Here is an 88,261-nt window from a genome sequence, read left to right as displayed (position 1 = left end):
AACCTGCCGTAACTTCGAGACAATCTCTTCGGGCTTCGGTCGCTTGTTTGCCATTCGTGGTCCTCCGTTTCCTAAACATAGCGGTGGAACAGCTCAGTTGGGGAGGCTCACTATTACTCCACTGAAACTCAATGCCTGTAACAGATTCCCAAGTATCTAGTGCCAACCGGACCATCCAGTGCACATTAGGGTCAACACCCGAATAGTTGACTGTGATTACGTTAGAATCCCACTTTCGAGGCCGACTGTCTTCACCATAAACCAAATAGTTGGCGATCTGATTATGTGCGCTTGCTGACATTCCGTAGTGACCCTTGAGAAAATCGATGTGAATTTTGTTTGCCAATAGTTAACTTCTGAACCCTAAATGGTCCATTTGCAACAACCAGAGCACGAACACGCGCATACAGGATGTTGCACGCACGCACCGGTTGCTTTCGATTAACGATATCAATGCAAATGAGTGGGCCTGAAAGTTGACTAAATTATGACAATATGAGGCGATGCGTCCTCAGGAAAGCCAATCCCCATCACAATCCACGACGAACCGAAGCAACGCGCAATATACTGTTGCAAAACAACTATTATGATTGATTTAGTCGTTCAGCCTGAGGCCCAGCACGGGTTTGGTTCCCCCTTCGACCCGCACATTTCGCAGGCTCGTCAGCAAAGTTAAGCCAACCGAATAATGGTTGGCCAGAGAGCATTTAGCCCTGTGCTTCTTCCTGCAAATAGGCCAGCAGGTTCACGATGTCTTCGTCCTTCTTCAGGCCCGGGAATTGCATCTTGTTGCCTGGAACCGAGCCGCGTGGATCGGCAAGAAACCCAGACAGCGTTTGGGCGTCCCATGTGATACCAGAGTCGTTAAGTGCCGCCGAATATTTGAACCCTTCAACCTGTCCTGCCTGCGCCCCCAGAATACCAAACAATGTCGGACCAACACCGTTGCGCCCTTCTTTCAACTTGTGGCAGGCGCTGCATTTGCGAAAGACTTTCTTGCCAGCCCTTGCATCCCCCGGGACGGTCACCGCCGCAACCTCGGTTGTGGTCGCGGGTTCTGCACTGGCCTGTTCGCCGTTCAGTTCGAACATAAGCCGCGCAGTCACAGGAACGGTGCGGGTGATACCTGGCAGCTCGGCCAGTTCCATCAGCTTGTCGACCCCGGCATTCACACCAGCATCTTCGGTGCTGATAAAGACCATATCATTGGTCGTAACCAAGACCGAATTTTCCGACAGGCGCACCACGAACAATTCAGCGTCAAATTCTACATCTGCACCGGCCAGTGAAAGCACCGCTTCGCTATCGACCGTTGTGGTTTGCCCGACCTCAAGCGCGCTCAATTCGCTCATGTCGATCTCGGCCGTCAACGTCGCGGTGCCTGCTTTGCGGAAGACGTACTCGATCATGCGTTCATTGCGGATATCGATATTGGTCTCGATCGAGGACAGATCAATTTCAATCATTGCCTGGCCGTCTGGGCTGACCGTTCCGCTCAGGGATGTGAAGCTGTTGACCTCACCCACTGTGTCTTTCTTGATGCTGCCATAGGCGAGGTGCGAGCCGTCCGGCACCAAGGTCCAGCCTTCGGCCAGGGCAGGGCCTGCAATAATTGCCGACGCGATTGTGACCGCGTGTATCAGATGTTTCATTTCATTCCTCCTCGGGTTATGCCAGTCCTGAGCGCGCGGGCCCGGTCCGTGAACATGAAACACACACAGGTCGTATTTTATTCGATGGCGGGTGAAACAAGCTCTGAACAGGCGGTCAGAACCGCAGTGCAGACGCATTCTAAACGCGTCTGGCGTTTTGCTTTGGCGCTGTCTGGTGCGTCGGACGTAGCCGATGATCTGGTTCAAGCTACATGCCTGCGCGCGCTTGAGCGTCATCATCAGGTGACATCGCATGATCGGCTGGATTCGTGGCTGATGACAATCTGCCGATCAATCTGGTTGAACGAGGTCAGATCCCGCGCCGTGCGCAGGGCACAGGCACTGTCGGTAACGCCCGAATCCGAGCTGGTAGCAACAGGCCCGGATTCAGAAACGAATATTTTCGCCACTGAAGTGTTTACCCAAGTGATGCAGCTGCCAGAAGCGCAGCGGGAAACGGTCATGCTGGTGTTTGTCGAAGGCTACAGCTACCGCGAGGCCGCCGCGTTGCTGGAGGTTCCCATCGGCACAATCATGAGCCGGCTGTCCAGCGCCCGGCAAAAACTGAAAACCGTAATGCAGCAAGATGCGGCAAACGCCGCACAACGGAGTGGCAAATGACGTTTTCCGACGAGACGCTTCTGGCGTATCTGGAAGGCAATTTGGAAGAGGCCGAGGCCCGTCAGATCGAGCAGGCGGTCGAGGCGGACCCAGAGCTTGAACAGCGTCTGATGGCGCTGGATCCGTTTGCCAGTATGGTGCAGGGGGTTTTCGAAGCTATTCCCGCGCAAGCGCCCGAAGTTGTTCTTCCTGAACCTGCCGCTCAAACCTCCGGGCCTGCTGGCATGGGTTTGATGCGGCTCGCCGCTGTAGCGGCCAGTGTTGCGGTTATCGCCGCGTCTGCGACCTGGTGGACCATGAGACCTGCACCTTTGGGCTGGGCGCAACAAGCCGCGATTTATCAGTCACTGTATGTGCCAGACACAATCGCTCCACTGGATGCATCGACCGAAACATTGGACAAGCAGTTTGCGATGGCCGAAGAACAGCTGGGCCGTTCTTTGAACCGAGATGCGTTGGAGGCGTTGCCGGGGCTTGAGCTGAGGCGGGCGCAGGTGTTGTCGTTCAAAGGCAAGCCGCTGATCCAAATCGTGTTTGCAGATGAACAAGGGCAACCCTTGGCCTTTTGCGTGATCCGTCAAGGACCTGACGCCCCGAACAAACCAGCCAAATTGGCGGTGCTGAGCGGTTTGGCCACAATAACATGGGCTCAGGATGGGTATGGCTACATGCTTTTGGGCAGCAATCCACAAACCGATCTGAGCGGTAAACTGGACGCTCTGTCCCAGACATTTACGGGTTAGAAAAATCCACTTGTGAACCGCCCGAAATGCCCAAAGAATGTGGGCATGAAGTCCAAGTCTGTCATACCGCTGCCCGAGGATGAGGCCGAAGAGGCCACACCACCAAGCATCTATGACTCTGACCCATCTGAAGAAGATGACCTTTGGTTTCTCCCTCCTGAGGACGAGGACGCAGCTGAGGATTTTTTGCCTCCCGGCCCCCGGCAGGACAATCGGGTTTTGTTCGACCCGCGCGATTGGCGAGCCGCGCAGGCCGCACTCTCCGCCGAGCTGGCCGATCTGGCCCTAACCTTTGGCGCGCTAGATGAACGCTTGCGGGCGGGACCCGATGGGTGGACCCACCGTCTGGCATTGATGGACGTCTCGGATCTGGGCTGGTGGACGGGCGACCGGATCGGGGTGGACCGACTGGCCCTGTGGACAGGCTTGCGCATTGGGGCAACCAGCGATGACGCACAAGCCCTGTACCGGGCGGGGTGGGCCGTGCGCCGCCTGACCTCGGGCGCGGGTCCGTCGGTTGGTGGATGGCAGGCCGGGTTAGGCGCATTTCTGGACCGAATGGCGCAGGGGATCGAAGAGGTACCCGAGGCCGTGGCCGATTTGGCCGAGGTCATGGGCAATGTGGAAGGCTTGCATCCGGTGACACAGGCCGCGATTGCCTTTCACGCCTGGCGCGCCGTCTCGGACGGGATCGGACAGGATACCGAAGCTGCGATTATCGCCGCACGGCATGCGGCCTCAATGGGTCGTGGCGGGGCCATGTTCATGCCACTGGCTTTATCAGGGCCCGGCGCGCTGCGCGGGATGGGCGAACCTGAAGAGAAACTCGCGGCATGGATCACCGGGGCGGGGCAGGCGGCCCTGGCCGCATTGCTGCATCTTGATCGGGTCAATGCATGGGAGGTGCGGGCCCGCGAAGCAACAGAAGGTTTATCAGGTCGCACCCCGCCTCTGCTGATTGATGTCCTGACTGCATGGCCTATGGTTTCGGCCCCGTTGGCCGAGGAACTAACAAAAGCGTCGCGTGCTACAGTACAACGCAATATCGACCGGTTCAGCCGTCGGGGCTTGCTGCGCGAAGTGACAGGGCAGGGGCGGTATCGCGTCTGGACAGCGGCTCTGTGATCCAACAGCCACTCCTGCCGGAAAGCGGCCACTGCGCGCCGTGGCAAAGACAGTTTCGGTTCTAAGCACGTGGTTGTTACAGGCAACATAATGTCGCTGAAGCGCTAGGCATAAGGGCCGAACCAAACTTAGCCTTACAGTCAAGAAGCACTGTTTCGGGCCATGCCCCAGCGTGGCTTCTTTCGAAACACAGCGACAGGTGCCTAGATGTCAAGCGCGCATGAACTGACCCAAGAACAGTCTGACCGATATTGGCAGGATGGTTTTCTGTTCCCTCTTTCTGTCTTTTCCGAAGACGAAGCTGCGGAGTTCCGCGCCGAACTGGAACAAGTCGAAAAAGACTGGCTGGCGGCAGACCTGCCATTGCCGCTGAACACCTATAAGCGGGTCAACGCCCATCTGGTGATCCCACTGGCAGCCCGAATCGCTCAAGACAAGCGTATTCTGGACACGGTCGAAGGTGTTCTGGGCCCAGATATCATGATCTGGTCCGCCGAGTTTTTTATCAAGGAGCCACAGACCAAGCAAACGGTTGGGATGCATCAGGATCTGACCTATTGGGGCATGGGCGAGACGCCTGATCAGGTGACAGCCTGGATCGCGCTGTCACCGGCCACGGTTCAAAGCGGATGCATGGATTTTGTACGTGGAAGCCACAAGAACCCGATCCTGCCGCATACCGACACCTATTCCGAGACAAACCTGTTGTCGCGCGGTCAGGAGGTGGCCGTCGACGTTTCTGAGGACGATAAAACACATATCGAACTGAAACCCGGCCAGATGTCACTGCATCACGGTCTGACAATCCATGGCTCTGGCCCAAACGCATCAAATGATCGGCGGATCGGGTTGGCGATCCGCTATCTCAGCCCCGGGGCACAGCAACTGGTGGCAGATCGTGATTATGCCATGTTGGCGCGGGGATCGGATGCGCACAGCAACTTCGTACCCGTCCAGGCCCCGGACGCGCTGTTCTCACCCGAAGCTCTGGCGCTGTATGAACAAGTGCGGTTGGACCAAAGCAAAGCGTTGGCCGAAGGGGCGGATAGCGCTGTTCCGCTTTATACCAAGATGTAAGCTTGAAGGGTCAGGCGTTTAGCGCCCGACACCAACATAGGTCTCAAAACCGGATTTCAGCGCTTTGCTTTCGGTATAGATATTGCGCAGATCGACCATGCGGGGTGTGTTCATCGCTTCTGCCAGACCCGTTAGATTCAGCGCCCGGAATTCATTCCATTCCGTCAGCAGTACGACCACATCGGCGTCTTTTGCTGCGGCATAGGGATCATCAGACCATTCAACGCCGGGCAACAGCGCCTCACCTTCGGATTTACCCTGAGGGTCCACCACACGCACTTTGGCCCCACCGCCGATCAGGGCAGGGACGATGGTCAGCGACGGAGCATCCCGCATGTCATCGGTGTTGGGCTTGAACGTCACACCCAGCATCGCAACGGTTTTACCGTTGAAACTGTCGCTACAGGCTTCGCGGATTTTCTCGATCATGCGCTTTTTGATCTCGTCATTCACGCGAATGACGGTTTCGGTGATCTGCATCGGATACGCGTGCTCTTGCCCAATCCGCGCCAGCGCGGCGGTATCTTTGGGAAAGCACGACCCGCCGTAGCCCGGACCAGCATGCAGAAATTTGTTACCGATACGACCGTCCAGACCAATGCCACGCGCCACCTCTTTCACATCGCCGCCGACCCGTTCGCACAATCCTGCGATTTCGTTGATGAAAGTGATCTTGGTCGCCAAAAAGGCGTTGGCTGCGTATTTGATCATCTCGGCGCTTTCCAAATCAGTGGTCAGGATCGGGAAGTCACGCAGATACAAGGGACGGTAGATTTCGGCCATGACCTCAGCCGCCCGGTCACTTTCAACGCCGACCACGACGCGGTCAGGGCGCATGAAATCGTCAATTGCGGCACCTTCTCGCAGAAATTCCGGGTTCGAGGCGACATCGAAATCCGCATCGGGATTGGCTGCGGAAACAACCGAATGCACCTTGCGGTTTGTGCCTACGGGCACGGTCGATTTGGTGACAACGACGGTATAACCGGTCACCGCCTGAGCGATCTCTTCCGCTGCGGCCATCACGTAAGTCAGATCCGCATGACCATCGCCGCGCCGCGTCGGCGTACCCACCGCGATGAACACGGCATCCGCACCGTCTACGGCGGCCACCAGATCGGTGGTAAAGCTTAGCCGTCCAGCGGCCACGTTCTTGGCCATCAGCACATCAAGGCCCGGCTCATAAATCGGAACGTCGCCAGCCTTTAACATGTCGATCTTTGCTTCGGCCTTGTCCACGCAGATCACGTCATGGCCAAAATCCGAAAAACACACGCCCGACACCAGGCCCACATAGCCAGTGCCGATCATCGCAATACGCATTCTAAAAAATCCTTCTCACCAATTACCGCCTGCGGCGCGCATACAATCAAAGAAACTGCGAAGGGATTCAATGCCTGACTCAGGCCTGTCCCTGCATTACACAGTTTCTTGCTGATTTTTGAGACGGAATCAGACGATGCGCCCTCGTAGGCCACATCCAATAGACCGCGCTGATGAGCGGAAACATGGAAAGAGTGGGGCCAATCTGGCCGAATTCCTGTTGGATCAGAAGCGTGAATTCATGGTTTCAAGCAGCGCGCGCCATCGTTTCGCACCAACCGCTTACGCTGCATCTCTTGGGAAGCACGCGAAACAAACCCAAATCTCTGCGTGTATTATCGCAATCTGGCGGACATTGCAGGCACGCCGCGAATCGATCTGCCACGGCTACCGGACAAGGCGCAGCCCGGCAGCGGTGCCTTGTCCGATTGATCTTTGACGGGCCAATACACTGGCGTTTGCGCTTGCTTATCTGGCCTGCGCGCCAGCTACTTCAATCAGAACCAGCGGCCTATGGCGGTAACCGTCGGTGATAGTGTCGAAGCGTCAGAGGCGGCCGATAGCACCTTATAGCTGACCTGAGATGTGGACGGCGCATCAAACCCGACAAAGCGCGCTGTGGCCCCGCCGCTACCGCTGAGGGCTGGGGTATCAGCGAATGTGGCAGGAAAGGCCCAGGTGGCAAAGGCGCTTGAAAACAGCGCACCTTCGGCATTTGTGCAATCCGTTGCGGGTAAGGCGGCGGTACAGATTTGCGTGCCATCGGCAAAGCGGATGTAGTCGCCATTTGCAGTGCTGCCCCGTTCGATCACGGCCCCTGTGGGGGTACCCGAAACCTCGGAAACAGTTCCCAGCAAATTGCCCGGACCATAGCCATAATCGGCGCGCATCAGGCGTCCGGCGGTTGTGTCTTCCGCACTGGTCTGGACCGCCGCGCCTGTGGCAGTGCCGGTGGCGGGGTCAATGCTCAGCGCATCCGTCCAACTGCCGCCATCCGGGGATACTTTGATCGAAAAACCGGTGCTGCCGTTCAATCCCATCTCGGCATGGCCGGTCCAGTTGGACTGAAACAACAGCGATGCAGTGTCTGAGGCGCTGGATTTGTTGATTTTCAACTGATGACCACCACCATCGTGGCTCAGCAATGTGGCCGGACTGCGCACAGACAGGCGATTGGTAGCATCTGAGCTGGTGCCCACACCAACCCCATCCAGATCCTGCGTTAGGATCGGAGGGGTGATCCAAGCTCCACCATCCCAGACCTTCTGCAAGTCAGCCGCCAAATCCCAGGCGCGCCAACCCGTATCTGGCGAGACGAAATGCCAGCTGTTGTCCAGCCAGGCTGCCAACTCTCCGCCGTGACCTGCCCAATCGCCTGTTGGGGTTGCGCCCAAGGCGTGTATCTCACCCTGTTCCGGCACAGCGGGTGGCGTAGCTGCATCGGTCGAGGCGACAGTCAGTTGCACCACAAGATCCAGACGGCGCAGTGCCTCGTTGTGGGTAACGTGTTTCTGCGCCTGAGAGGGTTGCAGGAAAGGAAGGTTCAATCGGGGTGAGTTCTGTGACACGGGGCGCGTCCTCCTGTGGCTGTCGGTCAGACATTTCTGTTGCGCGCCACCCTGCCGCGATGCGCATGAATCCTGTCTGACCGGGCAGATCGCCCGAGTTACCCAATATTAGGTATTTGTTTCCAAAATGTAGACAATAGTACGATATGGCGCAGCACGTTCACGAAACAGCTGCTGCGGGCGTGATTCTCCGCCCCGCGCGACGGGCTATTTTCAATTGCGCGCGTAGATATCTTCGTACCGGACGATGTCATCTTCACCCAGATAGCTGCCGGTCTGCACCTCGATCAGAACCATGGGCACTTTGCCCGGATTCTCCATCCGGTGAACCGCACCCAGCGGGATATAAACCGACTGGTTTTCCGAGACGAGCTGAACCTCATCATCAATCGTGACCTTGGCCGTGCCCTTGACCACGATCCAGTGTTCCGAGCGATGGTGGTGGGACTGCAGGCTCAGCGCTGCACCAGGGTTTACATGGATGCGCTTGACCTGAAACCGATCATCAATCACCAGGCTTTCGAACCACCCCCAAGGACGGTGGTCGACAGGCAAAGATTCCGCTTGCCGCGCACCTTTGGCTTTCAGCGCACTCACCGCCTGTTTGACATCCTGCGCCCGGTCCATGCTTGCCACCAGAACCGCATCGGGCATGGCGACCGTGATGACATTTTCCAAACCCATGGCAACAACCTGTTGCGCCGGGGATTCCGAACGGATCAGAACGTTCTGGCAATCGATGGTTGTAACCTCTCCGGTCGTGGCCACACCGCTCGCGTCTGGTGTGCTCAGCTCATGCACGGCGGTCCAGCTGCCCACATCGGACCAGCCATCGGCATAAGGGACAACACTCAGGTTTGCCGCCTTTTCCATCACCGCATAGTCAATCGAGATGTCATCAACCTTGGCCCAGGCGCTGGCATCCAGGCGCAAAAAACCCAGATCGCTTTGGGCCAGCTCCACCGCTTGCCGGACCGGTTCGACCAAATCGGCCGCGTGCTGTTCGAAGGCCCCGATGATGTCTCGCACGGCAAACAGGAAAATGCCCGAATTCCACAGATAGCTGCCATCCGCCAGCATCGCCTCAGCGCGGTCCAGATCGGGTTTTTCGACAAACCGGTCCAAGGGAATAGCCGCACCAGAGGCGTCTGGCATCTGGCTGAGTTTCAAATAGCCATACCCGGTTTCAGGTCGGTCGGGCGTGATACCAAATGTAACCAGATCACTGCGTGCCGAAATTGCTTCGATCCCGCGTGCAACGGCGGCGTGAAAGGCGGTTTTGTCGGGAACCACATGATCAGACGGGGCCACCAGCATGATGGCCTCGGGGTCACTGTCCGACAGCTGCAGGGCGGCGGCCAGAACGGCAGGCGCAGTGTTGCGCCCTTCGGGTTCGATAAAGATCGGGCCAGGATCAACACCAACGCCCATCAACTGTTCAGGCACCACGAATCGGAAGGCTTCATTGGTTAGAATCAAGGGCTTGGCATAAGGTGCAGCCTTCGGTCCACAAAGCCGCACCGCGCAATCCTGTAGCAGACTGGTCTCACCCACTAACGGCACAAACTGCTTAGGATAGCTTTTGCGGGACAGGGGCCACAAACGGGTTCCTGACCCTCCGCAGAGAATGACGGGGTAGACGGTATTCATGATGCGCATGCCTTTGAGCTTCAGCTATCTGAATGTATCGCCCTATTCGCCGTTAAGGGGAAGGGCCAGCGCCTACTGAGCCGCTTTTCCCGTGGCAACGATGTCATTCAGATACTGGCTCAGATCGCCGCGCAAATCGTCACGCGCCAGTGCAAAGGCCACAGTAGCTTGCAGGAACCCGGCTTTTGAGCCGCAGTCAAAGCGCTGACCATCAAATTTGTAACCAAATACCGGAACACCGTTCCGAATGTCTTCTGCGATCGCGTCGGTCAGCTGAATTTCGCCACCGCTGCCGGATTTCATCGAGTTCAGATTATAAAGCACCGACGGACCCAAAACATAGCGTCCAATAACGGCAAGGTTCGAGGGCGCCTCATCCGCTTTGGGCTTTTCCACCATACCGCGCGTGCGCACCACGGTGCCCACGTTGTCACCCACGTCCAGCACACCATAGGAACTTGTTTTTTCCTGCGGAACTTCCATCGCGGCAACCATGTTACCGCCAGTTTCCTCATAAGCTTCGATCATCTGCTGCAGGCAGGGTTTATCGGCTGCAATCACGTCGTCTGGCAACATCACCGCAAAGGGCTCGTCTCCAATCAGACGACGCGCACACCAGACAGCGTGCCCCAGTCCCAGCGCCTTGTGCTGACGGATATAGGCAATGGCACCGCTTTCCATATTGGTCGCGTTCAGCGTTTCCAAAAGTTCATCTTTACCTTTGTTCTTCAGCTCTTGTTCCAGAACCAGGTTGTGATCGAAATAATCCTCAAGCGCAGATTTCCCGCGCGAGGTGACAAAGATGAACTCCTTGATTCCGGCAGCGCGCGCCTCGTCGATGGCATATTGCACCAAAGGCCGGTCAACCAAGGTCATGATTTCCTTGGGAACAGATTTCGTAGCAGGCAGGAATCGTGTGCCCAGCCCGGCAACGGGAAAAATCGCTTTGGTGACCTTGCGTGTCATGGTGCCTCTCAAATCGTAACTTAACCGGAAGATTGCAGCCTGACCGGTGTGTCCTCATATGCTGCGAAACCGGATCAATCAATAATGCCCGAAAATTCGGGTACTAATAGGTCAAATCGTGCCATCTTGTGGAGGCAGAGTCAAAATCCGATCTATTATCTGGCTGAATTGTCACGCACTGTTCACCGAATGGGCGAAATCCCGATCACTGTCAGTTTTTCAGACGTGATTTCATCGTTTTCTCGGGGAAACAGGTGGGGTCTTGGCCCGTTGCTTCCTGCCATCGCCCGATTGATCGGCGGGTTTTGAACCCCGGCAGTCCGTCGGCGCCGCCGACATCGTGCCCCTGTTGTTCCAGCGCTCGCTGCATTGCTGCGATGTCTGATCGATAAAGGCCCCCGACCGCGCCCCAACGGCCCCGGAAGTCTCCCACACTATACTGAATCCGGTCTCCGACATGGCCCACAAACAGGGCATAAAGATCGCTTTTGTTGTATTCCTTCAGCACGTAGAAATTCGGGGTGACCAGAAAAGCTGGCCCGTTGCGACCGGCGGGCATCATCAGATAGCCTTCACCTTTTAGCTCATGGTTCGGAAAGGGCTTACCAGAAACACGGCTGATACCCAGTGCCGCCCAATCTTGAATGGGGCGTCCCTGATCAGGCCCTTCCATTGCGCAGGACAAAGAGGCGGGTACCGTCACCTCGAAACCCCAATCCCTGCCCGCGATCCAACCGTGCTGGTCAAGATAGTTGGCAATCGATGCGATGGTATCATCGGCAGAACCCCAGATATCGGCCCGCCCATCCCCGTTCCCATCGGCGGCATAGGTTAAAAAGCTTGAGGGCATGAATTGCGGCTGCCCCAAAGCACCAGCCCAAGAGCTTCTCAATTCTCGCACATGCCCCGCCTCGGCGATTTGCAGCGCGGCGATCAACTCAGTTGTGAAATACTCAGATCGCGTGCTCATGAACCCTTTGGTCGCCAAAACCTGAAATGCGTCATGCCGAATTGGAACCTGACCATACCCGCTTTCGCGGCCCCAGATCGCCAAGATGATGCGGGCTGGGACCCCTGTTTGCGCCTCGACACGAGACAAGGTAGCCGCATGGCGACGCGCCATTTGCCTACCCACCGATGTGGCCCCTTGAACCGACCCAGCATTAAAGTACCTCCCAGGAGAACCAAACTCTGCCTGCCTTTGGGCTTTGGGTGTCTTCGCTTCGCTTCCCGGAGGGATAAGGTCGGGCAGGTCCCAATTCAGCGTGACGCCGTCAAAGGCCGCGTTCATCGTCTTGCGCGACACACCCTTGGCGCGAGCCTGCGGCCAAACGGTCTGATCGAGCCAGGACTGGAACTGCCGTTCGATCGATGCACGATCCTGAGCGGTCACGCCGCTGGCCAGCCATAGGCAAAATAGAAGAAAAAGCACCCTGCGCATCTGGTATCACCTGCTCTAAACCCGTTTGGGCAATTCGTTTTCGTTGATGCCAAGGATGACTGAAACCCGCATCAAAATCCATGGGATTGAACCACATCTACGACATGCCGCCTTGCGTTCGAAAAAACCTTGAGAAATGCGCGGTCTCTGCCGATAGTTGTGACCAATGCAGCAGCAAAAGAGGGCAGGCATGACCACGAACATAACGTCCCTTGTGGCAAATGTGGTTCTGGTAGCTCTCGGAATTCTGGTCGCGTCGACCCAGATGGCAGCGGCCGGTGACAGCTTCATGGACCCCCAAGGCCCCATCGCGGCAGTGCAGAAAACGCATTTGCTGCGGGCGACAGCGCTGATCCTGATCGCCGTTATTCCCGTTCTGGTTTTGGTTCCATTGATCGCACTGCGCTATCGACGTCGAAAAGGAGGGAACGCAGCATACAGACCCGATTGGGATTTCTCCGCCCGGCTTGAGATGCTGATGTGGGGCGTTCCGGTGGTAATTGTTGCAATCCTGTCTTTCTATCTGTGGAAAACCACGTATCGGCTCGACCCCTATTCAGCCCCGTTCGGTGACGAGCCTGCCGTGCAAGTGCAGGTTGTTGGCCTCGACTGGAAATGGTTGTTCATCTATCCCGATCTTGGCATCGCCACGGTCGGAGAGCTTGGGATTCCCACCAAACAACAAATCGCCATGACACTAACCACCGATACGGTGATGCAATCCTTCATGATCCCGGCCTTGGCGGGGCAGATTTATGCGATGCCGGGCATGACAACCAAGCTGCATCTGGTTGCGGACCAACCCGAGGTGATGCAAGGCGAAAACACCCAGTATAACGGGCGCGGGTTTACCAAGCAGAAGTTCGAAACGCTTGCGATGGACCCTGATGATTTCAAAGCCTGGGTCAACAAGGTCCGTCAGGATGGTATCGTGCTTGACGCGGAAGCGTATAAAACCCTTGCCATGCGCACCGACCGGGATGAGGTCCAGGCAGCGCTTGGCACGCCCGAGATGCCAGACCGTGCCTTGTATTTCAAACTGGATGACGGGGATCTGTTCCATACCATTCTCCACCGATACCATGGTGGCAAAGCGCTGCCACTGGATCAGCAACCCGGAACAGTTGCATATGGGCAGGAGGTTGGCCAATGACATCAGAAAGCGGTTTCTTTGGTCGCCTGAGCTGGGATGCATTGCCGATTGCCGGCCTGATTCAGGACCCTAACACTAATGAGATTGTAGCCAATGCCGCCGCAGGCATTGTCATTGTTGGGGCGGTCGCCGTGGTTGGTTTGCTGACCTGGTTTCGGCTTTGGGGGCCCTTGTGGCGCGATTGGCTGACAAGCGCTGATCACAAGAAAATCGGCATCATGTACATCGTCTTCGCTATCGTCATGCTCGCGCGGGGCGTTCTGGAGGGCGTTGTTATGCGCGCCCAGCAAGCCGCTGGACCGGGCGACGGTTTCCTCGAAGCCGAACACTTTGCCGAGCTGTTCAGCACCCATGGCACGATCATGATCTTCTTCGTCGCCGTGCCATTTGTGTTCGGAATCGCCAACTATGTTATTCCGCTGATGATCGGCGCGCGGGATGTGGCCTTTCCGGTGATGAACCAGATCAGCCTCAGCCTGACGGTATCGTCCGGTATGATGCTGATGGTCTCGCTGGTGGTCGGAGAGTTTTCGACTGGGGGCTGGACGGCCTATCCGCCCTACACCGGAGCTGCGTTCAACCCCGGCGTGGGGCCGGACTATTGGATCTGGGCCATCGTTGTCTCAGGGATCGGAACAACGCTGACAGGTATTAACTTCGCCGTCACGATCTACAAACTGCGCGCGCCGGGTATGACCTTTATGCGGCTGCCGATGTATTGCTGGACGATCATCTGCAGTTCCATCCTGATCGTCTTCGCCATGCCGCCCTTGGGCGTCGCGGCACTGTTGCTGGCCGCTGACCGCTATCTCGACTTCCACTTCTTCACCAATGACCTTGGCGGCAATATGATGAACTACGCCAACCTGTTCTGGCTTTTCGGCCACCCCGAGGTCTATCTGCTGGTTCTACCCGCGTATGGCATCTATTCCGAAATCTTCGCGACCTTCTCGGCCAAACGGCTTTACGGCTATACCTCATTGGTCATCGCAACCATGTCGATTGCGGTGCTGTCCTTCACCGTCTGGCTGCATCACTTCTTCACAATGGGCCAAAGTGCGCTAATCAATGCGGTATTCGGCATCGCGACGATGCTGATTGCGATCCCAACGGGCGTGAAAGTTTATGATTGGATGGCGACGCTGTGGCGGGGGCGCATCCGGTTCTCGGTGCCCATGCTGTATGGTCTTGCCTTTCTTATGCTGTTTGTCATCGGCGGCCTGAGCGGTGTGATCCTGGCCAATCCAACCATTGACTACCAAGTGCATAACACTCTGTTTCTGGTGGCGCATTTCCACAACGTGCTTTTGCCGGGCGTTCTGTTCGGCTTGCTGGCCGCCTATAACTACTGGTTCCCCAAAGCCTTCGGGTTCCGCTTGCATGAAGGCTGGGGCAGGGTGACAGTCGCGCTCTGGACAAGTGGTTTTATGCTGACTTTCATGCCGCTTTACTTTGTCGGCCTGATGGGTATGCCCCGCCGGTCCTACAGCTGGGAAGACCCGAGTTTTCACCCTTACATGATCGTCGCCGTCATCGGAGCGTTGGTTATCACGGCAGCGCTGTTTTCAGTTATGGTGCAGCTATGGGTCAGCATCCGCAACCGCGACAAAACCCGCGTTCCCGTTGGTGACCCATGGGACGCGCGTACGCTGGAATGGTCTATCCCAGCACCACCGCCACCTTACAACTTCGCCATCATCCCGCAGGTAACAGACCGCGACAACTTTGCTGCCGCCAAGGAGCGCGACGCGGCCTATCCAGCCCCTGATGCCTATGAGGATATCGAAATGCCGCGCAACACCGGCATCGGATTTATCTTATGTGTGGCCAGCGGCATCTGGATGTTTGCCTTGGTTTGGTGGATCTGGTGGCTGGCCGCGCTGATGACGGTTGTTATGATCCTTGCCTTCATCCTCTGGACTTTTGATACCAGCACCGAGATCACGATCCCCGCAGAAGAGGTGCAGCGCGAGCATGAGGCTTGGCTGGCATTGGTGCACAGCGCAAGCGCCGTGGACCGCGACCATGAGACGGCCCCGGAAAACCGCGGCCTCGCCCGCCCAGACATGGAGGCGGTGACATGAAACGTGCTCCAACCCACAGCTATCCGGGCATCAATCTCGGTGACCGCCATGCCAGCGCCCATAAGGCTTCTGAGGTTGTAACTTTCGGCTTCTGGGTCTTTTTGATGAGCGATCTGGTCTATTTCGGCCTGATGTTCGCCATCTATATCACCATGATCGACGCTCAGGCAGGCGGGCCAGGGCCACATGAGCTGTTCGACCTGACCAGCATCTTTGCGCAAACCATGATCCTGCTGACCAGCAGCCTGACCGTTGGATTGGCGATGCTGGCCCTGAAATACAATCTACCGCGACCACGGATCATCCTGTGGTTCGGGGTGACTCTCTTGCTGGGGATCAGCTTCCTTGTTCTGGAGATTCGGGACTTCATAGCCATGGCTGAAAAGGGCGGCATCCCGCAGCGCAGCGGGTTCCTCTCGGCCTTCTACGGCCTCGTGCCACTACATGGTCTGCATGTTGCTGCGGGGTGCGTATGGTTGATTGTGCTAGGTATCCAACTGCGGGTTATGGGCATGACCGATGTCGTCAAATCACGTGTGGTCAGGCTGGCGCTGTTCTGGCACTTCCTTGACCTGATCTGGATCGGCATCATCACGATCGTCTATTTCGGAGGGCTAACCTATGGATAAACGCTCTGAAATGCACCGGCGCGAACGGCGGCGTTACGTGATCGGCTATGGCGGTTCGCTGCTTCTGACTTTCGCGATGTTCGGAGTGGCCTATCGCTGGGGGATTGAAACAACCGGTGTCTATCTGACCATTGGCCTGCTTGGGCTCGCTCAGTTGATCTTTCAACTGGTCTATTTCTTGCATATCGACCGCCGCCGCAGCAGCCGAGAAGATTTGGACCTGATCCTGTTCTCAACTCTTGTCTTATTGATCATCATCCTTGGGACGGTCTGGATTTTGGGCAATCTGGCGGTTCGTATGCACATGCATCCGATGTAGGAAAGGTGGCCCGTTCGGCTATCGGGTCAGCTCCAACCCCAGCCACAAGGCACCCCAGCACAGAACAAGGCTAACCATGATATTGCCGGCCGCCAGTGCAAGCGTGCGTTCGCGGCGTAATTGCAGCGTTTGATAGGCAAAGCTTGAGAATGTTGTGAACCCACCGCAAAAGCCAAAAACCAGGCGCTTCTGCTCTTCCCCCATCTCAATGGGACCGCCCAAATAGCCGATCCAAAGGCCCAGCAGCAGGCTGCCGATTGCATTCACCATCAGGGTCGACAGGGGCAGCGCGTGCGTAACCCGCAACGCAAGCCAATGGCGTAACACCGCGCCTAGCCCACCGCCCAAGCCAAACATGGCGTGCAGGTAGAGATCAGTCATTGCTGCGCCTTCCTGCATGAAACCGTCTACCGAGCACTTCGCCTGCCAAGGCTGCGGCCACACCAAACACAATCTCCAGCCCTGCAGCGGCCGGTGCAGTCCAAAATGCGGCTTCGGCCAAACGCTCAAGCTCAGCCACGAAAGAAGAGAAGGTTGAAAGGCCGCCACAAAACCCAACCGCGCCCAGATGTAGAACATGGGCATGAACCCGATGGCGGATCGCGTAGAGCCAGCCCAACACGAAACACGCAAACACATTTATGCCAAATGTTGCGGTCAGCACAGGCGCGCCAGAGACCTCGAATGCAAACGCCTCACGCAGTAGCGACCCCAGCGCGCCGCCAACAAACACAGAAAAAAACATCAGGGCCTGTTCGTGTAGTCCGCGTTTGGTGTCTGGTCTCGTCAAGTTAGCTGCCTTTTGCTTTGGTATGGTCCGAATACCGCCTGCGAAACGCGGGATCAATCAACGCCTTAACAAGGTTTCACATTCGCGTCCGGTTTGATTTCAATGGGCCGAAGGGCTTGCAATCAAAAGCCAAGCTGTTTCACTTTGGCTTCAACACCTTTGGTACATACTTCACCCACGGAGATCAGAAATGGTTGTACGCAGGCTTTATTACTTTCTGAGTTTCGTCTGTCTGCCCTTGGTGGCTGTCTGGGGCTTTTTTTGGTCTCCCGCGCATTGGCTTCTGGTTCTGCTAATCCCTTACGCCGTGGTTGGGATGTATGACATGCTAACCACCAAGCACAACGTGCTGAACAACTACCCCGTGCTGGGGCATTTCCGCTATATGCTGGAATTTGTCAGCCCCGAAATCCGCCAGTATTTCGTCGAAACCAACGAAAGCGGGCGGCCGTATAATCGGATCATTCGCAGCCTTGTCTATTCCCGTGCCAAGGGCCAGGTCGACACACAGGCGTTTGGCACTCAATACGACATCACAACCGTAGGTTATCATCGCTCTAACCACTCTCTGGCCCCAAAAGAAGTGGACAAGAGCGAAGAAAGGGTGCTGCTGGGCGGCCCGCAATGCGAGAAGCCCTATAACGCATCGCGCTTGAATGTTTCGGCCATGAGCTTTGGTGCGCTCAGCGCCAATGCGATCCGGGCGTTGAACGGCGGTGCCAAGGACGGCGGTTTTGCGCACAACACGGGTGAGGGTGGATTGTCGCCGCATCACCTCGCCGAGGGTGGAGATGTTATCTGGCAGATCGGTACCGGCTATTTCGGCTGTCGTACACCCGACGGAGGCTTTGACAAAGACCTGTTCGCCGAGAAGGCCAAGAAGGATGTTGTCAAAGCAGTAGAGATTAAGCTGTCCCAAGGGGCGAAACCCTCGCATGGCGGCGTTTTGCCCGCCGCAAAAGTCGACAAAGAAATCGCCGAAATCCGTGGCGTACCCGAGCATCAGGATGTGATCTCACCACCCATTCATTCGGCTTTCGACGGTCCAACCGGGCTGATGGGGTTTGTGCAGCACTTGCGCGAAATGTCAGGTGGTAAGCCCATTGGTTTCAAACTGTGCATCGGCCACCCATCCGAATTCATGGCGATCTGCAAAGCAATGCTGGAAACCGGTATTCTGCCAGACTTCATTACCATCGATGGGGCCGAGGGAGGGACTGGCGCTGCCCCGGTCGAGTTCACCAACCGCCTGGGCTTACCTGTAAATGAGGCAGTGGTCTTTGTGAATAACTGCCTTCTGGGGGTTGGGCTACGTGACAAAATACGGATCATCTGCGCAGGCAAAGTGGCCACAGGCTACGACATGATCGAAAAGTTCGCCCTTGGTGCCGATATGTGCAACGCGGCCCGTGCGATGATGTTTGCGGTTGGCTGTATTCAGGCCTTGCATTGCAACACCAACCGATGCCCGTCAGGCGTCGCCACCCAGGACCCGATCCGGGGCAGGGCGGTCAACGTGCCGCAAAAACGTCAGCGGGTGCACCGGTATCACGATGCCACACTCGAAAGCTTCCGGGAACTGCTGGGCGCAATGGGCAAAGCCACAGTCTCGGACCTGCATCCCGGTGATATCCGCCGTCGCATGGCAGATGAGACCGAGCGTTCTTATGCCGAAATCTACACTTTCGTAGAAGAAGGCGCGCTTTTGGCTGGCACGGCACCGGACAACTACACAGCGAATTGGAACCGCGCATCAGCGACGCATTTTTGACGGCTTTAATTGATGGTCGAACTGGGCTGACTGTTGGCGTGCGTATTGATCCGACGCACGCTCCATTCTACTGAATCCCGCATTGCTCGACCCAGCGCAAGGTCAAACGCATTGACCAGATCCGGTGTCTGATCGCTGGCTGAAACCACGTTTTCCTGGAACGAGCTAGAGGCGATGATCTTGTCCTCGAACGCATCAACAATCTTGATGTTCATCCGAACGTCAACGCGCACGGTTTTCGAGTTCTCGGTCTCGGCTGTCACGATGCCCTGAAACTCACGCAAATCCGGCACGATGATATAGTCTGCGCGCAGGCCTACGGTCGACCGCCCGACTGCGGCCACTTTGCCTGAGTTCTCATAGCTTTCGACCAACAGAGCCTGCACAATCAGCGGTGCGCGATCCACCCACCGGGCGCGAGGTAGATACTGAACCTGTAGAGGTGTCGGCTGAACTGCGATCTGGTCGGTGTTCACCGCGGCGGTTGCTGTGGGTTCTTCCACGACGATCTGCATCTGAATACGCGGCAACGAGGACGCAAACGTACTTTTGGGGGTCAAAAGATACAGGTCATTGGGTTTGGATGCTTGCTGCAACGTGCCCAAACCCGCGCAACCACCAAGGGTCACTGCGATCAGAGTAAGAAATAAAGGCCTGATCATTGACGGAACTCCGATGCTTGGGTGCCCAGTAAGAAGCGTGCCGGATCGCGTTCGACCTTGTCGACAAGGCGGTCAAGGCTGATGACCAGACGCTGGGATTCTTCAACAAACCGAACGAACTGCGGCAACCCGACCCGCAGGAAATCCGAAAGCTGGCGGCGATTGTCCCGGACAATGCCATCGATGGTTCCAAGCAGTTCTTTCGCAGAGTTCGACGCGCTTAGCACATCGTCCGAAATCTGGTCGATTTTGACGGTGATGCGCGAGACCGTTTCTGTCACCTGATTGGCGGCGCGGCTGATATCCTCGGCAACCGGGCCAACTTGCGTTTCAATGATACGGTTGGCCGAGTCAAAGGCACGCTCAGCCGAGGCCAAAACCCCTTTGGTTGAATCCATCGCAGCGGTGATCGAACCCAACGTCGTATTGGCGTTCACAACCGTTTCCCTAATTACGCCCAGTGACACGCTGGCTTCTTCCGACAACCGCGTCAGATGATCCGCAAGGTTCGACCCGCGCTGTATAAACGGGCGCACATCTTCTTCGATGGTCCGGTTCGTGGTTGCCAGTGTAACCCTCGCCTCTTCTAGTGCTTCTTTGGCGGTGTCGGACGCTGATTTGACGGATTTCAATGTCTCGCTACCCGTCTTCAACGTGGATTCCGCAGCGCTGATCAACGGGTCGAGCTTCGTGGTAAACTCGCCGATTTGCTTGGCGGCCTCTCCGATATTGCCTGAGACGGATTCAAAATCCGACAGCGTCTTGTCCAATCGGCCAGTGGCCGACGCGAGGTTAGCCAGAATGTCGGAAACCGCTTTCTGGTTCTTTTCGTCCACAACGGCATTCAATTCCTTCAAAAGGCTGACTGCCTCGTCCAGAACCTTGGGTGCGCCTTCGAACAGCGATTGAATAGTGCTGCGCTTGCTTTTTATGACACTGTTATTGGGCAACCGCTCGGCCGTGCTGGACCCGCCAGTCAATTCCACATAGCCAACCCCGGTCACACCCAGCGATTGCAGTTGCGCGATGGTTTCCTTTGTGACGGGGATGTCGGCATCAACCTCGATCCGAACCCGGACTTTCGACGGGTCATCTTCATCAAGATTCAACGAGATCACTTGCCCGACCGGAAGGCCATTGTAGCTTACGCCACCCGCCGCAGACAGGCCCGACACATTTTCGAACAACACGTCATAATAGGCGTACTGGCGGGTCACTTCGAATTTCGCGAGCCATAGGAAAAAGCCAAAAGCACCCAATATCCCCGCAAGAGTGAATGCGCCGATCAGAATGTAATTCGCTCGGGTTTCCATCGCCTCTACCTGTCCTGCCCTTTGTCTTGCGCCGCGCGGGCACGGGGGCCTGTGAAATACTCCTGCACCCAAGGATGATCGACCTTGGTCATCTCTTCTATCGGACCTTCAACCAGCACGCGCTTTTCTGCAAGCACGGCGATCCGGTCGCAAATCGCATAAAGACTATCCAAATCATGGGTCACCATGAAAACGGTCAATCCCAGCGCCTGCTGCAATTCGCGGATCAGATCATCATAGGCGGCGGCCCCGATCGGGTCCAATCCGGCGGTGGGTTCGTCCAGAAACACAATCTCAGGATCCAACGCCAAAGCCCGCGCCAACGCAGCCCGTTTGCGCATGCCGCCTGACAATTCCGATGGGAACTTACCGCAGCTCAGCTGCGGCAATCCCACAAGACTGATCTTGAGGCCACCCAGCGACTCCATCAGTTTTTCGCTGATCCCCGTATGCTCGCGCAACGGGGCCATCACGTTCTGCAAGACGGTCAGAGATGAGAACAGCGCTCCATCCTGAAACGCTACGCCCCAATGCCGCTCAATGCGGCGTCGGTCTTCTTCGGGACCGTTCAGAACATCAACGCCCAGAACCTCGATACTGCCAGCAGCGGGTTTGTTCAGACCCACAATAGTCCGCAACAATACAGATTTACCCGTGCCCGAGCCGCCAACAATGCCCAGAACCTCGCCGCGCCAGACGTCAAGGTTTAGATCATCATGCACCACCTGAGGTCCAAACTGATTGCGCAACCCACGCACTCGGATCACAGCCTCTCGTTGTGTATCCGTCGGGATTGATTGATGCTGCACCGTACCGTCCATCTCAGATCCCCATCTGCGAGAAGAAGATCGAGAACAGGGCGTCGATGGCGATTACCATGAAGATCGATTGCACCACCGACGCGGTCGTGCGCTGCCCAACGCTCTGGGCTGATCCTTTGACCTGCATCGCCTGCCAACAGGCTATCACACCAATGACCAGAGCAAAGAACGGCGCTTTGATCAGGCCAATGGCCAGTTGCCAGACCCCTGTGCTTTCGTTCAGGCGGGTCAGGAACATGCCCGGGCTGATCCCCAGATCAATCCAGCTCATCAACGCGCCGCCGAACAACCCGGCCATATCTGCAACAAAGCCCAGAATGGGCAGCATGATGAGCAGGGCCAAAACGCGCGGGATCACCAAAACTTCAATTGGGTCCAGGCCAAGGGTGCGCATGGCGTCAATCTCTTCCTGCACCTTCATCGAACCGATTGAGGCGGTAAAGGCCGATCCGGACCGGCCCGCAACGATGATCGCCGTCAGCAGAATGCCCAGTTCACGTAGGATTGAGATCGAGATCAGCTCGACCACAAAAATCTCGGCCCCGAACTGTTTCAACTGCGTGGCACCCTGAAAAGCCAGCACAACGCCGATTAGGAACCCCATTAACGCCACAATCGGCAAGGCCTTGAAGCCGGTTTCCTCCATATGCGTTACAAGCGCGGCGCGGCGCAGCCTCCAGGGCATAACGACGGTTCGGGCCAGACGGTGCAGTGTCAGCCCCAGGAAGCCAAGGATCGACATTGTGTCCTGCCACGCCCCATATGTGCCGCGACCCACGCTTTCGACCCAATCTGTAAAGGTTCTGGGCGGGTCCAGCCGACCGGGCTGTTCGGGGATGCTATGCGACACCGTATCAATCAAGGCGGCATGCGCAGGTTTGAGGCCCAGAAACTGAAGCTGCGCGCCCTGAGCTGTGAACCGCTGTGACAGGTCAGCCACTAGCCACGCGCCGCTAGTATCCAGCGCTTCCATCTCGGTCAGGTCGAATGTCACATCGCCGCCAACGGGCTGAATGGCGCTAAAGCCGCGCTCAACCTGTTCCACCGACTGCGTGAGTAATGCACCTGAGATATGCACAACCGTGCGGTCGCTTTCTTGCGAAGACGATATCTGAGGCGGAGTCATGCCTGCATGTGACGGAAAAAGCAGATCGGCTGCAACGGGTTTGTGTATTTGCGCCCTGATTTGACCGGTCGGAATGGCACCCGTGTGACACTGGTTAGCGCCATCGGGCGAATTTCCCGAAGGTGAGTGACCTAATTCACTTGTTTCAACCAAAGGTAATGGTATCTTTATGGACGTAATTGTTTGTTGTTATTCGGTTGTGTTTCATGTCTGACCATCAAGCCAATGTTGATGTCGAAATCGGTTCTGAACGAGGGTTCGGTTTTGTCTTCACGGCAGTCTTTCTAATCATCGCACTCTGGCCCCTTTGGGGTGGTGGTTCTGTGCGGTGGATACCCCTTGCAATCGCGGGGGCCATTCTTGCGGTAACTTTCCTTGCGCCGCAGGTTCTGACCAAGCCCAATCGGCTTTGGTTCAAGTTTGGAATGTTGCTGGGGGCCATCGTGGCACCCATCGTCATGTTTTTGGTTTTCATAACGACATTCGTGCCCTTCGGACTGGTGGCGCGCCTGTTGGGAAAAGACCTTTTGTCTGAGAAATTAGACAGTTCCGCAGAAAGCTATTGGGTTGTTCGCAAGGATCAGCCCGGCAGCATGAAACAACAGTTTTAAAGAAGGGAGTACCAGACGTGACATTCGTTTCCGAGCTCTGGTCATTTATGAGGGTCAGAAAAAAGTTCTGGCTGCTGCCCATCCTTGTGGTGTTGGGCATCTTCGGTGGCCTGATCGTTCTCAGCCAAGGTTCGGCAATCGCGCCGTTCATCTATACGCTGTTCTGATCACATGACTTACATTTTGGGCATTTCCGCGCTGTATCATGACAGCGCAGCAGCACTGCTGTGCGACGGCAAGATCATTGCCGCCGCGCAGGAAGAACGCTTTACCCGCAAGAAACACGACCCTGGATTCCCGGAAAAGGCGATTGAATACGTTCTAGCCGAATCAGGGATCACCCTGGCGGACGTAGACAATGTTGTTTTCTACGACAAACCGTTTCTAAAGTTCGAACGCCTGATCGAAACCTACATCGCCGTCGCTCCACGCGGTTTCAACTCGTTCCGAATGGCGATGCCGGTCTGGCTGCGGGAAAAGCTGTTTCTGAAGGATTTGCTGAACAAACAGCTTCGTAGGATCGATCCCGATTTCACCGTCGACAAGATTTTGTTTTCGGAACACCACGTCAGCCATGCCGCCAGCGCATATTATCCCTCACCCTTCGACGAAGCGATTGTTCTAACCGTGGATGGTGTTGGCGAATGGGCCACTACAACCGTCGGAATCGGGCGTGGCAACGAATTGACCATGATCAAAGAGCTGCATTTCCCGCATTCGCTGGGGCTGCTTTATTCTGCTTTCACCTACTACACTGGCTTCAAGGTCAATTCCGGTGAGTACAAGGTCATGGGTTTGGCACCTTATGGCGTGCCGCAATTCAAGGACCTGATCCTTGAACATCTGGTTGACCTGAAAGAGGACGGCTCGTTCCGCCTCAATCAGAAATATTTCAACTATACGGCCGGTCTGACCATGACCAACAAAGCGCTGGAGGACCTGTTCGGCCATCCCGTGCGCAAACCTGAAACCGATCAGCTGACGCAGTTCCATATGGACATCGCCGCATCCGTGCAGGCCGTGACCGAAGAAATCATGCTGCGCATCACCCGCAATCTGGCACGGGAACACGGTATCCGAAATCTGTGCATGGCGGGCGGCGTGGCCTTGAACTGCGTGGCCAATGGCAAAATCCTGCGCGATGGTGCGTTTGACAATGTCTGGGTTCAGCCTGCTGCCGGCGATGCCGGGGGTGCGCTTGGGGCGGCCTATGCGGCCTGGCATCAGGAACTGGGCAATCCGCGTGCTGCCACCTCGGGCGATCAGATGCAGGGGTCATATCTTGGCCCGCGTTACGAAGATGACGCAATCGCCGCAGAACTGACGCGTGCCGGGGCCAAATTCACTACTTATGAAAACGGTGAGTTGGTTAACCAAACCGCGCAGGCATTGGCGGATGGCAAGGCTGTTGGTTGGTTCCAAGGCCGGATGGAGTTTGGACCACGCGCCTTGGGCGCGCGCTCAATCCTAGGCGATCCACGATCCGAGTCGATGCAGAAGACCTTGAACCTGAAGGTCAAATACCGCGAAAGCTTCCGCCCATTTGCGCCATCTGTTCTGCGCGAAGACGTAGCCGACTGGTTCGAGCTGGAAGGCGACAGCCCCTATATGCTGATCGTGGCCGATGTTCAGGACAAAATCCGCCGTAAGATGACGGATGAGGAAAATGCCCTGTTTGGCATCGACAAGCTGAACGTCAAACGGTCGGATATTCCGGCTGTGACGCACGTGGACTATTCTGCCCGCATCCAAACGGTACATGAAGACACTAACCCAGCGTATCACGCGCTGATCTCGAAGTTCAAAGATCTGACCGGATGCTCGCTGGTGGTGAACACCTCGTTCAACGTGCGGGGTGAGCCAATTGTCTGCACGCCCACGGATGCGTTCCGCTGTTTCATGGGCACCGATATCGAGGTCTTGTCGATCGGCAACTGCCTGTTGCGCAAAGAAGATCAGGACCCTGCGCTCAAGGAAAACTACGAGACCAAGTACGAGCTGGACTAAACTCTTGCGAGGGTAGCCATTCCGCGACACAGTCCGCACCTGAAACTCGGGTGCGGATTCGGAGTGCGCGACATGGGCCAGGCCGGAAAAGTTCTATTCGTTATCATCGATCAGCTGCGGGCAGATTGCTTGTTCGGCGCGTTGGCAGATCATGTTGATCTACCGCATCTGCGCGCGTTCATGGACGAATCTGTCTCGTTCAAACGTCACTATTCGGTGACAAATCCCTGCGGCCCATCACGCGCATCATTGCTCACCGGGCAATATGCGATGAACCACCGGTCCGTCCGCAATGGCACGCCGTTGCGCCATGACATTCCCAACATCGCCACCGAGATGCGCAAAGCAGGCTATATGCCAATGCTGTTTGGCTACACCGACACCTCGGCAGACCCGCGTGTTCATGATGTAAACGACCCGGTGCTAAAATCCTATGAGCAATCAATGGAAGGGTTTCTTGAGGTCGTTGAGATGCGGCTAGAGGAATCCTATCCCTGGCGGGCGCATCTGATGAAACAGGGCTATGCGTTCGACACCTATATGGATGTCTATAAACCGGTCTCGCCTTCTGGGAAGGCGTCGAAGTTGAATGACCCAGCGCTCTATCGCGCTGAGGACAGTGACACCGCCTTTCTGACCGACGCGTTTCTCGACGGCATCGCGCCTTACCAAGATCAGAACTGGTTTGCGCATCTAACCTATATCCGCCCGCATCCACCGCTTGTTGCACCGGCACCCTACAATCGGATGTATGACCCCGACACTTTGCCTTTGCCGCTGCGATTGGGGACACTCGAAGCTGAAAAAGCGCAGCACCCGTTTTTTGGTCCAAATCTCGACCTCTACAAAGCAGCTGATTTTGTTCACGGTTTCGATGAGGTCGAGTCGACAGATGAGAACATTCAGATCTTGCGCTCGATCTATTTTGGGTTGGCGACCGAGGTCGACCATCACATCGGCCGCGTCGTTCAGTATCTGAAAGACAGCGGGCAGTATGACGACACTCTGATCGTTATCACCGCCGATCACGGCGAAATGCTGGGCGACCGTCACAGCTGGGGCAAGATGACGGTCTATGATGCGGCGTATCATACGCCGCTAATGATCCGGATGCCCGGCAATCAGGCGCAGGCTGGGGCCGAAATCACCGTGCCGACGGAATCCATCGACATCACTCCGACGATCCTGCATTGGGCTGGGCAACCGATCCCAAATGAGATGGATGGGCGGTCTCTGATCCCTCTGTTGCAGGGCGAAGTGCCCAAGGATTGGAGGGGTTACTCATTCAGCGAACTGGATTTTGCTAAGCCGGAAAACCCGACCCTATGGCAACAACGTCTTGGCACCAAAAACAGCGAGTCCTGTCTAGGTATCCTACGCGATGACCGCTTCACCCTGGTTGAATTTGCAGCCGATTTGCCGCCGCTTTTGTTCGATCATCAAGGGAAAGGTGAATTCGAGAACGTCGCAGAAAATCCCACCTATGCGGCTGAACTTGCACGCCTGTGTAGGCAGATGTTGCGCCATCGGATGCGGAACATGGACCACACGCTGTCGCTGCATTCCAATACGCCCGATGGGCCCAAGATGCGCATGCGGCATTGATCCCCTCTACACCTGCTGGTCGTCAGGTGCTACGGGTAGAATAGGGGAGGGTGAATTTGCGCATCACCGAACAACGGATCAAGGCGATGACAACCGCCGGGCTGAACCTGATCGGCCAGGCGCTTTCCATCTATGATAGCCAGTTGCGCCTGGTCCTTAGCAACCGGCGGTTTCAAGAAATGTTTGACCTTCCCGATGCGCTGGTGCAACCCGGCGCGTTGTTTCGGGACACGATCCACTTTCTGGCAAGCCGTGGAGAGTACGGTGACGAGGGAAGTGTCGATGATATGGTCGAAGTGCGTGTCGAACAGGCGCTGGCGTTCGAGCCACATTACATGGAGCGCGAGCGCGCAAATGGTCAGGTGATCTCGATCGAAGGCGCACCTCTGCCTCAGGGTGGTTGGGTGGCAGTCTATACAGACATAACCAGCGCAAAACGTGCTGAAAACCTGCTGCGCGCGCGGTCCGAGGAATTGTCAGGCCAGCTGCTTACCCATGCCGAAGAGCTTTCGGCCACTAACCGGAAACTGGCAGCAACCATCACAGCGCTGGAAGAGGCCAAACGCGAGCTGACCGAGATCGAAGCCCGGACCCGTCTGACGACCGAGATGATGCCGGCCCATATCGCGCATCTGAACAGCGAGGGGCGATATGATTATTCGAACCGGCGGCTCAGTTCTGTCATGCCAGGGCGACCATCCGAGATTTTGGGCCTTCACATATCTGAAGCGCTGGGGGCAAACGCCTTTGGCCGGGTCAGTGCTCATCTGCAAAATGCCTATAACGGCAAAACATCGGTGTTCGAGTTCACCGAAGATCAAGACTCGCGCCGCATTCGCGTGTCTTTCACACCTGACGGGGCAGGGGGCGTTTATGTGATGTCGGTGGATATCACAGAAGAAACCCAAGCCCGTGTCGCCCTGCAACAAACCCGCCGCCGTGAAATGGCTGCACAGATGACAAATGGCCTGGCGCATGATTTTTCCAACCTGCTGACAATCATCCTGGGCATGCAATCCCAGCTCGACAAGATGGCGTTGCCAGAAGACGCACATGCGCTGATCGCGGCAACCCAAAAAACAGCGCGGCGTGGTGGTCAGTTGTTGAACCGGATTGCGGATATGACCGGCCATCGCACACCTCAGCCGAAAGCCACCGATCTGCGCCGCTTGCTCGAGGATTTGCGGATAGTGGCCACCCCGTCTTTGCCGCGCGGTGTTGGGCTATCGGTCGTGAATACTCTTCCAGAACAGGCGCTTATGCTCGATCCCGGGATGCTTCAGGATGCGCTGTTGAACCTTGTTCTGAACGCGCGTGATGCCTGTGGCACAACCGGGCAGGTGACGATCAGTGCGCATGCAATCGGCGATATCTGGATCGAAATCACAGTTTCCGATACCGGTTCCGGCTTTTCGTCTGAGGCATTGGAGAAGGCTTTGAATCCCTTTTTCACAACGAAAGGCAGTGATGGATCGGGCCTTGGTTTGCCGATGGTTTATGACACCGTAAAGCTGGCGGGCGGTGACCTGAACCTGCGCAATACGCCCTCAGGCGCATCGGTGATTTTGCGCTTGCCCTACCGCCCCGCGCCACCCGCGCAAGAGGGGCTTGTGCTATTGGTCGAAGACAGCGACGATCTGCGCGGTCAATTCCGGGACATGCTGATCGACCTTGGTTTTTCGGTGATCGAGGCGACCTCGACAGATGAGGCACTGGCTCTGACCGAGAACGTTGAAGGGATTGTCATGGTGCTGTCCGACATTCGACTTGAGGGCACGGCGACCGGGCTTGATCTGTTATCTCAACTAAAATCTCGCTTGCCCTGTATACTCATGACTTCATTACCCTATACCGATCCTCTGCACCGACAGGCATTGGCCATGGCGCCTGTGCTGAGCAAACCCTTTTCCAAGGCACAGTTGTCCGCCCTTGTCCGAACTGAGGCCGCCTGATGAACCAGCCGTTGGTAACCATATTGGATGATGAACCTGAGATTCGGCATATCCTGACAGATGCTTTGGAAGAGGCTGGGTTTCGCACCCAAAGCTATTCCCGGGCCCGCGAGTTCGAGGCCGCACTGAATCAGATCACACCTGACGTCTGCTTGGTGGATTTATCCCTGCCCGATACGGATGGCCTGGCCCTGGTACACCGATTGGCGCTGGAACAAGGCGCGGCCGTGATCATTGTGTCGGGCCGCGCGCAAGTTCAGGATCGCGTGACCGGACTGGAATTGGGAGCGGATGACTACATAACCAAACCCTTTGATCCAACAGAGGTTGTGGCGCGTATTCGCGCGCGACTACGCGCGCCGCGCGGTCAAACCTCGAACACCAATATCGCCGAGTTCAACGGGTGGACAGCATATTTTGATCGGTATCTTCTAAAGGACAAATCGGGGGCCGAAACACCGTTCAGCCACGCCGAAGGCGAGGTTTTACGCCTATTTCTGGAAAGCCCCAAACGCCTGATCAGCCGTGCACAAATGCAGGATTCTCTGGGTGGCGCAGCCGGGGATAGCTTCGACCGCGCTATGGATGTGCGTATCTCAAGGCTACGAACCAAGCTTGGTGAAGACCCCAAGAACCCGCGCTTGATCAAAACGATATATGGGGCGGGCTACATCTTTCTGGGCGATGTTGTTTGGAAATAAGCTGTGTGCTGGTTGGCCGATCGGGTAGCCCCCGCTACTCTCGTAGGGCCTGGTCTTTGATCTTCACAACGGGCTGCAGGATATAGTCCAGTACCGACTTCTTGCCGGACAAAATATCCACCTCTGCGATCATACCTGGAATGATTTCAACGGCAATTCCTTGCCCGTCGAGCATGGTATTGCTGGTGCGAATCTCAACCACAAACACCTCTTCATCATTTCTTTCGGACCGGGTGATGGTATCTGCGCCGATGCGCAGGATCTCACCGTCCAACCCACCATAGCGAGCAAAGTCATAGGCTGTGATCTTCACCTTTACCGGCTGGCCCGCACGCAAGAATGCGATATCCTCAGGTTTGACATAGGCTTCGACCAGCAAGCTATCGTCCAATGGCACAATCTCAATCAGGTCTTCGCCACTTCGGGCCAGCCCACCAATTGTTGTTCGATGTATCCGATTCACTATTCCCCGGACCGGCGATTTCACCTGCGCGCGCAGGGCGCGGTCGCGCAAAGCGGGCAGGGCGGGCTCAAGCGCCGCAAGCTCGGCGGTCGCAAGGGCCAAATCCGTCAATGCGGCAGTCCTAAATCGGCTGCGAGTGGCCTTTATGCGGTCATCGATTTCCTCAAGGCCGGCTTTCAAACGGTTGGTCACGGCCTCGGCACGCACCTTGTGGCCTTGCCACTCAGCCTCGCTACGGCGCAAGGCCAACAGTGTGGTCGCGGGTTCCATGCGCTGTTCAACCAGCGGGGCCATAATGGCCCGCTCTTCAGCCAGCACCTTCAGAGTTTCATCAGCGGTAACTTGATCAACCAAACCCTCTTCGTATTCACGATGCCGTTGTTGTCTCTGCCGCTCCAAAATGGCAATCTCGGCGCTTAGTTCAGCTTGTCGCCCTTGATAGAGCGCCGTTTCCGAACGCACGACATTTGGCGCGCCTTTGATCAGAGTTGTGTCAAAGCTCAGCTCCGTTCCATCAATTTCAGCCTGCAAGCGCTGAACCCGCGCCATAAGGCCATAGGCACGTTGTTGTTCCTGGCTCAATTGGCTGTCAATCTGAGTGGTATCCAGTTCCATCAACACGGCACCCTGATCAACCAACTCACCCTCGCGCACATACAAAACCTGCAACACTCCAGGTTCTGTCGCTTCGATCACCTGCACATCCCCCGACGGCACAATCCGGCCATCCACGCGGGTAACATCATCCAGTTCCGTAAGATAGGCCCAAGCACCCGCGCTCAACAAACATGCCAAAATAGCGAATAACAACAGCGAACCTTGCAACGGCGCCCGCCCCTGCATCTCATGCGCAAGCTGGCTCAGATCAGGATGCCGCGACATTCAGATGCCTCCCCGATCTGCGCGCGTGTTGGGTCAGCAGGCTTTTGGGGCCATCCGCACCGATTTCCCCACCTTCGATCACAATGACACGGTCAACCAGTTCCAGCAGGCTGGTTCTATGGGTCACCACCACGACCGTGGTGTCTGTTGTTGCCTCTTTCAAACGCCGGATCACCTGCGCTTCGGTTTTGACATCCATCGCGCTTGTTGGCTCATCCAGCAACAAAACCGGAGGCCGGCCAATCAGGGCTCGCGCCAATGCTATCGCCTGTTTCTGACCACCCGAAAGCCCTTCGCCCCGTTCAGCTAATTGTTGATCGTAGCCGCTGGGATGTCTGGCGATAAAATCTTCAACGCCTGCGGTGCGCCCAGCCTCAATCAGATCTTCGTCGCGTGGTCTTATCGCACCGCTGACAATATTATCCCGAACAGACCCCGAAAACAGCCAGATATCCTGCAGGACTGAGCCGATATTGCGCCGCAGGTCGCCCGGATCAATCTGACGAATATCCAGCCCATCCAGCATGACCGACCCGACCCGCGGCGAATAGAGCCCCAACAACAGCCGCGCGATTGTACTTTTTCCCGATCCGATTTGACCCAGGATGGCCACTTTTTCACCGGGCTTAATTGTGAAGGAAACACCGTTCAGAGTGTCTTCATTCTGATCTGGATAGGCGAAATGCACATTGCTGAACGAAATGGCCCCCTTGAAACCCGCCCTCGTGATCCAGCTTCGGCCTTCAGGACGCTCACTTTCAGCCTGCATCAAGGCATCCAAATTGCGATAGGCGCTACGTGCCTGATTGACGCGGGTCAGGGTTTGGGCCAGCTGTCCCAACGGAGCTAAAGCACGCCCTGTCAGCATGACCGAAGCCACAAGCGCACCCATGCTGGCCTGACCTTCGGTGATCAAAAACACGCCATAGAATACAATCAGAACCTGCGCTGCCTGCTGCGTAAAGCCTGTCAAATTTAAGGCAAACTGGGTCACGGCGCGGCTGCGCGCACCATGGGCGGATTGTCGTTCGATCGCCTGCTCCCATCGATTGCGCATTTGTCGACCGGCAGAGGTTGTTTTGATCGTCTCAAGGCCCGAAACCGCCTCCACCAACACCGATTGCTTGGATTGACCATCCGCCAGGATTTTCTCGGCCATACGCGACAGGATCGGCTGAACCACAAGACCAGCCAGCAAAACAACCGGTACAGCAAGGGCCGGGACCAGGGCCAAATCGCCGCCGACCAGATAAATCACGAAGATGAACAGCGCGATAAAGGGTAAATCGACGACAGCAACCAATGTTGCCGAGGTAAAGAACTCTCGGAGGGTTTCAAATTCACGCACCGTGCTGGTCATCGCCCCGGTCGAGCCGGTGCGCGATTTCATCTGAATATTCAGCAACTGATCGAAGACTCTGCGCCCCATGAACATATCAGCGTTTTGGCCCGCGCGATCGATAAAGCCAGCCCTCAGAAGCTTGAGTACGAAGTCGAAGATAAGCGCGATACCCACGCCAAAGGTCAGGGCGATCAGCGACTCGGTTGCTTCGTTCGGAAGGACACGGTCATAAACCACCATGATGAATACGGATGTCGAAAGCCCCAGCAGGTTGGCAAGCGCCGCGGCCAGGGCCACTTGTACATAGGCCCAGCGGTTGGCAGATAGCGCAGACCAAAACCAGTGGCCGCTTCGAACTTGCCCATCATTGGTCACTTCGGCCTTATGATCTCGGCGAAACAGGATCGCGAAGCCCGCATAGACCTCGCTAAGTTCTGTTTCAGATATCTCGCAAAGCCCACCGCCGATCTCGGGATCAAAGATCAACATCTCCCCATCGAACGCCCGGCCGTGATAGGTGACGGCCCTATTGCCATCCAGCAAAAGCATCGCGGGAACTAGAGCATCGTCAAAATCTTTCAACGGCCGTGCACCATATCCGGCCTGCAACCCTGCGTTTTGCGCCAACGTAAGAATGTCCCGAACGGTCAAATCTCCATCCATACCCGACTGAGCTGCCTGCAACGCGGCGAGCGTAACCGGCCGTTCAAGGCTGCTGGCGATGTTCAAAAAACAGGCTTCATAGGCTGAGATTTGAATATAGGAAGATGGGGAACCTGCCGTCATTGCTGGGCGCTCCAGGTACCGACCGACAAGCCAAGCAGATCAAGGATATCACCTGTCAGGCTCAATGCGGCATAGTTGGTCAGAAAGAAGCTCTGTTCAGCCAAGATTAACCTCTCCTGCGCGTTCACAAAGTCCCGTTGAGCGTCCAGAATTTCAATCAGGCTGCGCCGCCCGATCGTAAACTGTGCACGAGCGGCTTCGACACTTTCAGCGTTGGCCTGCACCGCCAATTTTGCGGCCCGCAGTCTTTCAGCCCCAGCTTTTTGATCAGAACGGATAAACCCAAGCTCTCGAGTTATTTCGCGGATCAGCGCCTCGCGGGAGAATTGAGCGTCCTTCACCCGCGCGTGCGCGGCGGCAATTGCCGCGCGTTTTTGGCCGGTACTGTCAAGTTCGTAGTTAAACGACAAGTCCACGCCAAAATTGGCATCTCGATCAGTATCTTGATTGGCGAAAGCCGCCACTCGGATATCAGGCTGCCTGCGGGCCTGAGCTGCGCTCCATTCAGCCTTTGCAGCCACCAGGCTTGCATCAGCGCGCCGCACCTGAGGGCTGCTCATGACGATTTGGGTATCACTTCGGGTCAGGTTCGGAGCAGGGATTGGTTGCGGAAGGGCGTCTGGTGCGGAATCAAACACTTCGCGATAGCGCGCTTCGGCGCGATCGACCTGCGCAAGCGCATCGGCATAACGGGTTTGGGCATCCGCCATGCGTGAGCGTGCAGTCAGCAGATCGGCATTAGAGCCTGCCCCGCTGGCAGTTCGATCCGATATCTGCCGTACCAGCTTTTCATGCGCTGCTACGTTTTGTGCGTTGATCCCTTGGATCTTGCGTCTGTCCAACACAACCACATAAGCTTCGATCGCGGACAAAGCAGTTGCAGCCGCAGTCTGCAATTGATCCCCTCGGCTTTCGTAAACACGGGCTTCGGCGGCAGCCAGCTCACCTGATGCCGCACCGCCATCATAGACCAGTTGCGAAACGCGAAGGTAGGGCGACACATCTGAGACATCGGAGTCTACGCGCTCAGACCGGGCGTTGATGCCCAGTGAGACCTGCGGCAGAAAAGCGCCTTTGGCGGCATCCTGTTCTGCCGTTGCGGCCTCCAATCTTGTTTCACTCTGAGCAAGGTTCGGACTTGTTTCAACAGCCTGGCGGATCTTGCGGCCAAATGCACTTTGGGTCAGCGTTTGAGCAGGCGGCGTTGCGCCCGCACCAGCTGTTCCACTGGAAAATGAAACCTGGATTCCTGACAACCCGGGCGGTTGCTGACACCCTGAAACCAGGGACGCGAACACCAACATGCATGCGAAAGCCTTAAGCATATGCATGAGCGCCCTCCTGCTTATCATAGTTGAACGGTAACTCTTCGAGCTGCGCATTCACGACAGCATCCAGAAACCCAGAGACCTCGGAGGAGGTTTGGAGCTGCGATCTATCGGTCAGTTGATCCTGTATTTGCGTCAACCACTGCACGTGCGACAGTGAAACCTGATGCGCATGAATCAGGCGCATGGCTCGGCTATTGGTCAAAAGCACCCGGTGGGAGGACCGCAGACCATGTATCGCCTGAAGATGAATGCCAAAAAGATCATGCGGGCCATCAGCCTTCAAAACCTCGCTCAGCGGCGAGAGTAGATCCAAGTCACGGATCAGGCGGCACAGCCCCAACGTTTCACGCTCAGCTACTGCGCGCTGAAAGAGAAACGATTTTACTTTGATGAGATCGCAGTTCAGCCTCTTTGCGTCATCAAAGAAACGAACATCATCGGGGTTATCGGTGACCAACCCCATAGTTTCATCAACAAGCAAATGAAACTGTTGCCCTGAGGTTGCCGAGGCGGGGCCCGCACCAAAAGGCGGGCAGCGCAGCGCAGTTGGCAAATATCGCGCCAACCAAATGCCATTTGCAGTGACAAAAGGAGTAGTGGAGTCGACCTGCATCGACAGCAGAGCAACGGGCTGGCAACCCACCGGGGTCATTCGGAAAGCGATCGGAAACATGGCGGCAACCTGCAGGATTTCCGCTTCTACAACAGCGCACTCCGTCAGATGTCGGGCAAACTCGTAAGATGTGAACCGCCGCCAAAAGCGATGTCCATGCCGTTCGAAAGTGACCGGAGTCAGGCCGTTCTGTAGCATAGCGTTCCCCTCACGCTGTCTGATTACGAAGTCGAATCCAAATGTATGACTGCGAGGCGGGTTACGCCGTCGCACCCGTAGGATCGGTATACAGAATGTTGTCGGTGGACAGCGCGCTTAGATCATCGAGCCCGTCAAAGATGGCCACGGTTTCAACACTCGCGTCACTCGATCCTGAATAATCCACCCTGATCAACGCACTGTCTGTACCGTCAGTCGCCAGTACATAGAGCGCATCGCCAGATTGTGCACCTGTGAGGCTTTCGACGGCCGTTTCAAGCGACGCTGCCGTGAGATCGGTCAGCACCGTCGTCAACCCGACAAAGCCCGTATCGAGACCCAACGCATCACCAACCGCCAGGGTTTCAAATCCGGTTCCGTCGCCTCGCAATGTGCTGACACCCAACCCGCTGAACATCAGCGCATCCGTCACGTCTGTTGCCGGACCAAGTGTAAACCCGGAGATCGTATCAACGCCGTTTGTTGTCGGGTCAGCTTCGAAGACAACAACATCGCGCCCGGCTGTATTCAGGTCAATCGTGTCATCCCCTTCGCCGCCACGCATCAGCGTATCGACATCAGACGCCGCCATCGTATCATCACCATCAGTGCCCAAGTGCAGCACCATTGGCCCTCCATCCGGAGTCCTGATCGTCAAAACAATGGGCTGGTTGGGATCCTGTACAGTCATCGTGAATGTGACCAAAGGTTGGGACAGGTCTGTGAAGGTAGTAGCCGCACCTGCAAAACTGACGACATCGCCAGGTCCGGTGTTGGCTAAGAAGAGATCGAATTCACCATTTTCTGTGTCAGAATTTACATCGAACGTGACCACGGAGGAGTCGTATTCCAGCTCAGCTGTCATGGCCAAACCAGATGAGATGTCCCGATCAGAATCGGCATGGATTGCGAAGGTTATGGTCGAGCCAGATTGCGCAATCTCGGAAATCACATAGGCTGCAGGCACATAGGCTGCTGTTTCTGTTGTGACAGGCAACGGATCTGGCCCACCCGAGACGTTGGCTTGCGCCGTGAAGTCGAGATCATCACCCGCTTCGGTACCCGCAAATTCAGACGCCGAAACTGTCAACGACCATGTTCCATCCGGGCCAACAGTTGCAGTACCGACCGAATTGCCGTTCAACAGAACATCAACGGCTTGGCCTGTACTAAGACCCGCTGAGCTGCCACTGACAACCACGCCAGAGCTTTGCGCATCGCTTAGGGCTATCGCTTCATTCGTTCCAATTGCGCGCATGCTCAGCGCGGGCCGGAAATCGGTCGTGACCGAAGTGGTTGCCGCAGGTGAAATGTTTCCAGCGCTGTCCGGAACCGTAGCCGAGATTGGATAGCTGGTCATGTCTGACAATGCGGCCAGATCAGACGTCGGGACCGTGGCTGTCCAAGTTCCACCTGAGGCAGTGGCGACATAGGTCTGCCCGCCGAATGTGACGGATACGGTTTGCCCATCCCCGGCGGTTGTGGTTCCAGAGATTGCAAGGTCGCTGTCACGTTCGGTTACGTCAAGAACCGCCCCCACAGGCAAGGCATCAATTGTGATGGATGGTGCGGAGAAGTCGGTGTCAAAGCTGGTATTTGTTTGACCGCTATTGCCTGCGCTGTCAGCTACGGATGCAGTGACATCATATGTGACGTCATGCTGTAGCCCGCTTAGATCAGACGATGGTGCGGTAAGGGTCCAGTTGCCACCGGAGACGGTTGCAGTTCCAGTGACATCCACCGTTCCATCGGGCCGCGCAATCTCGACCGTTACAACCGTCCCGTCTGGCGCATCTGAAGTGCCTGAAATGGTCAGATCCGTACCCTGTTCAGCCGCATTCATCACCGCACCATCCGATAGAGTGGTAATAGCGACACTGGGTGCGGTGAAATCGGTATCAAAGCTGTTCGTTGCCTGAATGGCCGGGTTGCCTGCAGCGTCTGACACGTCAGCTGTCACCGATATGGTTGACGCATCTGACAATGCTGCCAGATCGCCAGCGGGGACAGTGACGCTCCAGGCGCCGGCGCTGGCAGTTCCGGTATAGGTTTGACCATTCAGCTCGACCGTAACAACCTGCCCATCCTCAGCCGACGTTGCCCCGGCAATCGTCAGATCAGTCGCTTGCTCGGCAGCGTTCATGACAGCGCCATCCGAGAAGCTATCGATGCTGAGTGTGGGTGCGCTGGCATCTTTAGTAACGGGCGTATCTGCCTGAGGAGCAGCAAGCCCATCAACATCCGAAACGTCCGCTGTGATAGAGAAGCTGCCTCCATCGGCAAGGGCCGCAAGATCACCGGCTGGAACAGTGACGCTCCAACTACCGCCCGAGACGGTGCCGGTGTAGGTTTGCCCATCGAGCGTGACGGTGACGGTTTGACCGTCCTGCACATTTCCAGTTGTGCCGGAAATGGTCAAATCCGACCCGGCCTCGGCCGCGTTCAGTACCGAACCTATTGTAAGAGGTGCGATGCTGATAGAAGGGCCTGTCAGATCGACAGGTACCGAAGCCGTCGCAGCGACCGCCGGGTTTCCAGCCGCATCGTCAACGGTGACACTGATCACCGCAGGCGTCCCGGTTGTCAGACCCGAAAGATCAGCGTTTGGGACTGTTACGCTCCAGCTGCCACCCGAGGCGGTGCCGGTAAAGGTTTGGCCATCCATCGTAACCGTAACGGTCTGCCCATCTTCGGCACTGGTGCTGCCGGTCAGGATCAAATCGCCGCTGACATCAATCAGTTCGATCGACCCGCCAGCGACCGGGTCCAACGAAATGGTCGGAGCGCTGAAATCGGTATCGAAACTGCTACTTGTTTGAGGGGCAGGGTTGCCGGCCTCATCCGAAACGTCGGCAGTAACCGATATGGTTGTGCCATCCGGCAATGAGGCAAGATCAGCAGCCGGGACAGTAACGCTCCAATTGCCGCCCGAGACAGTGCCTGTATAGGTCTGACCATTGAGCGATACGGTGACGGTTTGCCCGTCTTCGGCATCGGTTGTTCCCGTGACGATCAAGTCTGTTGCTTGTTCGGCAGTGTTCATCACCGCCCCATCCGAGAAGCTGGTGATAGCCAGGGTCGGGGGTACTGTATCGACTTCGAATGTAACAGTTTCAACCGACAGCTCATCCCCCATGTCATCGAGATGTCGAATGGTGATGTCCGTCACGCCCTGAGGCACGCCGCTGGCCTCTGACGGGGTCAAAGAGACACTCCAATTCCCATCTGAGTCCGGGGTCACGGTTTTGACTACTGATCCAATGGTGATCTCGACACTGTCGGTGCCCGCTGGGGTGACGGAATTGATGGTCGAATTGCTGAGCGTTGTTCCCTGCAACTGAGCCAAGTTGAGGCTTGGATGGCTTGGAGCAGGCGGAGGCACTGGTGTTGGCGCAGGCGCAGGGCTGGCATCATCGCCCCCACCACCGCCACCAGCAGCAGCGGCAGCCCCCGCCAGACCCAAACCGCCCAAGGCCGCACCGGCCCCACTGACACCGCCTGCAGCAGCGCCTGCTTCAGCCAGGCTGAACTGTGCAATCTCGGCAACCGTCGCTTCGGCAATCATGATGGCGCCGCTGTCCAGAACCTGAATATTCTCGGCGGCAACAATCATGCTGCGCCCGTCGGTCATCTTGAGAAGAACATCTCCATTTTTCAGCAGCTTGGCCGATTGCACGCCGGGAATGGTTTCAGCGAACTGGTAGGCATACAGCTCTTCAATCGTGGCCTGAGCAAACGCGGGCAGCGCCAACAGAGATGACCCCAGCCCACCTGCCAAACCACGCCCGGCCCAGCGGCCCATTTTGCGATCTATCCACTGGCGAATCCGGCGCGAGCGGTCCGTTTCCGATTGATCCGCTGCTGGATGCGTATTGGTCTCAGGTGCTTTGGTCATCTTACCCTCACATGTATTGCCCGCGATCTTGGAGGGGGGACAATCCGCCCCGTTTAGGCTTTTGCTCATCTGTCTTACCCTTTGACTGCGTCGGCGATCGGACCCGAAAAAATTGAACTAAACTCAAACAGAACTCCTCGTTTTCACCACATTCTTGCTAAGGTTTCGATCTGGGCATCGGATCATCTTTGTCCTCAACGCCAGGGGTGGCGGCGGGGTGATGACTATGATGCTGCAATTCGAAACATTGGTCGCAACGGGGAGCACGGCGCTCGATTCAGGTATCGGCGATACGGCTTTAAAAACGTTTAACGGGGACACGTATCTATACACATTGACCGGCCCAACCGGGGGCATCGCGGTATGGAGGCTGGTTGACGGCGCAATCCCGCAACTGGTGGATACCCAGTACTACAGCGGGTCGATCATGTTTCAGGTGGGCGGCACGGGAACGCCTGTTTCGCTGGCGGGCACGGATCATCTGGTACTGGATATCAACACGGCCACCGGGCTTGTCAGCTATGATCTGCACACCGACGGCACGGTTGGAGATTTGCAGGAAACCGGAACGTTGAGCGGCGGTGGCGATCTGTCTGCCGTGACCCAGTTTTCTGTCGGATCGACCAACTATCTGGCGCTCGCGCATGAAGATACCGGCCAAATCGGAACCTACATCGTCAACGGTGACGGCAGCTTGTCGCCAGCCGGGCTCATCACCGGAACAGCCGATTCGATGCAGGCAATTCAGGCTGATGCCGGGCAGTTTATTGTTGGAACAGATGCAATAAGCAATGGCATCACCGTGTATCGCATCGATCCGGCGAACGGGACGCTCAGCGCGGTCGACAATAGCGACGCCATCGCAACCCTTGGCATTTCGACACCAACTGCGGTTGAAACGGTCGAGGCGTATGGCGAATCCTGGATCGTGGTGGCCGGATCGGGCAGCAACTCGCTCAGCGTTATGCGGGTGAACAGTGATGGTACACTTTCGCCGTCCGATCACCTGCTGGATACGTTGGACACCCGGTTCCAAGACGTGCAGGATATCGCGGTAATCGAAGTCGATGGGCGGGTCTTTGTGGTCGCCGGTGGGGGCGATGATGGCATCACGCTTTTCACCATGAGCCCAAACGGACAACTGATCCATATGGACAGTTTCGCGGACACGTTGCTGAGCGGGTTGCAAAATGTCGAAAACCTGAGCGTGGCCCGAATCGGTGATGAGCTGCAGATTTTGGCGACCAGCCAGATTGATGCAGGGGTGAATCTTCTGACCGTCGACGTTGCAGATCTGGGGGATGTCCGGGAAGGCTTCGGCACCGTCACAGGCACTGCTTTGGATGACATGCTCAGCGGCGGCGTGTTGAACTCAAACCTGCTGGGCGGGGCAGGGGATGACATCCTGATTGCAGGGGCGGGGGCCACCACGATGACGGGTGGGGCCGGGGCGGATATATTCGTGATGCAATCTGGCAGCGGTGTTACAACCATCACAGATTTTGAGGCGGGAACAGACCGGCTTGATCTGTTTGACTACCTGCTGCTGCGATCGCCGACCCAGCTGACCGTTACCAGCACGGCAGACGGTGCGGATATCACCTATCGAGACGAGGTCATCCACATCACCTCTGCGACCGGAGGGCCGCTGACCAACACCGAAATCTTTGGCGCAGGCTTTGGCGGGCCCGACCATATCCCCGTTGATTTCAGTGATTTTGGTGTGTCCGAACCACCCAGCTCAGGTGGGATTCAAGGCGATATCTCTATCAGCTCCGAGACCGGAAATCCGGGCCTAGGGGATGCTGAAATTCAATTCACACCTGACGGAAACAGCCCGATTACCACAACCGCAGACGAAGACGGAAATTTCGATCTCGGCCTGCCCTCGGGGACTTACTCCGGACATCTAGACGTCACCAAATCCTATTCGACGGCAAGTGCCGAGATCACTGCACTTGACGCACTGCAAGTGTTGCGGATCGCGGTTGGGTTGGACCCGACTTTCGGGCCCGCTGCACCGGAAAACCTCATCGCTGCGGACATCACTCAAGACGGTACAATCAACGCACTGGACGCACTGGCGATCTTGCAAGTAGCGGTTGGGCAGACGCCCACGCATGAAGCCAAATGGGTTTTTCTCGACGCTAACGCAGATTTGTCAGGGGTCACCGCGTCCAATGTTGATTATGATACGGGAATAGATGTTGTCGCAATCGACGGCGTGATCGAAGCGGACATGACATCCATTCTGCTGGGCAACCTCGAGGCCGTATAAATACTCATAATGATGATTATGTTAAATATCAGTGGTGCGGGTGGAGGGACTTGAACCCCCACGCCTTGCGGCGCCAGAACCTAAATCTGGTGCGTCTACCAATTTCGCCACACCCGCAACCGAACACCTATGTGCCGGACTGGAGCGCTCCATAACAAAGCTTTATCCGGGACGCGAGAGGTAAAATTCACCCCGACCCAAGAATTTAATCTAGAGGTCCCGCGCGATTTCCATACCCTTGGGCAGAATCGTCAGAAAAACACCAGCCTTGGGATGTCGCGGCTCACATCATATGGGTTCAGGAAGGCTGATTTGTCGGACTTAGGCTTACACGATCCGAAACCCGGATCTTGGGTACCAACTCGCTCGATCAGACAGAGATTTCTCAGTCGCCAAGAAAAACGCGCTTACGTTGTATCGGTTAGACTGCGAAGTTCAAAACGTGTCGAGCTGGCTTTGTCAGTTCGACCCTTTCTGCAATTGCGCCATTGGCAAAAATCCAGATCGCTCACAGAACAGCACCAGCAGTACCGGAACTAGCGCTACAAATACAAAGCGTTAACGCGATCTCAAAAACCGCAACGAACTGTCTGTCAAAAGCGTTCAATGCGGCACTCGCTCTATCTTCAAATCCAAAAACACTGCGCACCTGTTAACCATACACCTCAAGGTTGAGGCATTCCTATGCGCGCCACTTCATATTTACGCCACAATTCAAGCACCAAAATATCTTATTCGCGTCAAAATAACACCGCCTTGGCCGGGCTTCTTGGTCCAAGGAGTTAATGAGTCCTTTTTCGCCGTTTTGGCACCTGTACGAGTCTTCCGCTCAACTCCAGTAACAAGGGTCTTTGATGTGACCAGCATGAACAACTCCGCCGCTGCCGAGCAAGAGGCCGTCTTCTTCGCTCGCGAAAGCTTCATAGGTGAGCTGAAGTCTTTGAACCGGGATTATCCTGATACAGGCTTTGGTATCTCTCTTCGCACCCACTCGGGTGAACATTACCTGCTGGCAAACGCACGTATGCCCCTGCCCGCAGCGAAATCGGACGGGTTTCCAACTGGCCGGCGTTTGGCCTGCCTCGAAAATGGTGATCGCTTCAGCGCAATTGAGGTGCTGGCTGATTCCCACGCATATGAAACCATCTCGCCTCGGGACGAGGCAGAAATTCTGGGTAATGCTCTGGATCTGATCGCCCGTATCGACACCCTGACCAACATGCCCGCAGGCTGCGTTTCGCCGGCCCAGCAAATCGCTGCAACTGGCACCGGAGGCTAACACATGGCGCGTAACGACCACCTTTTGTCTGTCGGAAACGAGGCGCTTGCCCCGATGACGTCGGCAATGTCGTCATTAACGACTCAGATCGACCAATTGACAGAAGTGGCCGATGCGCGGTCAACGGCCCGGCTTGCGACGCTGAAAACGCGGATCGAGAACTTTTCTGCAAGCATCACCATGGTTGGACAGGTCAAAGCGGGTAAATCCTCGCTGGTGAATATCCTGGCCGCTCGCCCTGCCCTGTTGCCCTCGGATGTGAACCCGTGGACCTCGGTTGTGACCACGCTGAACATCAACACCCGGACACCCGGCGATACGCGGTCCAAGTTCACCTTCTTCGAGCAAGAAGAATGGGACAACCTGATGGTTGGCGGTGGACGCCTTGGTGAATTGGCCAATCGCGCCGGCGCAGATGATGAGATGGAAGACATCCGCCGTCAGGTCGCTGAAATGAAAGCCAAATCAGAAGAACGGTTAGGCAAGCATTTCGATCTGATACTGGGGCAAAGCCACCAGTATGACTATTTCGATGAAGAGCTGATTCAGCGCTATGTCTGTCTGGGCGACGAAGACGACCCGGATATCGACCCCAAAACCGGCCGTTTTGCAGATGTGACGAAATCCGCGGAACTGTACATGGATATTCCGCAATATCCGATCTCGCTTAAGCTGTGTGATACACCTGGCGTGAACGATACCTTCATGGTGCGTGAGCAGATTACCCTACGCAGCCTGCGGGGGTCCGAGGTCTGTGTCGTTGTTCTGGCGGCAAGCCAGGCGCTGACCACGATGGATATGGCACTGATGCGGATCATCGCGCAGTTCGAAAACCGGCAGATCGTTTTGTTCGTGAACCGGATCGATGAATTGGCTGATCCGGTCAATCAGGTCCCAGAAATACGCGACCGTATACAGGAAACCCTGAAGCAGAACAATATCGATGCAAATACCAGCATCGTGTTTGGCAGTGCCCTGTGGGCCGAGGCCGCTCTGACAGGTAATCCAGACATCCTGACCGATGAATCCCGCAAGGTGTTAAACACCTTCTATCTGGCTGCTGGCTTTGGCGATCAGGCGGCGTCTTTAGATAAAATATGGGCGCTGTCCGGGCTTCCTGATTTGCTACTGGCGATGAACGAACGGATCGCAGATGGCGCAGGAGCGCGTTTGCTGGATCGCGTCCGCCACCGTGCACGCAACATTGCAAGCCAGATTCGCGCAACGGCTGTTGCCAAAACCCTGTCCGGCAACGAAGGCGTTGTCCGCGATCTGGGCGGCGCATCGCCGGAAGAAGCGATTTCGACTGTTTCCGACGAATACGAGAAGAAGGCCGCCGAACTGACGGCTGCGCTGCGCGACAAGGTGATCGAGCGTTTGAATTCAGCCGAGGCAAACTTTGTCAAACGCGCCACCGACTCGTTGATTGCTCATCTTGAGGAAAACGGCGAAGAGGGCACCTGGCACTATGATCCGGCGGGTTTACGGACCCTTCAAAAAGCGGCTTACTTCAGTTTTGCCCGGTCGATGAAGAAAGAGGCGGGTGCACTCTACGCCACTGCTGCAGCGGATGTAGAAGCGCTCTATCATAAGCTGTTGGGCAACCATCTCGGCGAATTCAGCATCGAAGCCCCCATCGTCCCGCGTGTCCCGCCGCCTTTGGGGATCGGACGCACCATTGCGCTGGACCTACAAAGCACTTGGTGGCGCAGGTGGTGGCAAAAACGCAAAGGCTTCGAAGCCTATGCGGCTGACTACACAAGACTGATCGCATCCGAAGCGAATTCGATCACCAAGGATATCGAAGAAAATCAGGTCGCGGCGGTTCTGGAAAACGTCCGAGCCGGGCTGACCGATTTCATGCGCGAGCAGAAAGAGACGTTGCTGAATATTTCGGCCTCAGCGGAGAATGGCAACAAACAGGCCCCCGCTCTGGCGGCGAATCTGCAGTTGCAGAAGTCGCGCGACGAGATTCTGGGCGACATCCTGAAAAACCTTAGCAACGAAGCGGCGTGAGAAGAAAAATGGCAAAAGACACACAGAACCGTTTCGTTTCCCCCAAGGCATGGGAGCGTATCGAGCAATGGTCACGCCGGAAGCCCGTTTTTGCCCTTATGGGCGAATTCAGCGCCGGGAAATCCACTCTGATGAACTTTCTGTTGCGCACCCACACGCTGCCAACGCAGGTTACAGCCACGCAATTGCCGCCCGTCTGGTTCAGCTGGGGCAATAAGTCAGCCTATGTGAAGCGCCATGATGGCAGCAAAGATCTAATCGATTTGGACCAGCTTGAAACAGTAGGTGTGAATGATGCTCAGTTCATTCGCATTTTTCTGGAAGCCGATATTCTGGAAGCGGTCGATCTGATCGATACACCGGGTATTTCTGATCCGAAAATATCGACCGATGTTTGGCAACGCGCGGTTGGTCAGGCCAATGGCGTTTTGTGGTGCACCCATGCGACGCAAGCCTGGCGCGAAACCGAGCGTGCAACCTGGGTCTCTTTGCCGGAACGGCTGCAACACAATTCTTTGCTGCTGGTCACCCGAGCTGATGCGCTGGGCCAAAAAGACCGGCAAAAGGTGCTGCGTCGCGTGAACCGCGAAGCCGGTCATCTGTTTAATCGCTCGATCTTGTTTTCGGCCCGCGATGCGATTGAGGCCCGCGACAATACCGGTGATGCCGAGATGTGGTCGCGCAGCGGTGGCGGTAAGATGATCGACAGCTTCCTGGAGATCACCGAAAACATCATGGATAGGCGAGCAGATCAACTTGCTCGGTATCAGATCGACAAAGGTCTTTCGGACGGGCCTAAGGTTCAGCCCTTGCGGCCTTCAAGAAACACCGAGTCCCCCACTGCGACCCGACCAGATGCCGAGACACCGGCACCTCTCAAACTGGTAAATCCCGTAGAAGAATCGGACGGCGACGCCTCTGTGGTCACCAGCTTCCCGGTCCGTCCAGCGCGCGTTGAGAGACGTGCTGATGAAGACGAGCGCCCCCGTATCGACTCTGCCGAAGCAGATCGTTTGCGGGCCGAGATGGCACCCGAATCTGAAAACCCCCATCAGGATTCAGAGACAAAAGAAGACGAACTGCGCGCGTATTTCCGAGATACCGCCAAAGATCCAATGGAATTTGATGCCGTTTCAGATCGGACATCTGAGATCGATGAATATGACCTTCTAGAGGATGAAGACGCTGATGATGAGGTCGAAAACATCCTTATCGTCTCGGATGCTGAGGTTGGATCGTCAGATTCAACAGACGAGCCTCATTCTGACGATGTGCTTACATCACTGAGCACTGCACTCCATGAGACGCAAGAAACATCTGAGGATGCTGAAGTTGAAGAGCCGGAAGCCGATGGTGACGTAAGCGAGGCAACGACCTCTTCCATCGCAGCATTGATGGCTGAGCAACACGAGGTAGCGTCAGATGAGTATGAACCCGAGCCCGAAACACACGGATTGGTCGAACTGTCTTCTGCGACTGTCCCTCAAGAAACCGCCGAGCCGCAAGTTGTTGAGCTGGAAGCGCTTTCAGAAGATCGTCCCGGCACTTCGCTAAGCGCTTTGGCGATGTGGACTGAAGTCACCAAAAACGAAGTTCTGCCTGATGACCCGCGCGAGTTGATGAGAGTGTTCCATGCATTCCTCAAGGAATTCGATCAGATATCTTCCGAGCATAGTGAAAAACAGACCAACGAAGGGTTGCGTTCGATCCCTAAATCCAACGAAAACAGCGGGATGGAATGGCATGTCTTGTAATCGAAACCAGATCCGGATAACCGGTTATTAGCAAAATAAAACAGTTAGTTACATGTCGATACATGATGCGTTGAACGCCGCTATTGAAACAATACCCGACTGCCTTGCAGCCGGGTATATCGACATGGAAACGGGGATGTTGCTGGGAACCTGCATCAAAGAGTCAGACGACGCGATCGATCTAGATGAACTGGCCATCGCAGTGGCCAACCTTTTTCAAGGACGCGGAGTGTCCGCCTTCGAAGCATTGTTGCGTCAGACGGACGAAGACTCTGACGCCGACGGGTTCGGCGAGATCGCGGTGTTTTCAAACGATCGACTAAACATTTTTTTGCGCACGCGTGAATTTCCCGATCACGTGGTCTGCTATGTCTGCCGCAACAGCGCGAATGTGGGTCTTGTCCTTACTAAATCACACCTTAGCCTTACGTCGATTACGGCTGCGGTCTGAACCAGAGCAATGAGGGTCACGGTATGATGGATACAGACATACTCGAGATGCTTGATGAAATCGGGCGCAATTCAGTCGCTCGGTTGTCTCCGGTTGTGATGATTGCGGGCGACACGCCCGAGTTACGTCGAACCAAGATTCTGAGTGTGATCCGCAATACGATATTGCCGCGCCGGCTGGAATTCACTGCAGCCAATGGGGATTGTCTGGCGCTTGAAGTGAACAGCTCACGCGTGACGGATGTGTTTCGCGTTGTATCCGGTCCCGTCCCGGATTTCGAAACTGCCCCGCGCGAGGAGTTGATCGACAATCTGGCACAGCTTGTCTCTGATATCGCCTCGGCCCCTGCCCCGCTGGAACTGCTATCTCTGAAGCCCGACAACGTGCTTGAAGCGGATGACGTGGGTGTCACCCTGCGTGAGATCAGAACCGCATGCGCCGCAATTGAACTGACCGCTGAACCCACAATTTCAGTTGTGCCGGAAACACAAGAGCCTGCGCCGGAAACACCCGAAATCGAGCCAATTACCGATGCCAATGCTTCGCTGGCACAAGCGTTCTTTGACGGGGCAGATCGCTTTGCACAGGGGCGCGTTCTGGCTGCTGCACAGGATGGGACCTTGGCACAGGCCGCTGAGGATTGCGCGCCAGATGCCAAACTGCATCCCAGTCAAGATTTGCTGGCTCGCTTTGCAGCCGATCTGGCTGGCTGGGACAAAGATACAAAGACAGGGTTGGGCTTGCCCCAACTGATCGTAATGCGCCCTTCCGGTGGAAAGGGCGCAGGACTGGCCGTTGTAAATGACGGTCAAAACATCGCCTTCGCTGTACACGAGGCGCGCAAACTGGGGGCCGTGGTCAACTTGTGGACCACGTTGCAGGAGGCAGAAGAATGACTGCCTTCTATGTTGTTAAACCACCGAATTGTTTGAGTAGAGAGTTGTTAGGATACCCAGTATGAGCGAGTCCAATCGTCGTGAGTTAATCCGCATAGCCGAGGACATGAATGAGACGAGCAATGACGAAACCCGTCAGTTCATCTCGCGCATTGTCGGCGATCTTTCAAATCTGAAACCATCCATTGCCTTTGTCGGGCAGATCAAGGCCGGCAAATCCCGCCTTATCAATGGCTTCACCGGTCAGGCAGAATACCTGCCATCCGATGTGAACCCGTGGACAACGGTGATCACCGACATGCATTTCGGGCATCCTTCGGGGCGGACCGAAGGGGCAGAGTTTCATTTCTTCGACAACCACCAATGGCAGTCGCTGATCGCCGAAGGTGAAGAGTTGCGCAATATGTTCCCTGATGACGAGGACAGCTATAAGCGCGAGATGATCGAAGAGCAGGTCGAGGCGATGAAAACGCGCGCGCAGCGGCGTCTGGGCGACAGTTATGAACAATTGCTGGGGCAGCATCACGACCTGGAACAGCTGAATTCGGACGATCTGGCTCGTTACGTCTGTGCCGGCGACGACCCAACCGAAGATGGCCCGTTAGATCCCGGCAGCGACCGAGGACTGTATAGCGACATCACCCGCAAGGCCGAGGTATATTTTGATATCGGGCATTTCCCGTTCCCACTGACAGTGACAGACACGCCCGGCGTTAACGACCCGCTGTTGATCCGCGAAGAAATCTCGCGTCAGTACCTGAAAGAATCCGATTTCTTTGTGGTGGTTCTGTCATCACATCAGGCGCTTTCTCGTGCCGACCTGAAACTGTTCCGCCTGATGCAAGCGCTTGAACTTGGGCAGATCGTGGTTTTCATCAACCGCGTGGACGAACTCAGCGATGGCGCAGAAGACGCGACAAAAGTGCGCGCCGATGTTCTGGATGGGTTGGAACAGGCCCTGGGCAACTCAAACATTGACGTGCTGATGGGCAGCGCGCAATGGGCGCATTATGCGCTGACGGGCGATGAAACAGGTGTGAATCACGACCATGTTTTGTCCTGGCTGCGCGCTCATCCGGAACAGATGCGGCAGTATCTGGACGGTGTGAAAGAAATTAAGCAGGGCCCTGGCCCGATCAGCCGCGAGGCGGTGCTGCGGTTCGCCGCCATGATCGCCTCAGGCTTGCCTGACCTGCGCCGTCATGTAACGCAAGCCCTGATTGACGGGCCACATGACGAACAATTGCGCATGGCCTGGCAACACCTGAACAGCTTTGCCCAGGCCGAACTGGAACGGTCGCAGGCTGATCTGCGCGTCCTTGAGGCGGATGCAGAAGAAACAGCCGTCAGCGTCGAGAAAAACGACCAGACGCTTGAGGATCTGCGCGCACTGATTGCCGAGAAGAAACAGACTATTACCCATGAAATGGACGAGGTCTTGTCCAATCTGCGTGGGGTGATGGATGACACCGTTTCCGAGGCCGTCTCGGCTGTTGTGCGCGGTCCTGAAGGAAAGTCTCCCTTGCTGGCCAAAGGGGATACAGAACTGAACTTCACGCCGCTGCGGGATCGCATGCGGGAACTGGTTCAAGGTGCCTCACAAGTGGTACGGCAACGGGTTCTGAGCGAACTTTACACAATTGATATGCAAAGCAACGCGGCGTTGCGGGCCCTACCCGGCTGGCAGGAACCCGTCGACAATCGCATGAACACCAGTGCCGTGCGCTGGTTCCGCCCGGACACTACGGCGCTAACCCGTGGCATCACGGTCGAACTGCGTGTAAACTGGTTGTCGAGGCTGATCTCGCGCAACAGCGTTGTCTCGCGCGCGGAACGGATGATCACGCAGGAATTCGAGCTGATGGGTGACGATCTGATCGACACTGCGCGTGATGATTTGCTGGAGCGGCTGAACACCGTGTTGGATCATTATCTGGCCTTGCTGGCTGGGCATCTGCAGCATCGCGCTGGGACAGACGATACCAACGCAAAGGCGATAGCACAGGACGCGCTCGACCGCGCACGCCGTATCAGTGATGATCTTGGCGCAATCTTCGGCACCGGACATCAGGAAGACAGATTGGCAGAGGCTGCTGAATGATTGAATTTCCAGGGACCGAGCAGGAAGTGCGTCAACTCGAACGCTTCCTGACCGCGACAGAGAAGATGGAGGCGGACGCCGCGCTGGAGGATCTGCGTGCGCGCGCCTTGGCCCATGCCGAACGTCTTTCGAACGCGGTGAACATCGGTTTCGCAGGGGAATTTGGCGCAGGCAAATCCAGCCTTGCCAATATGCTGGCCGGTGCAGACATCCTGCCCACTGGCCCGCAACATCTAAAATTACCTTTGGTCATAGTTGCTTATGCCGAAACGCCCGAAACAACAGTGGGCTGGTGGAACAAAGAGCCCAAGACCTACTCGGGTATCGCATTGGAAAAGGCAGCCGCTGATGAGCCCGATTTCATCTCGGTTGGATTGAATACTCCAGCGCTCAAAGAAATCTCGCTGTTCGATCTGCCTGGATCGGGGGCGCTGGACGATACATATAAACAGACGCTTGACCTGCTCAAATTCGTGGATTGTGCGATCTGGTGCACCAACGGCACAAACGCCTGGCGAGAAACAGAACGCCATTTGTGGGCGCAAGTGCCCGCTGAGCTGCGCCAGAACAGCCTTCTTGCGGTGACCCATGCAGACTTGCCGCCTGTTGAAGAGGCTATCGACCGTGTTCTGGCACGTTTGAAAAAAGAAAAAGACGGGATGTTCCGTGCTGTTGTCCCGATAGGCACGCCCGTGGCTGTTCGGGCCATGGCGCAAGAGCCCGAACCGGATTTTGCTCTGTGGGAAACCTGTGGCGGCCAAACGCTGGCTGAACACGTGCTGGAAGTTGCGTCAAGCCGTCGTCAAAGCGATCTGGACGCCGCGCGAAAAGATATCCAACAAGAGTTGCTGCCTTTCCTTGAAGCTCTGGAAGAGCCTGAACCGAAAGCATCCGGAACAGAAAACGCCGATATGCAATCGACCTTGGGCGCGGCTCTACCCCCGTTGAACAATCCCATCCTCGAAGACTGGCTTGCCGCAATCGCGAGCATCTATGAGGATCTGCGAGAAAACGCGGATATGGAACCGGCGGCGTTCCTACAAAGCTGCCAGGAAATTGTCGAGGATTTTGCCGAGCGTCTGGAACAGGGCGGCGAAATCGACCCCGAGGCCGACTGGATTCCGGCTGAATTCGAGAAGGCCACAGACCTTCTGTTGCTGCTGCAATTCGAAAGTGGCGACGCACCGCTGAAAGATGCCATCAGCATTCTGGCTCAGTTGAGTGACAACCTGGCCTGGGCAGGTAGCACTGTTGTCACAGCGCAGACAAAAACCGGCACCTGAGCTACTCCCGCGAAGATTGAGCTGCATCGCAGCGATTCGTTGTCGCCCAAATCCGATTCTTAACAGTTTCGGAATCGTCGACCAGAACGCTCCAATCCGGGTGAGAAGCTTTGGATTGACGATCCTAAAAATCAATATCTTGATCTTTATAGTCCACTAAATCAATATATTGATATACGTCCGAAACGATCCATAGTGAAGCCATCGGGCGGCCCCAATAAAGTCTAATTTGAAACGTCTAACCGTTCTCAAGTGACCTGCGGTTGTTTTGGGTTGTCAGTTTCGGGCGGTTTGCCCGGTTGTTTTACCGCAAAAATGTGTAGAACGGGCGGATTGAAATGAGCCACAACCAGGCAGTCGGTGCATCGCACGACGAACCACATATCGAAGGATTGGAACCCGGCGCAAAGCTGTTGCGCGGACAGTACGAAATCCTTCGCTTTCTCAGCAATGGTGGGTTTGGCATTACCTACCTTGCACGAGATAGCCTTGAGCGGGATGTGGTTATCAAGGAATGCTTCCCGGGTGCCCTCTGCCGCCGCAATGGTGACCTGGTTGAGCCAAACGATCCCGAACTTAAAGAAGACCTGCGCGCCATTATTGACCTGTTCATTCAGGAAGCCCGCAACCATGCCCGCCTTGTGCACCCCAACATTGTCGATGTACATCAGGTCTTCGAGGACAACGATACAGCTTACATCGCAATGGATCTGATCCGCGGATGCGACCTGCTGGACTATATGGAAAATCCCGACACCGAAAGCGGCCCTGATTTCATCGTTCAGGTGACCGAAAAGATGCTGTCGGCGGTATCGTTCATTCACCAAAGCGGCATGCTGCACCGGGATATTTCGCCCGACAACATCCTGATTGACGAAAACGGTGATCCCGTCCTGATCGACTTTGGCGCGGCCCGCGAACAAGCGGCAAACAAATCCGCTGCCCTGTTGACCCTGCGGGTGATCAAAGACGGGTATTCACCGCATGAATTCTACGTACGCGGGGCCGAGCAGGACCCAAGCAGTGACCTCTACGTTCTGGCCGCCACGCTCTACCACGCGATTAGCGGAGAACGCCCGGTCGACGGCCAGTCTCGCCTGAGCGCATTCAACAATGGTCAGGACGACCCCTATGAACCACTGACCGGTCGGTTTGAAGGTTATCCCGAAGGCTTTTTGGAAGCGATCGACAAGGCGATGGAAGTCCACGCGACGGATCGCTTGCAAACCGCCCTGGATTGGCTGCGGATGTTCCGTGGTCCAGGTGTTATGTTTGACACATTTGCCTATCGCCCGGTTTCAGTGATCGTGGGCATGGATCGCAAGGACAAAGAAGAAGAAAAAGAGCGGATCAAAGCAGAGACCGAGAATGCCGAAGCCGTCGTGACCGCGCTGCTGGCTGGCAATTCTGATATCGCACTTGGCAATGAAGACAAAAAAGAAGACGAGCTGGCCAAGTTTACCTCAAAGGAAGACGCTCCGGTCGCCGTGGATACCGTTGTACAAAGCGGGTCGGGCGGCAACGGCAAACTGCTTGCAGGTGTAGCAGTTGTGGTCCTGGCCATTGCCGCGGGTGGATATTTCGTTATGTCCGGTGGCGACAAAGCGCCCGAAACGACGGCAACAACCTCAGTGGCTGAGCCCGAGACGCAAGCAGCAGAGACCGCTGTTGTTGCACCGGAAACCACCGCTGAACCATCAGTGGAAGAGACTTCAGAGGCGCCTGTCGAGCAGGCAACCTCCGTTCCTGCGGAACCGGCTGCCACAGAAGCAGCCGCCGCAGAACCGAATACCGACGTTGCAGAAGAGGTTACAGCCCCAGCTGACGCGACTGACACCGAGGTGGCGACCGCTGAGCCTGAAGCTTCAGCCGAAGTTTCGGTCTCGGCAGAGCCGACGGTTCCGGGTGTGCTTGCTGAGGATCAGGTTGCCTTCGCGCATTGGGATGTTGACATTCCGTTCTCGGTTTCGCGCCGTCGTGCGACTACCGGAGACACGTTTGCTGTAACCGCCGTAAATCCGGGACAGGACATGTCGGTTATTGGTGACTGGATCCAGCGTGGCGCAACGATGTTCACACTGAACGGTGATCAAATCCGCTCTGACGCATCTTTTGCGGGCCAGGTTCTGGACGGCTTCAGTGTTGATCCCGACGGATACATCCGCGTCGCTGCACGGTATCGCCTGCGGGGTGAAACCCGTGTTCAGAATGGCCTGATGGCTCTGCCCGCGATCCGTGCCCTCGGGTTGCAGAATGGGTATGAATTCACAGTGCGCAGCGATGGAGCGGATGGATGGCAAACCGTTGTATCCAACGTGCCCTCAGATGCGGCGGGCGATCTACGCGACGGAGATGTGTTGCTGAGCGAAGCCCAAACCGCAACAAATCTGAATACCGCAGAAAGCTTGGATGAAACGCTTGCTGCGCTTGTGTCCGAAAACAAACCCATTGCGCGCTTCACTGTATTGCGCGGCGGGGTCGAAACAGCTGCAACGATGCAGCTTGCACAGGAGTGATCAGACCGGTTCCCAAGTGATCTGCCAGTGTTGTGTTTGCTGAGGATGGCATATGAAAAGGCCATTTTGACGGGAGCCGGACCGTCGCAGAGAGTTACAAGTTCTAGTGGTTTTCCAAAATGATAAGTGCTGATGTGCCCACCGCGCAGAGGTAAGTTGTGGTCCCAAGGCGCATAAGTTGTGTGCCGTTCAAATGAAGGTGTCGACGCCATGTTCAAATACAAAAGCCCTCTGAGCCGGCTTCTAGAAGGCGCGGGCAAAGCAGAAGAAAAAGACGCTGCCGAAAGCGTGGCACCTACCGAGGAGACTGCGGAACCCATCGCCGATTTCAACGCACTGCGCCAAGCTTTGGCTGGCGGCAACGCGACATCCGAATCCTACGAGGAATCGGATGAGTTGATGCCGGAAGAAAAGATGCCGGATTTCGCCGAAGAGGCTGCAGTTGAAACGCCTGAGGACGTGGCCGAAGAACCTGTCGAGCAACCGCTTCAAGAAGACCATCAGAGTGGCACACAGAACGACGAGTTGTCCGCCGAAGCCCCTGCCGAAGACACTCCGGTTGTAACGCTACGCCTTGGCACCGAGGACAGTGCGGAAGTGATTGATGAGACGCCCGAAGCACCCACCGCAGAGGCCGAAGAACCGGCTCCAGCAGCGCCAATCGAAGACGCAGCGCCAGCAGAAGAGGTTGCAGAGTCTGCACCGACACCCGCCGCGGATCGCCGGTCGCGTGTAAAAACGACCTTTTTGGGTTTCGAGCGCGCCGATACCCATGTTCAGGACATGATGGAATCCGCCGAGCCCGTCACCAAGACGGAAACCGCACAGGAAACCTTCCCAGTTGGCTGGTTGGTCGTCACTGCGGGGCCTGGCCGTGGGGCAAGCGTAGCCTTGACCGAAGGGCTGATGCAGATCGGCCGGAATGATGATCAGGCGATCCAGCTTGATTTTGGCGACACAGGCATTTCTCGCGAAAACCACGCGGTGATCGCCTACGATCCGGAAGATCGTAAATGCTATCTGGGTCATGGTGGCAAGGCGAACCTCGTTCGCCTGAACGGCAAACCCGTGCTCAGCACCATCGCCCTGACCAGCGGTGATCTGATCCGCATCAGCGAAACCTCGATCCGGTTCATGGCCTTCTGCGATGACGGCTTTGACTGGAGGGATTCGTAACTGATGTTGGCGACTCCGGCATATGACATCGCCCTGATCCTGAATCAGGGTCAGCGCGACTCGCAGGAAGATGCCGTCGCCGCGCGGACCTTCGATGCAGTCGATGCGGGCTATATTGCGGTCGCTGACGGTATGGGTGGTCACGAGGCGGGTGAGGTAGCCTCGGAGCTGGTGATCAATGCCTGGCGCGATGCGCTGGATGATGAATTGGATGTCGAAACGCTGTCAGAACGCTCACTTGTTGATGCGCTGCCGCTTGCTGCGATGCAGGCCAATGCATCTATTGCCAGCCACAACGAAGAACAGGGCTTGGGCTTTAACATGGGCTCAACGCTGCTGGGTGTGCTCTTGCTGGGCCATCGCGTCTACTGGATTTCGATCGGTGACAGCCCGTTTTATCTGTTCCGGGACGGCGCGCTATCGCAGATGAATGAAGATCATTCTATGGCACCTGCGATTGACGCACAAGTTGCGCAAGGGACTCTGACTGAAGAACAGGCCCGTGCGCATCCGGATCGCAATCAGCTGACATCGGTCGTTATGGGCGGTGCAATCCCAAAGGTCGACTGCCCCGAAGAGCCGCTGAACCTATCCGCGGCTGACATCGTTGTCCTCGGCAGCGATGGGTTGCAGACCCTTACGGACAGCGAAATCCAGGATGTGCTAGCTGAACACCAAAACGCATTGGCGCAAGAGATCGCCGATGCCTTGCTACAAGCCGTTTTGGCCAAGGCAAAACCCGATCAGGACAACCTGACAATCGCGGTCGCGAAACCAAACAAATCATAACAGGCAAAGCAACCAGACCATGAGAAAGCACCTTATCATATCAAGCCTTGCACTTGCCGCTGCCACTGGCGCGGCTTGGGCGCAAGAAGCGTGTTCAACCTATGAAATCCAGCGCGGCGACAGCCTGCGCGAGTTATCTATTCAGGTCTATTCGACCGAGGATTTCCGCGTCATCTATGATGCCAACCGCGATGTAATCGGGCCCAACCCCAACATCATCCGCGTTGGCGATGTGCTGACAATGCCCTGCCTAGAAGATATCGGACGCACCTCGGTCCTTGTGGACACCGAAGAAGGGCGTCTGGCGACTGAAATGGCGGCTGAGCTTGTAAAAGCGGCAGAAGAACGTGCCGCAAAAGCGATTGCAGAAGCCGAGGCACGGGTGGCCGCTGCTGAAGCCGAAGCCCAAAAAGCCAGTGAAGATGCAGTGATTGCCGCAAGGGCTGCGGCTAAAGATGAGATTGAAGCTGCGCGCGCCGAAGGTGCAGCATTGATCCGTCAGGCACAAACCGGTGAACGGCCCGAGATCCGCGACCGGCAGCTTCTGCTGATCACGGGCGGTGGTTTCATGCCCTTTACTGATGAATCGCTGCCAAACCGCGGGCTATACACTCACCTAGTGGAAACAGCGATGCTGCGCGCTGCGCCTGAACAGGGTTACAAAATCCAGTTCGTTAACGACTGGTCCTCGCATCTGGATCTGTTGATGCCGACGCTGGCATTCGACGGCACATTCCCGTGGTCCCGCCCAAATTGCGAACAGGCAGAAGCCCTGTCTGAAAGCGATCGGAACCGGTGCGAAACCTACAACTTCTCGAACCCGTTCTACGAGGTTGTGGATTCATTCTTCGCACGCGAAGGCTCGGGATATGAACAAACACTGAGCTATGTGGATTTTGCTGGGACGACGATCTGTCGCCCCGAAGGCTGGTCGCTATCGCATTTGGATGCTGTCAGCCTGTATGAACCGGTTATCACCCTATTGCGCCCGGTCGATCCCGATGACTGCTTTCACGCCGTGATCGAAGGCCGCGCCGATATCGTTGCCATCGAGGCCCATCTGGCGGACGAGGCAATCTCGCGTCTAGGATATCAGCACCGCATTGTCGAGAACCCCAACCTAGCGGCGGTAAAGTCGCTTAACGTCATGACCCATAAAGATAACCCTGATGGGGAAGCGATCCTCGAGACGCTAAATCAGGGACTGGCAATCATGCAGCAATCCGGAGAGTGGCGCGATATCGTGTCGACCGCTCTGCGACATCAAATGGAAAATGGATAGGGCCCGGCACGGCCTAAGAAACCTACAAGTCTGGAGGAAGTGGACATGTTTGAACTCAATATTAAGAAAGTGGTGATGTCGGCCACTGCCGTCACTGCACTGAGCGCGGGTGCGGCCGCCGCGCAGCAAGCCTGTACGAACTATACCGTTTCGGATGGCGACACGATGGCGACCATCGCGATCGCGGCATATGGCTCGTCAAACTACCAGCCGATCTTCAACGCGAACCGCAACATCATCAGCAACCCAAACGATCTTGAGCCGGGCCTGGTTCTGGCGCTGCCTTGCGAGGATGGTAGCCTGCCGAACGGTCAGTCTGCTCAGGAAATTATCGCGGCGGAAGAACAACGTGCAGCCAGCATAAAACGCTCGAATGTCTATGCCCCGCCGATCAAGATGGTCGCGGGTAACGGCTGGGAACCGTTTACGACTGAGGGCCTGAGTGGCGGCGGCATCATGACCCGTCTGGCAACCACCAGCCTGCAGCGTGCAGGAAACAGCCGCGAGTATTCGGTCAGCTTCGTGGATGACTGGACATCGCACTTGGACACTCTTTTGCCGCTAGGCGCATTCGATATTTCGATTGCCTGGACACTGCCAGATTGTACCAACCGGACATATGAATGGTCCGAGGCAACAGAGGCGCGCTGCACGCAGTTCGTCGGAACTGTTCCGGTATATGATGTTGTCGGCGGTTTTTTCACGCTTCCAGAAAGCGACTACGCCAATGCAACAACCTTTGCAGATCTTGAAGGTTCGACCCTCTGCCGTATGACCGGCTGGAGCATGGTTGTTCTGGAAGAAGTTGGTCTGAACAGCAAGAACCTGGAACTGATCCACCCCAATTCTGCGCGTGAGTGTCTGGATGCTGTTTTGACTGGTTCAGCCGATGTGGCAGCATTCGAGGTGGAACTGTTCGCGGCCACAATGAAAGATATGGGCCTGACATCGCAGGACATTGTCGAAAACCCGTATGTATCCACGCTGTCATCCATGAGCTTCTTGGCACACCGCTCGAACCCCTTTGCTCGTGAATACATCGCGATGATGAACAAGGGCCTGAATGAGATGCGCCAATCTGGTGAATGGTACGCAATCATCTCGGACACACTGCGTGAGCAGAACGAAAAACTGAATGCCGGTTCGAACTGATCCCTCGGTTCAACTGTCACTATGGGGCCGATCCTGTGATCGGCCCTTTTTTATTGGGGGATCAGTTGATCCAGGCGACCAGATAGCCCTTCGGGGGGCAGCAGCCGGGCGATCTTGCGCAACACCCGCTTGCCACCCAACCGCAGCCACTGATTTTGCCGAAGTCCCCAATAGGCAGCAGTTTTTGCCCCCAAGGCAGCCAGTTCTTGTCGTGATACGCGAAACGCCTGATGGCCTGATATCTCATACGGATGCAGATAGATATGTGGGGCCAACCCGTTGGTTTTAGCCTGCTCAATCAGATCCCTGGCCACATTATCTGGTGCGAGTTTCAGATAGGTTCCGCCCAGACGTATCTGAGGCCCCCTGCCCCTGTATTGCGCGGAAAACAGCGGCAATACATGCAGCGTTGACAACCGCATCGTCCGGGCAAATTCCCGACATTGATCCGACGACCCAAAGAAAGACGAACTGTCATAGTCGAAATGCTGTTGGATTAACTGGTATTGCTCGGGCGTCTCGCGGTTCACATGAAACTTCGGTGCGCGAAAACCTTTGACAGGAGTATTCGCCGCCGTTTGCAATTGATCTTTCGCACGCGCCAGCATGGCGTCGACGGTTTGCGCCGACTGCTGGTTCATACTGTCATGATAGTGATAGTGGCAGGCGATTTCATGCCCCTGCCCTGCAATATGCGCAATCAGGTCCGAGGCATGTTCCGCAACCACGCCTGTGCAGAAAAAGGTGGCGTTGCGTCCGTCGGGGCCACCGTTTTCCTGTAAAAAGCCATCAATCAGTTCATAGCTCTGCCACAGGGCCTCTGCGCGCAATGGACCGGTTTCCCAGATACCTAGATCGCGCTTCAGATCGTGGGCGAAATCCTCGAAATCAATGCTCAGATACACGCGGTCACGCCACTGCTTTGCTCGGGCTTTCCTCTTTCAACGCCTCGCGCAGCACGACGAAATCCCCGATGACCAGCGCATCCACACCCGACGCCGCGAAGGTCGCGCACGCGTTGAGCGGCGAATAGACGATCGGTTCCTGAATGTTGAACGAGGTGTTCAGCAGCACCGGAACGCCGGTCTTTTCACCGAACTTCGTCAGCAAGGCGTGATAGATCGGGTTGGCCGTTGGCGAAACCGAATGCACGCGCGCTGTCTGATCCGTATGGGTGATCGCCGGGATGTCTTTTGCCCGATCATCACGCACACGGGCCACGATGTTCATGTAAGGGCTGGTTTGGTCGATCTCAAAAAAGTCCGCCGCAGCCTCTTCCGCGACGCTGGGTGCGAAGGGTCGGAAATGCTCGCGCTTTTTGATCTTGGCGTTGATGTCATCGCGGATGCTGTCCTGCCGGGGATCGGCCAGGAACGACCTGGTGCCCAGTGCCCTCGGGCCAAACTCGGCCCGCCCCTGGAACCAGGCGATAATCTTGCCATCGGCCAGCAGGTCCGAGACCTTTTCGATCAGCGCATCTTGCGGCAGCGCGGTTTGAGGCTGCGCGCAATAGTCGTTCAGCGCCATGGTGATCGACGCCTCATCCCATTCTGCACCCAGATAGGGATTGCGGACCGAAGCCATGTCGACCTGATCATGCGGAATACAGGCCAGAGCAGCACCAACGGCGCAACCGGCATCATGCGGTGCGGGTGGAATGATGATCTCATCAAACGTCCCGTTCGAAATCAACGTGCCATTTGCCGTCACGTTCAGCGCGCAGCCACCCGAGATAACCAGTTTGCGCAGGTCAGGATTGGCTTTGCGGACCGGCTCCAGCACGTGGTGCAGCGCATCTTCGAAGGCGGCCTGAACCGACGCGGCCAGATCGATATGACGTTCATTCGGGACTGTGCCAGGCTCGCGCGCCTTGCCGAACAGCTCTTCCAAACGTGGATGAAACACACCGCGCAGCGCCGAGTGATAGTCGCACAACGTGGTGTTCACCCGGTAGCCGCCATTGTCTTCTAACAGCAGGATCTCTTTCAAGATCGCATCGCGGTAAATGGGTTTGCCATAGGGGGCCAGCCCCATCATCTTGTATTCGCCTTCCAGCATCTTAAAGCCCAGAAAGCCGGTGAAAGCGGAATAGAAGTGACCCAGAGAATTTGGCCAGCGGTGATCGGCGATCTGCTCGCGCTTGCCATGGCGCATCGTGGTGACAATGGTCGAGCTTTCTTCGCCGCCACCATCGTAAGACAGCGATACAAAACTGTCCCAATCGCGCATCGCTTCGGCATACAACTGATGGGTCAAGTGGTGATTGATATAATGCAGTTTGAAATCACAAGACCCGTGTTCCGAAGTCAGAATCTTGCGGATTTTGAACAGGTCCATCCAGCCGCTGTCCTGCGGCGTTTCTCCGCCACTGCCTGACGAGAACAACGCGCCGATTCGCGTTGTCACGCCTTTTGCCGCCGATGGGCTTTGTAGAATCTTGCGGACCGTGCCCATACCACGCCCGGCCATGCGCCAGGGCTGCCAATACACGGCGACCTCGTCGATATCTGCGAATTTCAAACCGCCGATCCGAAGCACTTCCGAGATTGCATGATGGGGAAAAGCACCGTCGTTCTTGACCCGAGTCAGACGCTCTTCTTCAACCGCGGCAACCAGTTTTCCATCTACAAACAACGCCGCTGCGCTGTTGTTCATCGTTGCCAAACCCAAAATTACTGACATAACCTAAAACACCCTTGGCCAAATAAACTGCCGTTAACGCGCATACCGTAACGGCCTTCGCGTTCGCTGTGCAAGGATGTAGATCACACAAGCCCGGCAGAAAATACGCAAGTCCGCGGAAACTGGCTGAACGGTCTGAAAATCAACGCATTTGTCTAGAGTATTGCGCAATAAGCTGCAAATATCTCTTTGCTTGGACTGGCTTTGAACTGCGAACAATCCTCTGATTTTGACGAATCCGTTTACAATTTCCACCCTCCCGGGATCAAACACCGCACCCTCGGAAAAGAGTGTTTACAAGACCCCTGTTCGGTCTGATAGGTTGCAGCCGTTGAGTTTGGCATTTGGTTTGGTTTTGATTTTCAGGTTTGCGTATGTTCCCATCTCGCCAATGTTCCAGCCCGTTCGATTTCGCAGGATCATGGCAAAAGCGCTGTAAGAACAAAGCTTTATAACAGGCGCCACCCCGAAAACTACCCGTCGTGGCGGCGCATCCTGATGAATGAGATACCGACCCGATTTACGAGGTGCAAGGGATGAAGATTCTGTCGTTCAAATCTGGCCATGACGGCACCGTGGCGGGAATCGATTGTACGAGCAAAAGTCTGTTGTTCTCATATGAGGCCGAAAAGAACAGCTTTCCCCGCTACACACCGGTCACTCCTGATACTTTCATTGATGCCGGGCTTTGGTTCAAGGATCTGCCAGAGGTTCTGGCTCTCAGCGGCTGGTCCAGCAGCGGAATGGATCATGTCACCACCTCGGGCGCGGGGTATTTCGGCATCGGCCAGGGCTCGGAAAGCGTGGGTAAACGCACCTTCTTTGGCAAGACGGTTGACTACTATTCCTCCACCCATGAACGTGCACATATCTGGTGCAGCTATGCGCTGTCACCCTTTGCACAGGGTGAGCCCTGCTACGTGCTTTTGTGGGAAGGCGCCTTGGGTGATTTCTATGAAATCGACCGCAATCTGAACATTCATCACCGGGGTCAGGTGATGACCGCGCCAGGCAGCCGGTTCGCGTTTCTTTATGCTCTGGCCGATCCCGAGTTTCCCATTTCGGGCGGTGAGATGCGCCCGTCGGACCCAGGCCGCCTGATGGCCGCCTGTGCCTTTGGCGAGGCTGGTCCGGTAGATGAAGATGAACAGGCGTTTATCGATCAGATACTGTCGGTTGATCTTGCGTCGAACCCGTTGCGCAAAAGCTCATTCGTAAACTCGCCCTTCTTCAATATCGGCACCGACAGCCAGCGGCTCAAGAATCTGGCGACCAAACTGTCAGACGCCATATTCTCGCGCTTTCGTCAGTTTGCAGAAGAGAACCTGAAAGAGGGTTTGCCGCTGTTGATCGCCGGCGGCTGCGGCCTGAATGGGAACTGGAACGCTCAATGGGAAAACAGCGGCCTGTTTCGAGAAGTGTTTGTGCCGCCCACCACAGGGGATTCGGGCTGTGCAATTGGTACGGCTGTCGATGCAATGCGACACTATACGGGGCAAGCCAAACTGGAATGGTCTGTCTATTCTGGTCAGTCTTTCTCGGACGACAAGGTTGAGTTGGAGGGGCTGAAGGCCTCAGAACTGAACCTCAAGACAGTCGCGCAAGCGCTTTACGACGGAAAAATCATTGGATGGACGCGAGGCAATTGTGAAATCGGCCCGCGCGCGCTGGGCAATCGGTCGATACTCGCAGCTCCCTTCAAGACAGAGACGCGCGCCCGGCTGAACCGGATCAAGGGACGAGCAGAAAACAGCCCTGTTGCCCCGTCCTGCCTGGAAGAGGACGCCGCGCTGCATTTCGCGATGAAAGGCCCCTCGCCCTACATGCTCAGCTTTCATCAGGTGACTGACCCGAAATTGGCAGCGGTGACCCATGTGGATGGTTCGGCCCGCGTGCAGACCGTTCGGCGCGACCAGAACGCGTTTTTCTATGACCTGCTGGCCGAGTTCAAATCGATCTCGGGCACCGGAGTTCTGTGCAATACTTCACTGAACTTTCGAAATTCAGGGTTTATCAACACCTCCAGCGATCTGGCGCACTATGCGCGGCAGGTCGGACTGGATGGTTTTGTAGCAGGAAACACGTTCTACGAGATTGTCGACGGTTGAAGGTATCTATGTTCGGGCACCCGGACAAACAGTTCAATTCCGAGTATTGTGATGAAGAGTAATGAGTTTGTGTTCAGCACGTATCAAGGGAGGCCGGCAATGAGAACGGCCGATACTATTCACGTAGAAAAACCCGATCTCATGTGGTGCGCAGTGATAGTGCTGCTTGCGGTGGTTTTGTTCTTTGCCGCAACTCCGTGGGGTATCGGGGTCCGTCCGGATTCGGCCTCATACCTTGGGTTTCCATTCTATTTTCAGGGGCATTCGCCAGGATACATCTGGGCAATCGACATCGTTGAAAGCCTTGGAATGGGCCCACTGACAGCGGCCACCGTGGTCAACCTGTCTTTCCTATGCCTGAATGCGTTGATGACATTTGCACTGGCGCGTGGGCTGGGAGCATCCCGGCTGATCGCCGGTTTTGCGGCGCTTTTGATCGTGACTTCTCCTTTGGTGTTTGAACTACATGTGACCGTCCTGTCCGAAGGGATGTTCATCTTCTTGATGCTGCTGACTCTGGCACTGCTGAGCATCTATGCTGGCACGGGTGCTGTGCGGTTCTTAATCCTGGCCGGGCTTGTATCGGTTCTGGTGTTCCTGACCCGTTTCAACGGCGCGCCTATCTGGGTCGTTGGAGTTTTGACACCCCTGTTTCTGGGACCACAGGATATGAAACCCCGATTGCTGCATGCCGTAGCCTTTCTGGCCGCGGTGATCGCGCCGCTGATGCTGTGGTCATACATCGAATCAGCAGCCGGTGGATCGGGCCTTGGGCGAGAGTTTGCGTTTCTGGGCAACGCAACATGGGCCATTCTGATACAAGGCGCAAACTCGATCTGGGTGTCGTTTTTCCCGAACGTGGTGCCTGATGTTCTAAAGATCGCCGTCAGCCTCGTTCTGATCGGTCTGCTGATCTGGATCGTCTGGCACGAAACCATGACTCGCGTTGTCACACGCGCGCCTGATGCGAATAACCGTTGTGCGGCATTCCCAATGCTGGCAACTGTCTATATCTTTGGCCATTTCGCGCTGCTGCTTTTGTCGATCCTGATCGAGCCGAATCTACCTTTGAAACCCTCGTATTTTGCGCCGGTCTATGTGCTGCTGATCATCATGGGAGCCCACTACTGCGCGCGTTTTGTGATGGGCGACGGCCTACAACGCTGGACCGGGCTAACACTGATAGGGCTTGGCGCGATGGTTCTGATCTCAAATATAGCCAGAACCGGAAATCTGATTACCGAGTTCCGGGAAGAGGGCATCTTTTTCGCAGGTCCGAAATGGTATCAATCGCCGCTGGCGGCTGAGATCAATAAACTGGACCCCGAGACATTTGTGTATTCCAATGCGCCGGACGTGGTTCATCTGGTCACCGGGTACAAAACCACCTGGTTGCCGATGAAATTCAACCGACGCACGGGGTTCGAAATCCCCGAACGCCCCTACGCCAAAACGCTGGGTGAAATGCGGGAAGGTTTGGCAAATGGAACAGCTGTTGTTGCCTATTTCGATGATGTGACCTGGCGGTTCTACCTGCCCACTCAGGACGAGTTGGCGCAAGAACTGAACCTGACCGAGGTCATCCGTACAACAGATGGAACTCTTTTGAACACGTTGGGCAATTAACGACGTGCCGAGGGGCCTGCGCTGCGGTTACACTTCCTCAACTTAACTCAGCTGAGGGGCGCGTCATGCTTATGACGAAAGCCGAACATGAAGTTGGCACCGACGACGCGCTCTGGCCGCAAGGGCTTGAGATTGCGGTGATCCTGCCCTGCTACAACGAGGCAGTCGCCATTGGCGAAACCGTCGCGCAGTTTCGGGCAGCTCTGCCAGGCGCGACAATCTATGTCTTTGACAATAACTCGACCGACAACACCACTCAGGTTGCGCGTGAGGCGGGTGCCGTGGTTCGCACCGAAAATCTGCAAGGTAAAGGCAATGTCGTCCGCCGGATGTTCGCGGATGTCGAGGCCGACGTCTACGTGATGGCCGATGGGGATGCTACCTATGACAGCGCCGCCGCGCCTCAGCTTGTTCAACTGCTCGTGTCGCAGAACCTGGATATGGTGAACGGTGCGCGCGTGAACAAAGAAACCGAGGCCTATCGGCGGGGACACAAGTTCGGCAACGCGCTGTTTACTGGCTTGGTCAAGTTCTTCTTCAGCGACAAGATCAACGATTTGCTGTCAGGCTATCGCGTGTTCAGCCGTCGCTTTGTCAAAAGCTTCCCGGCCCTATCGAACGGATTTGAGATCGAAACGGAACTGACGGTCCATGCCATGCAGATGCGCATGCCCATCGGCGAAGTTCAAACGAGCTATTTCTCGCGCCTGCCGGAATCGAACTCGAAGCTTTCGACCTTCAAGGATGGCTGGCGCATTCTCAAGATGATCAGCCTGTTGATCAAAGAAGAAAAACCTATGGTCTTCTTCATGTCGCTGGCTCTGATCTTCTTTCTGCCGTCGCTGTCTGTATTCCTGTCGGTCTTGAACGAGTTCCTGCAAACCGGGATCGTCAGCAGGTTCCCATCTCTGATTGTGGCGGTTGCGGGGTTTGTGGCTGCAATGTTGTCGGTTGTCTGCGCCTTGATCCTGGATTCCTTGGCGCGCGGACGGCGCGAGATTCGGCGCCTGTCCTATCTGCAATTCCCAGGTGTCACTCAGACAAAGGCACCCAAAGATTGACATTGAGCGCAGTGCAGGTTCAGCCCAGAAGCTGGTCGTAGATCTTGCACACCCCGTCAATGTGAATGGCCATCCCGAAATTCTCTCGGGCATAGCGCTGACCGGCGTCGATGATACGTTTTTTCAGCACCGTATCACTATGCATCTGTTTGACGGGTGCAACAAAGGCCTCGGCGTCGAATGGATCAACCAGGAACCCGTTCTCGCCCTCCACAATCGCCTCAACATTGCCGCCGTGCCGCGTGGCCACCACAGGGGTGCCTAGATACATGGTTTCAATCAATGTGCGTCCAAAGGGCTCATCCAATGCGGTGACCAGATTGGCGTCCATCGCGGCCATGTAACCGTCGATCGGCTGGCGGAAGCCCATGAAGTGAATCTGGCTATCCATCCAAGCCTCGGATGCCAGGTCCTTACAGGTTTTTTCCAATTCACCGCCGCGCTCGCCGACGCTGCCAAACAGCAGGCCGTGCACCGGCACATCGGGCATGGCCTTTTGAATTGCAGCGACCGCTTTGACAAAATGATCGGGGCGCTTGCGCGGAACGTAATTTCCGAAATACCCCAGCAACAGCGCCTCTGGCGGTAGGTTCAGTTCGTTCAACACGTCCTGCCGTGCTTGCGCGGGATCGGGCGGGTTGGGGTTAAAGTCGAACGGGCTGCGGATCACGGTGAACTTCTTATCCACCGACCGCACCGGTTTGCTGGGTTTCGAAAAATGAGAAACGCTGATGATATGATCCGACAGGACGGGGGCCAGCTTATTGATCCCAAAAGCGGTCGGGTCCTGCCGGTGATGCCAGATATGCTTACGACCGGACAGCTTAGTCGGCAGCGCCCAGTTTGAATGCATGCGGCCTTCGTTCGTATGGACGATATCCGGTTTGATCCGGTTCAGAACCGAGATGAATCCGGGGACGCTGGACATCAAATACTTTGCGGGCCCGCAATCCCCTTCATATTTGATCTGCCCCGGCGACATGAGAGCAGGCTGTTTCAACACCTCATAGTCCAGCCCCAGTGATTTGGCGTACTCCCCCGCCAGACCATCCTGATAGTGAACGATGATATAAGGTTCGTATTTTGATCGGTCCAAGCCTGCGGCCAGCTTCATGGCCGAGACATGGCTGCCACCGATGACGGTGTCCCCTTCAAAAGGAAACAAGATTCGTTTGGTCATTTGTCTTCTCGTTAATCTTAATTCACTGGTAAATGCGGGGTCTTCAAACGTGGTTTCTTAATGAGTTGGCGATCCCCTATTGCCGCGCCAGATGTGAACGGATGGCAAAGATGCATCCGGTCGTCCAGACGATGTTGAAAACCACATGGGACAGGGCGACACCCTCGATCCCCAAGATATAAAGCAACGGTATGAACGACAGCGCGAATATGCCTGTTGCCACCATTGTTGTCCGCACCAATGCCCGATCCAACCCCATGCTCAGCATGGTTGGATTTAACGACAACCCGCCCAGATAGATCACCGCCGCAAACATCAGAATTGTCATAACCGGAGCAGCGCCCGCAAATTCGGCCCCGAACAGCAAGACCGCGAGATCAGACATTTTCCACGCCAGCGGGATCGAAATCACCAGCGACACGCTCAACATCACCAGCGAGACATAGCGCACAAGTTTCCAGAACTTGGTGAACTCCTCCGCGGACCATAGCCGCGTCATCTCAGGGTACAGGACCTGCCGGATCGGGCCGCCGATACGCACGATATTCGTCATGATGCGTTTGCCGACTTGATAGAAACCGACCGAGGTGACATCTAGCAGCGCCCCTACGACAAGCACATCAAGCCGTTGGGTTGATTGCCGCAGCACCACGTTGAAGTTCGAGTTCCACAAAAATCGAAGGAACCGGGGGTTCTGCTTTAGCGCAGTTCTGAGGCTCAACCGCATAAAGCTGTGTACACCACGCCGTTTCAGTTCGCGCAGCGCAAGGCAGAAGGCAACAAGGCCAGTCAAAACTTGATGCATCAGCATCAGAGCCAGAAACGCCCAAAGTCCCAGATCCAGCAGGAACACAATGATCGTGCCCACAAGGCGCAAACCGGCGACCACCATGTCTGACACAGCCAGCAGATCAAACCGGTCATGAACGCGCAACACTGCAATACCGGTGGGCCGCAGCGACAGGAACAATCCCAAGGCTACAAGAACGATATAGGTTGAACCGCCGTCTTCGGGCAGGCCGATCAGCGGGGCGAGAAACGGCGCAAGCAAGATGGCGACTGCACCTGCCAGAAGACCTCCAAGAATATCTATGACAACCGACAGTTTGATCAGATGTGCAAAGCGGTTTGTATCCTCCTCGGTCAGCGCGTCGCTGCCGTACTTAATCACGGCCTGCCACGGTTCCAGCCGACACAGCCGGTCCAGCACCTGCACATAAGCATCAACCAAAGCCAGTATCCCCACCGCAGCAGGGCCCACCGCGCGCGCGGTGATGATCAGAGTCAGCAGCCCAAACACCGCGATGAGTATCTGGGACAAGAACAGCCAGGACATGTTCTTTGCAAGCCGCCCGATCAGGGATTTGGCGTCAAAACGGATCATGGTCTTGATGGATGTTCCTTCCGGGTGTCGCCCCGGGCACCTGAACTTAACATGGTGCAAAACAACCTTGGCACTCGTCTCAGGTCAAATACCTTTCGTCACTCATTAAATTTCAAATTTTGGCGATTCCAAACTGTTACTTGTTCTATCATTTTGTTTTTTGGACTTGTATCCTTTTACCAAAGCGAAGTTTGATAACGAAATCCAGTCCTGTTTTTGGAATCCTGTTTTCCACAAAGAGAGCTTACAATAGGGGCCGGTGAATGCAGAGGGGAAAAGTCGTGAAGACTTGCCTTTTTGGTGCGAACGCGTTTGGTTGCGATTTGAATTTGGGTATTGATTAACACCATATGGAACAAGAAAAAGTTCTCATACACATTGGGTACCACAAGACCGCGACATCTGCGTTGCAAAAGCAGCTGTTCTCGGCAGCTGATGGGCCGTTTGCCACCCCGCCGGGTGAGCCAAAATATGTCTTGTCGAACAGATTCGTATTGCCGCAACCCTTAACATTTGATCCGGACGCCGTTCGTGAACAATACGCTGGATTTCTGGATACTGCCCACGGATCAGGAAAAGTCGCCGTGTTCTCGCACGAACGATTTTCTGGCTATCCGGCGACCGGCGGATTCGACAGCCCGATGATCGCTGAGCGCCTGAAGAAGACATTCCCGGATGCGCATGTGCTGATCGTCTTCCGCGAACAACTGTCCAGCATCCTGTCGATGTACAGCCAATACATCACCGATGGCGGGCATAAATCGTTCAAGCGATACATCGCTCAGGTCGAACCGATGATGCGACGCGTGCCCATGTTCAGTCCGGAATTTTATCACTACCATCGCCTGTTCAAATACTATCAAGCGCTGTTCGGAGCAGATCGCGTACACGGGCTGACATATGAACAATTCGTCCGGGATTCGGACGCGTTTGTAGCGCAGCTTTGTGGTGGGTTGGGTGTTGAAGCCCCGAAACAGCAGTTCGACCGAACCAACACCAAACGGTCGCAGAGCTTTCAGGTGCTTCAGCGGGTGGTCAATCGGACGCTCAGCAGAAACCAGCTCAGCGCCGGAGCATTTGTTCCTTTGCCGAATGCATCCCGTAGATTCGGCAAGCTCAGCGGCCCGCTTAGCCGGATTTTCCCAACCGCTCTGGATACTATGATCGAACAGCGCACGGCCAAATATGCTGCTGAACAGTTTGATGGGGCCTTCGCCGAGTCCAACGCAGCTTTGCAAGAACTGACAGGGCTTGACCTTGGCCAATACGGGTATCAGATGCCTGATCGCCAGTCGACCTAACCCTATCCAAACCCCTGATAAAGCAAATGACCAGCACCCCAAATGCTGGTCATTTTTTCGAGTGAGTGATAGTGCCCGAAGGCGCCACCGGTATTTATCTCAGGTTGAACCTAACCTACCAAAGCTTGTGGGCCGCGGATATTAGGGGAATCCCGTAGGTTTGATGATTTTCCCCAAAAAAACCGATTATCATGCTGTAAATAGTCAACTATTTACAGCGCTCCGCATGACTTTACGTGCAGGTCAGATGTTCACTCGGAAGATGAGTAGAGCTGTTGATCCGGTCGCAGCAGACCCATTTTGCGCAGCAGAATGGTGTTGATACGCCGGACATCAAAGACCGCCTCAGCCCGGCTGCGCGAGGCCTGCCCCATCTGCGGAAGTAACTCGGGGCTTCTCAAAAAACGTGCCATGGCTTGGCTCAGCGATTGCGGATCACGCATCGGAACCACAAAACCGGTCTCAGCTTCGATCACCGGGTCGGCGCATCCAGGCGCGTTTGTTGTTACGACCGCACGCCCTGTCGACATCGCCTCGAGGATCGTGCGTGGTATTCCTTCGCGATAGGCAGATGGCAGCACAAAGACCGAACAATTGCGCAGGTAAGGTCTGACGTCATCTGTTTCGCCCAGATATTCGATCACGCCTTCCCGTTCCCATTGATCGATTTCTTTCTGCCCAACAGAATCCGGATTGGCATCCATAGGGCCCAGCAACTGGAACCGCGCCTGCGGATAGTCGCGTTTCAAAAGCCGGGCAGCTTCGACGTAGTCAAAAACGCCCTTTTCCTTAAGCAGGCGCGAGATCATCAGAAAGACCGGCGGGCCATCTGGTGGATCAGATGGCGCGTATTTATCAAGATTGACGCCCGACCCTGGCACAACGCTCAGCCGCGTGCCCTGCCCGACCATACGGCGGTCTTTGAACTCCTGTTCGTCAACAGTGTTATAGACCAACAGCTCATCCACACCCTGCAAGGACAGTCGGTACATATTGGCCGACAAGGCACGGACGGCACGACGTTTCAGGCTGGTGTTCTGCGCATTGAACACATAGCCTAGGCCTGTGCACATCGCGTATTTCTGCGGAACCCCAGCCAGGCGCGCAGCCAGACAGCCATAGATGATAGGTTTCATCGTATAGGCAAAAACGGTATCTGGCGCGAAATCGGCAAAGATCTGGCGCAAGCTGCGCAGCGTTTTCAGATCAGCTATCGGGTTCATCCCGGTTCGTGCCAGCGGGAAATGTACAAATTTCACTCCGATCTCGCGCAACGCTTCTTCACTGGGCGCGTGACGTTCCGGGCCGCAGGCGATCACTTCGGCGCGCATCGACAACTCGCGCAGCAGATCATAGCGAAAATTGATCAACGATGAGGTCAGATTGGCTACAACCGCAATCTTGCGCATCGGGGCGTCTTGTTCAGTTGTCATAGTATTCACACTTTGCAACACAGCACTCTCCGATCCGCCGAGGTAAGGATCAGGTTGGTCCTAATTGATTTGGTGCTGAAATAACTCACCCGGTGAAACCTTCGCTGTGTCAGTGCGCAGAATGGGCCTTAGGCCACATCGTCAATTGTTTCGTCCCACTCTGCAAGGATGTTGTCGGGGGCCAACCAGACCCTGCTTTCCAAATCCGCGTCGCGCATCTTCTGCAACAGCTCAGGCGATGAGGACAGGCGCAGAACGGCCCGCGCCAAACCGTCCACATCCTCGGGCGGAACCAGCAAACCGTTCTCCTCGGGCCGTATCAACTCGCGCGGGCCATAGGGACAATCGAACGAAACTAGCGGCAAGCCCGTGACGGTGGCTTCGGCCAGCACATTGGGGAACCCTTCGTAACGCGACGAGAAAACCAGAATGTCGGCATTGTCCATCCATTCACCCGGCGCGGCACTGGAGCCTGGCATCGACACCACATCCCCAAGTTGCAGCCTATCCCGCTGCGCCTCCAGCGCTTCGCGCGCGGGACCTTCGCCATAGATGGTCAGCCTTACGCTAGGATTGCCCGCAAGAATTTGCGGCATGGCATCCAGCAGCAGATCAAATCCTTTTTGGTGATCCAACCGACCTACCGCCACAAGGTTGGACGATCCTGTGCCCAGATGTTCGCGCGCGCCGGTGGGCAAGGCGCATGGGTTTGCGATAATCCGCGCCTTACGCTGTATCGCGCGCGGCAAATCCTCACTGGCGCGCTGTGTCTGCATCACAACCGCCCGAGCTCGCCGTGCAAGCAGGTTCTGAGCGTGACGCCAGACCGGATTGGCAGTCTGCGCACGCGGATTATTGCGCTCTGATATGATCACGGGCGTCGCACGATCCAGCGTCGCAATCAAGGTCAGCACGTTGATTTTGGTCAGGAAGCTAATGATGACATCCGGGGCAACCTGCTGGACCACTGATCGGATGTGGCGCAACCGATCCAATTGCCCGCCACTCGCTTGGGCGACGTGAAGCGTAACCTCGTCGGGAAACGGGAAATACGAACCACCGGGTGGCATGGTCAGCCCAGCCACTTGAACCTCATCCCCACGCTCGGCACGATGGGCGGCCAAAATCGATACGATCTTCTCCGCTCCGCCCGCGCCGAAACCACCCTGAATGATAAGGATCTTCACGCGGTGCTATCCTGACATCTTCTTGCGCGGTTCTTCGGTCTCGCGCAGGGGCTGTGTCAGAGGCTGATCGTTGGGTCCCGGTCTGTTGAGTTCATGTTCGACAATAGGACGATTCAGGTCTTTGGATTGCAGGAAGATACGACCGATATATTCCCCCAAAATACCCAGGAACATGGCGTTCAACGTCATCGATAGCAGCAGCAAGATGGTGGTGGTCGCAAAACCGGCGGGCCATTCGGCACCAAAAACCAGCTTTGCAATCAGATAGCCCACCATCAGCAGGAACATCGACAGGCCGACGGTCAGGCTGATCATCGACGCCAGCCGCAGGGGCAACAACGAGTGGTTGATCAACCCGTCAACAGCCAAAGACAGCATCGCGCGGAACGGGAACTTGGATTCCCCGGCGGTACGCGCCACGCGGTCATATTCAAATCCGACCTGATTAAAACCCATGCCGCTGATCAGACCCCGAACATAGGGAGAGCGGTCATCTACCCGGCGTAGCTCATCCAGAATGCGGCGGTCGGTCAGCCGGAACTCCCCGGCATTGCGTGGCAGATCATCATCGCTGATCATGTCGATCAAAGCGTAAAAGGCGCGCCGGGCCCAGGCCACCAATGGGCCATCCGGCAGGCTGCGGCGAATGCCGTAAACCACGTGATTGCCCTGACGCCAAAGGTCCAGCATCTGCGGGATCAACTCGGGCGGGTCCTGCATGTCACAGTCCAGCTGCACCGCACAAGCTCCGTTGGCCGAGCGATAGGCGGTCAGGACCGAAGCCTGATATCCCATGTTTCGCGCAAACCTGATAACGCGAACGCGCGGGTCCTCTTTGGCGATCTCAGACAGGATCTCGAATGTGCGATCTTCCGAGTGGTTGTCGGTAAAGATGATCTCGGGCTCATACCCGTCGAGCCCGTCAAACACCTGAACGACCCGGTCATAGGCCATCCGCACGTTGTCTTCTTCGTTATAAGCCGGGATGAGGATGGAAACGAGTGTCATGAGACGGATCCTGTTAGTGTCGCCTGCGCGCGCATAGCCCATTCGACCGTTTGCTTCAGCCCATCCTGCACATTGGTTTCAGGCGCCCAGTCATAGCTGGATTGCATCAGACCGGGATGGTTGATCAGATCGATCGGCGCACCAGTGGGAGAGCCAAACTGCAGCAAATCCTCAGGCGCGTTCGAGAGGCGCTGCACCATCTTGGCCACATCCCGCACCTTTGTCGCGACTCCGGTACTGATATTGACGACCGGGCCGGCGGCCTTCGGGTCAGAACCCAGCATCAACAACCCACGCACGGCGTCATCGACATACAGCAAATCGCGCGCATCGTCGGGGCGGCCAATCTGGGCTGGTTTGTTGGTCAGCAAGCTTTCAATCAGGTAAGGCACCAGCTGCTGCCCGGTTTGACCTGGGCCATAAGTCAGCGACAAGCGCGCCGTCACCGCTGGAAATGGCAGGCGAGGCTGCAACATCTCAAGATACTTTGTGCCGGTCAGCATCGAAGTGCCATAGCTGTCGCGCGGCTTTTCACACTGTGTTTCGAGATAGGGAACCGGGTTGTCCCCATATTCTGCAATCGTGCCCAAACGCACAAATGCACCCGGGGGTGTTTCACATTCCGCCGCAGCACTCAAAACCGACAGAATGCTGTCGACATTTTCCCTCAGGCTAGCGGGCGCATCACTCAGGTCCGGACCATTCGGAATACGAGTTTTTGCGGCCGCGTGGAACACCAGATCAGGCTGGGCATTGTGAAACAAAGGGGCGACGGCGGCAGTGTCGGTCAACACCACCCGATGCACATGGATATCCGAAGACACCTCCGCCAACCGATCAATGCCTGATCCCGGGCGCACCAATGCAGTCACCTCATCCCCACGCGCGACGCAGGCTCGCACCAGATGCGAACCGATAAAGCCATTTGCGCCGGTGATGAGCACTCGCATCATGACTACTGCGCGCCCCGGTAATGCGAGACCGCCTCTTTCGGTTGCAGGACCGCATCGGACTTACGCCCAAGGAAAAACACGCCACTGGCCCCGTCAACGCGATAGGGTTCTGGGATCAAGCGATCCAGATATTGCGCCCAGAAGACACAAAGCTTGGCAATCTTGCCCGCCGTACGTGACCGGAACAGGCCGCGGAACAGGTAATCGACGGACCACATAAACTGCACCCCGGGCCCCGCGCTGGCACCCGAGTCGATCCGATCAAACGCGCGGAACAGATAGCGGTGGCCGCTTTCGGTGAAGCGGGTAAAGTCATAGGCCCCTTCGTGGACCTGCTGCAGAAACGGGGTTTCCGCATAGATCAACCCGCCGGGTTTGAGCACGCGATGAATCTCGGCCGCAACCTGGCGGGGGTCCAGCACATGTTCCAAAACAGCCTGAACGATCACGCCATCAAACACGTCATCCTGCATCGGGATGTCATGGGCATCGGCAACGAACTGGATGTTCGGCGACTGGTAGATGTCGAAGGCAAAGATCTGAACACTGGGGTCTTCGTAGAGCTTCCCCATCCCCTGCCCGACACTGCCGCCACCCACGATCAGAACGCGTGGGTTGGGGTTCAGCGCCTTAATCTCGGATAAAAACCGATCCACATTGTGCAATGTCACCTGTTTGATAGGTGACGCCAGCCGTTTCAACAGCTTCACCGGCCCGCGATAATTGCGCCGGTGAATCTGTGATTCCACTTCGATATCCGTGGGCTTGGGCGGCTCGATGACCGAGGTTTCATAATTCACAAAGACCGGCACCGCGCCATTGACGGCGCAGGGACCGGTGCCCTGTTTGAAATCATCCCGGATCAGATCCCGGATCGCCTCGGTCGGGGCCAGTGGCATCAGGACGCCTCCCGCGAGAGCCCGGCAACATGAGGCTGCAGGAATTCTGTCAGCTTTTCATGCATGTAGTCGATATGCGCCTGCGTCAAACCATGGTGACAGGCCAGCAGAACGCCCCCGCGCATCACCTCATCCGAGACCGGGTAACCCGCAGGATCGGTACGGTATTCAACACCTTTCATGGCCGGTTGCCGCAGAATGTTTCCGGTAAAGACCGGACGGGTCTGAATATCGGCGGTTTCCAAGAATATCTGCATCTCGCGACGCGTAAAGGGCGCGCCATCGCGGATCGTAACCGGGAAGGACAGCCAGCCCGTACGCGACCCTGGCAGCTGACGAGGCAGGATGAACCATTCTTCATACTGCTTGAAGAATTCCAGATGTGCAGCAAACGCTTCTTCACGCAGACGGATATTGTTGTCCAATTTACCCAACTGCACCAAGCCAAATGCGGCGCTGATTTCCGACGGCTCAAGGTTGAAGCCCAGAGCTTCGAACAGGAACTTGGCATCATAGTCGATGCCGTCCAGCTGCACGTTGAACCGGTTCTCAATCGCCTCGGATTCAACAAACAGGGACGAGCTGCGCCCCCAGGACCGCATCAGCAGTGCCTTGCGCGCCAGTTCTTCATCGTCAACACATAGCATCCCGCCATTGCCGGCCCCGTTGATCACGTGACTGCCATAGAAGCTGGTGGTCGAGACGTCGGAATACACGCCTGTGCTGGTGCCATCCATCTGCGCGTCCAACGTATCGGCGCTGTCTTCGATCACTTTCAGACCATGCGCATCCGCCAACTCGCGGATTTTGCGCCAGTCCGGTAGGTTGCCGATCAGCGATGGGATCATCATGGCCGAGGTGTTCGGCGTGATCATCCGTTCGATCTGATCCACATCGATATTGTAGGTACCTACTGCGGCATCTACGAAGGCCGGGATCAAACCCTTGCGCACTAACGGCGCCACAGTCGTCGCAAATGTCAGCGCAGGCGTAATGACTTCACTACCTTCCGGCAGGTCCAGAATCTCAACCGCCAGATAATTTGCGGACGAGCCTGAGTTTGTCATGATGCCATGGTTTTTGGCAAAAAGCTTGGCAACCTTAGCCTGCATCTCGCGCACCTTGGGGCCCATTTGGGTCGATGTTTTCAGAACCTCGACAACGGCGTCGATCTCTTCCTGGCCATGGACGGTTTGCCCGTAGTTCACTCTCATAAAAGGCACTCCTTAAAAATATGCAGTTTACTGTGCGGCGACTGGGGTCGCGTCATGTGTTTCAGATGTTGTCAGGGTTTCGAAGTATTCGATCTGTGTCGCGGTGACCTGTGCCATGTTCTTCCCCGCAGCATGGGCTTTATACCAATCTGCGGTCAGGTTGATGGCCCCTTGCAGCGTCAACTGAGGACGCCAGTTCAGGCGCGTTTGAGCCTTGGTGCTGTCCAGTCGCAGGATACCGGCCTCGTGCGGCGCATCGGTGATCTGATCGGGGAAGCTGAACATAGGTGCTCCATCGCCCCAGGCGCGCTGGATCATGTCAGCCAACTGGCGCACATCTACGGTGCTTGAGACATCCGGGCCGAAATTCCACGCCCCGGCATAGGGCGCACCGTCTGTCAGCATCTTTTCGGCAACGCGCAGATAGCCTGAAACAGGCTCCAGAACATGCTGCCACGGGCGCACGCTGGCGGGGTTGCGGATGACAACCGGCTCGCCGTTGGCCCAGGCGCGAATGATATCGGGGACCAGGCGATCCTCGCCCCAATCACCGCCACCAAACACGTTCCCGGCCCGCACGGTTGCAAGTTGCGGGCCGCTCGGATCGGAAAAGAAGGAATGCGCATAGGACTGGGCCACAAGCTCGGTTGCGGCCTTGGATGCGCTATAGGGATCCTTGCCACCCAGCGGATCGTTTTCACGATAGCCCCAGACCCACTCGCGATTGTCATAGCATTTGTCACTGGTGATCACGATCACCGCCTTAAGCGACGGCATCTTGCGCGCAAGCTCCAACACATTGGTCGTGCCCTGCACGTTGGTGGCAAATGTCTCTGCCGGTTCCCGATAGGATTTGCGCACCAGCGGTTGTGCCGCCATGTGGAACAGAACCTCGGCATCGACCCCGTCCAGCGTGCTGGCCAGGTCATCAGGCTCGCGAATATCGGCAAATCGGCTATCGGTGGCCTGAGCCAGATCGCAGCTGTCATAGAAGCATGGGCCGGGCTCGGGTGGCAGCGACAATCCGGTCACCTGCGCACCAAGTCGCTGCAGCCACAACGACATCCAGCCGCCCTTGAACCCGCTATGGCCGGTCACAAGGACACGGCGGCCATTGAACTGGCCGCCGAACATCTGATGCTGATGTGCAGTCATTTTACCCTCAGATTGCAACCGGGTATTCGGCCGAAGATTGATCACCGAACTGCATCCAGGGCGGCGTTTCCTCTTCGCTTAGCGCGTTCAGCGCATTGCGGTCACGGATCGTGTCCATCGGATGCCAGAACCCATCATGACGATAGGCCATAAGTTCTCCATCCCGGGCCATTTGCGACAGAGGCGACTGTTCCAGCGGCTCGGTATCGTCGACCATATAGTCCAAAACACCCGGTTCAAACACGAAGTACCCGCCATTGATCCAGGTCTCGCGGCGGCGCACTTTTTCGGTGAACGCATCCACCCGGTCACCTTTGAGTTCGATATTGCCGAACCGCGCAGGCGGCTGCACCGCTGTGACAGTTGCCAGCTTGCCGTGGGATTTGTGGAAGTCAATCAAGGCGTTGATATCGATATTGCCCAGACCGTCCGAATAGGTGCACATGAATGTCTCACCTGGGTCCAGCCATTCTTTCAGGCGACGAATACGCCCGCTGGTCATGGTGTGCGCGCCGGTGTCAACAACGGACACATTCCAACCACCCGGTGCCGACGGCACCAGTTTCAGCTCACCTGTATCCAAAGCAACCGAAATGTTGTTTGCGATCAGGTGGTAATTGGCAAAAAACTGTTTCAACAGAAGGGCTTTGTACCCAGCGGCAACAACAAAATCACGGTGGCCGAAATGGCTGTAGATATCCATAACGCGCGCGATAATCGGGCGGCCTCCCACCTCAACCATTGGCTTTGGAATCGCGACCGTTTCTTCGGCCAAACGCGATCCCAATCCTCCTGCCAGAAGTACTGTTTTCATCTTTGCTACTCCCTCAAAATACCTTTAACTAAATTTCAATGTTACGTCGGGGTTAAGGCGGATTGCCCATTGTTGCTCGGGCGGGGTGGGTGGTGCATGCGTTCAATCTGCCACTCCCGCGCGCTTGGAGTATATCACACCTTTTCCATAGCGGTTACTTAACCCGTCTTTTGGCACCGCGGCGTAGCCATTTGTTTGCGCATATAGCAACAATGGTGCCTCAAGTGTGGAATCATATCCCAAAAGGAAAGCGGAGGGCGGATTGGAATCAAACAGGGCAATCAGATCATCTGCGCCGGCCATGACATAGTGCTGCGCCAGTTCCGGGTCCGTGTAAGGCGCGATGCGATAAGCGAAGGGGCCAGTGGCCAGTTCAGCGTAGACCGGCAGGTGGGCTTCGAGTGGATAAAGCGGCATCAGCGTCGCGACCGGACCATCCGGGATCGCGCTGTCTGCGACCACGTCCTGCAATGCCTGTGCGCCTTTTGCGATGCGGGCGGTCGTAAAGCTGTCTGGCTTCGCAAGATTCAGCAGCCCGGGCGCAAGTCTCGGTGCTCCCAGCAGCACCATCAATGCGAAACCCGCCGCGCAGAGAGGTGCAATAGCCGTACGTTTTTCAGTGGGAACAAGGCGATAGATCAAAGCCCCCAAAAGGGGAACAACAATCAGCGGCTGGATATAATACTGGGGAAAACCGGGAGTCGGCACAAAGCTGAACAGTGCCGTTATGCCCAGCAAGGCCAGAACCAGTATGATCTGACCTGTTCCATGCCCCAGACGCACAGCATTGGCGCCAGCCAGTGCGGCAACGAAGAACACGGCCATCAATCCGACCAACGCCGCACCCCCGAACCAGGTTGCGTAGGCCAACAGGACCTTGCCACCGATCCCGATGGCCAGCCCAGGCTCGGACGCGGCATTCGCCTGCCAATAGGCCACATGCGGGCCAGTGTGAAATTTCAGTATATGGGCTAGAAATTCCGAAGGTTCAGAGGCCAGATACCAGAACAAGGGAATGGCCCCGATCAAACCGCCGATAAGCACCGGCAGAACGACCCCGCGTAGACGAGCTGCTAACGGCAGATGCCAGGGCAGCAGGAAGGCGGCGATTGCAACGGGTGGGATGAACATCGCAGCACTGACCTTCATGCCCGCCGCAATCGACAGGCAGAGGCCGGACATCACCAGCCAAAGGAAGCCGGGACGATCCTTGAGTGTCTGGACAATGAACAAGCCCAGCCCCCAAGCGGCAAAGGGCAAGGGTAACAAGTTGTTGCTGGCGGCCATCCCGGCCTGAGCTTGCAGCGTTTCATTCACCAAAAGGACCACAACAAAGAACACCGCCAGAAGGCGCGAGCCGGAAATCCTCCAGGTCGCCCAGCCGATGCCCGAGGCTAGTAGCAACCAGGCAAAGAACTGTCCGAAACGAGCCGAGGCCAGAAGGCCTTCGCTCCCGAACAGCAGGTATAACCCCCTGTAATACCAAGCAGAATTGGGAACATGGTTATAGAAGAAATCGCTGTAGAGGCTCCAATAGCCCAAAAGTTCAGCTGGGGGTACGAACATCAGTTCGTCCCGACGCAGGCCATACCCCATGATACGCCCGTAGAGCGCCGCAAACAGGACAACCAAAACGCCAATCGTTACAACCCGCATCAACAGGCTACCACCAGAGCGCACGGTTGTATGGATGTCCGAATCTACGCTCAGGCCAGGGTCAACGGAATGGGTCATTGCTCACCTTTCTGCGGGTTAGGACGCAAAGCACGTGAGATCAGACCATATGACAAAACAACAGTCGGCCCCAGTGCAATGGCCTGCGCCAGATAAGCATCAAAGCCGAGCTGTAGCAAAGCCCACAACAGCGCAGCGTTAAACGCGTAGACGATGACATAGGACACCGCGTAGTGCGGCAGCCGCCCATAGCCCTGTACGTAGAACACGAAACGACCATGGACCTGAAAGTTCCAAAGAACCCCGACTATGAACTGGATGGCAAGCGCCACCTGAGGGTGAGCGCCAAACCAAACCAGTATCGAAAATACGGCATATCCAAACAGCGTGTTGATCACACCGGCCCCGATAAACCGCAGGATCCGGTCCCACCCGTGCTGGGTGGGAGTGATCACGCCAGATTGACTCAGTTCTGACATCTTATGAAACGCTCGTAAGAGCCCTTAGTTACTCGTAACACACACGGCTTGGGTCAAAGCCGACACAACAATAACTTCAAACAGTAGCTTTAGCGGCCACCGACGGTTTCCAAAGCATCGGAGTTTGCAAAGGCGCTCACCATCTTCTCGGTCGGGATCGCGGTGATCTTCGACTTGGTCCGAGGTTTGATCAGATCCTTTGTTTCAATCGGACGCAGACCGTTGACGCCATAACCTGGCACCAGCTCTTTCAGCAGCTTTTTGACGCCCAGATCATCGCCATCCAGTGCAGCCTGTTCCAGCTTGAGGATCATAGCACGCAGACGTGCCACCGAGACACCTTCGGGGATCGCTGAAGCCACACCTGGGATGCCGCTTTCGCGATGCTCTTCCGTCACATCAAACAGCTCCTCATACAGCTTTTCGCCTTTGCGAATACCGATGAACTTGATGTCAATGTCCTTGTAAGGAACCAACCCCGCCAGACGGATCATACGCTCGGCCAGATCAACGATTTTCACCGGGCGACCCATGTCCAGAACAAAGATTTCGCCGTGGCTGTTTTCCAGATTCAATCCTTTGGCCGCCGCAACCAGCGTCAACTGCACAGCCTCACGAATGGTCATGAAATAGCGTTCCATCTTCGGGTCAGTGACCGTCAGCGGGCCGCCTTCCGAAATCTGGCGCTGGAACAGCGGGATCAGCGAACCCGACGAGCCCAGAACGTTACCAAACCGGACCGAGAAGAAGCGTGTGGCCTCATCAGTGCCGTTGGTTACACGGTCCTGCGCCTGAGCGTAGAATTCCGCAACACGCTTGGTTGCACCCATGACGCTGGTGCTGTTCACGGCCTTGTCGGTCGAAACCTGCACCATCGCAATGGCACCTACATTGCGCGCAGCATCGGCGACGTTACGCGTCCCGATCACGTTGGTCAAAACGCCTTCGCACGGGTTCAGCTCGACCATTGGTACGTGCTTCAATGCAGCCGCGTTGAAGACCAACTCGGGACGGTGACGTTCGAAGATCTTGTTCACACGGTCAGCGCTGCGAATATCGGCAACATAGATGCGGCGCGAAACTTCGGGGAAGTTCTGGCTCAGGTCCATGTCGATTGAGTAGGCATTGTATTCTGTGTTTTCGATCATGACGATTTCCGCCGGCTCGAACGACGCGATCTGACGGGTCAGTTCACTGCCGATCGATCCGCCAGCACCGGTGATCAGAACACGGCGATCCTTAAACATCTCGCGCAGCATAGAACGCTCAACCGCCTTTTGCGGACGATCCAGGATGTCTTCGGGGTTCACGGTCCGGATACCGTTGCTTTCGGTGCCCAACTCTTCCAAACCGGTCAAGCGCGACACGGGAATGCTGTTGGCTTCGGCCCAGCGGGTTAGTTTGCGGATACCATCGCTTTCGAAATGGGTGACCGGCTCGGTCAGCAGAATACGCTGAGGCAGGTTGTCATCAAACTTCAGCCGCTCGATCACGGCGTCTGCATCCAGCAGCGAGCCGATGATCTTTACGTCGTGAAAGTACAGGCCTTGCGTGTTGCGGGCGTCATCAATGATGCCAACGGGCTCATACTTGGATTCCGTGTTGCGCAGCGAACGGACAAACAGGTCACTGCTGGCGCCGGTGCCAACAAGGATCACTGGGATTTTGCCATTGTCACTTGCGGTGCAGCCCTGAACCTTGCGCTTGAACTCGGTGCTGCGGGCAATAATGCGCAGGCTGCCCAGTGCAGGCACGATCAGGAAGAATTGAATGACATAGACTGCAAGCGGAACTTGGGATGTGACTGCAGCCGCCATGCCGAACAGAGCCAGCGTTGCGACACAGAAGAATGACGCGCGCACGATCAGCGCCACATCACGCAGCGACGTGGACCGGGTGTGACGCTTATAAATGCCCGACATCGGCAGGATCGCCAGTGCGATCAAGCAGGACATCAATACCAATGGGATCAGAGCCGCAGACGCCGCCGCAGGCAACGTGCCCCCGTTGGCCAACACCACAGCCATCACAACGGAAATGGCCGAGGCGACAACATCACCAATAACCAAGCGGCGGTTTGCGCTCAGCTCAATAAGTTTTTGCTTCAAAGTGGATCCGATGTCGCCCAATTTCAGATCAGGTTCGATCGCAGTATCTTTAACAGATCCATTCTTGAGCTTAACCAACTCACGCTCATACATACTCAGTACTCCGGCGTATAAATTGCCCACTACTACCCGACCCAGCAGGACAGATCGAAAACAGTCGATCAGCCGTCAAAGCCGCACTCACACGCCAGCAGAAACCACTTGCCGGCAAGTTTGATTATTTTTGTAAGGTCCCCCTAGACCGGCTCAGGTTTGAAAATCATCAGACCCTTTGCCACAACCCTTTCTCACTCGTACGAACCAAACTACAATGTTTAGCGGCCAACATGGCCACTAAGGTTTCAATATGATTAAAATCTAACATAGCCAACACCAGAGCAAAATGCTTTTTTCACGTTTCCGGCATCGTTTGACCAAAGAAATGCCCTATTTCCCAATGTTCGCACAGCATTCGGTCTGTTTGAGAACTTTTTGTAAACATCTGATCGAACAAGACGCGCCCTACGATTTGGCGTCTTTGTTTCCATACCGGAAACGCAGCGTGACTTATGACACATAACAAAGCTCAATTGATTCGAGCCATTTCAAGCGGTTTGGCACTGCCCCAGGCCTCAGTGATTCCGGGTTCAATCTCTGCGATCTTGGTCATGTCCTCGCAATAGAACTCGGCAAGGCGGCGCGACAGATCTTCGGACAGCGGCGGATACTGTACCTGACGGGCAACCGCATTGCGCAAAGACCGAACCGGCCAGGTGTGTCGAACAGGATCAATGACAGAACGAACCGGTCCCAGGATCTTGCGCAACGGCAAAGGCACCATTGCAGCATTCTTGTCCTTTACCTTTTTCTTAACCGGCGCTTCCAGTTTTCCGGACAGACTGAGATGTTCACGCACCTTTTCCAGGTTCCCGGTTGGATTGCGGCGAATATCCTCATAGGCCAGCAACAGGATTTGCTCGGCCGGGAACAGATCATAGAACCGTGCCAAATGATGCGCATAGCGCCCATCGGACAGGAACCGTTGGTCCGCCGCATGCGCGGGGTTCAGATAGTCTTCGATCCGGTCCGTAACCTCTCCACGGCGGAACAGCATGCAATAATCCGAATAGGCGCGCTGAACCGGATCACGCATTTGTAGAATCAGCCGCGCATTCGGAGCGAAATCCCGAATGCGCTGCGCGGCCTCGGGCACTGTCAGATAAGAATTCGACTTCTCGCCGATCAGCGCAGCCTGTTCATATCCATCGAACTGATCCCGGTACCAAGCCAATCCTTTGCCGTATTCCCGTGAAAAGAAATGAAGCTCGGGCCCCGGCATATAGATGGCCGGGGTTTGCGTCAGCGAATGCTGCAACCACGTGGTCGCACATTTCGCAGCACCTATGATCAGAAAATCGACCGGTCTGTCAGCGGGCAATGTCATGATGAAACTCGTTAACTAAATTCCCTGGGACCGAGGCCCACATAGCTTCTATACTCAATTCGACGTAATAACCGTTTTCCTGACAACCTCGATTGTATCCCCCGGTTGCACCGGATCGGTTCCCTTTACACGCTGCGTTTGCGTATTACCCCCACGGGTGACGATAAACTCAATGGTTGTCTCACTAGCGATGTCATCCTCGCTCAGATACCCGGCGGCGGCCAGTTCACCATGCAGGGTCGACGCGGTTTGCAATCGGGTCTTCAGCGACGCCAGTTGGCTTTCAACCTCATTCAGTTTCACCAACGCATCCGAGCGCGCCGTGTCATCCAGTTGCAACTCATCTCGCTGTGCACGGTTGAGGTCCTGGCGCGCGACCAGCAACGCGACCTCCTGATCCAGACGCTTGGACTCCAGATCGTTCAGCGCATTGGTCATTGCGGTGACCCGGTTCGATGCGGTCAGCCCCTTTTCCCTCAGCGAGTTCAAATTTTCCAGTTCTTTCGAGACGTTAGCGATCTGCGTGTCACGCAACTCAAGCTGCTGTGTCAGGCTTTCGATCTGTTCTTTAAGAAGGGCTTGCAGGTCCCTGATCCGTTCGCCCTGCCCTTCGCGTGCGGCCAATGTGGCCTGAAGGATTTCGCCTTCCAGCCCTTCGGGCGCATTTGTCAGATCAGCGCCTTCGTCATCGCCTTCTAGAACGGTCAGATCCGCAATCAGCCGCTGGCGCTGCTGTTCCAGTTCATCAATCTGCGTTGCCAACAGGCGAATCTCGCCGCCCATGCGCAGCACTTGAATGTCATTACCGGTTGCCAGTTGAATCGGCGGGCGGATTGGCCCTCCGGCCAGCGCTAGAATCTGTTGCGCGGTCATACCCACGTGGAAATCGTAGGCGCCCGGGGAATTCACGTCGCCCAGCACATAAACCGGCAGATGGCCAATCACCTCCAGCGCGATGCGCGGCGGTTCGACCATGCCGATCTGGCGGCGGAATTTCAGCTCTAGCGCCGCTGCCAGCTCAGCCGGGGTGTGACCCTCTGCTTCGACCTGGCCGACAAGTGGAATCATCAGATCACCGTCACCGGTTATGGTGTATTCGCCGGTTACACCGGTCCAGCTTAGGTAAGTTGTGGACTCCGCATCCCAGCGCATCGCCTTCAGAGACAGCCGATCCTGCGGCAGCAGGCGATATCCCTCGGCCCAAACGGCGCTTGCCGCCAGAGTGAACATCACCAACATCACTTTGAAACAGGTTTTCAAACCTCTGTCTCCCAACTCACTAACTCTACGATCTGTACTACAAACCAAACTGGTGGTTCTGTGATCTTCGATACACAAGAAACGCAAGCTTTATTCGCTGTACGTCAAAAAATCATCGGGCCCGGTTCAAACCTGCACAAGCCCACGCAATCAAGCTAAGCACTCCTGTATTGCGTGACAAGAGAAACGGCCCATCGTCGCGGCTATCCTGTTCCTCGCCCCAAATCCGAAACAATGCTCCGCTAGCAGCCAAACCGTTGACGAAACCAGCTGCGATGTCGGCGTTAAATTCCCAACATTCTTCACAACCGGCACGATTCGATCAAAGCGCCGCAGACTTCTTGCAAAACACATCCAATTCGAACAGATTGAGGCGGTCTCTGCCCAGGCGATTTAGTCATTGCCGCTGGCGTGTGATTTGTTTGTTGATTTCAAGTGTTGCGGTGCGCCGCGTGTGTTCTGAGTTGGATTGAACTGTGAATAGAGTACCCGAAATTCTGCTCTGCATCCTGTTGGGTCTTATCTCTCTGCCCTTCTTTCTTGTCGCGTGTCTGATTGTTGCAACCTCTGTCGGGTTGCCATTGATGTTTTCACAGCGCCGCTGTGGTCTGGGTGGGCGCGAGTTTAATTTGTTCAAACTCCGCTCGATGTCCGAAGCACGTGGCCCGGATGGCGCGTTGTTGCCAGATGATCAACGACAGACCCGCGCGACGGCCTTGATCCGTCGCTTGCGTCTGGATGAAATCCCGCAATTGCTGCTGATCCTGCGCGGTCACATGGCTCTGGTAGGTCCGCGCCCGCTGCTTCCCGAAACCATCGAAAGCTTTGGGCCTGAAGGGCAGTACCGCTGTTCGGTTCGACCCGGCCTGACCGGTTGGGCGCAAGTGAGTGGAAACACAAATCTCAGCAATTCCGAGAAGCTCAGCCTTGATCTGTGGTATGTGGCACATCGGTCTTTGGCTTTGGATTTGCAGATCATGTCAGAAACCGTCGGTGTTGCGCTGCGCGGCGAGAATCGTCGCACAGACCGGATTAAGGCCGCCGCGGATTGGTTGCAGCAACATCCGCCACAAAAATCTTCGTTTCAGAGGTCGCCCGCATGAAAACAGTATTTGTCGGGGCTGTCGAAACCTCCCACGCCGCGTTGGTATCAATTTGTGCTGCGGGGCATGCGCCCGATCTGGTTATGACATTGCCGCCTCATCTGTCGCATCGGCATTCCGATTTTGTCGATCTCAGCGTCGTGGCCAATCGCTATGGCGTACCCGTTGAGTATATTGAGAAAACCAACGCACCCGAGACCATCGCGCAAATCGAGGCCCTGAAGCCCGACCTGATTATGGTCATCGGTTGGTCGCAAATCTGCGGCCCGGCCTTCCGGGCAATCCCCAAGCTGGGGTGCATCGGTTTTCACCCCTCGGCCTTGCCGAAGCTGCGCGGGCGTGGCGTTATTCCATGGACCGTGTTGCTAAGAGAACGAAATGTAGGATCGTCCCTGTTCTGGCTCGGCGAAGGTGCTGATGATGGGCCCATTGCGGCCCAGGCGCGCTATGCCGTTGATCCAAACACAGTCACCGCACGCGAGCTTTATGATCGCTCTTTGCGCGCCATCTCAGGCCTGCTGCCCCCGTTGCTTGAGCAGATTGCCGTGGGAGACATCCCGCGCGAACCTCAGCCCACCACCGGGATCAGCATTTGCGCGCGCCGTCGGCCCGAAGACGGCCTGATCGACTGGGCGCGTTCGGCCGAAGAAATCGAGTGCCTGATCCGTGCCTCGGGCCCGCCCTATCCGGGGGCGTTCACGCAGGGCTCTGACGGTCGGCAGATTGTGATTACAAAGGCCAAATTCTCGGAACCTGACGGGTTTTACATCGGCCTGCCCGGTCAGGTGCAGGACATTGATGGCCAAAACTTCACCGTCGCCTGCGGGGATGGGCGGTGCCTTGATATTCTGGAATGGTCCGGGGCGGATATTCCCCCGGCCATACATTCGAAATTAGGAAAAATGTCATGATAACCACCGATCTCATCAGCGCCGGGGCCGGACCTGCCCTGGTCATCGCCCCTCACCCCGATGACGAGGTGCTGGGCGCGGGTGGTACTATCGCCCGTCTTGCCGATGCGGGCCGCGAAGTGCACGTGGTTGTGGTGACGCGTGCAAAGCCGCCGAAATTCCGGGATGAGGACACCGAGATCACCCGGGCCGAGGCGCGCAAATCTCATGACTATCTGGGCGTGACGCAGACGCACTGGATGGATTTCACCGCGGCGGAGCTATCGGAACAACCGCATTCGGATCTGAATGGCGCGTTGGGCAAGTTGGTGCGTGATCTCGGAGCCGATCTGATCCTTGCGCCGCATCCGGGCGATATTCACATGGATCACCAGCTGACATTTCTGTCCAGCCTTGTGGCGAGCCGCCCGCATCAGGACAAGTACCCGGCGACTATCGCAGCCTATGAGACATTGTCCGAGACCAACTGGAACGCGCCGTATCTGACGCCGCCCTTTGTTCCGAATATCTTTGTCGATATCTCGGACACGCTGGAACGCAAGCTGAAAGCCTTTGCGATGTTTGAAAGCCAGGCCAAGCAAGCCCCGCACGAGCGCTCGGTCGACAGCTTGCGCGCGTTGGCGACCCTACGCGGTGCAACCGTCCACCGGCACGCGGCCGAGGGGTTTGTTCTGGTCCGAACCGTGGTCTGACAGGAGAGTTCGAAATGGCATCTTGGCCCATATACGATCAGGAACAGATAGATGCGGTCAGCCGGGTTTTGGCATCGGGCAAAGTCAACGCTTGGACCGGACCGGATGTACGCGCATTCGAAGACGAATACCGTGCGTATACTGGTTCTATCCACGCCATTGCCATGGCCAACGGCACCGTGACGCTGGACGCGGCCCTGCACGTGCTGAATCTTGAACCCGCGGACGAAGTGATTGTCACCCCGCGCAGTTTTATCGCCTCGGCCAGTTCCGTGATGCTGGAGGGTGGAGTACCGGTCTTCGCGGATGTCGATCCAGTCACCCAGAACATCACCGCCGAAACCATCGCGCCGCTGATCACGTCGCGCACGCGCGGGATCATTCCGGTACATCTGGGCGGCTGGCCTTGCGAT

The 88,261-nt window shown here is 56.1% G+C and carries 70 protein-coding genes and 1 tRNA gene (1 of these 71 running past the window's edge); 36 read left to right on the top strand and 35 right to left on the bottom strand.

From position 1 onward, the window contains the following. Positions 1-707: 707 nt before the first annotated feature. Positions 708-1,652: a cytochrome c family protein gene (locus tag ABLN87_RS14620; protein ID WP_353011378.1), complete on the bottom strand. Its 945-nt coding sequence runs from the start codon at positions 1,650-1,652 to the stop codon at positions 708-710. 54 nt (positions 1,653-1,706) lie between these two features. On the opposite strand from ABLN87_RS14620, the gene ABLN87_RS14615 reads away from it, so the two are divergent. The 4 genes from ABLN87_RS14615 (at position 1,707) to ABLN87_RS14600 (ending at position 5,218) form a co-directional block, all read left to right on the top strand. After that, on the top strand, positions 1,707-2,273 hold the full coding sequence (locus ABLN87_RS14615) for an RNA polymerase sigma factor (protein ID WP_353011376.1): 567 nt from the start codon (positions 1,707-1,709) through the stop codon (positions 2,271-2,273). Next, on the top strand, positions 2,270-3,016 hold the full coding sequence (locus tag ABLN87_RS14610) for a hypothetical protein (RefSeq protein WP_353011374.1): 747 nt from the start codon (positions 2,270-2,272) through the stop codon (positions 3,014-3,016). Before ABLN87_RS14615 ends, ABLN87_RS14610 begins: the two co-directional genes overlap by 4 nt. 45 nt (positions 3,017-3,061) lie before the next feature. Further along, a complete protein-coding gene (locus ABLN87_RS14605; RefSeq protein WP_353011372.1) occupies positions 3,062-4,141 on the top strand; it encodes a helix-turn-helix domain-containing protein in 1,080 nt (359 codons plus the stop codon). 207 nt (positions 4,142-4,348) lie between these two features. Next, positions 4,349-5,218 (top strand): phytanoyl-CoA dioxygenase family protein, encoded by an 870-nt coding sequence (locus tag ABLN87_RS14600; protein ID WP_353011370.1) that lies wholly within the window; start codon positions 4,349-4,351, stop codon positions 5,216-5,218. 18 nt (positions 5,219-5,236) lie between these two features. Here ABLN87_RS14600 and ABLN87_RS14595 read toward each other — a convergent pair whose 3' ends face one another. From ABLN87_RS14595 to ABLN87_RS14575, 5 genes are all read right to left on the bottom strand, one after another. Continuing rightward, positions 5,237-6,541: a UDP-glucose dehydrogenase family protein gene (locus ABLN87_RS14595; RefSeq protein ID WP_353011368.1), complete on the bottom strand. Its 1,305-nt coding sequence runs from the start codon at positions 6,539-6,541 to the stop codon at positions 5,237-5,239. 497 nt (positions 6,542-7,038) lie between these two features. Beyond that, the gene (locus tag ABLN87_RS14590) at positions 7,039-8,109 is read right to left on the bottom strand and encodes a DUF2793 domain-containing protein (protein ID WP_353011366.1); all 1,071 of its coding nucleotides are present in this window, start codon (positions 8,107-8,109) and stop codon (positions 7,039-7,041) included. A 213-nt stretch (positions 8,110-8,322) separates the two neighbouring features. Beyond that, a complete protein-coding gene (locus ABLN87_RS14585; protein ID WP_353011364.1) occupies positions 8,323-9,759 on the bottom strand; it encodes a mannose-1-phosphate guanylyltransferase/mannose-6-phosphate isomerase in 1,437 nt (478 codons plus the stop codon). A gap of 72 nt (positions 9,760-9,831) precedes the next feature. Then, positions 9,832-10,725 (bottom strand): UTP--glucose-1-phosphate uridylyltransferase GalU, encoded by an 894-nt coding sequence (gene galU / locus ABLN87_RS14580; RefSeq protein WP_353011362.1) that lies wholly within the window; start codon positions 10,723-10,725, stop codon positions 9,832-9,834. Between the two features lie 211 nt (positions 10,726-10,936). After that, positions 10,937-12,166, bottom strand: a complete 1,230-nt coding sequence (locus ABLN87_RS14575; protein ID WP_353011360.1) for a lytic murein transglycosylase — start codon at positions 12,164-12,166, stop codon at positions 10,937-10,939. A 190-nt stretch (positions 12,167-12,356) separates the two neighbouring features. Here ABLN87_RS14575 and ABLN87_RS14570 point away from each other — a divergent pair, with 190 nt between their 5' ends. The 4 genes from ABLN87_RS14570 to ABLN87_RS14555 are packed head-to-tail and all read left to right on the top strand — an operon-like array spanning position 12,357 to position 16,351. Next, positions 12,357-13,319, top strand: a complete 963-nt coding sequence (locus ABLN87_RS14570; RefSeq protein ID WP_353011358.1) for a cytochrome ubiquinol oxidase subunit II — start codon at positions 12,357-12,359, stop codon at positions 13,317-13,319. After that, positions 13,316-15,403: a cbb3-type cytochrome c oxidase subunit I gene (locus ABLN87_RS14565; protein WP_353011356.1), complete on the top strand. Its 2,088-nt coding sequence runs from the start codon at positions 13,316-13,318 to the stop codon at positions 15,401-15,403. The genes ABLN87_RS14570 and ABLN87_RS14565 overlap by 4 nt, the downstream gene beginning before the upstream one ends. Next, complete coding sequence (locus ABLN87_RS14560; protein WP_353011354.1) at positions 15,400-16,032, top strand: cytochrome c oxidase subunit 3; 633 nt, start codon at positions 15,400-15,402, stop codon at positions 16,030-16,032. Before ABLN87_RS14565 ends, ABLN87_RS14560 begins: the two co-directional genes overlap by 4 nt. Next, a complete protein-coding gene (locus ABLN87_RS14555; RefSeq protein ID WP_353011352.1) occupies positions 16,025-16,351 on the top strand; it encodes a cytochrome o ubiquinol oxidase subunit IV in 327 nt (108 codons plus the stop codon). Before ABLN87_RS14560 ends, ABLN87_RS14555 begins: the two co-directional genes overlap by 8 nt. Before the next feature lie 18 nt (positions 16,352-16,369). On the opposite strand, the gene crcB is transcribed toward ABLN87_RS14555, so the two are convergent. Next, complete coding sequence (crcB, locus tag ABLN87_RS14550) at positions 16,370-16,732, bottom strand: fluoride efflux transporter CrcB (RefSeq protein ID WP_353011350.1); 363 nt, start codon at positions 16,730-16,732, stop codon at positions 16,370-16,372. Then, entirely contained in the window at positions 16,725-17,141 is a 417-nt protein-coding gene (locus ABLN87_RS14545; protein ID WP_353011348.1) for a fluoride efflux transporter FluC, read from the bottom strand. The genes crcB and ABLN87_RS14545 overlap by 8 nt, the downstream gene beginning before the upstream one ends. A 190-nt stretch (positions 17,142-17,331) precedes the next feature. On the opposite strand from ABLN87_RS14545, the gene ABLN87_RS14540 reads away from it, so the two are divergent. Continuing rightward, a complete protein-coding gene (locus tag ABLN87_RS14540; RefSeq protein WP_353011346.1) occupies positions 17,332-18,912 on the top strand; it encodes an FMN-binding glutamate synthase family protein in 1,581 nt (526 codons plus the stop codon). 5 nt (positions 18,913-18,917) lie between these two features. Here ABLN87_RS14540 and ABLN87_RS14535 read toward each other — a convergent pair whose 3' ends face one another. From ABLN87_RS14535 to ABLN87_RS14520, 4 genes are read right to left on the bottom strand one after another with little or no spacing between them, the layout of a single operon-like run. Further along, the gene (locus ABLN87_RS14535; RefSeq protein WP_353011344.1) at positions 18,918-19,574 is read right to left on the bottom strand and encodes an ABC-type transport auxiliary lipoprotein family protein; all 657 of its coding nucleotides are present in this window, start codon (positions 19,572-19,574) and stop codon (positions 18,918-18,920) included. Further along, positions 19,571-20,887, bottom strand: a complete 1,317-nt coding sequence (locus ABLN87_RS14530; protein ID WP_353011342.1) for an MlaD family protein — start codon at positions 20,885-20,887, stop codon at positions 19,571-19,573. The genes ABLN87_RS14535 and ABLN87_RS14530 overlap by 4 nt, the downstream gene beginning before the upstream one ends. A gap of 5 nt (positions 20,888-20,892) precedes the next feature. Beyond that, positions 20,893-21,708 (bottom strand): ABC transporter ATP-binding protein, encoded by an 816-nt coding sequence (locus tag ABLN87_RS14525; protein ID WP_170534975.1) that lies wholly within the window; start codon positions 21,706-21,708, stop codon positions 20,893-20,895. A 1-nt stretch (position 21,709) separates the two neighbouring features. Continuing rightward, positions 21,710-22,834, bottom strand: coding sequence for an ABC transporter permease (locus ABLN87_RS14520; protein WP_353011340.1), 1,125 nt, complete (start codon positions 22,832-22,834; stop codon positions 21,710-21,712). A 206-nt stretch (positions 22,835-23,040) separates the two neighbouring features. Between ABLN87_RS14520 and ABLN87_RS14515 the strand changes: the two genes are divergently transcribed. From ABLN87_RS14515 to ABLN87_RS14490, 6 genes are all read left to right on the top strand, one after another. Further along, positions 23,041-23,445 (top strand): SxtJ family membrane protein, encoded by a 405-nt coding sequence (locus ABLN87_RS14515; protein ID WP_353011338.1) that lies wholly within the window; start codon positions 23,041-23,043, stop codon positions 23,443-23,445. Between the two features lie 17 nt (positions 23,446-23,462). After that, the gene (locus ABLN87_RS14510; protein ID WP_353011336.1) at positions 23,463-23,612 is read left to right on the top strand and encodes a DUF5989 family protein; all 150 of its coding nucleotides are present in this window, start codon (positions 23,463-23,465) and stop codon (positions 23,610-23,612) included. A gap of 4 nt (positions 23,613-23,616) precedes the next feature. Then, complete coding sequence (locus ABLN87_RS14505) at positions 23,617-25,452, top strand: carbamoyltransferase family protein (RefSeq protein WP_353011334.1); 1,836 nt, start codon at positions 23,617-23,619, stop codon at positions 25,450-25,452. A gap of 72 nt (positions 25,453-25,524) precedes the next feature. Continuing rightward, positions 25,525-27,057 (top strand): alkaline phosphatase family protein, encoded by a 1,533-nt coding sequence (locus ABLN87_RS14500; protein WP_353011332.1) that lies wholly within the window; start codon positions 25,525-25,527, stop codon positions 27,055-27,057. A gap of 56 nt (positions 27,058-27,113) precedes the next feature. Next, positions 27,114-29,009, top strand: a complete 1,896-nt coding sequence (locus tag ABLN87_RS14495; RefSeq protein ID WP_417750402.1) for a hybrid sensor histidine kinase/response regulator — start codon at positions 27,114-27,116, stop codon at positions 29,007-29,009. Continuing rightward, positions 29,009-29,710, top strand: a complete 702-nt coding sequence (locus tag ABLN87_RS14490) for a response regulator transcription factor (protein ID WP_353011330.1) — start codon at positions 29,009-29,011, stop codon at positions 29,708-29,710. Before ABLN87_RS14495 ends, ABLN87_RS14490 begins: the two co-directional genes overlap by 1 nt. Before the next feature lie 34 nt (positions 29,711-29,744). Here the strand turns inward: ABLN87_RS14490 and ABLN87_RS14485 are convergent, their stop codons facing one another. The 5 genes from ABLN87_RS14485 to ABLN87_RS14465 all read right to left on the bottom strand — a co-directional run bounded on the left by ABLN87_RS14485 (position 29,745) and on the right by ABLN87_RS14465 (position 39,220). After that, positions 29,745-31,055 carry an HlyD family type I secretion periplasmic adaptor subunit gene (locus ABLN87_RS14485; protein ID WP_353011328.1) on the bottom strand — a complete coding sequence of 437 codons (1,311 nt, stop codon included), beginning with the start codon at positions 31,053-31,055 and terminating at the stop codon, positions 29,745-29,747. Continuing rightward, positions 31,039-33,183, bottom strand: a complete 2,145-nt coding sequence (locus ABLN87_RS14480) for a type I secretion system permease/ATPase (RefSeq protein WP_353011326.1) — start codon at positions 33,181-33,183, stop codon at positions 31,039-31,041. The genes ABLN87_RS14485 and ABLN87_RS14480 overlap by 17 nt, the downstream gene beginning before the upstream one ends. Then, entirely contained in the window at positions 33,180-34,487 is a 1,308-nt protein-coding gene (locus tag ABLN87_RS14475; protein WP_353011390.1) for a TolC family protein, read from the bottom strand. Before ABLN87_RS14475 ends, ABLN87_RS14480 begins: the two co-directional genes overlap by 4 nt. A 13-nt stretch (positions 34,488-34,500) precedes the next feature. Further along, positions 34,501-35,325 (bottom strand): SapC family protein, encoded by an 825-nt coding sequence (locus ABLN87_RS14470; RefSeq protein WP_353011324.1) that lies wholly within the window; start codon positions 35,323-35,325, stop codon positions 34,501-34,503. A gap of 61 nt (positions 35,326-35,386) precedes the next feature. Further along, positions 35,387-39,220: an Ig-like domain-containing protein gene (locus tag ABLN87_RS14465; RefSeq protein ID WP_353011322.1), complete on the bottom strand. Its 3,834-nt coding sequence runs from the start codon at positions 39,218-39,220 to the stop codon at positions 35,387-35,389. A gap of 226 nt (positions 39,221-39,446) precedes the next feature. Here ABLN87_RS14465 and ABLN87_RS14460 point away from each other — a divergent pair, with 226 nt between their 5' ends. Further along, the gene (locus ABLN87_RS14460; RefSeq protein ID WP_353011320.1) at positions 39,447-41,498 is read left to right on the top strand and encodes a dockerin type I domain-containing protein; all 2,052 of its coding nucleotides are present in this window, start codon (positions 39,447-39,449) and stop codon (positions 41,496-41,498) included. Between the two features lie 32 nt (positions 41,499-41,530). Here ABLN87_RS14460 and ABLN87_RS14455 read toward each other — a convergent pair. Continuing rightward, positions 41,531-41,615, bottom strand: a tRNA-Leu gene (locus ABLN87_RS14455). Between the two features lie 748 nt (positions 41,616-42,363). On the opposite strand from ABLN87_RS14455, the gene ABLN87_RS14450 reads away from it, so the two are divergent. The 12 genes from ABLN87_RS14450 to ABLN87_RS14395 all read left to right on the top strand — a co-directional run bounded on the left by ABLN87_RS14450 (position 42,364) and on the right by ABLN87_RS14395 (position 58,193). After that, positions 42,364-42,777, top strand: a complete 414-nt coding sequence (locus ABLN87_RS14450) for a hypothetical protein (protein WP_353011318.1) — start codon at positions 42,364-42,366, stop codon at positions 42,775-42,777. Positions 42,778-42,780: 3 nt separating this feature from the next. Further along, complete coding sequence (locus ABLN87_RS14445; protein ID WP_353011316.1) at positions 42,781-44,793, top strand: dynamin family protein; 2,013 nt, start codon at positions 42,781-42,783, stop codon at positions 44,791-44,793. Between the two features lie 8 nt (positions 44,794-44,801). Next, positions 44,802-46,547 carry a dynamin family protein gene (locus tag ABLN87_RS14440; RefSeq protein WP_353011315.1) on the top strand — a complete coding sequence of 582 codons (1,746 nt, stop codon included), beginning with the start codon at positions 44,802-44,804 and terminating at the stop codon, positions 46,545-46,547. 52 nt (positions 46,548-46,599) lie between these two features. Beyond that, complete coding sequence (locus tag ABLN87_RS14435; RefSeq protein ID WP_353011313.1) at positions 46,600-46,998, top strand: hypothetical protein; 399 nt, start codon at positions 46,600-46,602, stop codon at positions 46,996-46,998. A gap of 23 nt (positions 46,999-47,021) precedes the next feature. Further along, entirely contained in the window at positions 47,022-47,894 is an 873-nt protein-coding gene (locus ABLN87_RS14430; protein ID WP_353011311.1) for a hypothetical protein, read from the top strand. Positions 47,895-47,955: 61 nt separating this feature from the next. Next, a complete protein-coding gene (locus ABLN87_RS14425; RefSeq protein WP_353011309.1) occupies positions 47,956-49,995 on the top strand; it encodes a dynamin family protein in 2,040 nt (679 codons plus the stop codon). Further along, positions 49,992-51,278 (top strand): dynamin family protein, encoded by a 1,287-nt coding sequence (locus ABLN87_RS14420; protein WP_353011307.1) that lies wholly within the window; start codon positions 49,992-49,994, stop codon positions 51,276-51,278. The genes ABLN87_RS14425 and ABLN87_RS14420 overlap by 4 nt, the downstream gene beginning before the upstream one ends. 338 nt (positions 51,279-51,616) lie before the next feature. Further along, positions 51,617-53,794, top strand: coding sequence for a serine/threonine-protein kinase (locus tag ABLN87_RS14415; RefSeq protein WP_353011305.1), 2,178 nt, complete (start codon positions 51,617-51,619; stop codon positions 53,792-53,794). A gap of 210 nt (positions 53,795-54,004) precedes the next feature. After that, the gene (locus ABLN87_RS14410; protein WP_353011303.1) at positions 54,005-54,970 is read left to right on the top strand and encodes an FHA domain-containing protein; all 966 of its coding nucleotides are present in this window, start codon (positions 54,005-54,007) and stop codon (positions 54,968-54,970) included. Between the two features lie 3 nt (positions 54,971-54,973). Further along, on the top strand, positions 54,974-55,759 hold the full coding sequence (locus tag ABLN87_RS14405; protein WP_170534935.1) for a PP2C family protein-serine/threonine phosphatase: 786 nt from the start codon (positions 54,974-54,976) through the stop codon (positions 55,757-55,759). A gap of 19 nt (positions 55,760-55,778) precedes the next feature. After that, positions 55,779-57,041, top strand: coding sequence for a transporter substrate-binding domain-containing protein (locus ABLN87_RS14400; RefSeq protein WP_353011301.1), 1,263 nt, complete (start codon positions 55,779-55,781; stop codon positions 57,039-57,041). Positions 57,042-57,086: 45 nt separating this feature from the next. Continuing rightward, the gene (locus ABLN87_RS14395; protein ID WP_353011299.1) at positions 57,087-58,193 is read left to right on the top strand and encodes a transporter substrate-binding domain-containing protein; all 1,107 of its coding nucleotides are present in this window, start codon (positions 57,087-57,089) and stop codon (positions 58,191-58,193) included. Positions 58,194-58,243: 50 nt separating this feature from the next. Here the strand turns inward: ABLN87_RS14395 and ABLN87_RS14390 are convergent, their stop codons facing one another. Further along, positions 58,244-59,098 carry a polysaccharide deacetylase family protein gene (locus ABLN87_RS14390; RefSeq protein ID WP_353011297.1) on the bottom strand — a complete coding sequence of 285 codons (855 nt, stop codon included), beginning with the start codon at positions 59,096-59,098 and terminating at the stop codon, positions 58,244-58,246. A gap of 4 nt (positions 59,099-59,102) precedes the next feature. Continuing rightward, positions 59,103-60,875, bottom strand: coding sequence for a carbamoyltransferase family protein (locus ABLN87_RS14385; RefSeq protein WP_353011295.1), 1,773 nt, complete (start codon positions 60,873-60,875; stop codon positions 59,103-59,105). Positions 60,876-61,411: 536 nt separating this feature from the next. Here ABLN87_RS14385 and ABLN87_RS14380 point away from each other — a divergent pair. The 3 genes from ABLN87_RS14380 to ABLN87_RS14370 all read left to right on the top strand — a co-directional run bounded on the left by ABLN87_RS14380 (position 61,412) and on the right by ABLN87_RS14370 (position 65,670). Further along, entirely contained in the window at positions 61,412-62,983 is a 1,572-nt protein-coding gene (locus ABLN87_RS14380; protein WP_353011293.1) for a carbamoyltransferase C-terminal domain-containing protein, read from the top strand. A gap of 99 nt (positions 62,984-63,082) precedes the next feature. Continuing rightward, positions 63,083-64,609, top strand: a complete 1,527-nt coding sequence (locus tag ABLN87_RS14375; protein ID WP_353011291.1) for a hypothetical protein — start codon at positions 63,083-63,085, stop codon at positions 64,607-64,609. A 65-nt stretch (positions 64,610-64,674) separates the two neighbouring features. Further along, a complete protein-coding gene (locus tag ABLN87_RS14370; RefSeq protein ID WP_353011289.1) occupies positions 64,675-65,670 on the top strand; it encodes a glycosyltransferase family 2 protein in 996 nt (331 codons plus the stop codon). A gap of 19 nt (positions 65,671-65,689) precedes the next feature. Here ABLN87_RS14370 and ABLN87_RS14365 read toward each other — a convergent pair whose 3' ends face one another. Together ABLN87_RS14365 and ABLN87_RS14360 are read right to left on the bottom strand one after the other, a co-directional pair. Further along, positions 65,690-66,850, bottom strand: coding sequence for a glycosyltransferase family 4 protein (locus tag ABLN87_RS14365; protein WP_353011287.1), 1,161 nt, complete (start codon positions 66,848-66,850; stop codon positions 65,690-65,692). Between the two features lie 76 nt (positions 66,851-66,926). After that, positions 66,927-68,234 (bottom strand): lipopolysaccharide biosynthesis protein, encoded by a 1,308-nt coding sequence (locus ABLN87_RS14360; RefSeq protein ID WP_353011285.1) that lies wholly within the window; start codon positions 68,232-68,234, stop codon positions 66,927-66,929. Positions 68,235-68,584: 350 nt separating this feature from the next. On the opposite strand from ABLN87_RS14360, the gene ABLN87_RS14355 reads away from it, so the two are divergent. After that, positions 68,585-69,535, top strand: a complete 951-nt coding sequence (locus tag ABLN87_RS14355; protein ID WP_353011283.1) for a sulfotransferase — start codon at positions 68,585-68,587, stop codon at positions 69,533-69,535. A 251-nt stretch (positions 69,536-69,786) separates the two neighbouring features. Here ABLN87_RS14355 and ABLN87_RS14350 read toward each other — a convergent pair whose 3' ends face one another. The 13 genes from ABLN87_RS14350 to ABLN87_RS14290 form a co-directional block, all read right to left on the bottom strand. Then, positions 69,787-70,968 (bottom strand): glycosyltransferase family 4 protein, encoded by a 1,182-nt coding sequence (locus tag ABLN87_RS14350; RefSeq protein WP_353011281.1) that lies wholly within the window; start codon positions 70,966-70,968, stop codon positions 69,787-69,789. Positions 70,969-71,096: 128 nt separating this feature from the next. Then, positions 71,097-72,155: a glycosyltransferase family 4 protein gene (locus ABLN87_RS14345; RefSeq protein ID WP_353011279.1), complete on the bottom strand. Its 1,059-nt coding sequence runs from the start codon at positions 72,153-72,155 to the stop codon at positions 71,097-71,099. Positions 72,156-72,161: 6 nt separating this feature from the next. Continuing rightward, positions 72,162-73,163, bottom strand: a complete 1,002-nt coding sequence (locus ABLN87_RS14340; RefSeq protein WP_353011277.1) for a glycosyltransferase family 2 protein — start codon at positions 73,161-73,163, stop codon at positions 72,162-72,164. After that, entirely contained in the window at positions 73,160-74,116 is a 957-nt protein-coding gene (locus ABLN87_RS14335) for an NAD-dependent epimerase/dehydratase family protein (RefSeq protein ID WP_353011275.1), read from the bottom strand. The genes ABLN87_RS14340 and ABLN87_RS14335 overlap by 4 nt, the downstream gene beginning before the upstream one ends. Positions 74,117-74,118: 2 nt before the next feature. After that, positions 74,119-75,015, bottom strand: a complete 897-nt coding sequence (locus tag ABLN87_RS14330; RefSeq protein ID WP_353011273.1) for a class I SAM-dependent methyltransferase — start codon at positions 75,013-75,015, stop codon at positions 74,119-74,121. Further along, positions 75,015-76,229 (bottom strand): DegT/DnrJ/EryC1/StrS family aminotransferase, encoded by a 1,215-nt coding sequence (locus ABLN87_RS14325; RefSeq protein WP_353011271.1) that lies wholly within the window; start codon positions 76,227-76,229, stop codon positions 75,015-75,017. Before ABLN87_RS14325 ends, ABLN87_RS14330 begins: the two co-directional genes overlap by 1 nt. 27 nt (positions 76,230-76,256) lie before the next feature. Beyond that, complete coding sequence (gene rfbG / locus ABLN87_RS14320; RefSeq protein ID WP_353011269.1) at positions 76,257-77,384, bottom strand: CDP-glucose 4,6-dehydratase; 1,128 nt, start codon at positions 77,382-77,384, stop codon at positions 76,257-76,259. Positions 77,385-77,391: 7 nt separating this feature from the next. Continuing rightward, a complete protein-coding gene (gene rfbF, locus ABLN87_RS14315; RefSeq protein ID WP_170534903.1) occupies positions 77,392-78,198 on the bottom strand; it encodes a glucose-1-phosphate cytidylyltransferase in 807 nt (268 codons plus the stop codon). Between the two features lie 102 nt (positions 78,199-78,300). Then, positions 78,301-79,932, bottom strand: a complete 1,632-nt coding sequence (locus ABLN87_RS14310; RefSeq protein ID WP_353011267.1) for a hypothetical protein — start codon at positions 79,930-79,932, stop codon at positions 78,301-78,303. Continuing rightward, positions 79,929-80,351, bottom strand: a complete 423-nt coding sequence (locus ABLN87_RS14305) for a GtrA family protein (RefSeq protein WP_353011265.1) — start codon at positions 80,349-80,351, stop codon at positions 79,929-79,931. Before ABLN87_RS14305 ends, ABLN87_RS14310 begins: the two co-directional genes overlap by 4 nt. An 89-nt stretch (positions 80,352-80,440) precedes the next feature. Beyond that, positions 80,441-82,552, bottom strand: a complete 2,112-nt coding sequence (locus tag ABLN87_RS14300; protein ID WP_353011263.1) for a polysaccharide biosynthesis protein — start codon at positions 82,550-82,552, stop codon at positions 80,441-80,443. Between the two features lie 472 nt (positions 82,553-83,024). Then, positions 83,025-83,882: a sulfotransferase family protein gene (locus ABLN87_RS14295; protein ID WP_353011261.1), complete on the bottom strand. Its 858-nt coding sequence runs from the start codon at positions 83,880-83,882 to the stop codon at positions 83,025-83,027. Positions 83,883-83,936: 54 nt separating this feature from the next. Next, positions 83,937-85,142 carry a polysaccharide biosynthesis/export family protein gene (locus tag ABLN87_RS14290; protein WP_353011259.1) on the bottom strand — a complete coding sequence of 402 codons (1,206 nt, stop codon included), beginning with the start codon at positions 85,140-85,142 and terminating at the stop codon, positions 83,937-83,939. 476 nt (positions 85,143-85,618) lie between these two features. On the opposite strand from ABLN87_RS14290, the gene ABLN87_RS14285 reads away from it, so the two are divergent. The 4 genes in view from ABLN87_RS14285 to ABLN87_RS14270 are tightly spaced (at most 14 nt apart) and all read left to right on the top strand, a layout consistent with a single transcriptional unit that may run on beyond the window. After that, complete coding sequence (locus tag ABLN87_RS14285) at positions 85,619-86,245, top strand: sugar transferase (protein WP_353011258.1); 627 nt, start codon at positions 85,619-85,621, stop codon at positions 86,243-86,245. After that, positions 86,242-87,156, top strand: coding sequence for a methionyl-tRNA formyltransferase (locus tag ABLN87_RS14280; RefSeq protein ID WP_353011256.1), 915 nt, complete (start codon positions 86,242-86,244; stop codon positions 87,154-87,156). Before ABLN87_RS14285 ends, ABLN87_RS14280 begins: the two co-directional genes overlap by 4 nt. Beyond that, positions 87,153-87,848 (top strand): PIG-L deacetylase family protein, encoded by a 696-nt coding sequence (locus ABLN87_RS14275; protein WP_353011254.1) that lies wholly within the window; start codon positions 87,153-87,155, stop codon positions 87,846-87,848. The genes ABLN87_RS14280 and ABLN87_RS14275 overlap by 4 nt, the downstream gene beginning before the upstream one ends. Before the next feature lie 14 nt (positions 87,849-87,862). Continuing rightward, a protein-coding gene (locus ABLN87_RS14270) for a DegT/DnrJ/EryC1/StrS family aminotransferase (protein WP_353011252.1) crosses the window boundary here: on the top strand, positions 87,863-88,261 show its 5' portion. The gene runs 780 nt beyond the window's last position; only the first 399 of its 1,179 coding nucleotides appear in the window; the start codon lies at positions 87,863-87,865; its stop codon lies beyond the right edge, outside the window.

Source organism: Ruegeria sp. SCP10, assembly GCF_040329495.1.
Taxonomy (GTDB): Bacteria; Pseudomonadota; Alphaproteobacteria; order Rhodobacterales; family Rhodobacteraceae; genus Ruegeria.
The sequence above is the reverse complement of the archived record's forward strand: the minus strand, read 5'-3'. Positions and strand labels throughout refer to the sequence as shown.

Coding starts and splice junctions, on each gene's coding strand:
- ABLN87_RS14420 (WP_353011307.1), top strand. CDS start 49,992: ATGATTGAATTTCCAGGGACCGAGCAGGAAGTGCGTCAACTCGAACGC.
- ABLN87_RS14325 (WP_353011271.1), bottom strand. CDS start 76,229: ATGAGAGTGAACTACGGGCAAACCGTCCATGGCCAGGAAGAGATCGAC.
- ABLN87_RS14540 (WP_353011346.1), top strand. CDS start 17,332: ATGGTTGTACGCAGGCTTTATTACTTTCTGAGTTTCGTCTGTCTGCCC.
- ABLN87_RS14400 (WP_353011301.1), top strand. CDS start 55,779: ATGAGAAAGCACCTTATCATATCAAGCCTTGCACTTGCCGCTGCCACT.
- ABLN87_RS14385 (WP_353011295.1), bottom strand. CDS start 60,875: ATGTCAGTAATTTTGGGTTTGGCAACGATGAACAACAGCGCAGCGGCG.
- crcB (WP_353011350.1), bottom strand. CDS start 16,732: ATGACTGATCTCTACCTGCACGCCATGTTTGGCTTGGGCGGTGGGCTA.
- ABLN87_RS14365 (WP_353011287.1), bottom strand. CDS start 66,850: ATGACCAAACGAATCTTGTTTCCTTTTGAAGGGGACACCGTCATCGGT.
- ABLN87_RS14435 (WP_353011313.1), top strand. CDS start 46,600: ATGTCGATACATGATGCGTTGAACGCCGCTATTGAAACAATACCCGAC.
- ABLN87_RS14585 (WP_353011364.1), bottom strand. CDS start 9,759: ATGAATACCGTCTACCCCGTCATTCTCTGCGGAGGGTCAGGAACCCGT.
- rfbF (WP_170534903.1), bottom strand. CDS start 78,198: ATGAAAACAGTACTTCTGGCAGGAGGATTGGGATCGCGTTTGGCCGAA.
- ABLN87_RS14430 (WP_353011311.1), top strand. CDS start 47,022: ATGATGGATACAGACATACTCGAGATGCTTGATGAAATCGGGCGCAAT.
- ABLN87_RS14415 (WP_353011305.1), top strand. CDS start 51,617: ATGAGCCACAACCAGGCAGTCGGTGCATCGCACGACGAACCACATATC.
- ABLN87_RS14575 (WP_353011360.1), bottom strand. CDS start 12,166: ATGCGCAGGGTGCTTTTTCTTCTATTTTGCCTATGGCTGGCCAGCGGC.
- ABLN87_RS14520 (WP_353011340.1), bottom strand. CDS start 22,834: ATGACTCCGCCTCAGATATCGTCTTCGCAAGAAAGCGACCGCACGGTT.
- ABLN87_RS14480 (WP_353011326.1), bottom strand. CDS start 33,183: ATGACGGCAGGTTCCCCATCTTCCTATATTCAAATCTCAGCCTATGAA.
- ABLN87_RS14335 (WP_353011275.1), bottom strand. CDS start 74,116: ATGATGCGAGTGCTCATCACCGGCGCAAATGGCTTTATCGGTTCGCAT.
- ABLN87_RS14600 (WP_353011370.1), top strand. CDS start 4,349: ATGTCAAGCGCGCATGAACTGACCCAAGAACAGTCTGACCGATATTGG.
- ABLN87_RS14355 (WP_353011283.1), top strand. CDS start 68,585: ATGGAACAAGAAAAAGTTCTCATACACATTGGGTACCACAAGACCGCG.
- ABLN87_RS14555 (WP_353011352.1), top strand. CDS start 16,025: ATGGATAAACGCTCTGAAATGCACCGGCGCGAACGGCGGCGTTACGTG.
- ABLN87_RS14505 (WP_353011334.1), top strand. CDS start 23,617: ATGACTTACATTTTGGGCATTTCCGCGCTGTATCATGACAGCGCAGCA.
- ABLN87_RS14295 (WP_353011261.1), bottom strand. CDS start 83,882: ATGACATTGCCCGCTGACAGACCGGTCGATTTTCTGATCATAGGTGCT.
- ABLN87_RS14375 (WP_353011291.1), top strand. CDS start 63,083: ATGAGAACGGCCGATACTATTCACGTAGAAAAACCCGATCTCATGTGG.
- ABLN87_RS14350 (WP_353011281.1), bottom strand. CDS start 70,968: ATGACAACTGAACAAGACGCCCCGATGCGCAAGATTGCGGTTGTAGCC.
- ABLN87_RS14450 (WP_353011318.1), top strand. CDS start 42,364: ATGAACAACTCCGCCGCTGCCGAGCAAGAGGCCGTCTTCTTCGCTCGC.
- ABLN87_RS14275 (WP_353011254.1), top strand. CDS start 87,153: ATGATAACCACCGATCTCATCAGCGCCGGGGCCGGACCTGCCCTGGTC.
- ABLN87_RS14465 (WP_353011322.1), bottom strand. CDS start 39,220: ATGACCAAAGCACCTGAGACCAATACGCATCCAGCAGCGGATCAATCG.
- ABLN87_RS14535 (WP_353011344.1), bottom strand. CDS start 19,574: ATGATCAGGCCTTTATTTCTTACTCTGATCGCAGTGACCCTTGGTGGT.
- ABLN87_RS14370 (WP_353011289.1), top strand. CDS start 64,675: ATGCTTATGACGAAAGCCGAACATGAAGTTGGCACCGACGACGCGCTC.
- ABLN87_RS14620 (WP_353011378.1), bottom strand. CDS start 1,652: ATGAAACATCTGATACACGCGGTCACAATCGCGTCGGCAATTATTGCA.
- ABLN87_RS14615 (WP_353011376.1), top strand. CDS start 1,707: ATGAAACACACACAGGTCGTATTTTATTCGATGGCGGGTGAAACAAGC.
- ABLN87_RS14485 (WP_353011328.1), bottom strand. CDS start 31,055: ATGTCGCGGCATCCTGATCTGAGCCAGCTTGCGCATGAGATGCAGGGG.
- ABLN87_RS14570 (WP_353011358.1), top strand. CDS start 12,357: ATGACCACGAACATAACGTCCCTTGTGGCAAATGTGGTTCTGGTAGCT.
- ABLN87_RS14560 (WP_353011354.1), top strand. CDS start 15,400: ATGAAACGTGCTCCAACCCACAGCTATCCGGGCATCAATCTCGGTGAC.
- ABLN87_RS14330 (WP_353011273.1), bottom strand. CDS start 75,015: ATGCCACTGGCCCCGACCGAGGCGATCCGGGATCTGATCCGGGATGAT.
- ABLN87_RS14410 (WP_353011303.1), top strand. CDS start 54,005: ATGTTCAAATACAAAAGCCCTCTGAGCCGGCTTCTAGAAGGCGCGGGC.
- ABLN87_RS14525 (WP_170534975.1), bottom strand. CDS start 21,708: ATGGACGGTACGGTGCAGCATCAATCAATCCCGACGGATACACAACGA.
- ABLN87_RS14405 (WP_170534935.1), top strand. CDS start 54,974: ATGTTGGCGACTCCGGCATATGACATCGCCCTGATCCTGAATCAGGGT.
- ABLN87_RS14425 (WP_353011309.1), top strand. CDS start 47,956: ATGAGCGAGTCCAATCGTCGTGAGTTAATCCGCATAGCCGAGGACATG.
- galU (WP_353011362.1), bottom strand. CDS start 10,725: ATGACACGCAAGGTCACCAAAGCGATTTTTCCCGTTGCCGGGCTGGGC.
- ABLN87_RS14280 (WP_353011256.1), top strand. CDS start 86,242: ATGAAAACAGTATTTGTCGGGGCTGTCGAAACCTCCCACGCCGCGTTG.
- ABLN87_RS14360 (WP_353011285.1), bottom strand. CDS start 68,234: ATGATCCGTTTTGACGCCAAATCCCTGATCGGGCGGCTTGCAAAGAAC.
- ABLN87_RS14305 (WP_353011265.1), bottom strand. CDS start 80,351: ATGTCAGAACTGAGTCAATCTGGCGTGATCACTCCCACCCAGCACGGG.
- ABLN87_RS14515 (WP_353011338.1), top strand. CDS start 23,041: ATGTCTGACCATCAAGCCAATGTTGATGTCGAAATCGGTTCTGAACGA.
- ABLN87_RS14490 (WP_353011330.1), top strand. CDS start 29,009: ATGAACCAGCCGTTGGTAACCATATTGGATGATGAACCTGAGATTCGG.
- ABLN87_RS14605 (WP_353011372.1), top strand. CDS start 3,062: ATGAAGTCCAAGTCTGTCATACCGCTGCCCGAGGATGAGGCCGAAGAG.
- ABLN87_RS14530 (WP_353011342.1), bottom strand. CDS start 20,887: ATGGAAACCCGAGCGAATTACATTCTGATCGGCGCATTCACTCTTGCG.
- ABLN87_RS14380 (WP_353011293.1), top strand. CDS start 61,412: ATGAAGATTCTGTCGTTCAAATCTGGCCATGACGGCACCGTGGCGGGA.
- ABLN87_RS14475 (WP_353011390.1), bottom strand. CDS start 34,487: ATGTTGGTGTTCGCGTCCCTGGTTTCAGGGTGTCAGCAACCGCCCGGG.
- ABLN87_RS14395 (WP_353011299.1), top strand. CDS start 57,087: ATGTTTGAACTCAATATTAAGAAAGTGGTGATGTCGGCCACTGCCGTC.
- ABLN87_RS14300 (WP_353011263.1), bottom strand. CDS start 82,552: ATGTATGAGCGTGAGTTGGTTAAGCTCAAGAATGGATCTGTTAAAGAT.
- rfbG (WP_353011269.1), bottom strand. CDS start 77,384: ATGACTGCACATCAGCATCAGATGTTCGGCGGCCAGTTCAATGGCCGC.
- ABLN87_RS14595 (WP_353011368.1), bottom strand. CDS start 6,541: ATGCGTATTGCGATGATCGGCACTGGCTATGTGGGCCTGGTGTCGGGC.
- ABLN87_RS14445 (WP_353011316.1), top strand. CDS start 42,781: ATGGCGCGTAACGACCACCTTTTGTCTGTCGGAAACGAGGCGCTTGCC.
- ABLN87_RS14340 (WP_353011277.1), bottom strand. CDS start 73,163: ATGACACTCGTTTCCATCCTCATCCCGGCTTATAACGAAGAAGACAAC.
- ABLN87_RS14470 (WP_353011324.1), bottom strand. CDS start 35,325: ATGCTACAGAACGGCCTGACTCCGGTCACTTTCGAACGGCATGGACAT.
- ABLN87_RS14310 (WP_353011267.1), bottom strand. CDS start 79,932: ATGACCCATTCCGTTGACCCTGGCCTGAGCGTAGATTCGGACATCCAT.
- ABLN87_RS14500 (WP_353011332.1), top strand. CDS start 25,525: ATGGGCCAGGCCGGAAAAGTTCTATTCGTTATCATCGATCAGCTGCGG.
- ABLN87_RS14610 (WP_353011374.1), top strand. CDS start 2,270: ATGACGTTTTCCGACGAGACGCTTCTGGCGTATCTGGAAGGCAATTTG.
- ABLN87_RS14440 (WP_353011315.1), top strand. CDS start 44,802: ATGGCAAAAGACACACAGAACCGTTTCGTTTCCCCCAAGGCATGGGAG.
- ABLN87_RS14460 (WP_353011320.1), top strand. CDS start 39,447: ATGATGCTGCAATTCGAAACATTGGTCGCAACGGGGAGCACGGCGCTC.
- ABLN87_RS14565 (WP_353011356.1), top strand. CDS start 13,316: ATGACATCAGAAAGCGGTTTCTTTGGTCGCCTGAGCTGGGATGCATTG.